General features: G+C 51.5%; 119 protein-coding genes, 1 other RNA gene and 4 other annotated features (2 of these 124 only partly in view). Of the genes, 15 read left to right on the forward strand and 105 right to left on the reverse strand.

All coding sequences use genetic code 11. The features are described from left to right. From IC804_RS04480 to IC804_RS04490, 3 genes are all read right to left on the reverse strand, one after another. Positions 1–2,149 carry the 5' portion of a DNA internalization-related competence protein ComEC/Rec2 gene (locus IC804_RS04480; protein WP_081156969.1) on the reverse strand. Its footprint begins 98 nt before the window's first position, so only the first 2,149 of its 2,247 coding nucleotides appear in the window; its start codon is at positions 2,147–2,149; its stop codon lies off the left edge, out of view. Then, the gene (locus IC804_RS04485; RefSeq protein WP_008879931.1) at positions 2,146–2,613 is read right to left on the reverse strand and encodes a ComE operon protein 2; all 468 of its coding nucleotides are present in this window, start codon (positions 2,611–2,613) and stop codon (positions 2,146–2,148) included. The genes IC804_RS04480 and IC804_RS04485 overlap by 4 nt, the downstream gene beginning before the upstream one ends. Positions 2,614–2,713: 100 nt before the next feature. Beyond that, on the reverse strand, positions 2,714–3,325 hold the full coding sequence (locus IC804_RS04490) for a helix-hairpin-helix domain-containing protein (RefSeq protein WP_011887847.1): 612 nt from the start codon (positions 3,323–3,325) through the stop codon (positions 2,714–2,716). Positions 3,326–3,405: 80 nt separating this feature from the next. Here IC804_RS04490 and comER point away from each other — a divergent pair, with 80 nt between their 5' ends. Then, the gene (gene comER, locus IC804_RS04495) at positions 3,406–4,224 is read left to right on the forward strand and encodes a late competence protein ComER (RefSeq protein WP_008879933.1); all 819 of its coding nucleotides are present in this window, start codon (positions 3,406–3,408) and stop codon (positions 4,222–4,224) included. A gap of 110 nt (positions 4,225–4,334) precedes the next feature. On the opposite strand, the gene IC804_RS04500 is transcribed toward comER, so the two are convergent. The 8 genes from IC804_RS04500 to IC804_RS04535 are packed head-to-tail and all read right to left on the reverse strand — an operon-like array spanning position 4,335 to position 9,381. After that, positions 4,335–5,078 (reverse strand): class I SAM-dependent DNA methyltransferase, encoded by a 744-nt coding sequence (locus IC804_RS04500; RefSeq protein ID WP_008879934.1) that lies wholly within the window; start codon positions 5,076–5,078, stop codon positions 4,335–4,337. Next, positions 5,075–5,431: a ribosome silencing factor gene (gene rsfS, locus IC804_RS04505; RefSeq protein WP_008879935.1), complete on the reverse strand. Its 357-nt coding sequence runs from the start codon at positions 5,429–5,431 to the stop codon at positions 5,075–5,077. Before rsfS ends, IC804_RS04500 begins: the two co-directional genes overlap by 4 nt. Before the next feature lie 5 nt (positions 5,432–5,436). Then, positions 5,437–6,006 (reverse strand): bis(5'-nucleosyl)-tetraphosphatase (symmetrical) YqeK, encoded by a 570-nt coding sequence (yqeK, locus tag IC804_RS04510; RefSeq protein WP_008879936.1) that lies wholly within the window; start codon positions 6,004–6,006, stop codon positions 5,437–5,439. Then, positions 5,915–6,565, reverse strand: a complete 651-nt coding sequence (locus IC804_RS04515; protein ID WP_011887850.1) for a nicotinate-nucleotide adenylyltransferase — start codon at positions 6,563–6,565, stop codon at positions 5,915–5,917. The genes yqeK and IC804_RS04515 overlap by 92 nt, the downstream gene beginning before the upstream one ends. Positions 6,566–6,604: 39 nt before the next feature. After that, entirely contained in the window at positions 6,605–6,898 is a 294-nt protein-coding gene (gene yhbY, locus IC804_RS04520) for a ribosome assembly RNA-binding protein YhbY (protein ID WP_008879937.1), read from the reverse strand. Positions 6,899–6,901: 3 nt separating this feature from the next. Further along, the gene (gene aroE / locus IC804_RS04525; RefSeq protein WP_008879938.1) at positions 6,902–7,732 is read right to left on the reverse strand and encodes a shikimate dehydrogenase; all 831 of its coding nucleotides are present in this window, start codon (positions 7,730–7,732) and stop codon (positions 6,902–6,904) included. 21 nt (positions 7,733–7,753) lie between these two features. Further along, positions 7,754–8,869 (reverse strand): ribosome biogenesis GTPase YqeH, encoded by a 1,116-nt coding sequence (gene yqeH / locus IC804_RS04530; RefSeq protein ID WP_011887852.1) that lies wholly within the window; start codon positions 8,867–8,869, stop codon positions 7,754–7,756. Further along, positions 8,866–9,381 (reverse strand): YqeG family HAD IIIA-type phosphatase, encoded by a 516-nt coding sequence (locus IC804_RS04535; RefSeq protein WP_008879940.1) that lies wholly within the window; start codon positions 9,379–9,381, stop codon positions 8,866–8,868. Before IC804_RS04535 ends, yqeH begins: the two co-directional genes overlap by 4 nt. 338 nt (positions 9,382–9,719) lie before the next feature. On the opposite strand from IC804_RS04535, the gene IC804_RS04540 reads away from it, so the two are divergent. Next, positions 9,720–9,860 carry a sporulation histidine kinase inhibitor Sda gene (locus IC804_RS04540; RefSeq protein ID WP_008879941.1) on the forward strand — a complete coding sequence of 47 codons (141 nt, stop codon included), beginning with the start codon at positions 9,720–9,722 and terminating at the stop codon, positions 9,858–9,860. Positions 9,861–9,906: 46 nt separating this feature from the next. Here the strand turns inward: IC804_RS04540 and IC804_RS04545 are convergent, their stop codons facing one another. Beyond that, positions 9,907–10,686 (reverse strand): phosphatidylserine decarboxylase, encoded by a 780-nt coding sequence (locus tag IC804_RS04545; protein WP_008879942.1) that lies wholly within the window; start codon positions 10,684–10,686, stop codon positions 9,907–9,909. A gap of 123 nt (positions 10,687–10,809) precedes the next feature. On the opposite strand from IC804_RS04545, the gene pssA reads away from it, so the two are divergent. From pssA to motB, 3 genes are all read left to right on the forward strand, one after another. After that, on the forward strand, positions 10,810–11,349 hold the full coding sequence (gene pssA, locus IC804_RS04550) for a CDP-diacylglycerol--serine O-phosphatidyltransferase (RefSeq protein WP_008879943.1): 540 nt from the start codon (positions 10,810–10,812) through the stop codon (positions 11,347–11,349). A gap of 170 nt (positions 11,350–11,519) precedes the next feature. Next, complete coding sequence (motA, locus tag IC804_RS04555; protein ID WP_008879944.1) at positions 11,520–12,311, forward strand: flagellar motor stator protein MotA; 792 nt, start codon at positions 11,520–11,522, stop codon at positions 12,309–12,311. Further along, positions 12,304–13,086, forward strand: coding sequence for a flagellar motor protein MotB (gene motB, locus IC804_RS04560; RefSeq protein ID WP_011887858.1), 783 nt, complete (start codon positions 12,304–12,306; stop codon positions 13,084–13,086). The genes motA and motB overlap by 8 nt, the downstream gene beginning before the upstream one ends. A 164-nt stretch (positions 13,087–13,250) precedes the next feature. Here the strand turns inward: motB and ytvI are convergent, their stop codons facing one another. The 9 genes from ytvI to IC804_RS04610 form a co-directional block, all read right to left on the reverse strand. Further along, positions 13,251–14,276, reverse strand: a complete 1,026-nt coding sequence (gene ytvI / locus IC804_RS04565; RefSeq protein ID WP_008879946.1) for a sporulation integral membrane protein YtvI — start codon at positions 14,274–14,276, stop codon at positions 13,251–13,253. A 149-nt stretch (positions 14,277–14,425) separates the two neighbouring features. Continuing rightward, complete coding sequence (locus IC804_RS04570) at positions 14,426–15,691, reverse strand: cation:dicarboxylate symporter family transporter (RefSeq protein ID WP_029760682.1); 1,266 nt, start codon at positions 15,689–15,691, stop codon at positions 14,426–14,428. Between the two features lie 308 nt (positions 15,692–15,999). Then, a complete protein-coding gene (sigK, locus tag IC804_RS04575) occupies positions 16,000–16,713 on the reverse strand; it encodes an RNA polymerase sporulation sigma factor SigK (protein WP_008879948.1) in 714 nt (237 codons plus the stop codon). Positions 16,714–17,231: 518 nt separating this feature from the next. After that, positions 17,232–17,375, reverse strand: a complete 144-nt coding sequence (locus tag IC804_RS04585; RefSeq protein ID WP_008879949.1) for a YrzI family small protein — start codon at positions 17,373–17,375, stop codon at positions 17,232–17,234. 367 nt (positions 17,376–17,742) lie between these two features. Beyond that, positions 17,743–17,988, reverse strand: a complete 246-nt coding sequence (locus IC804_RS04590) for a YrhC family protein (RefSeq protein ID WP_008879950.1) — start codon at positions 17,986–17,988, stop codon at positions 17,743–17,745. 61 nt (positions 17,989–18,049) lie between these two features. Next, a complete protein-coding gene (locus IC804_RS04595) occupies positions 18,050–19,183 on the reverse strand; it encodes a bifunctional cystathionine gamma-lyase/homocysteine desulfhydrase (RefSeq protein WP_008879951.1) in 1,134 nt (377 codons plus the stop codon). After that, complete coding sequence (locus IC804_RS04600) at positions 19,180–20,109, reverse strand: PLP-dependent cysteine synthase family protein (protein WP_011887863.1); 930 nt, start codon at positions 20,107–20,109, stop codon at positions 19,180–19,182. The genes IC804_RS04595 and IC804_RS04600 overlap by 4 nt, the downstream gene beginning before the upstream one ends. A 60-nt stretch (positions 20,110–20,169) precedes the next feature. Next, entirely contained in the window at positions 20,170–20,880 is a 711-nt protein-coding gene (mtnN, locus tag IC804_RS04605) for a 5'-methylthioadenosine/S-adenosylhomocysteine nucleosidase (RefSeq protein WP_011887864.1), read from the reverse strand. A gap of 14 nt (positions 20,881–20,894) precedes the next feature. Continuing rightward, a complete protein-coding gene (locus tag IC804_RS04610; protein WP_011887865.1) occupies positions 20,895–21,542 on the reverse strand; it encodes a class I SAM-dependent methyltransferase in 648 nt (215 codons plus the stop codon). Between the two features lie 192 nt (positions 21,543–21,734). Between IC804_RS04610 and IC804_RS04615 the strand changes: the two genes are divergently transcribed. Beyond that, positions 21,735–21,944, forward strand: coding sequence for a YrzA family protein (locus tag IC804_RS04615; protein ID WP_008879955.1), 210 nt, complete (start codon positions 21,735–21,737; stop codon positions 21,942–21,944). Between the two features lie 101 nt (positions 21,945–22,045). Here the strand turns inward: IC804_RS04615 and IC804_RS04620 are convergent, their stop codons facing one another. The 23 genes from IC804_RS04620 to IC804_RS04730 form a co-directional block, all read right to left on the reverse strand. Next, complete coding sequence (locus IC804_RS04620; protein ID WP_011887867.1) at positions 22,046–22,678, reverse strand: YrrS family protein; 633 nt, start codon at positions 22,676–22,678, stop codon at positions 22,046–22,048. Positions 22,679–22,740: 62 nt separating this feature from the next. Continuing rightward, on the reverse strand, positions 22,741–24,507 hold the full coding sequence (locus IC804_RS04625; protein WP_011887868.1) for a peptidoglycan D,D-transpeptidase FtsI family protein: 1,767 nt from the start codon (positions 24,505–24,507) through the stop codon (positions 22,741–22,743). Between the two features lie 138 nt (positions 24,508–24,645). Then, complete coding sequence (gene greA / locus IC804_RS04630) at positions 24,646–25,122, reverse strand: transcription elongation factor GreA (RefSeq protein WP_008879958.1); 477 nt, start codon at positions 25,120–25,122, stop codon at positions 24,646–24,648. 107 nt (positions 25,123–25,229) lie between these two features. Next, on the reverse strand, positions 25,230–25,865 hold the full coding sequence (gene udk / locus IC804_RS04635; RefSeq protein ID WP_011887869.1) for a uridine kinase: 636 nt from the start codon (positions 25,863–25,865) through the stop codon (positions 25,230–25,232). 1 nt (position 25,866) lies between these two features. After that, positions 25,867–27,138, reverse strand: a complete 1,272-nt coding sequence (locus IC804_RS04640; protein WP_011887870.1) for a peptidase U32 family protein — start codon at positions 27,136–27,138, stop codon at positions 25,867–25,869. A 17-nt stretch (positions 27,139–27,155) separates the two neighbouring features. Then, a complete protein-coding gene (locus IC804_RS04645) occupies positions 27,156–28,085 on the reverse strand; it encodes a peptidase U32 family protein (protein ID WP_011887871.1) in 930 nt (309 codons plus the stop codon). Then, positions 28,082–28,735 (reverse strand): O-methyltransferase, encoded by a 654-nt coding sequence (locus tag IC804_RS04650; protein ID WP_011887872.1) that lies wholly within the window; start codon positions 28,733–28,735, stop codon positions 28,082–28,084. The genes IC804_RS04645 and IC804_RS04650 overlap by 4 nt, the downstream gene beginning before the upstream one ends. A 204-nt stretch (positions 28,736–28,939) precedes the next feature. Beyond that, positions 28,940–30,031, reverse strand: a complete 1,092-nt coding sequence (gene mltG / locus IC804_RS04655) for an endolytic transglycosylase MltG (protein ID WP_011887873.1) — start codon at positions 30,029–30,031, stop codon at positions 28,940–28,942. A 328-nt stretch (positions 30,032–30,359) separates the two neighbouring features. After that, the gene (locus IC804_RS04660) at positions 30,360–30,656 is read right to left on the reverse strand and encodes a DUF1292 domain-containing protein (RefSeq protein WP_008881012.1); all 297 of its coding nucleotides are present in this window, start codon (positions 30,654–30,656) and stop codon (positions 30,360–30,362) included. A 17-nt stretch (positions 30,657–30,673) separates the two neighbouring features. After that, positions 30,674–31,090 (reverse strand): Holliday junction resolvase RuvX, encoded by a 417-nt coding sequence (ruvX, locus tag IC804_RS04665; RefSeq protein ID WP_008881013.1) that lies wholly within the window; start codon positions 31,088–31,090, stop codon positions 30,674–30,676. Positions 31,091–31,093: 3 nt separating this feature from the next. Continuing rightward, the gene (locus tag IC804_RS04670) at positions 31,094–31,360 is read right to left on the reverse strand and encodes an IreB family regulatory phosphoprotein (RefSeq protein WP_008881014.1); all 267 of its coding nucleotides are present in this window, start codon (positions 31,358–31,360) and stop codon (positions 31,094–31,096) included. Between the two features lie 69 nt (positions 31,361–31,429). Next, entirely contained in the window at positions 31,430–34,066 is a 2,637-nt protein-coding gene (gene alaS, locus IC804_RS04675; RefSeq protein WP_008881015.1) for an alanine--tRNA ligase, read from the reverse strand. Between the two features lie 46 nt (positions 34,067–34,112). Further along, positions 34,113–34,335 (reverse strand) — a binding site (T-box leader). 47 nt (positions 34,336–34,382) lie between these two features. Next, positions 34,383–35,444 (reverse strand): AI-2E family transporter, encoded by a 1,062-nt coding sequence (locus tag IC804_RS04680; protein WP_008881016.1) that lies wholly within the window; start codon positions 35,442–35,444, stop codon positions 34,383–34,385. Between the two features lie 122 nt (positions 35,445–35,566). Next, positions 35,567–35,701, reverse strand: a complete 135-nt coding sequence (locus IC804_RS04685) for a YrzQ family protein (protein ID WP_008881017.1) — start codon at positions 35,699–35,701, stop codon at positions 35,567–35,569. Positions 35,702–35,712: 11 nt separating this feature from the next. Continuing rightward, complete coding sequence (locus IC804_RS04690; protein ID WP_008881018.1) at positions 35,713–35,904, reverse strand: hypothetical protein; 192 nt, start codon at positions 35,902–35,904, stop codon at positions 35,713–35,715. A gap of 15 nt (positions 35,905–35,919) precedes the next feature. Then, entirely contained in the window at positions 35,920–36,393 is a 474-nt protein-coding gene (locus IC804_RS04695; RefSeq protein ID WP_008881019.1) for a PRC-barrel domain-containing protein, read from the reverse strand. A gap of 25 nt (positions 36,394–36,418) precedes the next feature. Next, a complete protein-coding gene (locus IC804_RS04700) occupies positions 36,419–38,782 on the reverse strand; it encodes an SF1B family DNA helicase RecD2 (protein ID WP_008881020.1) in 2,364 nt (787 codons plus the stop codon). Positions 38,783–38,799: 17 nt separating this feature from the next. Beyond that, complete coding sequence (locus tag IC804_RS04705) at positions 38,800–39,462, reverse strand: tetratricopeptide repeat protein (RefSeq protein WP_008881021.1); 663 nt, start codon at positions 39,460–39,462, stop codon at positions 38,800–38,802. 108 nt (positions 39,463–39,570) lie between these two features. Continuing rightward, complete coding sequence (gene mnmA, locus IC804_RS04710; RefSeq protein ID WP_081156967.1) at positions 39,571–40,686, reverse strand: tRNA 2-thiouridine(34) synthase MnmA; 1,116 nt, start codon at positions 40,684–40,686, stop codon at positions 39,571–39,573. A 13-nt stretch (positions 40,687–40,699) separates the two neighbouring features. Continuing rightward, positions 40,700–41,842, reverse strand: coding sequence for a cysteine desulfurase family protein (locus IC804_RS04715; RefSeq protein ID WP_011887880.1), 1,143 nt, complete (start codon positions 41,840–41,842; stop codon positions 40,700–40,702). Positions 41,843–41,864: 22 nt separating this feature from the next. Further along, positions 41,865–42,281, reverse strand: coding sequence for a cysteine metabolism transcriptional regulator CymR (gene cymR, locus IC804_RS04720; protein WP_008881024.1), 417 nt, complete (start codon positions 42,279–42,281; stop codon positions 41,865–41,867). Then, on the reverse strand, positions 42,281–42,937 hold the full coding sequence (locus IC804_RS04725) for a YczE/YyaS/YitT family protein (RefSeq protein ID WP_081156965.1): 657 nt from the start codon (positions 42,935–42,937) through the stop codon (positions 42,281–42,283). Before IC804_RS04725 ends, cymR begins: the two co-directional genes overlap by 1 nt. Positions 42,938–43,001: 64 nt before the next feature. Continuing rightward, entirely contained in the window at positions 43,002–44,297 is a 1,296-nt protein-coding gene (locus IC804_RS04730) for a replication-associated recombination protein A (protein ID WP_008881026.1), read from the reverse strand. Positions 44,298–44,590: 293 nt separating this feature from the next. Between IC804_RS04730 and IC804_RS04735 the strand changes: the two genes are divergently transcribed. Continuing rightward, positions 44,591–45,241: an RsfA family transcriptional regulator gene (locus tag IC804_RS04735; RefSeq protein ID WP_008881028.1), complete on the forward strand. Its 651-nt coding sequence runs from the start codon at positions 44,591–44,593 to the stop codon at positions 45,239–45,241. Between the two features lie 53 nt (positions 45,242–45,294). On the opposite strand, the gene IC804_RS04740 is transcribed toward IC804_RS04735, so the two are convergent. The 14 genes from IC804_RS04740 to IC804_RS04805 form a co-directional block, all read right to left on the reverse strand. Further along, entirely contained in the window at positions 45,295–46,056 is a 762-nt protein-coding gene (locus IC804_RS04740; protein WP_008881029.1) for a tRNA threonylcarbamoyladenosine dehydratase, read from the reverse strand. A 151-nt stretch (positions 46,057–46,207) separates the two neighbouring features. Continuing rightward, positions 46,208–46,395, reverse strand: a non-coding RNA gene (gene ssrS / locus IC804_RS04745) — 6S RNA. 78 nt (positions 46,396–46,473) lie between these two features. Continuing rightward, the gene (aspS, locus tag IC804_RS04750) at positions 46,474–48,246 is read right to left on the reverse strand and encodes an aspartate--tRNA ligase (protein ID WP_008881030.1); all 1,773 of its coding nucleotides are present in this window, start codon (positions 48,244–48,246) and stop codon (positions 46,474–46,476) included. Between the two features lie 3 nt (positions 48,247–48,249). Continuing rightward, entirely contained in the window at positions 48,250–49,530 is a 1,281-nt protein-coding gene (gene hisS / locus IC804_RS04755; RefSeq protein ID WP_081156963.1) for a histidine--tRNA ligase, read from the reverse strand. Positions 49,531–49,577: 47 nt separating this feature from the next. Beyond that, positions 49,578–49,807: a binding site (T-box leader), on the reverse strand. Positions 49,808–49,951: 144 nt separating this feature from the next. After that, on the reverse strand, positions 49,952–51,475 hold the full coding sequence (ahpF, locus tag IC804_RS04760) for an alkyl hydroperoxide reductase subunit F (protein WP_081156950.1): 1,524 nt from the start codon (positions 51,473–51,475) through the stop codon (positions 49,952–49,954). A gap of 14 nt (positions 51,476–51,489) precedes the next feature. Further along, on the reverse strand, positions 51,490–52,053 hold the full coding sequence (gene ahpC, locus IC804_RS04765) for an alkyl hydroperoxide reductase subunit C (RefSeq protein WP_008881033.1): 564 nt from the start codon (positions 52,051–52,053) through the stop codon (positions 51,490–51,492). Between the two features lie 357 nt (positions 52,054–52,410). Further along, positions 52,411–52,584, reverse strand: a complete 174-nt coding sequence (locus tag IC804_RS04770; protein ID WP_008881034.1) for a hypothetical protein — start codon at positions 52,582–52,584, stop codon at positions 52,411–52,413. A 78-nt stretch (positions 52,585–52,662) separates the two neighbouring features. Further along, positions 52,663–53,121 carry a D-aminoacyl-tRNA deacylase gene (gene dtd, locus IC804_RS04775; protein WP_008881035.1) on the reverse strand — a complete coding sequence of 153 codons (459 nt, stop codon included), beginning with the start codon at positions 53,119–53,121 and terminating at the stop codon, positions 52,663–52,665. Between the two features lie 22 nt (positions 53,122–53,143). Continuing rightward, complete coding sequence (locus tag IC804_RS04780) at positions 53,144–55,342, reverse strand: RelA/SpoT family protein (RefSeq protein ID WP_011887887.1); 2,199 nt, start codon at positions 55,340–55,342, stop codon at positions 53,144–53,146. A 141-nt stretch (positions 55,343–55,483) separates the two neighbouring features. Next, a complete protein-coding gene (locus IC804_RS04785; RefSeq protein ID WP_008881037.1) occupies positions 55,484–55,996 on the reverse strand; it encodes an adenine phosphoribosyltransferase in 513 nt (170 codons plus the stop codon). Next, complete coding sequence (gene recJ, locus IC804_RS04790; RefSeq protein WP_029760671.1) at positions 55,996–58,353, reverse strand: single-stranded-DNA-specific exonuclease RecJ; 2,358 nt, start codon at positions 58,351–58,353, stop codon at positions 55,996–55,998. The genes IC804_RS04785 and recJ overlap by 1 nt, the downstream gene beginning before the upstream one ends. Positions 58,354–58,410: 57 nt before the next feature. Next, positions 58,411–59,313: a cation diffusion facilitator family transporter gene (locus tag IC804_RS04795; protein WP_041264613.1), complete on the reverse strand. Its 903-nt coding sequence runs from the start codon at positions 59,311–59,313 to the stop codon at positions 58,411–58,413. 145 nt (positions 59,314–59,458) lie between these two features. Then, complete coding sequence (gene secDF, locus IC804_RS04800) at positions 59,459–61,711, reverse strand: protein translocase subunit SecDF (protein ID WP_081156948.1); 2,253 nt, start codon at positions 61,709–61,711, stop codon at positions 59,459–59,461. A gap of 119 nt (positions 61,712–61,830) precedes the next feature. Beyond that, complete coding sequence (locus IC804_RS04805; protein ID WP_011887891.1) at positions 61,831–62,121, reverse strand: post-transcriptional regulator; 291 nt, start codon at positions 62,119–62,121, stop codon at positions 61,831–61,833. Between the two features lie 107 nt (positions 62,122–62,228). On the opposite strand from IC804_RS04805, the gene spoVB reads away from it, so the two are divergent. Continuing rightward, positions 62,229–63,791 (forward strand): stage V sporulation protein B, encoded by a 1,563-nt coding sequence (gene spoVB / locus IC804_RS04810; RefSeq protein WP_008881042.1) that lies wholly within the window; start codon positions 62,229–62,231, stop codon positions 63,789–63,791. A gap of 67 nt (positions 63,792–63,858) precedes the next feature. Continuing rightward, positions 63,859–64,242, forward strand: coding sequence for a TIGR04086 family membrane protein (locus IC804_RS04815; RefSeq protein WP_008881043.1), 384 nt, complete (start codon positions 63,859–63,861; stop codon positions 64,240–64,242). Between the two features lie 117 nt (positions 64,243–64,359). On the opposite strand, the gene yajC is transcribed toward IC804_RS04815, so the two are convergent. From yajC to nadB, 15 genes are all read right to left on the reverse strand, one after another. Then, positions 64,360–64,635, reverse strand: a complete 276-nt coding sequence (gene yajC, locus IC804_RS04820) for a preprotein translocase subunit YajC (protein WP_008881044.1) — start codon at positions 64,633–64,635, stop codon at positions 64,360–64,362. 23 nt (positions 64,636–64,658) lie between these two features. Next, entirely contained in the window at positions 64,659–65,801 is a 1,143-nt protein-coding gene (gene tgt / locus IC804_RS04825; RefSeq protein ID WP_008881045.1) for a tRNA guanosine(34) transglycosylase Tgt, read from the reverse strand. A gap of 17 nt (positions 65,802–65,818) precedes the next feature. Next, positions 65,819–66,847: a tRNA preQ1(34) S-adenosylmethionine ribosyltransferase-isomerase QueA gene (gene queA / locus IC804_RS04830; RefSeq protein WP_008881046.1), complete on the reverse strand. Its 1,029-nt coding sequence runs from the start codon at positions 66,845–66,847 to the stop codon at positions 65,819–65,821. A gap of 15 nt (positions 66,848–66,862) precedes the next feature. Next, on the reverse strand, positions 66,863–67,069 hold the full coding sequence (locus IC804_RS04835; protein ID WP_008881047.1) for a DUF2905 domain-containing protein: 207 nt from the start codon (positions 67,067–67,069) through the stop codon (positions 66,863–66,865). Beyond that, entirely contained in the window at positions 67,066–68,067 is a 1,002-nt protein-coding gene (ruvB, locus tag IC804_RS04840) for a Holliday junction branch migration DNA helicase RuvB (protein WP_011887894.1), read from the reverse strand. The genes IC804_RS04835 and ruvB overlap by 4 nt, the downstream gene beginning before the upstream one ends. 37 nt (positions 68,068–68,104) lie before the next feature. Further along, positions 68,105–68,689 carry a Holliday junction branch migration protein RuvA gene (gene ruvA, locus IC804_RS04845; protein WP_011887895.1) on the reverse strand — a complete coding sequence of 195 codons (585 nt, stop codon included), beginning with the start codon at positions 68,687–68,689 and terminating at the stop codon, positions 68,105–68,107. Between the two features lie 100 nt (positions 68,690–68,789). Then, positions 68,790–69,272 carry an intercompartmental signaling factor BofC gene (locus IC804_RS04850; protein ID WP_008881050.1) on the reverse strand — a complete coding sequence of 161 codons (483 nt, stop codon included), beginning with the start codon at positions 69,270–69,272 and terminating at the stop codon, positions 68,790–68,792. 279 nt (positions 69,273–69,551) lie between these two features. Continuing rightward, positions 69,552–70,295 (reverse strand): YebC/PmpR family DNA-binding transcriptional regulator, encoded by a 744-nt coding sequence (locus IC804_RS04855; protein ID WP_008881051.1) that lies wholly within the window; start codon positions 70,293–70,295, stop codon positions 69,552–69,554. Between the two features lie 130 nt (positions 70,296–70,425). Further along, positions 70,426–71,160: a YhcN/YlaJ family sporulation lipoprotein gene (locus IC804_RS04860; protein WP_008881052.1), complete on the reverse strand. Its 735-nt coding sequence runs from the start codon at positions 71,158–71,160 to the stop codon at positions 70,426–70,428. Between the two features lie 116 nt (positions 71,161–71,276). Next, positions 71,277–72,017 (reverse strand): NAD(+) synthase, encoded by a 741-nt coding sequence (gene nadE, locus IC804_RS04865; protein WP_008881053.1) that lies wholly within the window; start codon positions 72,015–72,017, stop codon positions 71,277–71,279. Positions 72,018–72,052: 35 nt separating this feature from the next. Beyond that, complete coding sequence (locus tag IC804_RS04870; RefSeq protein ID WP_011887896.1) at positions 72,053–72,997, reverse strand: phosphotransferase; 945 nt, start codon at positions 72,995–72,997, stop codon at positions 72,053–72,055. Further along, positions 72,981–74,597 (reverse strand): SafA/ExsA family spore coat assembly protein, encoded by a 1,617-nt coding sequence (gene safA / locus IC804_RS04875; protein WP_081156946.1) that lies wholly within the window; start codon positions 74,595–74,597, stop codon positions 72,981–72,983. The genes IC804_RS04870 and safA overlap by 17 nt, the downstream gene beginning before the upstream one ends. A 158-nt stretch (positions 74,598–74,755) precedes the next feature. Further along, a complete protein-coding gene (gene nadA, locus IC804_RS04880) occupies positions 74,756–75,859 on the reverse strand; it encodes a quinolinate synthase NadA (protein ID WP_029760660.1) in 1,104 nt (367 codons plus the stop codon). Between the two features lie 14 nt (positions 75,860–75,873). Further along, positions 75,874–76,704 carry a carboxylating nicotinate-nucleotide diphosphorylase gene (nadC, locus tag IC804_RS04885; RefSeq protein ID WP_029760659.1) on the reverse strand — a complete coding sequence of 277 codons (831 nt, stop codon included), beginning with the start codon at positions 76,702–76,704 and terminating at the stop codon, positions 75,874–75,876. Positions 76,705–76,736: 32 nt separating this feature from the next. Next, positions 76,737–78,299, reverse strand: coding sequence for an L-aspartate oxidase (gene nadB, locus IC804_RS04890; RefSeq protein WP_029760658.1), 1,563 nt, complete (start codon positions 78,297–78,299; stop codon positions 76,737–76,739). A gap of 104 nt (positions 78,300–78,403) precedes the next feature. On the opposite strand from nadB, the gene IC804_RS04895 reads away from it, so the two are divergent. Both IC804_RS04895 and IC804_RS04900 read left to right on the forward strand, forming a co-directional pair. Continuing rightward, on the forward strand, positions 78,404–79,549 hold the full coding sequence (locus IC804_RS04895) for an IscS subfamily cysteine desulfurase (protein ID WP_008881059.1): 1,146 nt from the start codon (positions 78,404–78,406) through the stop codon (positions 79,547–79,549). Next, positions 79,537–80,085, forward strand: a complete 549-nt coding sequence (locus IC804_RS04900) for a transcription repressor NadR (RefSeq protein WP_011887901.1) — start codon at positions 79,537–79,539, stop codon at positions 80,083–80,085. Before IC804_RS04895 ends, IC804_RS04900 begins: the two co-directional genes overlap by 13 nt. A gap of 278 nt (positions 80,086–80,363) precedes the next feature. Here IC804_RS04900 and pheA read toward each other — a convergent pair whose 3' ends face one another. The 28 genes from pheA to IC804_RS05040 all read right to left on the reverse strand — a co-directional run bounded on the left by pheA (position 80,364) and on the right by IC804_RS05040 (position 104,910). Then, on the reverse strand, positions 80,364–81,212 hold the full coding sequence (gene pheA / locus IC804_RS04905) for a prephenate dehydratase (RefSeq protein WP_011887902.1): 849 nt from the start codon (positions 81,210–81,212) through the stop codon (positions 80,364–80,366). A gap of 21 nt (positions 81,213–81,233) precedes the next feature. After that, on the reverse strand, positions 81,234–81,677 hold the full coding sequence (locus IC804_RS04910) for an ACT domain-containing protein (protein WP_008881062.1): 444 nt from the start codon (positions 81,675–81,677) through the stop codon (positions 81,234–81,236). A 17-nt stretch (positions 81,678–81,694) separates the two neighbouring features. Further along, positions 81,695–82,996 (reverse strand): GTPase ObgE, encoded by a 1,302-nt coding sequence (gene obgE / locus IC804_RS04915; RefSeq protein ID WP_011887904.1) that lies wholly within the window; start codon positions 82,994–82,996, stop codon positions 81,695–81,697. Positions 82,997–83,090: 94 nt separating this feature from the next. After that, a complete protein-coding gene (locus IC804_RS04920; protein ID WP_008881064.1) occupies positions 83,091–83,651 on the reverse strand; it encodes a sporulation initiation phosphotransferase B in 561 nt (186 codons plus the stop codon). A gap of 177 nt (positions 83,652–83,828) precedes the next feature. Next, positions 83,829–84,119: a 50S ribosomal protein L27 gene (gene rpmA, locus IC804_RS04925; protein WP_008881065.1), complete on the reverse strand. Its 291-nt coding sequence runs from the start codon at positions 84,117–84,119 to the stop codon at positions 83,829–83,831. Between the two features lie 15 nt (positions 84,120–84,134). After that, the gene (locus IC804_RS04930; RefSeq protein ID WP_011887906.1) at positions 84,135–84,467 is read right to left on the reverse strand and encodes a ribosomal-processing cysteine protease Prp; all 333 of its coding nucleotides are present in this window, start codon (positions 84,465–84,467) and stop codon (positions 84,135–84,137) included. Positions 84,468–84,470: 3 nt separating this feature from the next. Beyond that, positions 84,471–84,779: a 50S ribosomal protein L21 gene (gene rplU / locus IC804_RS04935; RefSeq protein WP_008881067.1), complete on the reverse strand. Its 309-nt coding sequence runs from the start codon at positions 84,777–84,779 to the stop codon at positions 84,471–84,473. Between the two features lie 14 nt (positions 84,780–84,793). Then, positions 84,794–84,873: a sequence feature (ribosomal protein L21 leader region), on the reverse strand. A 151-nt stretch (positions 84,874–85,024) separates the two neighbouring features. After that, a complete protein-coding gene (locus tag IC804_RS04940) occupies positions 85,025–85,885 on the reverse strand; it encodes a M50 family metallopeptidase (RefSeq protein ID WP_029760656.1) in 861 nt (286 codons plus the stop codon). After that, positions 85,878–86,645 carry a M23 family metallopeptidase gene (locus tag IC804_RS04945; RefSeq protein ID WP_011887908.1) on the reverse strand — a complete coding sequence of 256 codons (768 nt, stop codon included), beginning with the start codon at positions 86,643–86,645 and terminating at the stop codon, positions 85,878–85,880. The genes IC804_RS04940 and IC804_RS04945 overlap by 8 nt, the downstream gene beginning before the upstream one ends. A 434-nt stretch (positions 86,646–87,079) precedes the next feature. After that, positions 87,080–87,883 (reverse strand): septum site-determining protein MinD, encoded by an 804-nt coding sequence (gene minD, locus IC804_RS04950; protein ID WP_008881070.1) that lies wholly within the window; start codon positions 87,881–87,883, stop codon positions 87,080–87,082. A 2-nt stretch (positions 87,884–87,885) separates the two neighbouring features. Further along, positions 87,886–88,578 (reverse strand): septum site-determining protein MinC, encoded by a 693-nt coding sequence (gene minC / locus IC804_RS04955; protein ID WP_008881071.1) that lies wholly within the window; start codon positions 88,576–88,578, stop codon positions 87,886–87,888. Between the two features lie 40 nt (positions 88,579–88,618). Beyond that, complete coding sequence (gene mreD, locus IC804_RS04960; protein ID WP_011887910.1) at positions 88,619–89,137, reverse strand: rod shape-determining protein MreD; 519 nt, start codon at positions 89,135–89,137, stop codon at positions 88,619–88,621. Next, positions 89,134–90,000 (reverse strand): rod shape-determining protein MreC, encoded by an 867-nt coding sequence (gene mreC, locus IC804_RS04965; RefSeq protein WP_008881074.1) that lies wholly within the window; start codon positions 89,998–90,000, stop codon positions 89,134–89,136. The genes mreD and mreC overlap by 4 nt, the downstream gene beginning before the upstream one ends. Before the next feature lie 20 nt (positions 90,001–90,020). Continuing rightward, a complete protein-coding gene (locus IC804_RS04970) occupies positions 90,021–91,043 on the reverse strand; it encodes a rod shape-determining protein (RefSeq protein WP_008881075.1) in 1,023 nt (340 codons plus the stop codon). Between the two features lie 157 nt (positions 91,044–91,200). Beyond that, entirely contained in the window at positions 91,201–91,881 is a 681-nt protein-coding gene (gene radC, locus IC804_RS04975; protein ID WP_008881076.1) for a RadC family protein, read from the reverse strand. 115 nt (positions 91,882–91,996) lie between these two features. Then, on the reverse strand, positions 91,997–92,578 hold the full coding sequence (locus tag IC804_RS04980; protein ID WP_008881078.1) for a Maf family protein: 582 nt from the start codon (positions 92,576–92,578) through the stop codon (positions 91,997–91,999). A 118-nt stretch (positions 92,579–92,696) separates the two neighbouring features. Then, positions 92,697–93,821: a hypothetical protein gene (locus IC804_RS04985; protein ID WP_008881079.1), complete on the reverse strand. Its 1,125-nt coding sequence runs from the start codon at positions 93,819–93,821 to the stop codon at positions 92,697–92,699. A gap of 116 nt (positions 93,822–93,937) precedes the next feature. Then, a complete protein-coding gene (locus tag IC804_RS04990) occupies positions 93,938–94,372 on the reverse strand; it encodes a type II secretion system protein (RefSeq protein ID WP_029760654.1) in 435 nt (144 codons plus the stop codon). Positions 94,373–94,390: 18 nt separating this feature from the next. Next, a complete protein-coding gene (locus tag IC804_RS04995; protein WP_011887912.1) occupies positions 94,391–95,059 on the reverse strand; it encodes a pilus assembly protein PilO in 669 nt (222 codons plus the stop codon). Then, on the reverse strand, positions 95,056–95,631 hold the full coding sequence (locus tag IC804_RS05000) for a PilN domain-containing protein (protein WP_008881082.1): 576 nt from the start codon (positions 95,629–95,631) through the stop codon (positions 95,056–95,058). Before IC804_RS05000 ends, IC804_RS04995 begins: the two co-directional genes overlap by 4 nt. Further along, a complete protein-coding gene (gene pilM / locus IC804_RS05005) occupies positions 95,621–96,553 on the reverse strand; it encodes a type IV pilus biogenesis protein PilM (RefSeq protein WP_008881083.1) in 933 nt (310 codons plus the stop codon). The genes IC804_RS05000 and pilM overlap by 11 nt, the downstream gene beginning before the upstream one ends. A gap of 25 nt (positions 96,554–96,578) precedes the next feature. Beyond that, positions 96,579–97,334: a prepilin peptidase gene (locus IC804_RS05010; RefSeq protein ID WP_008881084.1), complete on the reverse strand. Its 756-nt coding sequence runs from the start codon at positions 97,332–97,334 to the stop codon at positions 96,579–96,581. Further along, positions 97,331–97,813 carry a type II secretion system protein gene (locus IC804_RS05015; RefSeq protein ID WP_171355523.1) on the reverse strand — a complete coding sequence of 161 codons (483 nt, stop codon included), beginning with the start codon at positions 97,811–97,813 and terminating at the stop codon, positions 97,331–97,333. The genes IC804_RS05010 and IC804_RS05015 overlap by 4 nt, the downstream gene beginning before the upstream one ends. 86 nt (positions 97,814–97,899) lie before the next feature. Then, positions 97,900–99,111: a type II secretion system F family protein gene (locus IC804_RS05020; RefSeq protein ID WP_081156941.1), complete on the reverse strand. Its 1,212-nt coding sequence runs from the start codon at positions 99,109–99,111 to the stop codon at positions 97,900–97,902. Then, positions 99,098–100,153, reverse strand: coding sequence for a type IV pilus twitching motility protein PilT (locus tag IC804_RS05025; RefSeq protein WP_008881087.1), 1,056 nt, complete (start codon positions 100,151–100,153; stop codon positions 99,098–99,100). The genes IC804_RS05020 and IC804_RS05025 overlap by 14 nt, the downstream gene beginning before the upstream one ends. A 12-nt stretch (positions 100,154–100,165) precedes the next feature. Next, positions 100,166–101,830 carry a GspE/PulE family protein gene (locus IC804_RS05030; protein ID WP_008881088.1) on the reverse strand — a complete coding sequence of 555 codons (1,665 nt, stop codon included), beginning with the start codon at positions 101,828–101,830 and terminating at the stop codon, positions 100,166–100,168. Beyond that, positions 101,827–103,194, reverse strand: coding sequence for a G5 domain-containing protein (locus tag IC804_RS05035; protein WP_008881089.1), 1,368 nt, complete (start codon positions 103,192–103,194; stop codon positions 101,827–101,829). Before IC804_RS05035 ends, IC804_RS05030 begins: the two co-directional genes overlap by 4 nt. Before the next feature lie 369 nt (positions 103,195–103,563). Continuing rightward, positions 103,564–104,910, reverse strand: a complete 1,347-nt coding sequence (locus IC804_RS05040; protein ID WP_011887916.1) for a hypothetical protein — start codon at positions 104,908–104,910, stop codon at positions 103,564–103,566. 124 nt (positions 104,911–105,034) lie between these two features. On the opposite strand from IC804_RS05040, the gene IC804_RS05045 reads away from it, so the two are divergent. Genes IC804_RS05045 through IC804_RS05055 form a run of 3 tightly spaced genes read left to right on the forward strand, consistent with a single transcriptional unit; the run spans position 105,035 to position 107,797 of the window. Continuing rightward, positions 105,035–105,646: a type IV pilus modification PilV family protein gene (locus tag IC804_RS05045; protein ID WP_008881091.1), complete on the forward strand. Its 612-nt coding sequence runs from the start codon at positions 105,035–105,037 to the stop codon at positions 105,644–105,646. After that, positions 105,630–106,205, forward strand: a complete 576-nt coding sequence (locus IC804_RS05050; protein ID WP_008881092.1) for a PilW family protein — start codon at positions 105,630–105,632, stop codon at positions 106,203–106,205. The genes IC804_RS05045 and IC804_RS05050 overlap by 17 nt, the downstream gene beginning before the upstream one ends. A 14-nt stretch (positions 106,206–106,219) precedes the next feature. After that, positions 106,220–107,797 carry a hypothetical protein gene (locus IC804_RS05055; protein ID WP_008881093.1) on the forward strand — a complete coding sequence of 526 codons (1,578 nt, stop codon included), beginning with the start codon at positions 106,220–106,222 and terminating at the stop codon, positions 107,795–107,797. Positions 107,798–107,905: 108 nt separating this feature from the next. Here IC804_RS05055 and IC804_RS05060 read toward each other — a convergent pair whose 3' ends face one another. The 3 genes from IC804_RS05060 to IC804_RS05070 form a co-directional block, all read right to left on the reverse strand. Then, the gene (locus IC804_RS05060) at positions 107,906–109,912 is read right to left on the reverse strand and encodes a vWA domain-containing protein (RefSeq protein ID WP_011887917.1); all 2,007 of its coding nucleotides are present in this window, start codon (positions 109,910–109,912) and stop codon (positions 107,906–107,908) included. 58 nt (positions 109,913–109,970) lie between these two features. Next, positions 109,971–111,275 carry a bifunctional folylpolyglutamate synthase/dihydrofolate synthase gene (locus tag IC804_RS05065; protein ID WP_008881095.1) on the reverse strand — a complete coding sequence of 435 codons (1,305 nt, stop codon included), beginning with the start codon at positions 111,273–111,275 and terminating at the stop codon, positions 109,971–109,973. A 130-nt stretch (positions 111,276–111,405) separates the two neighbouring features. After that, positions 111,406–114,027 carry a valine--tRNA ligase gene (locus tag IC804_RS05070; protein ID WP_272880107.1) on the reverse strand — a complete coding sequence of 874 codons (2,622 nt, stop codon included), beginning with the start codon at positions 114,025–114,027 and terminating at the stop codon, positions 111,406–111,408. Positions 114,028–114,137: 110 nt separating this feature from the next. Further along, positions 114,138–114,492, reverse strand: a binding site (T-box leader). 136 nt (positions 114,493–114,628) lie between these two features. Between IC804_RS05070 and IC804_RS05075 the strand changes: the two genes are divergently transcribed. Then, on the forward strand, positions 114,629–114,817 hold the full coding sequence (locus IC804_RS05075; protein ID WP_008881097.1) for a hypothetical protein: 189 nt from the start codon (positions 114,629–114,631) through the stop codon (positions 114,815–114,817). Here the strand turns inward: IC804_RS05075 and ysxE are convergent. Then, positions 114,814–115,343 carry the 3' portion of a spore coat protein YsxE gene (ysxE, locus tag IC804_RS05080; RefSeq protein ID WP_008881098.1) on the reverse strand. The gene runs 502 nt beyond the window's last position, so only the last 530 of its 1,032 coding nucleotides appear in the window; the start codon falls outside the window, past its right edge; its stop codon occupies positions 114,814–114,816. The genes IC804_RS05075 and ysxE overlap by 4 nt on opposite strands.

A 115,343-nucleotide genomic window follows, 5' to 3' on the forward strand; every position in this document is an offset into this window, starting at 1 on the left:
TCAGACGTGCCAGCACATCCGGAGACGGATGGCCGTAACGGTTGGAGCGGCCGACAGAAATAATGGCCACCCGCGGTTTCACCGCCTGCAAAAACATCTCTGTTGTCGATGTTTTACTGCCATGGTGGGCAACTTTTAGCACATCGGCGCGCAAATGCGGATATATGCCAATGAGCGCCTGTTCCGCTTCCTTCTCAATGTCCCCGGCAAACAGCCACGTCAAGCCGCCAAGACGGGTGAACAAAACGAGCGAGCCGTTATTGTCGTCCTGATTGCCCACTTCCGGGTGAATCACGGCAAATGTCATGCCGTCTTCCTCCCACCGTTTCCCTTGCGACGCAGCGGCAACCGGTACGGAAAACGGGCGCGCCATCGCCTGAATGGCCGGCAACGCTTTTGGGCTTGTGATGATTTCTTTGACGCGCACCGCTTTTAGCACCTCAGGAGCCGCCCCGATATGGTCAGCGTCATCATGCGTGAGAATGAGCTTGTCGATCGTCCTTACCCCTTGCGCTTTTAAAAACGGGACAACGACATCGCGGCCCACCGAAAACGGCCGTTTTCGCTCGCGCCATCGTTCTCCCTTTATTTTCGGCGTTCCGCCGGTGTCGATAAGGTAAATGGCTTTCCGGTGAGGGAGCTCAATGTAGAGGCAGTCGCCTTGGCCCACATCTAACACCGTCACCTCCCCTTTCGGATCAACGTACGGACTGACAAGCTGAAGCACCATCGCCATGGCCACCGCCGCCAACCCACGAAACAGCTGTCCACGTTCCCAAAGCAACAACGCAACGACGACCGCTGCGACATAAACAGCTAAGCACCATGGCTCGGGACGCCCGAGCACAATCGTCAATGGGTGATCAACGGAGAAAAAACGGACAACGTTGTTTGTGAGTTCAATGAGGCAGCTAAACAACCAAACGAGCGGAGGGAAAGGAAGGGCAGCAACAACAAACGCCAACGGCAAGATGACAAATGAGTACAAAGGGACAAACAAGACATTGAGCCCGACACTCCAAATGGAAATTTCATAAAAATGATAAAGCAAAATCGGCAACGCGGCGAGCTGAGCGGCAAGCGCTGTTTCGAACAGCCGCCCGATCATCGAACGGGCGGCGAGCGCCGGAAAATGAACAAGGAGAACAAACGTCACCGCAAACGACAGCTGAAAGCCAACATCCCACAACATGTATGGATCAAAGGCGAAAAGCGCGAGCGCAGTCCAACTTAATGCGTCAAGCGGATGGATCGTCCCTTTTTTCCATCCGACAGCAAGCACAATCATTCCCGTCATACAAGCGCGCAACACCGGCGGTGAGGCGCCCGCAAGCACCGCGTAAACAGGCAGCGCGGCCATTAAAGTTAGCACAGCCGCCTCGCGCGTCATCAAACGGATGGCTATGGCAAATACTGCGCTGACAAGCAAGGTGACATGGCCGCCAGAAATCGCCAACAGATGGATGAGCCCAAGCTGTTGATAGCCATCAAGCACCGAATCATCGAGCTGACGGCGTTCCCCATAAATCAGGGCAGCGGCAATGCCGGCTGCTTCCGGCGGAAGATGATCTTCTATGCGGCGAACGCCCGCTTCGCGAAGTGAAACAAGCTGCTCGATCATGGTCGGGCGGTCGCGTGCGCAGGCAGAAAGATCGATCTCCTCGGGGAAAAACAGCCAGTGGATGCGATGGAGACGTAAATAACGGCGGTAGTCAAACGCGTACGGATTGCTTGATGGCATCGGACGCTCAAGCGTCCCTGCAACGCGGCAAACGGTTCCGGGCACAAGGTGCGTTTGCAGCGCCTCTTTTTCCGCCGGCGTCCGAATCATATAACGAAGCTGCACCCGTTCCCGTCCCACTTTGACTGGAGCCTGCAGCCGGTCGCCATCAATCGTTGGCTGAGCGGAAAAGCGAATGAAAAACGTGTGGCGGCCGCCAGAAAGAGTCGTTTTGTTATGGTGGTCAACGATGAGAACATAGGCGAAAAAGAAGGTGGCTGCAGCTAAAGCCGGCACCAATAGATGCTTCCGGCGGAAGAAAAGGATAAGGAGATAGCCGACAAGGAGGAAAAATGCAGGTTTGGACAAAGAGGCAGCCGCAGCGGCCAAGAGCGCCGCCACGGCGATGTAAACGGCTTGCCCTTTCATGTTTCCCCTCCGCCGGAAAGTTGGGCAAACACATCCATCTTCAACGGCACTTGCACGAGGCGGACGCCGGCTTGGGCAAACAGTTCAAGGGCATACGGATGGTTTTTGTAATCTTGCGCATAATACACAGCGCGAATGCCGCTTTGAATAATCGCCTTACAGCAATGCAAGCAAGGAAAATGGGTGACATACATCTCGGCGCCTTCCGTCGGGACGCCAAACTTGGCGCATTGCAAAATCGCGTTCATTTCCGCGTGGATCGTTCGCACACAATGGCCATCAATGACGTAGCACCCTTCATCAATGCAATGGGCGCCACCGGCGATCGAGCCGTTATATCCACCGGCGATAATGCGTTTGTCGCGCACGATCGTCGCCCCGACCGCAAGCCTTGTACACGTGCTGCGCAGCGCCAACAAATGGCTTTGCGCCATAAAATATTGGTCCCATGTCATTCGTTCCATATCATGTCCCTCCGCTTGTCTCGATAATTTTAGTCTATCGGTCACCTAAAGCGCCGTCAATGCTGAAAAAAGTTGGTTATCATCGTTCCTCCCTCTGACTTTACGGCACAAGCAAATACGGCTTTAATTTTTCCAGCGTTTTTTCCCCGATGCCGTTGACCCGCAGTAAGTCTTCAACTCGTTGAAACGGCCCATGCTCTTCACGGTAGGCGATGATTGCTTTTGCCTTCGCCGGCCCAATGCCGGGGACTTGCATGAGTTCCTCTGCTGTCGCCGTATTGACCGCCACTTGCAGACCGCTCTCCGTTCCGGCTTCCGGCGCTGCCTCGACTGCTTCTGGTGCTGGCGCCGCTTCACCTTTCGCTGGCACGTAAATCATCATTTCATCGCGCACTTTAGCCGCTAAGTTGACTCTTGCCGCGTCCGCCTCTTCCGTCAATCCGCCCGCTCTGGCGATCACATCACGGACGCGGGCATCAGCCGGCATCTCGTACACCCCTGGTTTGACGACCGCTCCTTTGACATCAATGACAACGATTTTCGACGCCTCCATCCCTGCTTCCTCCGGTCTGGTGGTGTCCGTTTCAACTGCAGCCGGCAAGGCGACGGACTCCCCTTCGGCAGACGGACGGCTGAACACCCATAGTCCTGCCACTCCAACAAACAGCACAAGCAATCCAGTTTTCCATCTTGCCTTAACTGCTTCCCACATCGCACTCGTCCTTTCTAAACGGAGTCATAAAATGAAGAAGATATTCATACATATCGAAAAGAGGGAGGAGGGGACTGCATATGAACATCGGCGTTATCGGCACGGGGAATATGGGAACGATTTTAATCGAAGCGCTTTTAGACTCCGGCGCTGTCCAAGCTGAACAGCTTATCATTACAAACCGTACGCTCGCAAAAGCGTTCAATATACAAAAAACATATCCCGGCATTACGGTCGCCGCCGATCCGTCTGAGACGGTCAAGCAGGCAGGCATCATCTTTTTATGCGTCAAACCGCTTGACATCTATCCGTTATTGCAGCAGCTGGCCCCCTATTGGACAAACGAGCATTGCCTCGTCTCAATTACAAGCCCGATTAACGTTAAGCAACTTGAAGCGGCCGTCCCTTGTCAAGTCGTGCGCGCCATTCCGAGCATCACGAACCGAGCGCTTTCCGGCAGCATCCTCGTTACCTTTGGATCGCGATGTTCAACAACTTGCCGGCAAACGATCAATGATCTACTTGGGCGCATCGCTACGCCAGTGTACATCGACGATACGATCACCCGCGTCGCTTCCGACATCGCAAGCTGCGGTCCAGCGTTTTTCAGCTATTTGCTGCAACGCTTCATCAATGCAGCGGCAGCGAAAACAGCCATCACGAAAGAACAAGCGATGTTGTTAGCGACCAATATGATCATCGGCCTCGGGGAATTGCTGAAACAGGATTTCTACACACTCCAAACGCTGCAGGAAAAAGTATGCGTCAAAGGTGGCATTACCGGTGAGGGCATTGCGGTCCTTGAACAGGAAATGGATGGAATTTTCGAAGAGTTGTTGACAAAAACACATCAGAAGTTTGACGAAGAGGTTGAGAAGATAAAGCAACAGTTTTTATAATTTATTATTCGCCAACTAGCCACAAAAATCCTGCTTCGTTCGACAAAAATAGACCCCAGCTTGTTCGGCTGGGGTTTTTGCGTTGCTTTGATCTTTTTCACTCTTCACTCTCATCGCTTCCGCGCCACAAAAAACAACCGCTCCGCCGTCTCGGTCGGGGGCGCATCCGTAAAATCGGCGGTCACCTCAAGCACTTCAAAGCCGGCCGCAGCAAGCCATTGCTCATAGACGGCGCGCTCGAACGTGCGCTGTTCGTGCCATTCGTCGAAGCGCTCGTAAAGATCGCCGCGACGGACAAAAAACGTCAGTTCATGACTGACGCTATGCGGCCATTCGAGTGGATGGCATGTCCATATGTAGCTGATGTCCTCTCCGTGATCCGCAAACACGGCGTCACGGAACAAAACGTCCATTTTATAGACGGAATGGACATCAAACAAAAGCAGCCCATCGGCACCGAGCGCCCGGTAAACGGCGGAAAACGTCCGCTTCACATCGTCTTCGTCTGTCAAATAGTTCAGAGCATCACAAAAAATGAAGGCGCCGTCAAGATCGGAAAACCCGTCGAGTTCCGCCATGTTTTGTTCAAAAAACGGCACATGGATACCAGCTGCCTCCGCTTTCTCTTGAGCGATGACAAGCATATGCTCGGACACATCGACGCCGGATACTTGCCATCCGGCCTTCGCGAGGCGGATGGCAAGCTCTCCTGTCCCGCAGCCGATGTCGATCACCTGTCTACCGGGCCGTTGGGCATATCGGTCAAAGGCTCGTTCCACAAACGACTGCCACTGATCATACGGTGCCTCAGCCATAAGCGCGTCATACCAATCGGCAAAATGGGTATATGTCATGGCTGCAACACGGCCGCGACGTCTTCCGTCGGGGCGTCCCCCCAAAGCCGCTCGAGGTTGTAATACTCGCGCTCGTCTTTGGCAAACACGTGAGCGACGATGTCGCCCAAATCGACAAGCACCCATTTCGCTTCTTGGAATCCTTCGATCCGTTTGACCGTCAGGCCGTTTTCTTCCGCTTGATCTTGGATTTCGCGGGCGATTGCCTGCACTTGTTTGTCTGAGTTGCCATGACAAATGACAAAATAATCGGCGACAAGTGAAATGCCTTTCATGTTTAAGACGACGATATTTTCCGCTTTTTTATCATCCGCCGCGCGGACGACAAGCTGTAATGCTTCTTGTTCAGTCACCGACTTCATTCCCCCTTCACTTCGCGCACGAGTGAATTGTACGCATGAATCGTATCCGGATAAATGAGTTGCCCCTTCTCTAACAAAAAGGCGATCGTGTTTTTCACCGCCTGCAACAGCGCCCGGTTGAGATCTTCTTCCGCTAGGCGCCGTACGTCATCAACGCCGGGAAACCGCCGCCCTGGCTCAATATAATCGGCCAAATAAATGATTTTCTCAAGCAGCGTCATGCCAGCGCGGCCAGACGTATGATAACGAATGGCATCGAGCACTTCCGGGTCGTCAAGGCCGACTTCCGTTTGCACGAGATAGGCGCCAACGGGCGCATGCCACAATTCGCTATTGTACACGAGCAAATCGTTGGGCATATTTTGCGCTAAAATGAGTTGTTTCATTTCTTCAACTGGACGAAATTTCGCATAGTCATGAAAAATCGCCGCCAATTCTGCTTTTTTTACGTCAGCCCCATACCGTTCAGCGAGCTTAACAGCCGTCTCGACAACGCCAAGCGTATGCTCGTAGCGATGTTCCGTCAGCTGCTCTTTCACAATCCGCAACGCTTGTTCTCGCTCCATATAACCCCTTCTCCTCAATATAAAGTCTGACACCTTCCGGCACTAAATAGCGGATCGTTTGCCCGTTTTGTACCCGCTCGCGGATGAGCGATGACGATATGGCAAACTGCGGCACTTCCACCTCGATGACCGGATATGGCGTTTCCATCGAAAAGCCTGGACGTTTGACACCAACAAACGTCACAAGCTCGATGAGCTCATCGATGCGGTGCCAGTTTGGCAAATATTCGACCATATCGGCACCGATGATAAAGTAAAATTCATCATCCGGATGCATCGCCGTAAGCTGTCGAATCGTATCGTACGTGTATGAAGGCCCTTCCCGTTCGAGTTCGATCGTCTCAATATGAAAACGTGGATGGCCGGCCACCGCCAACTCCAGCATGCGCAGCCGATCCTCGCTTCTTGTCACCTGCTCATTCTGCTTATGGGGAGGAATGCGGTTTGGCAGAAACCAAATTTGTGACAATTGAAGGGCATCAAGCACTTCATTAGCCATAATTAAATGGCCGTAATGCGGCGGATCAAACGTGCCGCCAAAAATCCCGATTTTTCCCATCTTCCTTCCCCCTGCCGTCTGCCTTGGCCGCACGGTTTCTTAGTCAGGCAGAACGATTTGTTTATGTTCTTTCGACTCTTTATACAAGACGATCGTATTACCGATCACTTGTACGAGCTCCGCTCCTGTTCCTTCAGCAAGCTGTTCGGCGACAACATCGCGATCTTCTTCACAGTTTTGCAAGACGCTCACCTTCAGCAGTTCGCGTGCCTCAAGCGCCGCAGCGATTTGCTCAGTCATCGCCTCCGTCACGCCACCTTTGCCAACTTGAAAAATCGGCTTTAAATGGTGGGCTTGCGCCCGTAAAAATCGTTTTTGTTTTCCCGTTAACATATGTTACCTCCTCAACTGATTGATGACAAGCTGTTTCATCCGATTGACATCCGGCCATTGGCCAGTCCATTTTTCAAAAGCGAGCGCCCCTTGGTACACGAGCATACCGACGCCGTTTTGCACGCGGGCGCCGCGCGCTTTCGCTTCCTTCAGCCATTTCGTTTCCAATGGATTGTAAATAATATCCGATACAACCGTTCCCGGCCGCATCTGTTGAAGGGAAAGCGGTTGTTCATCAACATGCGGATGCATGCCGACCGAAGTCGTATTGATAATAATATCATATTCAGCCAGCCGTCTCTCGGCCTCAGCAAGCGGGAAAAAAGTGGAGCGGCGCTCGTCCCCTTCACCGATAAGCCGCGCCGCTTTTTCCGCCGTTCGGTTAGCGATATCAATGCGCTCGGCTGCGGTCGACAGCAGCGAAAAATAAATACCGCGCGCCCCTCCGCCGGCACCGATGAGCAAAATCCGCTTGCCATCAAGATGGATATCCATTTCCTCTTCGAGCGCCTTAACGTATCCAGGTCCGTCCGTATTATAGCCGATAAGCCGGCCGCTGTCATTGACAATCGTGTTGACCGCCCCAATGCGGCGCGCATGCTCGTCCACTTCGTCCAAAAACGGAATGACTGCCATTTTATGCGGAATTGTCACATTCACCCCGGCGATACCGAGCGCCCGCACCCCGGCGATGGCTTCACCGACTTGCTCCGGTTTGACGGAAAACAAGTGATAGCGCGCCGAAATGCCGAAATAGGCAAACGCGTCATTATGCATGAGCGGTGACAGCGAGTGCTCAACCGGAAAACCGAGCAGCCCGTATACGTTTTCCATTTTTCTCCCCTCCCGTACTCGTTAAATCAACGACTGGCGAATAAACACATCGACTCCTTTAGGAGCATGGACGACGAGTTGGGCGCCCGGATCGTTGCACGTCACCCAGCCGAGCCCGGAAAAAACAATATCCATTTTTCGTTCCTTAACCGACAACGGGCGCGACACAAGCGGTGGAAACTCATCCGCATAGCGTTTGCTTGGCGGAGCGAGCAAGCTGCCAAGCTGGTTGGCATAAAGCGAGTCGGCTTTTTCAAGCTTTGTCCGATGAATCGTTAAGTCGTTGGCAACGTAACAGACGAACGAGCGGCGTCCACCTTTGACGTAATCAAGGCGGGCCAAGCCGCCGAAAAAGAGCGTTTGCCCTTCATTGAGCTGGTACACGCGCGGATGGATTTCCCGCTTCGGTGTAATGATTTTCAAATCACGTGCATCAACGAAATGCGCCATTTGGTGATGGTTGATAATGCCCGGTGTATCATACAGCGATGCCCCACCCTCAAGTGGAATTTCGATCATATCAAGCGTCGTTCCCGGGAAATACGAGGTTGTAATGACGTTCCCTTTGCCGGTCGCCTCTTTAATGATTCGATTAATGAACGTCGACTTGCCAACGTTAGTGCAGCCGACAACATAGACGTCCCTGCCCTCGCGGTAGCGATCGATCGTCTCCATGACACCCGTCATGCCTATCCCTTTCGCTGCACTGACAAGGCGAACGTCAATCGGGCGCAGCCCGAGCTCCTCAGCCATGCGGCGCATCCATTGCAACAGCTTCGGATATTTCACCGACCTTGGCAACAAATCGGCCTTATTGCCGACAAGCAAAATCGGATTGTTCACCGCAAACCGCGGCAAACCAGGAATCCAGCTACCGTTGAAGTCAAAAATATCGACGATGTAAACGACAAGCGCCTTGGATTCCCCAATGCGGTGCAGCATATGCAAAAAATCGTTATCATCAAGCGGCACATCTTGGACTTCGTTGTAGTGTTTCAAACGAAAGCAACGCTGGCAAATGATTTCTTCCGTCTCTTTCTCAAGCACGCTTTTCGGCGCATACCCCGCCTTTTTTGGGTCTTCAAACTGGATGGCCGCCCCGCAGCCGATGCAACGCAGTTGTGGCTCCACAATCATTCCTCCCAGTAAATCATCCCTTTTTTCCGCATAGCATTTAAAATTTTCCGCTCTATTTTCCGATTAAGTCGTGTCCATATCCCGTCCGTCTGTGCGACCGGGACCACTAAAATCGTATTTAACCCAAGGCGGTTGCCGCCGAGCACATCGGTCAACAACTGATCGCCGATGACAACGACTTCCTCTTTTTTCAGCCCCATCATCTCCAACGCCTGCAAAAACGCGCGCGTCAGCGGTTTACGCGCTTCGAAAATGAACGGGATGTCGAGCGGTTCAGCAAACGACTGCACGCGTCGTTTATTATTATTCGATACGATGACGACCTTAATGCCCGCTCGCTTCATCGTCTCAAACCAAGCAGCTAGTTCTGGAGTCGCGCTTGGTCGATCCCATTCGACGAGCGTATTATCCAAGTCGGTGATGATCCCTTTTACCCCTTTTTTCTTCAGCTCGTCTGGCGTAATGTCGATCACCCGCTTGGCAAATTGGCTTGGCAAAAAGTAATGAAGCACATCGTCCACCTGCCTTTCGCTCTGCTTTTCCCATCATAGCGGATTTTCCCTCTCGTTTCAAAACAAAGTTTGCCAACCATCCGCGAAGTTGGCAAGGCAAAAAAGTTTTCGACAAATTTTGCGCCTGCTGAATTGTGGATAACTGTTGCCCACATTATACACACAATAGCGATAAGGTCCTACTCACGTTATAAACATCTTTTCCACATGTTATCCACTGCCTTCTGTGGATAATAGAACGGTTGTTCTCGTTTGTAAATCGTGATACAGTGAAAGTAACCTACCATTATATGTATGGACTGCCTAACATATTCCTTCAAAAAGGAGGGAGAGCGCCGATGAAGCATTTGTCCGATGAACTGTTGATCGAATCATACTTCAAGGCGAAAGAACTCAATTTAAGTCCGGAATTCATCGAACTAATCGAAAAGGAAATCCAGCGCCGGTCATTGACTCATAAAATTAAATTGTCATCATAAACGAAGGGCCCTTGGGCTTTTTTTTGTTTGTCCAAACAGCCCGCGCCTAGCACCAATAGCCAAGGCGCTCGCCGACTTTAATCGGCATCGGCGGATGGATGCGTGGGTCGGGCGCAAAACTTCCTTGTTCAAACAACAGCACAACTGTCGAGCCGAACGAAAAATACGCCATTTCCTCCCCTTTCACCAACCGTTCTTCCTTATGGGTCAGCTCGATGCTGTTAACAAACATGGCGCCGATTTTGACAATTGCCATGCGCTTGCCGCCGGCCGTGACCTCTGTGATGAGACGATAATTTTTTTCGAGCGGCCGCCGCCCGTATTTTAAGCCGAGACGGTTGACCGGATATGACTTGCGGCCGAGCGACCACTGTTTTTCGATCACGCCAGATATTGGGCTATGAATGCGATGATAATGGCTTGGGCTCAAATACAGAATAAAAAAGAACCCGTTCACATACGGTTGCGCAGCTTCGGCACTGCCAAGCATCTCCGCAATCGAATACGGTTTCCCTTTGACAATTATTTCGCTGTTTTCTTGAATCGTCCCCATTTCTTCAATGATCGCATCAACCGGACTGACGATGGCATGTTCATCAGCATCAACCGGTCTTGTTCCGGCTTTGAGTCGGCGGACGAACAGTTGCTGCAATGTTTTATAATTTTTTAAGCTTTTTTCCATTTCTTCTTGGTTAATATGATAAATTTTCGCATACGATGGTATCAACAGTGCACTGAGACGCGATCGAGCAAACGAAGCGAGCAGCTTCGAGGAAAGCGAGTGATTAGTGAGCTCAATAAACAAACGATACAGCCATTTTCGCAAGTATGTCCCCTCCAGTTATACAGCATCTCTAGTTGTTACTACCTTTCATATTACCGTCAAAATGAGTATAATGGTAGTAGAATTTTCTTTTTGTGTTTTCTGTTGACAAAGGAGTGAGGAAAGTTGTTCTTATCGGATTATTTAGATTATACGTTAAAAAAGTTAAAAGCAAACATGGCTAATATTTTGACGATGACGAACTTATCACTTGGTGGATTTTCTATCTTAACTTCGCTAAACGGGCAGCTTCACATGAGCGTGCTTCTCATTTTTTTAGCGGCATTTGTCGACCGCTTTGACGGCGCTGTCGCCCGCAAGCTGAACATCGAATCTGAGCTCGGCAAACAGCTCGACTCGATGAGCGACATTGTTTCCTTTGGCGTCGCTCCTGCCTTGCTAATGTACAAAGCCTTGTTCTATGAATTCGGTGCCCCGGGAGCGGTGTTCACCATTTTGTACATCGCTTGCGGCGCTTTCCGCCTCGCCCGCTTTAACATCACAGAGAACAACGGCTATTTCGCCGGGCTTCCGATTACAGCGGCCGGAGTACTGATGACGTTAGGCTATTTGGCCATTCCGTACTTTCCACCGCATTCGTTTATGTTTCTAGCACTAATCTTATCGTTCTTAATGGTCGGGACATTTAAACTAAAAAAAATGTAACCATCGCCGAAGCCGCCCAATCCATTGGCATATGGATTGGGCTTTTTTTACGCCCAAAGTCACACTTTTTTCCCTTTTCAACCTTCTCTATTCAGTATATGATAAATATGGTTTCTTCATAAAACAAAAGAAACATAGATCTTTTGTACTGAAAGAGCGGGGGGATCAATTTGGATAAAACATCAGTCGTCGGTGTCATCCTTGGCGTGATCGCGGTCGGACTCGGGATGTACTTTAAAGGCGTAGCGCTATCTGTGTTAATCAATCCGGCCGCCCTTTTAATTATTTTTGTCGGGACGGTCGCTGCAGTTACGATCGCTTTTCCAACACGAGAAATTAAAAAAGTGCCGAAGCTGTTGAAAATCATTTTTACCGAACCGGCCATTCCAACGGTCGAACAGCTCATTCCGATGTTCGTCGACTGGGCGAACATCGCCCGCCGCGAAGGACTGCTGGCGCTTGAGGCGAAGTTGGACGACATCGATGACCCATTTTTACGCAATGGGCTCAGCATGGCGATCGACGGACAGACGCAAGAGTTCATTCGCGACGTAATGACGGAAGAAATTGCGGCTATGGAAGAGCGACATGAAGCGAATGCCGCCATTTTTACGCACGCCGGCACATATGCGCCGACGCTCGGGGTGCTTGGTGCTGTCATTGGCTTGATTGCTGCGCTTGGAAATATGGAAAATATTGCTGAGCTCGGACAAGCAATCAGCGCGGCATTTGTAGCGACACTGCTCGGGATTTTTAGCGGCTACGTGCTTTGGCATCCGTTCGCCAACAAATTGCGGCGGAAATCAAAAGAAGAAGCGAAAGTGCGCTACATCATGATCGAAGGAGTGCTGTCCATTTTGGAAGGACAAGCTCCGCGCATGATCGAGCAAAAACTCGCTTCGTATTTGTCGGAAAGCGAGCGGCGTCAAGTGCTAACACAAGGGGAAACGGTCAATGGGTAAGAAGAAAAAAAACAGGCGCAGCGAGCATATGAATGACTCATGGCTGATTCCATACGCGGATTTACTGACACTGCTACTTGCTTTGTTCATCGTCTTGTTTTCGAGCAGCCAGATTGACCAAAAAAAATTTCAAAAAATCGCGAGCTCCTTCAGCAGCGCCTTTACCGGCGGAAACGGCGTCCTTGATTTTCCAAACCCGGTGGAACCAATCACTCCACCGGCGGCCCAAGATGAGCAAGGGCAGGAACGGGAAAAGCAGCCCTCTCCGGCTATGAGCCAGAAAGAAAAAGAAGGGCTGGCACAGGTGAAAGAAAAGATCGACGTCTACATTCAAGAAAACAAGCTCGGTGGAAAACTGCAAACGTCGTTGACTGAGGAAGGGCTCGCCATTACGATTTTAGACGATATTTTATTCGACTCCGGCAGTGCGGAAGTGCGTATGAAAGACCGCCGCTTGGCATCGGAAGTAGCCGCCTTGCTTGTTATGAACCCGCCGCGGAACGTGATCATCAGCGGCCATACGGACAACGTGCCGATCCATAACGCCCAGTTTGCTTCGAACTGGGAACTGAGCGTCATGCGCGCCGTCAACTTTATGAAAGTGCTGCTTGAAAACAAACAGCTTGATCCGCGCTACTTCAGCGCGAAAGGGTACGGCGAATACAAGCCGATCGCTTCAAATGAAACAGCTGCCGGACGGATGAAAAACCGGCGCGTGGAAATTTTGATTTTGCCGCGCACTGAGTTCAATCATTCACAAATGCCTTCCGAGTAAAAGACCGCCACCCATCAAGGCGGTCTTTTCGCTTTCCATCAGCTGTAGCTGATCCGCTGCCGCAGGTTCCCATGCGCCTTTCCCAAAATGTATAAGACGGCAACCAAAAACGGTTGCCTTTGCATTCCTCATTGATAGAACAAGCCGGTTTTTCACCGGCTTGTTTATAGTTTAATCGTCCATTTAATAACTCCTGCTTTGACGAGCGTCTCCACTAAAATCACAATGACTGGCCCAATAAACGCCCCTAGCAAGCCAAGTATCTGAAAGCCGAGGTAGACACTGACGAGCGCCGCCAGTGGTGAAATGCCCAAATTCGTGGAAAACACTTTCGGTTCGATGATCCGACGCACAACGGTAATGATGACAAACAGCACAATCAGTCCAATACCGAGCCCAGTGCTGCCGTTGATGATGCTAATAATCCCCCATGGAACGAGCACCGAACCAGTTCCTAAAATCGGCAAAATATCGACAACGACGATGATGAATGCCATTAAAGCAGCATAATCAACGCCCAATATTAACAGGCCGGCCAGCGCAAGGAAAAACGTAATTAAACTGAATAAAAACTGAGCTTTAATAAAGCCAACTCCCGCCTTACTCAACTGACTGACGACCATTGAAAGCCGTTGATGAGTACGCTCTGACAAATAACGTCTGATTCCTTGTTTCAACTGTGGCAAATCGAGACAAATAAGAAAAAGGGCGACTAAATAGACTAAAAAGTGAATAAAAAATGCAGGAATGGCGGCAATATAATGAACAAGCGACTGTGTCAGATTCGTCGCAAACGACAGCAGCATTTGTTGCACCGTATTGACGCTGCGCTCCAACGAATCAATGATTTCTTGAGGAATCGAACTCGAATACGACTGCCATGTTTGGATGAGTTCGTCAAGCACTTTCGTCGCCTCGCTAAATACGTAAGGAAGCTTCTGCGAAAGTGCCATCACCTGTTGAACGAGAATGACGATTAAAAAGTAAAGTGAAAACCCGACGATCACTAAAAATAGCGTAAAAATGGCCGTCACAGCATGTACGCGTTTCAGCCGATAATTCTCTTGCAAGCGGCGAATGGACGGCTCTAACAGAAGGGCAGTGGCAAGCGCCAATAGAAGCGGTACGCTATATGGCAACAGCCATAATACAAAAGCGAGCAAAAGTACGATGATGATCCAACGTCTCACGTTCGTCCCTCATTTAATCAAAAATTTAGTGAAATGCCATTTCATTATAAATATAGCGGACAGTCTTCAAGACGGCAACTATTTTTTCCTTATCACCGTTTTTTGAAAAGAAACAAAAAAAGCGGCTCCCCATTCAGCCGCTTTTTCAGTTAGGCGCTTTGCCGCAACTCTTCCAAATATTGTTTTCCTTGCTCTTCGTCATATTGCCCTTCCCATTTCGACATAATGACAGCTGCTAGCGCGTTGCCGACAACGTTCACAGCTGTGCGCGCCATATCTAAAATGCGGTCAATACCAGCGATAAACGCCAGCCCTTCAACTGGAATGCCGACCGTGCCAAGCGTCGCCAGCAAGACGACGAATGAAACACCCGGAACGCCGGCAATGCCTTTTGAGGTGACCATCAAAACAAGCACGAGCGAAATTTGCTGTGAAATCGGCATGTCGATGCCATACAACTGGGCGATAAAAACAGCTGCCAACGCCTGGTACAGCGTCGAGCCGTCTAAATTAAACGAATAACCAGTTGGTACGACAAATGACGTAATGGCTTTCGAGCATCCGAATCTCTCCATTTTTTCTATGATTTTTGGCAGCACCGTTTCGGAGCTCGACGTGCTATACGCCAATACGAGTTCATTTTTCAAAATTTTAATAATATGAAAAATATTTATGCCCATCAATTTTGCCACGCCACCGAGCACAACAAGCACAAAAAATGCCATAACTCCATAAACGAGCACGACGAGTTTGCTGAGCGGAAGAAGTGAAGCGACCCCAAACTTCGATACCGTCACACCGATGAGCGCAAAAACACCGAACGGCGCGAACTTCATCACTTGGTTTGTCACGTAAAACATCGCTTCCGCGGTGCCCTGGAAAAAGTGAAGCACCGGCTTTCCTTTTTCGCCGATCGCTGCCACGCCCAACCCGAACATGACCGAGAAGAAAATGATCGGCAGTATATTGCCGTTCGACAGTTCCTCAAACAAGTTTTTCGGCACAATGTTAACAAACGTTTCCACCATCGAGTGGTGCTGCACTTCGTTTGCCGTATCAATGTATGATTGAATATCTGTTTTCTCGAGCGACTTCATATTGACACCAGCGCCTGGCTGGAACACATTCGCTGCCAAGAGGCCGACGACAATTGCAATCGTCGTGATGATCTCAAAATAAATAATCGTTTTTCCGCCCAATTTCCCGAGCTTTTTCACATCACCGACATTGGCGACGCCTACAATTAAACTCGAGACGACAATCGGAATGACGATCATCTTAATTAAACGGAGAAAAATATCTCCGATCGGCTGCAAATACGTCGCTACTTTAGGATTTCCGTAAAAAATAGCTCCGACGACAATCCCGAGAATAAGGCCGATAAAAATTTGCCAAGCTAGTCCGATTTTCCGCAACGTTTTTCGCCTCCTTTAGACAAAATTAGACAAAAACAGACAAAATTATTTTACTTTTAAAAACAAAACTTGTCAATGTTTTTGGATGAAACCGCTTTGCTACGCAATATTAGAGATAGATTTTATTTTTTCAGAATAATTTTTTAATTTCTCTATTAAAAACAAACAAAAAAAGGTGTCTTAAAAGAGAGTAAGACACCCTTTTTCACCACTATTATATAATATATGAACACCGAGTACTTCTGCAAGACTATATCTGGTATCAATATGAAAGCTAGGCACCTTTTAGGACGGCCCTCTCTCCTTCTTTATGGCCGCCGTTTTTCTTTTTCTTGCCGGTAAAACTCGTGAAACATTTTCATTAATGCCCGTTTTTCGATGCGCGAGACATAACTTCTTGAAATACCGAGCTCTTTGGCGATTTCACGCTGTGTTTTCTCACGTTGCCGGCCAAGGCCAAACCGGTTGACGATCACTTCTTTTTCCCGCTCGTCAAGCACACTGATGTATTTTTTTACTTGTTCAAGCTCCATGTTCAGCTGGATTTCATCGACGATGTCTTGCCCTTCCGATTTTAAAATATCAAGCAGGCTAATTTCATTCCCTTCTTTGTCTTGACCGATCGGTTCATGGAGGGAAACGTCTTTGCGCGTTTTTTTCAACGAACGCAAGTGCATAAGTATCTCGTTTTCAATACAGCGGGCCGCATATGTCGCCAGTTTCGTCCCTTTATTTGGTGAATAGCTTTCAATCGCTTTGATCAGCCCGATCGTGCCAATGGAAATTAAATCTTCTACTTCCTCTCCAGTATTTTCAAACTTTTTGACAATATGGGCGACAAGGCGTAAATTATGTTCGATGAGCCGGTTGCGAGCCTGTTCATCACCTTTTGCCATCAACTCCAAATATTTTTCCTCTTCTTTGGGGCTTAACGGCTGGGGAAACGCATTGTTTTTAATGTACGAGACGAGAAACGTCAGCTCTTTCAACAAAAACGCAAACGCCGAAAAAATGCCGGACATGCTCTCACCCCCGCCTGCTGTCATCGGCGGAAACCGCCCTACCGTATGTATATGCAGAGGTGCGGTTGTCCGTGTCTAGACAAAAAAATTCAGCCGACCCTGAAAGAAGCCGGCTGTGAACAAATGTATCACCTATGTCAATGAACAAAATGCAACTCGTTCTGTTGGTTTCCCCTCCATTACAGACGAAGCTCACTCTCATTACACTTCTGCTTCAACGCTTACTTCAGCAGCGACAACAAACGCAATGGACGCTGTAATGACAAGTGACATGATGATGGCGAACATCCCTGTTCCCTCCTTGGCTTCCTACTTTATTTTTATTTTACCAAAGAAGACGAGGAACGCTTCCGCCACATTTTGAACAATTGGTGAAACTCTATCGTCAGCAACAACACGCGGAGCACCGGTTACACCCCTTCAGCGTGAGTCAAGTCGAATTGCCCTTCTGTTCCATCCACATGATAAGCCACGCCGGTACCATTAACATGAATCTTCTCCCCTTTCATCCTCATTTTTTAAAACACCCGTTGATGGACAGAACATTTACGGTCAAGCAATTCCTCCTCAGCCGCACGCGCGAACCGCTCCTCTTCAATGCTCCGCTTCCGCGGCTTTCTCCTCTCGATCGTGATCGTGATAAAAAACAAATGAATCGTCATGTCCGCTCACCTCCTTTCTATGCAAAAAACCGCAGAAGGAAGACGCTTCTGCGGCTAAGAATACAAAAAGCCGCAGAAAACGAGACTACTCCCCTTCTGCGGCCCGATTGCTGTTTGTTGTTAACGGTGCACGTTCATTCCCGATCGGCGGAAGGTCGAATAGCCTTTTGATTGAAAGAATACATCGATTTTGTCCCCATCATCATCATCATCATTGTCATTGCCTTCGACCTCCCTTCGGAAATAACGTGGTAGAGGTAATTATACCCAAAATTCGTTCTATTGTAAACAATTCTTTTACAAAATAAGCAAAAAGCCCTCTGTCATCTCTCAATAAAAAACCTGCCTTTCAGTAAAAAAGGCAGGTTTACGGTTCGAACGAGTTCTCTTCTTCAAGTTGACAGACATAACGGGCAGCGCGGCGCGAGCAGTATAATGCCGCGGCCAAGCAGCCGGCAACGGCCACCAAGGCAAACGGTTTTTTCGCTGTCTCAAGTGCTCCTGGGATGATCGTGCCCAAATAGAAAAACGCACCGAGCGCGAACAAAACAAGGCTGTACGTCCTGAAGTCACCCGCCTTCGTGCGCAGCACGTTCCGTTGTTGTTCATTCACTGCCAATTCCTCCTCTCGCCCTCACTTTACCATAAAGGGCGAAAAAGGAGGAGCGGCAATTTCAACCAAGCGCTTGCGCCAAATCGTCAATCAAATCATTGACGTCTTCAAGGCCGACCGATAGACGGATGAGCCCATCAGTAATGCCGAGCTGTTCACGCCGCTCTTTCGGGATCGACGCATGTGTCATTTTCCCTGGCAATGAAATTAAGCTTTCGACTGCCCCTAAACTTTCAGCTAGCGTAAAGTAGCGGACACGCGACAGCACCGTTTCAGCGCGCTCAAGGCTGCCGACATCGAACGAAATCATGCCGCCGAACCCACGCATTTGTGCTTTCGCCAGCTCATGGTTCGGATGCTCCGGAAGCCCAGGATAATACACGCGGGTAACCGCCTGATGCTCCGCCAAAAAGGCGGCAATTGCCCGCGCATTTTGTTCATGCTCTTCCATCCGCACGCCAAGCGTTTTCATCCCGCGCATAAGCAGCCACGAATCTTGCGGTCCAAGGATGCCGCCCGTCGAATTTTGCACGTAATGAAGCCGCTCGGCGAGCTCGGCGGTGCGGACAACAGCCAGTCCGGCGACGACGTCACTATGACCGCCTAAATATTTCGTCGCGCTATGGATGACGATATCAGCGCCAAGCTCAAGCGGCGTTTGAAAGTACGGTGTCGAAAACGTGTTATCGACGATCAATAGCAGCCCGTGCGCACGGGCAATGGCGGCGGCGGCCTTCAAATCCGTGATTTTCAACAACGGATTCGTCGGTGTCTCAATGTAAATGGCTTTCGTATTTGGACGAATGTGCGCCTCTATGTTGGCGATGTCGCTCGTATCGACGAACGTCGATTCCAATCCGAATCGGTTTAACACGTTCGCCATCACTCGATACGTGCCGCCGTAAACGTCATCGGTGAGCACAATATGATCCCCGCTGTCAAACAGCATCATGACGGCCGTAATCGCCGCCATTCCGGAAGCGAACGCGAACCCGGCCTCGCCGCCTTCGAGGTCAGCAATCAGTTTTTCGAGCGCTGCACGCGTCGGGTTGCCGGTACGCGAGTATTCAAATCCTTTATGCTTTCCAACTTCTTCTTGCTTGTACGTACTCACTTGATAAATCGGCACCGACACCGCCCCTGTATGCGGGTCACCCGGAATGCCGCCATGAATGAGCAACGTTTTTCGTCTCATGAGGATCCTCCACCTTCGTAAATGTTTTTGCTTAAATACCGCTCGCTCCCGTCAGGGAAAATGACGACGATGTTTGTCCCCGGCTTCGCCTTCTCAGCCTCAAGCAAGGCGGCATGAAAGGCGGCGCCGGATGAGCTGCCGACCAAAAGCCCTTCTTGCCGCGCCAGTTCGCTCACGCGGCGGAATGCGTCATCATCGCGAATCGTATAGATGGCGTCAAAATAATCCGGATCCATAAACGGCGGCAAAAACTCCATGCCAATTCCCTCCGTCCGATGTGGACCGGGCTCACCGCCGCCTAAAATCGAGCCTTCTGGTTCGACAATGACCGTTTTAATGGCCGGATTTTTTTCTTTTAAAAACGTCGCCGTCCCCATAAACGTACCGCCGGAACCGGCTCCGGCGACAAAAATATCGATTTGCCCGTCCAGATCATCCCACAACTCCGGTCCAAGTGTCTTGTAATACGTGTTGGGATTGGCCGGATTTTGAAACTGCTGCGGGCAATACGCTCCCGGGATCGTGCGGGCAAGCTCTTCAGCTTTGCGGATCGCCCCTTCCATCCCCTCTTCAGTCGGCGTATGGACGATTTGGGCTCCGAGCGCTTTCATCAGTTGCTGCTTTTCGATGCTGAATTTTTCCGGCACGCAAAAAATGACATTCACATTTTTGCCGATCGCCGCTAACGCCAAACCAATACCAGTATTGCCGGCGGTCGGTTCGATAATCGTGCCGCCTTCTTTCAGCTTTCCCGATTCCAACGCTTCACGCAAAAGCTCCTGTCCGAGCCGGTCTTTAATGCTTCCTCCTGGATTAAAGTACTCGAGTTTTGCAAATAGACGAACCCCTTCGGGCAAAGGAAAACGCGTAATTTCGATGACTGGTGTATGACCGATCAGCTCATGGATGCTTTTTGCTACCTGCATATGAGTCACTCCGTTTCTTCACGTCCATTTGGCAGCGAGACAGCGGCGCCTTTACGCTTTTCACTGTTTAGCCTTGCTTTGGACCACCGTCAACATCGACAACACAAGCTCAGCCGAATGTTTCGCCGCCGTCTCCAAAAACTGCTCAAACGACACATTCGACTCTTCACCGGCAATATCAGACAACGCCCGGATGATGACAAACGGCGTTCCGAACTGCACGCACACTTGGGCGATTGCCGCCGCTTCCATTTCGACGGCGCACAACTCCGGAAACTGTCCACGCACAAATTCAACACGTTTCGGGTCGTTCATAAATGAATCGCCGGTTGCGATCAAACCGATGGCCGCTTGGAGGCCATCAAGCTGCGCCGCGGCCTGCTTCGCTGCCTCGACAAGCGCCTCATCGGCCCGATAACGCGCCGGCAAGCCGGGCACTTGCCCGTACGCATAGCCAAACGCCGTCACATCAACATCATGATGAACGACTTCATCAGAAATCACAAGGTCGCCAACACGCAGCGATGGCAAAAAACCGCCGGCTGAGCCAGTGTTGATCACAAAATCAGGACGGAATCGGTCAAGCAAAAGTGTCGTTCCCATCGCAGCGTTCACCTTGCCGATGCCAGACTTCAACAACACCGCTTCGACACCGTCAAGGCGTCCAGTGGAAAATTCGCATCCGGCGATCACTACCTCTTCGCGCTCTTCCATGCGCGACCGCAAAATGGCTACTTCTTCTTCCATTGCTCCAATAATAGCTGCTTTCATCGTTCTCCCTCTTTCTATGTCGTTTGTTTCACCGCCTCCATCACCCAGACAAACGCGTTTTGCTGTGCAAAGGAGACGGAAAAGCCGTGGTTGGCAAATAGCGAAGCCAATACATCAAGCGTCGTATAATATTCGCGTTCCAAATCATCAGCTAAATCATGGAAGCCGCGTGCCCGAGCGGCTTCCACCGTCTGGCGGAACGCCTCTTTGTCGCGAAACGCCGTATCGGCAAACACTATTTTACCACCGGAGTGAAGCAGTTGACTATATTTGGCGATCGCCTCGTCTTTTTCAGCATCGGTCAAATGGTGGAACGCATACGTACTGGCGATCGTGTCGATCGGTTCTGGCGGCAGCGGAAACTGCAAAAAGTCGCCATCCATAATGACTGCGCGTTCTCCGAGCTTTTCCGCCGCCTTTTTCCGCATCGGCGCTGATGGCTCAATTCCATATACCGTTTTTCCGCGCTCGAGCAACTTTTTCGTCAAATTGCCGGTGCCAATACCAAATTCGAGCACGACTTGGCCCGCTTTATCAGCAACCGTGCTTAAAATGCGATCATAGCCGGCAAACACGTCACGGTATTGTTCATCATAGCCTTCGACCGATTGGTCATACGACTCTGCCCATTGCTCAAACAAATCAAGAAATTCCCTACCCATGTAGTCACACCTCGTAAAGTTTATAATTCCTATAAATATAGTATGTTTTTGGTGATTACCTGTTCCCAATGTAGCATATGTTTTTCTTTTGTTCAATGATCATGTTTGCCACTACATGTATTGTTCCCCCTTATGAACTGGTGGATGAGGGCGGGAAAATTTGCTACACTGGCTTTGAAAGGAGGCAAAACGATGTTCAACATTTCTCTTGATTTAATCGAAGACAAAGTGGAATTTTTTGAAGCGGATGATTTACAGACACTTGAGAAAAAAATTAACGAGCAAATCGAACATAATAAAGCATTGTTGCTTTCCGTTCACCATGTATCGCACCAAATGCATGTCATGGAAAACGGGAAACGGTTTTACAGTGCGGTTGTCCACTTCAAAGCAAAAAAATAACAGGTGCCCATGCTGCTTCGGGCACCTGCTTGACACCACATCTAAATGCACCTCTAACGTTTCCATTCCGACACTGGCCGGGTCCATACTTTCCAAAGACGTTACGGCCTTTTCTTCAGTTTTTGCACTTTTGTCGGCTTCCAGCCTTCATTCGTCACCCATTCAATATACACTTTGTAATGAGCGGTTTGATCCTTCTTGGAAATTGTAGCGACCGCTTTGTTCGGTCCGTTGTTGCCGATGAACCAAACAATCATCTCTTCGGGAGCAATGCCGGTCGCATAACTAACTGCATCAAGCATTTCTTTCCAGTCGACTGAGTCTTTCTTAAACACCGTTTCGTGCGGCTCTGATTGTGTCGTACCGACTGGTTGCCATGCCGGGTTGACAATTTCTTTTTCAATGTTCGACCCCGGCGGCCCCGGTGTTTCCGTCACTTCGGCTTCATCTTCATCTTGATCTTTCTCCTCGGTGGAAGCCTCATCGTCCTCTTGCTGAGGTTCCTCCGTTTCGGTCGGCGCTGCTGTTTCCACTTCCACTCGTTTCGCGTTGTTTGCTGATTGAGCTGTTTTTGCCCCAGCTTCAGTCTCCTCACGGCTTGGCGAGCTGCTAAACAGCAAATTCCAAGCAACAACGACAATGAGCAGCACGACAATGGCAATCGCCCCGTTCAGCCAGCGGTTGATTTTCCGCCGCTTAGCGCGGGCGGCAAAGCGCGTCCCTGTTTGTGGCATAGTCTCCTCCCCCTTTTTTATGCGGTTTTCCTGCTGAAAAACGGGTTCTCTATACGAGTTCGTTATCCCTGCTCGTTTTTGTCATAAGCGTAAAGCGTTTCGACGGCAGCAGCAAACACGTCGTTCGTCACGGTGCGCCCATTCGGGCGGTCGAGCTCGACGACGACAAGAGCATATTTCGGACGATCAACTGGGAAATAGCCGGCAAACCATTTATTAATTAATTCACCCTCGTCATCCGTTTTTCCTGTCTCCGCCGTTCCCGATTTGCCGGCGACAGCATACGGCAATGAGCGGAAGCGGCGCCCGGTTCCTTCTTCCTTAGTGACGACACCGCGCAACAGCTGCTGGAGCTGTTGTACCGTTTTTGGCGCGAGCGGCTCCTGATTTGTCGCCGGTTCGGGTGAAAATGAAAACAACGTTGTACCGTTTTTATAGAGTACTTGATCGACGGCTCGCACTTTAAGCGCTTCACCACCGCGGGCGATCGTCGCCATCATATTGGCAACGCCAAGCGGCGAGACGCGTACATCTTTTTGCCCGATCGCCGTTTGCGCTACAGCGAGCGGCACCTGCTTGTCATGCCGATCGTGCCAGATCGTTCCTTTCCGCTCTTCCGGGAACTGGCGAAATTGCTCTTCACGGTAAACCGTCCCCTCCCAGCCAGCCATCGGATACAGCCCAAGCTTTTCGGCATACGTCTCAAATGCGTCTGAATCATGCTGAATTAACTTTTTGCCGAGGGTGGCGAAGGCGTTATTGCAGCTGACAGCAAAACTGTCAGTCAAGTCGAGCATGCCGTAATCGTGCTCCTTATCGCGGGTTATGCCGTCAATTTTTTTGCTGCAGTCAAACATCGTCTTGAACGAAGCAAGCCCTTCGTCGAGTGCCGCCGCGGCGATCACTGTCTTAAAGATGGAGCCGGGAATGTGCGGCAGCACCATTTGATTTTCCGCTCCGCGGTTTTTGTACGGATCGCGCGGATCCATATTCGGGCGGCTGACTAGAGCGAGCACGCTGTTTGTATCGATATCTAGCAAGACGAGACCACCTTTTTTCAGTCCGTATCGATCCACGATCCGCTCCATCTCTTGCTGTATATCACGATCAAGTGTGGTTTGGACGGTCACCGGATAAAACGGGTTACCTGGTTCGCTATATTTCACATCGAGCCCAAACAGCGGCCTTCCTTCAGCATCGACGTGATAAAGCAGCTTCGTCTCATCATCGGCGAGCAAAAATTCGTCAAACGCCTTCTCGAGCCCTTGAATACCGGCCTCGGCCCGCGGTGGGATCGGTCGTTTTGGATACCGTTGACGCAACAGCTCGCGATCCGGACGAGTGAAGCCAAGCACATGCGGAGCGTACACCGTCTCGAGTGCATATTGTTTATTGACGGCCAAGACACCTGGGATGCGCAAATCGTTAATTTGTTTCATCTGCCTTTCGCTTAACGCGAGTGGCTCACCGTCTTGCTCGAAGACGAACGGCCCGTTTGCCCGCTCGAGCTGACGGCGAATCTCTTCCTCAGGGACATCTATGATGCGCGCAACTTGTTCAATTGGCCATGTCACCGTGTTTAAAAACGGAAATAACACAAGCGATGGCACGTACCGTTTTGTAAGCGGCTTTCCATTTCGATCGACGAACGACCCACGGCCATCATCGATCATCAATTCTTGTGTGCGCTGGGCAACGCTCTCGGCAATTAAATTATGATTGGAAAACGATTCCGTGTCAATGAGCTGAAGCTGGGCCAATCGCCCGATAAGCAGCAGCAAACCGAATTGAATGAGCGCCAGCATGGCGAGCGTCCGTTTTTTCCACATAAAGAAAACACCTCATCATCAGTTTTGACGAGGTGTTTTCGTTTGAAACGTACCAAAGGCAGTGATTTTCCCGCTTTGTTTACACCGCTGTCCGTTTGGCTTGAGCCGCCGCTCATTTCATAAGACAGCACGGTGCGCTTATTTCACTGCAACAATTTTCACGAGCATTTCCCCGCCTGGCGTTTGTACAGTCACTTCGTCGCCGACGCGGTGGCCGATCAGCGATTTGGCAATCGGTGAGTCGTTGGAAATTTTCCCTTCAAACGGATCGGCTTCGGCGCTACCGACAATTGTATACGTCTCTTCCTCACCGTCCGGAAGCTCAATGAACGTCACCGATTTGCCGAGTGAGACGACGTCTGGGTTTTCTTTGTCTTCTTCAATGATGACCGCGTTGCGAATCATCGTTTCGAGCATTTGAATGCGTGATTCGACAAACGCCTGCTCATCTTTTGCTGCATCGTATTCCGAGTTTTCCGATAAATCACCAAACCCCCGTGCAATTTTAATGCGTTCGACAACTTCTTTTCGTTTCACGGTTTTTAAATACTCAAGTTCTTGCTCCAGTTTCTCTTTTCCCTCTTTCGTCATCGGATACTGCTTCTCATTAGCCATTGATCTCACTCCTCTATGTTCTTCATTATGTAAAACGTACGAACAGAAAAACAACTGTTCGTACGCTTACTTGTTATATAATATATTGTTTTGTCTCTGTTATGTTATTATAAAACCGATTTTTGTTCAAGGACTGTGCGAATTTTTGCCACCATTAAATCGATAGCGACGACGTTTTGCCCGCCTTCCGGGATGATGACGTCCGCATAGCGCTTCGTCGGTTCGACAAACTGGTTGTGCATCGGCCGGACAACGGATAAATATTGGTCAATGACCGAGTCAAACGTGCGGCCGCGCTCTTTAATGTCACGGATGAGGCGGCGGATGATGCGAAGGTCCGGGTCGGTGTCGACATACACCTTGATGTCCATCAAATTGCGAAGCCGCTCATCCTCTAAAACAAGGATTCCTTCTAAAATAATGACATCTCTCGGCTCAACGTGGATGACTTGATTCGAACGAGTATGCAGCGTATAGTCATACACTGGCTTGTCGATCGGTTCATAGCGAAGCAGTTTATGCACGTGTTCGATCAATAAGTCGTTGTCAAACGCCAGCGGGTGGTCGTAATTTGTCTTCAGCCGCTCCTCAAACGGAAGATGGCTTTGGTCTTTATAATAAAAGTCTTGCTCCAAGACAAGAATCGAGCGGTCGCCGAAATGATCGTAAATCGCGCGGGCGACGCTCGTTTTCCCTGAACCGGAGCCGCCGGCAACGCCGATGACAACGGGTTTCTTCGCCATCTTAATTCTCCTTTCTCATCATGTTGTATGGGAAGAGAGGGCGCTTGACTGGAACCTTGACGATTTGCAGCGGATGGCGCGCTGCATCAAGCTCGTTGCCGTCTTCATCCCAAATTTTTTCAATGACTTGAGTAAAGTTTTCAATTTCCGGACCAAAAAATTCGACTTCGTCGCCCGGTTTAAAATGGTTGCGCTGTTGGATGGTGGCGATACCCGTCTCCCGGTCGTAATCAAGCACCAAGCCGGCAAACTCATGCGTCGTTTTTCGGCTGTGCGTGCCATACATATGGTTTGTATAGTCAGGAAAGCCTTCAAAAAACGACGAAGCCGTTTCACGGTTGGCACATTTGTCGAGCTCACGCACCCACTCTTCACGAATCGTGAAATGGTCGGGGTCAGCACAGTAAGCGTCGATCACTTTCCGATATACGCTGACGACCGTCGCCACGTAATGGATCGATTTCATCCGTCCTTCAATTTTCAAGCTGTCGACGCCAAGTTCAATCATCGCCGGAATGGCGCGGATCAAGTTTAAATCTTTCGCGCTCATGGCAAACGGCGCGTCATTTTCAGAAAACAGAGGGATTTCGCGGCCATCATCAGACAGCTGGTACAAATCGTAATCCCATCGGCATGACTGACAGCACCCGCCACGGTTCGAGTCACGAGCGGTCATATGGTTGCTCAATACACAACGGCCCGAGTAGGCGGAACACATCGCTCCATGGATGAATGCCTCGATTTCAATATCGACTTTCTCCTTAATTTGCCGAATTTCTTCAGCACTTACTTCGCGGGCAAGCACAACTCGCTCGAGCCCTTCCTCTTTCCAAAATTGGACCGCTTTCCAGTTGGCAAGCGACTGCTGTGTGCTCAAATGCACTTCGAGCTTCGGCGCCACTCGGCGCGCTGTTTCGATGATGAGTGGATCGGCGACGATAATGCCGTGAACGCCAGCATCTTCTAGTGCCCGCAAATAGTCGTCAAGGCCGGGAATGTTTTCGTTATGCGCGTAAATGTTGGCCGTTACGTACACTTTTGCCCCGTACTGATTGGCAAATTCCACTCCTTCGCGAATTTCCTCAATCGTAAAGTTGTCAGCGTTGGCCCGCAAACTGTATTCCTGACCGCCGATAAAGACGGCGTCCGCACCGTAATGAACGGCGATTTTCAGCTTTTCCAAGTTGCCGGCCGGCGCGAGCAACTCCGGCTTTTTTACGATGACGCGCTTGCCGTCAACGATCTCGGAAATGCGTTCATTTTTCAGCAACATGTCGTTTCCCTCCTTTTTCAATAAATCGTTTCTTTGAAGAAAAATCCGGTATCAATTCGGCGGTGCGGCGGCTGGAGCGCTTCAACGGCAGCGAGCAAATCGTCTTTCTCCTTCTCGTAGCGCTCACGGTCATCGGCGCATAAATCGATGGCATGGCGATACAGCTTCGTCACTTCGGTAATGTAGCCCGGTTCATGCAAAATACCGTCGATTTTAAAGCTGTCAATGCCAGCATTCACCATGTCGCCCAGTTCGTCAATAATGCAAAGATCGTTCGGGCTCATAATGTGTGTGCCGTTTTCGTCTTCAAAAATCGGGTATTTATGGTCGCGTTCTTTGTCGTACAGGAACATCCCTTTTTCATACTTTTTCCGTTCAATTTCCATCACTTTTCCTTGATATTCAAAATAGTTGCCGATCAGTGAACGCTTCGACTGATACATGCACGTCATGCCATGCACTTGCACTTCGATTTCCACTTCGGCATGGGCCTTGATTTCTAAAATGGCGTCCATGTTCAGCTCGCGCGCCAAGACGGCGCGTTTCGCTCCTTTTCGTCCCCAGTAGTTGCACGTATACCAGTTTGTCGCTGTCGTTTCCGTGCTCCAATGGAGCTTCATATGAGGGGCGGTTTCTCGTACTGTCAGTAAAACCGCTGGGTCGCCGAAGACGATGGCATCAGCGCCTACGTCGGCGACAAAGGCGACGTAATCAGCGAGTTCGTCCACTTTATCATTATGAAAAATGGCGTTCATCGCCACGTAAACATTCATGCCGTGCCGGCGGGCCGCTTCAACAGCCGCGGCGACATCGGTGCGGGAAAACTCGCCAGCGAGCCGCAAGCCATAGCGCTGTTCGCCGACAATGACAGCGTCCGCTCCCGCTTTCGCGAGTTCGTCAATATGGGAAACGCTCGTCGGTGTGACGAGCAATTCCGGTTTTTTCATTCTCGTTCACCTCGTTTTTTCGATATAGCGAGCCCGTCCCCGACCGGAATGATGATCGTGTCATAATCGCTCCGGGCCATCAGCCATTCGTTGTAGCGACGGATTTTTTTCGCAATGTTCCAAAGCCGCTTATTGTCCGCGGGCGTTTCGGCGGCGACGAGCCCTTTAAACAGCACGTTGTCGCTGATGATGAGGCCGCCTTCAGCAAGAAGCGGCTCATAGAGCGTAAAAAAGCGTTCATACTGCCCTTTGGCGGCGTCAATAAACATGGCATCAAACGGGGCGGCAGCGGCCACATCGGCCTCAACCGCGAGCGCATCACCAAAGACGGCTTCGATTTGATGTTCGGTATTCGTCTTCCCGATATAAAAACGGGCGCGGTCGTATCGCTCCCGGTCTTTTTCAATCGTCACAATGTGCGCCTCCGGCAACGCTTTCGCCATTCGGATCGCCGAATAGCCGATCGCTGTGCCAATTTCCAAAATACGGCGTGGTCTGACGGTTTTCAACACAAACAGCAGCACTTCCATGCTCACCGGATCCATAATCGGCACGCGGTGTTCATGCGCGTACTGTTCCATTTCCGCGATATCCGGATCCGGTGCCGGGCGCAGCTGCTGCAAATAGTGAACGACGTCTTTTGCGAGCAAGACGATTCCTCCCCGGCATCAACAAAGTGAAAAGCGCCTGCCTAGAGCCGATCGACAGCCCCAAGGTTTGCGCTTCATCATCATGAAAAATAAGAGCCGCAAGCGGACTCTTATCATTAGCCTGTTCAACTTTATCTATACTACCACAAAACAGCGAAAAAGCGAAGCCATTTAGCCCGATTGGCCAGCAACTTCCGTTTTACTCTATTGTTTCCCAATATGCTTCGCTTTTTCTCGGTTATGCTCATCCAATGTTTTGGTGAAAATGACGTCTCCAGCTGGTGTCGCCAAAAAGTATAAATAGTCGGTCGTCGCCGGCTCGAGCGCCGCTTCGATCGACATCGTGCCAGCATTGGCAATCGGCCCTGGCGTCAGCCCTTTATGAATGTACGTATTGTACGGTGAGTCGACTTTCAAGTCTTTGTAAAAGACACGCTCCTTATGTTTGCCAAGCGCGTATAAGACAGTGGGGTCAGTTTGCAGCGGCATGCCGATGCGCAGCCGGTTGTAAAATACGCTAGCAATTTTCTCGCGGTCGGCTTTTTCCGTTGCCTCTTCTTCAATTAATGACGCCATCGTCAACAGCTGATGCGGCGACATCTGCCTTTCCTTCATCGCATCCTTGTATGTGTCGAGCACGACCGCTGTTTTGGCGACCATTGCCTCAATGATTTCCGGAAGCGGCGGCTTTTTGTCCGCAAACACATAAGTGGCTGGGAACAAGTAACCTTCAAGCGGATAGCGAATGTTTTTATGAAAAATATCGTTCGTTAATAAATCAGGATATGTCTTCATCAGCTGTTCAATGTACGCACGGTCATTCATCTGCTTCATAATCTCTTCTTGCTTGTACCCTGTTTTTGCGGCGATGAGATCGGCGATTTGCACAAGCTGCGATCCTTCGGGGATCGTCAACTTCAATCCGATTTTCAACGACTTCCCGGTTTTTAACAGCTCAATGATGCGCGTCATCGGCAGCGCCCGCGTCAACTCATACTCACCGGCTTGAAAGCCGGACTCGTTTTTCCAGCGAACGTAGTAGCGGAAGACCGTCGCGCTTTTAATCAGTCGCTTTTGTTCAAGTTGTTCGGCAATATCCGCCACCGATGAACCGATTGGAATGGAGACATGCACCGGAGTGCGGTCATCTGGGTCGACTGGCTCGAACGCTGAACGGATATATAGAAAACTGCTGGTGCCAGCGATGACAAGCGCGACCAGCAGGACGGCGCAAACAATCAAAACCATTTTCCTTACCAGCCGTGCCTTAGACATCTGAAAATCGCCCTGTTTCATCTTCAACCTCCTTTCATCGGTCATATTATACTACAAAATTCTCCATTTTTCGCGTTTTAGCGATTAAAAAGCGTGACATGGATGAGTTCTGATCCCCATCGACCGTTGAAACTCATCGCTCACCGTTCAAAAAATTCATCGAACAGAAATGCTCTGTGAGCAAAGTTTGCTCTCCACCTACGTATGAAAATGGTAACCCGAGGTACACTCATTTTCACAGAAAGATCCATGAGCCAAGTTGCCTCTCTCCCTAGGCATGAAAATGTCCGCTCAAGATGTGTGCATGTTCACAGAAAAAGCGGCCGCCCCTAGGCAACCGCTTTGTTCGTCACTCTTCACCTTCTTCTTGTTCAGCGCAAAATGTATTCCACACTTCTTCGATCATATCCCATTCTTCTTCCGTCTCAATCGGAAGCAGCTCGCCTTCCTCATTTTCGTCGCCGGGGATAAACGCTGAAACGTGCACTTCCGTCTCACCGTCTTCGTCTTCAGCCTCGGCGCTGACCGGATAGTAAAACACGTACGATTTACCGAAATCGTCTGATTCAAACGTAAACAAAATTTCGCACAGCTGCTCGTTGCCTTGTTCATCGACAACGGTAATATGACGGTCTCCATGTTCCATTGATATTCTCCTCCTACTCACCGTTTACTGTCCAAATACGATTGCAAAATGACGGCCGCTGCCATTTTGTCGATCACTTTCCGCCGCTTTTTCCGGCTCACATCGGCAGCGATCAGCATGCGCTCGGCAGCCATCGTCGACAGCCGCTCATCCCAAAGCACGACCGGCAAAGAAAACTCCTCACGCAGCTTGGCAGCAAACCGCTCGCTCGCCTCGGCGCGCGGCCCGAGCGTGCCGTTCATGTTTTTCGGCCATCCGACAACGATCGTATCGACACCATATTCGTCGATGATGGCGCGCAGCCGTTCGAAACCATAGTGGCCGCGCTCCTCATCGATGGCGATCGTCTCCAAGCCTTGCGCCGTCCAACCGAATTCGTCGCTGACGGCGACGCCGAGCGTTTTCGTTCCGAGATCTAGTCCTAACGTTCGCATCGGTTAACCCTTTCGTTGTCCCTGTAAATAGAATTTCACCAATTCTTCGATTAATTCGTCGCGCTCAATTTTGCGGATGAGCGTGCGCGCATCTTTATGGCGCGGGATGTAAGCCGGGTCACCGGACAACAAGTAGCCGACAATTTGGTTGATCGGATTGTAGCCTTTTTCTTGCAAGGCGTCGTACACCGTCAGCAACACCTCACGAACGTTCGTTTCGGCCGGCTCCTCCGGGAAATGAAACTGCATCGTTTGGTCAAACGAGCTCACCGTTTCCACCTCGCTCTTCATTTGGGCCATCCCGTTATCTTACATCCATTGTACACGATTCGCGCCCATTTAGGAAATGGATTTGACCCATGTTTCGACATAATCGAGCGCTTCGCCGACTTTGTTCGCGTCCTTCCCACCGGCCTGCGCCATATCAGGACGTCCGCCGCCTCCGCCGCCGCAACGTGAAGCCACTTCTTTGACGAGTTTGCCGGCGTGGTATCCTTTTTTCACTAAGTCATCAGTCACCGCAGCAATCAATTGGACTTTGCCACCTTGCACGGCCGCTAACACGATGACCGCCGTCCCTAGTTTTTGCTTCAAGTCATCAGCCATCGCCCGCAATTGGTTCATGTCGTTCGCCTGCACTTTTGCGGCTAATACCGGCACACCGCCCACCTCTTTCACTTGACGGGTGAGGTGTTCCGCCTCCATATGGGCGAGACGGGCAGCAAGCGACTCATTTTCGCGCTGCAGTTGGCGCAGTTCGGCAAACAGCCCATCAAGGCGGGCATTCAGCTCTCTCGGGCTCGTTTTCAGCTTTTGCGCCGCTTCTTGCAACAGAGCAAGTTGTTCGCTCATAAAGCGGTATGCCGCTTCCCCAGTCACCGCTTCAATCCGGCGCGTGCCGGCACCGATGCCGGACTCGGAGACGATTTTAAACAACCCAATGGCCGCTGTATTCGGCACATGGCAGCCGCCGCACAACTCTAAGCTGTAGTCGCCAACTTTAACAACGCGGACGATATCGCCGTATTTTTCACCAAACAGCGCCATCGCCCCCATCGCTTTTGCTTCCTCGAGCGGTTTGTAAAAAATGTCGACCGGAATACTCTTCCAAATTTGTTCATTGACGATCGCCTCAATGCGCTCGAGCTCATCAGGCTTCACTTGCCCGAAATGAGTAAAGTCAAAGCGAAGCCGATCCGGGGCAACGAGTGATCCGGCCTGGTTGACATGGCGGCCAAGAACGTCTTTTAACGCTTGATGAAGCAAGTGGGTCGCCGTATGGTTTTTCACGATTTGCGACCGCTTCACTTCATCGACGCGCGCCGTATAGCGATCGCCTTTTTTCACCGCACCGCGTTCGACGACAATCGAATGGAGGTGCTGACCGTTCGGTGCTTTTTGCACATCTTTGACGACCGCTGTTCCCGTTTCGCCTTCAAACACACCTTGGTCAGCGATTTGTCCGCCGCTTTCGGCGTAAAACGGCGTCACATCAACGATGATTTGTGCTTCCTCGCCAGTCCCGACTTCCTCCACGGGCTGTCCGTCTTTAATGATGGCAATGACCGTCGAAGAAACGACGAGCTCATCGTAGCCGACAAAACGGCTTTCGTCTTTAATGTCGCCGAGCACCCCGCCTTGCACTTGCATCGAATCGACATCTTGGCGAGCGGCACGGGCCCGTTCGCGCTGGCGCTCCATCTCGCGCTCAAAACCGGCGTGATCGACCGACATGCCCGCTTCAGCAGCATATTCTTCCGTCAGCTCGAGTGGGAAGCCGTACGTATCGTACAAGCGGAACGCCTCTTCTCCTGGAATGACAGTGCTTCCTTGTTTTTTCGCCTTTTCCATCACTTCTGCCAAAATGGCGAGCCCTTCATGAAGCGTTTCGTGGAACCGCTCTTCTTCCGTCCGAATGACGCGGGCGATGAAATCGGCTTTTTCTTTCACTTCCGGATAATAGTCTTGCATAATTTCACCGACAACCGGAACAAGCTCATACATAAATGGACGGTCAATGCCGATTTGTTTCGCATAGCGCACAGCGCGGCGAAGCAGGCGGCGCAATACATAGCCTCGTCCTTCGTTCGACGGCAGCGCCCCGTCGCCGACCGCAAACGTCACGGCACGAATATGGTCAGCGATGACCTTAAAAGCAACGTCTTTATTCGGATCTTTGCCGTATTGCTCACCCGCGATCTGCTCAGTCGCGCGGATGATCGGCATGAACAAATCAGTTTCAAAGTTCGTCGGTACATCTTGCAAAATCGAGCACATCCGCTCTAAGCCCATGCCGGTATCGATGTTTTTCTTCGGCAGCGGCGTGTACGTGCCGTCCGGGTTATGGTTGAACTGTGAAAAGACGAGATTCCATACTTCTAAGTAGCGGTCATTTTCCCCGCCTGGATACAGTTCTGGATCGTTTGGATCGTTGCCGAACGCTTCACCGCGGTCATAAAAAATTTCCGTGTTCGGACCGCTCGGGCCTTCACCGATATCCCAGAAGTTTCCTTCTAAACGAATAATCCGCTCTTCAGGAAGACCGATCTCGTTGCGCCAAATGTTATACGCCTCTTCGTCTTCCGGATGAACAGTGACTGACAACCGCTCTGGATCAAAACCAATCCACTTTTCACTTGTTAAAAACTCCCATGCCCAATGAATCGCTTCACGCTTGAAATAATCGCCGATCGAAAAGTTGCCGAGCATTTCAAAAAACGTATGGTGGCGAGCCGTTTTCCCGACATTTTCGATGTCGTTTGTGCGGATCGATTTTTGCGCATTGCAAATGCGCGGGTTGTCCGGGATGATACGGCCATCAAAATATTTTTTCAGCGTCGCGACACCGCTGTTGATCCATAATAACGACGGGTCATCGACAGGAATGAGCGAAGCGCTCGGCTCGACCGCATGGCCTTTTTCTTGGAAAAACTGCAAAAACATACGCCGCACTTCGGCAGACGTTAACTTTTTCATAACAATCCTCCCCTTTGGTCTTTTATATAAAAAAACTCTCATCCCCTTCAGGGACGAGAGTTGTGCTCGCGGTACCACCCTGTTTATGGGCAAAAAGCGCCCATCACCTCTTTGGCCGTAACGCAGCCTTGCGTCAGGTTTTGCCTGCGCTCCGGATTAGCCTTCTGTTGCCCTTCATCTGGAATTTCTTTCAGCCACGGAAATTCCTCTCTGTGCGCCAACGCGCGTTAAGATGGACTGCAACATACTCGATCCGTCATCGCGTTATGTATTCGCTTTTTTCATTGAAAAATTATAGACAAGCCGCGCCCATTTGTCAATGCGGAGCATAATGCTCTTTCCAATGCACGAGGGCTACTTTCAGCACCGCCGCAGTCGGAACGGCGAGAATGAGCCCAGGCACACCGGCAAGTTCGCCCCCGGCAAACAACGCGAACATAATGACCAGCGGATGCATATGAACGCTTTTGCCGACGATCAGCGGCGACAAGACGTTGCCTTCTAAAAACTGCAAGGCAAAAATCAAGGCAAGCACGATAATGACCATTTTGAGCGAAATGGTGGCCGCCAAAATCGCTGCCGGAATAGCGCCGATCAGTGGGCCGAAATACGGGATGATGTTCGTCAATCCAATCACAAACCCGAGCAAGAGAGGATAGTCCATGCCGGCGAGCCAAAGGCCGAGCGATGCCGCCAAACCGATGGCCGCACAGACGAAGAGCTGACCGCGAATATAGCCGCCGAGCGACTCATCAACATCTTTTAAAAACGCTATCCCCGGTCCGCGCCACCGCTTCGGGGTCATATACCAAACCGCTTTTTTCAACACATCAATATCTTTTAGCATATAAAATACGATAAACGGGATAAGAAGAAACATCGCCGCAGAACCGATAAATGATTTGACCGCATTAATCGCCATCGTCACTGCTCGGGCAACTACCTGCTCAAGCTGCACAAACATCGCTTCAATGCGCGTATGCACTTCCATCGGCCACGTTGACGTTTCATCGTGGATGTGGCGCGCCCACTGCCGATATGTATTCATCAATGATGGCAACCGTTCATCCAGTTCACGCAGCTGGGCGATCAGCACCGGTATGCCGCGGTAAAGACCGTAGCCGACCGAACCGAAAAACAACAAATAAATGAGCAAAATGGCCAGCGCCCGTGGCACCCCCTTGCTGTGGATATACTCAACAAGCGGGTGCAACAAATATGTAATAAACGCCGCCAACAAAAACGGCGTCAGTACGGTAGTGACAAATTCGACGACCGGCCACCAAATCTCTTTCATCCGGACGATTAAATAGACGATCACAGTCACGAGCAGCCATTTCCCGATGCGAAAGAATGACAGCCATTGTTGCTCCCCCATCGCCACACCTCCTACCGTTTAGTGTAGGAGATGGAGGGAGAAATATGCCTTCACGGTTCCTTCCACTATTTAACAACCAAGAAAAGCCGCCGTCCCCCTTCAACCGGGAGACGACGGAGCCGTCAGCGGATTGCCTGCATCAAGCGGCGACGCATTTTCCGCATCGTGCGGCCGTTCATCAAATTGTTGCGCTGGGCAAGCTGATAAGCAGCGACTCCTACCCCGATTGCCAACAGTGAAGTCATCGTCCGGTTCATGCTCGTCCCTCCTAAAATTGGATCGTGCGTTCATGGTCGTCAAACAAATCATCGAGGGAGCTTAACGTTCCATCCTCTTCCACTTGATGGGCGTGAATCATTCCTTTAGAAACGGACAGCTCAATAAAACAGTCCCAGCAGTAATATTGGTTGACGCCGATCTTCCCTAAATTTTTCCGTTTGCAATTCGGGCAAATGAGCATCGACAGCCACTCTCCTTACCTCATTGTTTCGACGGTGACGACGCCTTCTTTGGCGGTGAACGGAGCTGCCTCCATTCGTTTTTTTCCTTCGGTCAAGTCGGAAAAAAATCCCTCACTAATCTCGTATCCGTCAATTTTGCCCAATTGCCCGTCAAAATATACATCATCCAGCAAGCCGATCGTTGTTCCGTCTGCGGCGACAACCATGCTGCCGGCGATGCCGCGTTCACCGTAAAGAGAGTGGCCACTGTCAAGAGAGGGGAACGGCTGGAAACTGCCAGCATCACGGATGATGACCCGGTCGTTTTGAAACGACTGCACAGCCGAAAGGGGCAAGTAGCGGCGGCGGTTAAATAGACCGCTCCGTTCCGCGATAAACCCTTTGACTGTGCCGTGGCTGGTAAACCAAATGTCAGCGATCGTCCCGACCGCTTTCCCTGTCGTTTGTTCATAAATGGGAAGCCCTTTGACGTCGGAAAACGTCCGCATCATTCTCCCACCTTTCCAGCCACTTTTAGCTTGACCCATCGTCCATAAAGTCATACGGCGTAACGTTTTCCATCCCGATGTTCGCATCCTCAAGCGGCAGTTCCCCTTCGACAAACAGCGCAGTCGAAGCCGCCAACTTTTCTGCAAGCGCCGTCTGGCGCGCTCCGTCGCCCCGCTGGGCAACACCAAACCGGAATGCTTCTTCCTCCCCGCATAAAATCAGAAATTGTTTGCTTCTTGTCACCGCCGTATACAACAAATTCCGCTTCAACATCCGGTAATAACTTTTGACAACAGGCAAAATGACAATCGGAAACTCGCTCCCTTGCGCCTTATGGACGGAGCAGCAATATGCATGGGTAATTTGCGCTAAATCTTGCCTTGTATACGTCACTTCAATGCCGTCAAATGAGACGACGAGCAAATCTTGCTTTTCTGTATTTTCTTTGGCATAAAAAATGGCCACGACTTCACCGATATCGCCGTTAAACACGTTGTCTTCCGGTTGATTGACGAGCTGGAGCACTTTATCGCCGACGCGATACACTACGTCGCCAACGGAAAGTTCTCGCTTCCCATCCGTTGGTGGATTAAACAGCTCCTGCAGCACTTTGTTTAGCTGATCGATACCGGCTGGGCCGCGGTACATCGGAGCGAGCACTTGAATGTCTTTGACGGAAAACCCTTTGTTACGCGCATTTTCGGCGATTTGACGCACGACACTAGCCACTTGTCCGGCGCGGCAGCGGATGAACGAACGATCCGCCTTCGGGGCAGTCAAGTCGGCCGGCACGTTCCCACGCTTCATCTCATGGGCGAGCTCGATAATCGATGACCCTTCCGCCTGGCGGTACACCTCGGTCAGCCGCACGGACGGGATAACACCCGACTCGAGCAAATCTTTCAACACTTGCCCTGGCCCGACGGATGGAAGCTGGTCTTCATCGCCAACGAAGATGACTTGCATCCCATTAGGCACCGCTTTTAACAGGTGATTAGCCAACCACGTATCGACCATCGACACCTCATCGACGACAAGCAGCTTACCGGCAATCGGCTCATTTTCATCGTGGCTGAACCCTTCCGCTCCATTCCAGCCGAGCAGCCGGTGAATCGTCGCCGCCGGCAGCCCGGTCGCCTCACTCATCCGCTTTGCAGCCCGTCCAGTCGGAGCAGCGAGCAGCACAGGAAACGGTTCACCGTTTTTGTAATCGTCGGGGGAAAGTGATATGCCATTTAGAACCGCAAACAGCTCAACAATTCCTTTAATGACCGTTGTTTTTCCTGTTCCTGGACCTCCCGTCAAAATAAAGAGCGGCGAAGACAGCGCCCGTTGAATCGCTTCTTTTTGCTGCGGAGCATATTGCATCCCGAGTCGTTCTTCAAGCGCCCCGAGCGCCAGCAAAAACTCCGACTCCGGAAATGAGGCCGATGGTGGCGTTTGCCCGAGCAACCGCCGAATGTTAGAAGCGATCCCTTTTTCGGCGAAGTAAAGCGAAGGAAGATAATAGCGGCCTTGTTCCGCGATCATCTTTCCTTCTTCGCTTAACATAAGGAGCGTCTGTTCGATGGCTTGTCCATCAACCGCTCCGTTCGACCTTCCGCCAAGCAGCTCCCCAATGCGGCTGACGAGCTCTTCTTTCTTCATGTAGACGTGCCCTTCTTGCAAGCATGCCTGCTCAAGGACAAACAGACAAGCGGCGCGCAGCCGGGCTGGATGACTGCCGGAAATGCCGAGCTGCCGCCCGAGCTCATCGGCGCGACCAAAACCGATCCCTTCAATATCTTCGACGAGCTTGTACGGGTTTTCATGAATGATGTCCATTGTCTCTTCGCCGTATACTTGGTAAATTTTCATTGCCAGCTGTGGACCAAAACCGAGCTGAGCGAGGGCGATCATCGTCTGTTCGAGCCCTTCGTGGGCGCAGAGCGTTTCGTACAATTGCTTCGCTTTTTGTTTCGTCAGCTTGGGCACGCGTTCGAGCGCTCCTGGATCACGCAAAATGGCGGCGATCGCGTTTTCACCAAGCGCATCGACAATCGCTGTCGCTGTTTTTTTGCCGATCCCCTTAAACAAGCCGCTCGACAAATAATCGATGACTCCTTCTTTCGTGTTCGGAAGCTGTTTGCGGAACTGCTCGGCCGCATACTGGCGGCCAAAGCGCGGATGTTGGCGGAATTGCCCGTAAAAGATGTACACGTCCCCTTCATTTAAACGTGGAAAATAGCCGGTGACGACCACTTCTTCCTCCGCAGCCGCTTCATTCGTTTCTTCGACGCGGATACGGACAACGGTATACAACGTCTCCTCGTTATGAAAAATGACGGCCAAACACACCCCTTTAATAAACGTGCGGCCGTCCAGCGCAAGCGATTGCTGCTCTTGCAACAGTCATCCCCTGCCTTTTACGGCGCAAGCCGCTTTTCCATCAGTTTCTTTCCGTACCCGGCGAGCACGTGATCCGGGTTGGCATCTAAAGCGGCGGCAAATAAATCACGGGCAGCGGCCAGATCATCTTTGTACGCATAAATGACGCCTAAATTGTAGTACGCATCCGCATGGCGCGGATTCCGTTCCAACGTTTTTTCGAAATACCGTTTCGCCTCATCGACATAATCGAGAGCAGCGAGACAAAGACCAAGTTGAAAGAGCGCTTCGGCATCTTCTTCATTCAGTTCAGCGGCCCGCTGCAAATACGGCAGCGCCAAGCGCGGCATCTCAAGCCGACATAATGACATTCCAAGCATAAAATGCGTATCCGCATCATTCAGCCCGAGCGCCAGCGCCCGTTCAAACATATCTTTCGCCTGAGCAAACTGCTCGCGCCTGTAGTGGACCGTACCGATGCCATAATAGGCTGCCGCTGCTCGCTCATCAAGCATAAGCGCCTGTCGGAAGCATTCGAGCGCCTTCTCTTCCTCGCCGGCAGCGGCAAGAACGGTACCGATGTTAATATAACCAGCCGGGTCATCCGGATGTTCATTCACTGCTTCAGAAAAGCAGCGAAGCGCTTCTTCGTACTCTCCTGCGCGCATATGCGCTAACCCCTGTTCATTGAGATTGGCCACGCTCATCCCTCCTACTTCTAGTTTAGCACATATGTTCGTTCTTTTCGAGCAATTGCAAAAAACACCTCAACCCGACTCCGGGTTGAGGTTTTTCTTCCGCTCGTGCAATCAGCCGACATACCAAAGCTTTTCACCGTTGCGGAACACTTCGTCAATCGTGCCGCCACCGAGACATTCATCTCCGTTGTAAAAGACAACAGCCTGCCCCGGCGTCACCGCCCGCGCCGGTGCATCAAAGACGACTTCCACCTTGCCGTCCGCAAGCGGATGAACCATGACACCGATATCCGGCTGGCGGTAGCGGAATTTCGCCGTGCAGCGGAACGGTGCTTCCGGTTTGCGATCGGACACCCAATTGACGTCCACCGCTTTTAACGAAGTGGAATACAAATATTCGTTTTCAAACCCTTGGGCCACGTAAAGCACGTTTTCGCGCACATCTTTGCCGACGACAAACCACGGTTCGCCGCTGCCGCCGATGCCAAGTCCGTGACGCTGGCCGATCGTGTAATACATCACTCCATCATGCCGCCCTTTCACCTCGCCATCGAGCGTTTTCATCACCCCTGGCTGAGCCGGCAAGTAGTGGCTTAAAAACTCTTTGAAATCGCGCTCACCGATAAAGCAAATGCCGGTGCTGTCTTTTTTCCCAGCGGTGGCAAGCCCCGCTTCTTTTGCGATCCGACGGACATCGGCTTTCTGCAAATGACCGATCGGGAACATCACTTTCGACAGCTGAGCTTGGCCAAGTTGATTCAAAAAGTACGTTTGGTCTTTGTTCGGATCGGCCCCGCGCAACATTTTGTATTCGCCGTCGCGAAACTCGACGCGGGCATAGTGGCCGGTCGCGACATAATCGGCGCCGATCGACATAGCATGCTCCAAAAACGCCTTGAACTTAATTTCTTTATTGCACATCACGTCCGGATTCGGCGTCCGTCCAGCTTTATATTCATTCAAAAAATACGTAAACACTTTGTCCCAATATTGCTTTTCAAAGTTGACTGCATAGTATGGGATGCCGATTTGGTTGCAGACGCGCACGACATCTTCGTAGTCTTCCGTCGCTGTGCAGACGCCGTTTTCGTCGGTGTCATCCCAGTTTTTCATAAAAATGCCGATCACATCATATCCTTGCTCTTTTAACAATAGCGCAGCGACAGATGAGTCAACTCCGCCGGACATGCCAACAACAACGCGCGTTTCATGCGGTGCTTTGTTCATGCTGCTTCACCCCTCACTGGTTCGTGAGCCGTTTGACGATCTTTACCGTTTCTTCCGCGGCTCGTTCAATTTGCTCATTCGTGTTGCCCAGTCCGAAGCTGAAACGAACGGACGAGCGGATGCGCTCGGACTGTTTTCCACACATGGCAACAAGCACGTGAGATGGGTCGATCGAACCAGCCGTACATGCCGAGCCACTTGAAGCGGCGATGCCGGCTAAATCCAAATTCACAAGCAGCGATTCAACGTTCGTTCCCGGAAAAGCAACGTTTAAAATATGCGGCAGACCGTCTTGACTGCCGTTAACTACATAGTCAATGCCCGATGAGCGAAAAATATCAAGCATTGCCTCGCGCCAAGCCGTGTACTGTTTGTGCTTTTCCTCCCTCGTCCGCTCGGCGATTTCCGCTGCCCGCGCCAAACCGATGATACCGGGGACGTTTTCCGTGCCAGCGCGCCGTTTCCGCTCTTGTTCACCGCCAAAAAGCAGCGGAGTAATGCGGACCGTCTCCCGAACATACAATGCCCCGCTTCCTTTCGGGCCATTAATTTTATGGCTTGAGAGTGACAACAAATCGACCCCATATTCATTCACATCGATGGAGAGCAACCCATACGCTTGGACGGCGTCGGTGTGAAAATAGGCCGGGTGATCACGAAGCAACGCGCCGATTTCACGGATCGGCTGGATCGTACCAACTTCATTGTTGGCAAACATGACCGACACTAAAATCGTCTCATCGCGCAGCGCAGCTTTTACATCATCGACCGACACAAGCCCTTGTTCATCAACCGGCAAATACGTCACGTCAAACCCTTGTTTTTCCAAATATTCACAAGCACGCAACACAGCGTGATGCTCGATAGCAGTCGTAATAATATGATTGCCGCGCCCCCGGTTGGCCATCGCCGTCCCGATGAGCGCAAAGTTATCCGCTTCCGTACCGCCACTTGTAAACACAATTTCTGTCTCTTTCGCCCCGAGGCTGCGAGCGATGGTTGCCCTTGCTTCGTCAATCGCACGGCGGCTTTGTCGACCAAAATAATGGATGCTTGACGGGTTGCCGAACTGTTCGGTCATCCAATGGACCATACCGGCTGCCACATCTGGATGCACGGGAGCCGTGGCGGCATGGTCCAAATAAATCCGTTCCAACGCTCATTCTCCTTTCTATCGCTTAAATATAAAACATATATGCTCCTTCATCTCCGTCGTTATACTTCGCCAAATCTTCCAATGTCGTGCTATCAAGCACTTCCTCGACCGCATCACGGATGCGGATCCACAACTCACGCTTTGCCGGCTCCTCCTCTTCAAGTTCCTCGACCGGAGTAATCGGTCCTTCAAGCACACGAAGAATATCGCCGGCCGTAATTTTGGCCGGATGCTCGGCAAGCACGTAACCGCCATACGCCCCACGAATGCTTTTGACAAGCCCAGCGTTGCGCAGCGGCGTGACAAGTTGTTCCAAATAATGTTCGGATAAATTGTTCGCCCTGGCGATCGAACGAAGCGAAATCGGACGATCCCCATATTTTTTGGCTAATTCGATCATAATCGTCAACCCGTACCGGCCCTTCGTCGAGATTTTCATCATATCCCCCCTAACGACTTAACCCTTCCACGTGAGCGCTTGTCACTCCAAGCAGACGGCTGGTTATTTTTCCAGTATTGCGGCAACACCAAGCCGGCACTCGAGCCGATCATCACGCAAAAAAGAAGCGTGCCAAACAACATCGGCCCACCAAGCAGCCAACCGATAAGCAACACGAGCGCTTCCATTCCCATGTACGCTCCCTTCCACCTAGTCAGCACGGTCAAGGCGAGCATGGAACTGTCGCGTGGATCAGCACCAACGCCAGCAGAAATATATAACCTCATGCCATAGCTAATCACTATGATGCCCGACATTACCATTGCATATTGCTCAAGCGGCCATTCAGGTGTTTTGAGATATGGAATTATCATCCATCCATCGATCAAAATTCCAACCGTCACTATATTCAAAAAAGCGCCAAGACGCGATGGTCGCTTTACGAGCAATGAGGAAGCCGCAAGCACTATCAGCCCGGCAATGATCGACCACGCGCCGATCGTCAAACCAAATTGTCGTTGCCACCCAATATGAAGCATATCCCACGGTACGCAGCCGATATCGGCTGTAATTGTCAACACGATGCCAAATGACATGGCGAGCAAACCGAAAAAGGCAATGTCCCAACGCAGCCATGGGATATCGTTATGAGCCATTATGGATGCGCCTCCCCTGTTGAGCCAATCGCCTGTGTTATTATATCATAAATGCTTCTTCCATTCACGGCTCAACATTGTCCTCTTGTTTCAACTGCTGAAGCCGTCGGTACACTTTGGCATAATATTTCTCCTCGCCATGCTCTTTCGGTTCATAATAGCGAGTTCCTTCAATAGAAACGGGTAAATAGGCTTGAGCTACCCAGCCGTTTGGATAATCGTGCGGATATAAATAGCCTTGGCCATGCCCAAGTATGGACGCTCCTTTATAATGAGCATCTTTTAAATGATCCGGAATCTCGCCGAGCTTGCCGGCCCGCACGTCAGCCAATGCCGCATCAAGCGCCTTGTAGGCGCTGTTTGATTTCGGGCTCAAACAAAGTTCAATCGTCACAACAGCGAGCGGAATGCGCGCCTCCGGCAGCCCGATCCGCTCCGCTGCCTCCACGGCTGCCTGCACTTTCACCCCCATCATCGGGTTGGCGAGCCCGATATCTTCGTAGGCAATGACGAGCAACCGCCGGCAGACGGCGGCCAAATCCCCTCCTTCAAGCAGGCGCGCCAAATAATGAAGCGCAGCATCGGCATCGCTGCCGCGCACACTTTTTTGAAACGCGGAAAGCAGCGAATAGTATGTATCGCCGTATTTGTCATGAGTAAACCCTCGATTGGCGGTACACGACGCTATGATGTTCTCATCAATATACAAACACCCGTCGCGTTCATCAGCAGCGGCGACCGCCGCCTCAAGAAGAGAGAGTGCTGCGCGTGCATCCCCACCGGCCGCCTCGGCAATGCGCCATAACAGTTCCTCAGCGATGATCACCGGCGTCTCTCCGACCCCGCGTTCCGAGTCAGCAAGCGCTCGTTTCAAAATCACGAGTATATCAGCCGGCTTAAGCCGCTTTAATTGCTGAATTTGCCCACAGCGGCTGCGGATCGCTGGATTGACCTCATGAAACGGATTTTCCGTCGTCGCCCCGATCAACGTCACGAGCCCTGATTCAAGATGTGGAAGCAGCACATCTTGCTGCGCCTTATTCAAGCGGTGAATCTCGTCGATAAACAAAAGGACATTGCCTGACCAACGAGCCGCTTCGGCCGCCTCTTCGATCTCCTTCTTTCCGGCTGACGTCGCATTGATGGCGATCAGCTCCCGCTCGGCAGTGCGGGCGATGGCGTAAGCGAGCGACGTCTTCCCTGTCCCCGGCTCCCCGTAAAGCAATAGCGAGGGCACATACCCTTTCTTAATCATTTTATAAAGCGGCGTCTCTGGTCCGATGATATGTTCCTGCCCAACGATGTCATCAATCGTCCGCGGCCGCATCCGTACTGCCAACGGTTCCGTCGTTTTTCGCATGCTGACCCCTCCTTCGTTTCATTGTACAGCGGCCGCTTCGTCAAATACAACCTTACTGCCCATGTCATAAAACGCCCGCTCCTTTTGGTGCTATGTAGTAGACTGGTTGATTGAGACTGTGCAGCTTCGTTATGTTGAAGCACCTCGCGCCTTACATCTTTGTTCAAGCACCGTTGGAGCAACGCTGGATAAGCAGGAGGGAAAATGGCAAAAATGAAGGGAGCGAAGTTTAAATTAGAAAAACAACGGAAAAACTATTATCATATCAACATTATCTTTGCGGGGTGGACAGCATGAAAACAAGACAAGATGCATGGTCACACGAAGAAGACGTACTGCTCGCTGAGACGGTACTGCAATACATACGCGAAGGAAAGACCCAACTCGCCGCTTTTGAAGAGGTCGGAAGACAGTTGCACCGGACAGCGGCAGCATGCGGCTTCCGCTGGAACGCCGAAGTGCGGAAACGGTATCTCGACGCCATTGAACAGGCAAAAAAGCAACGAAAAGAGCGAAAACGAGCGTTAGAGATGGTGAAAAAATGGCAAAAAGAAGCGAACGCTATCACATTGAGCGTTCCTGATAAGAACACGTCTGCCGAAGGGTCATCCCCGTTTCTCCCGGCTGCTCCGCTGACGCTCGACCAATGCATTTCCTTTTTGCAAACGCTACGGCGCGATGCGGAACAGTTGGAGACCGTCCGCCAGGAAAATGAGCGGCTGAAACGCGAACGAGCCGAATGGCAAGCGCGCAACGAGCAGCTGGCACAAAAGCTATCGCGCCTCGAGGCACGACAGATGACCGTTCAAGAAGATTACGAGGCGCTCATCAAAATTATGACTCGCGCCCGCCAGCTTGCTTCTGAAGAAGGTGAACGCTTTTCTCTCGCACATCTACTTCTTGCGGAAACGGGCGAACAAAACGAACCAATGGCTCATTCATAATAAAACAAGAGGTGATGGAGTTCATCACCTCTTGTTTATGACCAATTACGTTTTCATTCGCCAACACGAGCAATCGGGATGTCTTTCAACAGTTCGTTAATTACATACGACGCCATAATGAGCCCGGCAACTGACGGGACGAAAGCGTTCGATGATGGCGGCATTTTCGCTTTGCGAATCGGCGAGGCATCATTACCGACGACTTGGCGGACGTCTTCGCGAATTTTCACCGGTTTCTCGTCGGAAAAGACGACCGGAATGCCGCGGCGGATGCCTTCTTTACGAAGTTTCGCACGAATCACTTTGGCGATCGGATCGGTGTGCGTTTTCGAAATATCAGCAATGCGAAAACGCGTCGGATCCATTTTGTTCGCCGCTCCCATGCTTGAGATGATCGGGATGCCGCGCTCAAGGCATTGCTTCATTAAATGCACTTTATACATAATCGTATCGGACGCATCGATGACAAAATCCAAGTTATAAGCAAAAAACTGCTCGTACGTCTCTTCCGTATAAAACATTTGCAAAGCGATCACTTCGCACGCCGGGTTAATGTCAGCAATGCGCTCTTTCATCAATTCAACTTTCGGACGGCCGATGGTCGACAATAAAGCATGAATTTGCCGATTAATGTTCGTAATATCGACGTTGTCTCGGTCAACAAGTACAAGCCGGCCAACACCGGAACGGGCGAGCGCCTCGACAGCGAACGACCCGACGCCGCCGACGCCAAGCACAGCGACGGTGGCATTTTTTAATTTCTCAAGCCCTTCAGGACCAATCGCCAGTTCATTGCGAGAAAATTGATGCAGCATCGTTCTCCTCTCCATTTATTCAGAAATTAATCGTTATGCCGCTTTCTATCCTACATGAAGTCAGCCGATGTGGCAACGGCATTTTGTTGCCAAAACAAAATCCCCTATGCGCTTCGCATAGGGGGAATGGTTCTTTCATTCTCCTATGTATACCAGTCCCAATCGTGCCGTCGATGCCTTCGTTTTGAACCCGCTCCCACATAGGTGGGTGCCCTGTTCCAAGGTTTGCGCTTCCCCCTGCAACGAAGAGGCATGCACGCCGCTTGGAAACCCCGGGCTCCCGGATCATCGACTGTTCGGTCAAAACGATGGGTGACCCGACGAACACATCAGGACGGTTGATTGGTTGTTCTCATTTTATCATATTTTTCAGCGTTTGTGAACCATCTGCTGCTGATGTTTCTCTTTCAGACGCCGTTATTGCTGGTCAGGAAGCACCACAGCCAAATGCAACTCTTTCAGTTGTTTTTCACTGACCGGTCCCGGCGCTTCAGTAAGCAGGCAGCTGGCGCTCGCAGTTTTCGGGAAGGCGATCGTATCGCGCAAGTTTGTGCGCCCAGCTAAGAGCATCACAAGTCGATCGAGGCCGAGGGCGATACCGCCATGCGGCGGAGTGCCATATTCAAACGCCTCAAGCAGGAAGCCAAACTGGCGGCGCGCCTCTTCCTGGTCAAATCCTAGAGCGCGGAACATTTTTTCTTGTACATCGCGCTCAAAAATACGGAGCGAACCGCCGCCAAGCTCATAGCCGTTTAACACTAAATCATACGCCTGCGCCCGAACAGCGCCTGGGTTTGTCTCAAGCAGCGGGATATCGTCACGCACCGGCATCGTAAACGGATGGTGGGCGGCGTAATAGCGGCCTTCTTCTTCGTCGTACTCTAAAAGCGGCCAATCTGTTACCCATAAAAAAGCGAGCTTTGTTTCATCGATCAAGCCAAGCTCTTTGCCGAGCTTTAACCGCAACGCACCAAGAGCCGCCGCGACAATCGCCTTCTCGTCAGCAACAAACAACAGCAAATCCCCATCTTCGGCAGCAAGCAGCTGGCGCAGCGCTGTTTGCTCATCATCGACGAAAAACTTGGCGATCGGCCCTTTCAGCTCCCCTCCTTCAACTTTTAACCAAGCGAGCCCTTTCGCTCCGTAGCGGCCGGCAAACTCCGCTAACGCGTCAATGTCTTTACGCGAATAACGGCTCGCCGCTCCTTTTACGTTGATTGCCTTCACTTGACCACCTTGCTCAACGGCGCGGGCGAACACTTGAAACGCGGAGCCGCGGACCGCTTCCGACACATCGACAAGCTCAAGGCCAAAACGTACGTCCGGCTTATCGGAACCGTAACGGCTCATCGCTTCGTCATATGTGATGCGTGGAAATGGGCGCGGAATGTCAATCCCTTTAGTTGCTTTGACGACCGCCGCCATCATCCGTTCGGTTAAATCGATGATGTCTTCTTGGTCGACAAACGACATTTCAATGTCAATTTGCGTAAACTCTGGCTGGCGGTCAGCGCGCAAATCTTCATCGCGGAAGCAACGAGTGATTTGGTAATAGCGTTCAAAACCGCCGACCATCAAAAGCTGCTTAAAAATTTGCGGCGACTGCGGCAAGGCGTAAAATTCCCCCGGATGAACGCGGCTTGGCACTAAATAATCGCGCGCCCCTTCCGGTGTGCTTTTCGTCAACATTGGCGTCTCCACTTCTAAAAAGCGTTCGCCGTCTAAAAAGTTGCGCACCGCCTTCGCCACTTTATGACGAAGCTCAAGTGTTTGAAACATGGTCGGGCGGCGCAAATCCAAGTACCGGTATTTCAAACGCACATCTTCCGCCGCATCTGTGTCATCAGCAATCGCAAACGGCGGCGTTTTCGCTTCATTGATAATGTCGATGCGCTCCGCATGAACTTCGATGCGGCCGGTCGCAATGTTCGGATTGACCGTCTCCGGTGCGCGGGCGACGACCGTCCCTTCAACACTTAGCACATATTCGCTCCGTACGCGCTCCGCTGTCGCCAGCGCCTCGACCGAGACATCTGGGCTGGCGACAACTTGGACAATGCCTGTCCGGTCACGTAAATCGATGAAAATCAACCCACCCAAGTCACGGCGCTTCTGCACCCAGCCTTTGAGCACAACACGCTCGCCGACGGCCGTTTCCGGCACTTCACCACAATAATACGTTCGTTCCACTTTTTACTCCTCCCGTTTTGTTCGTTCTATTAAAAAGGACGCCAACTCTCCAAGCGGCACATCAGTTTGCTCGCCGCTCGCCATGTGTTTCACAGCTGCTGTCTGTTTTTCCAGCTCCTCGTCGCCGATGATGGCAACGAATGATGCGCCAAGACGGTCAGCTGCCTTCAGCTGTGCCTTCATTTTTCGACCTAAATAGTCTTGCTCCACACGCAGGCCGGCACGGCGCAATTCGTAAACGAGGCGGACAGTTTCATCTTTTGCCCGCTCACCGACAGCGACAACATAGCAATCGATTCCTCGATGGATCGGCAGTTCAATCCCTTCCGCTTCAAGCGCCGCCAGCAGCCGTTCAATGCTTAACGCAAAGCCGATGCCAGGCGTTTCCGGGCCGCCAATTTCTTGTACAAGCCCGTTATAGCGTCCGCCGCCGCAAAGAGTCGCCGCTGCGCCGAACCCTTCAGCCTCGCTCATAATTTCAAACGTCGTATGGTTGTAATAATCGAGGCCGCGCACGAGCCGCGAGTCAATGACAAACGGGATGTCAAGCATCGTTAAATATTGCTTCACCTTCTCAAAATACGCGCGCGATTCGTCATTCAAATAGTCTAAAATCGACGGTGCTGACGCCATCAGTTCATGGTCGCGGTCCTTTTTACAATCGAGAATGCGGAGCGGATTCGTCTCAAGCCGCGCCTGACAGTCCGGGCACAGTTCATGAATGCGGTCAGAAAAATGGCGGACAAGCGCTTCGCGATGCGCCCGGCGGCTGTCTACATCGCCTAAACTGTTGATTACGAGCCGGATGCGTTTTAAACCAAGCGCCTTATAAATATGCATCGCTAACGCCATCACTTCGGCGTCAATCGCCGGATCACTGCTGCCAATTGCCTCAACACCAAACTGGACGAATTGGCGGAACCGTCCGGCTTCCGGCCGCTCATAACGGAACATTGGTCCCGCATAATACAACTTGACCGGCTGATTCGGGCTGCCGTACAGCTTATGCTCGACGAACGCCCGCACGACCGGTGCGGTTCCTTCCGGACGGAGCGTCAACGCACGGCCCCCTTTGTCTTCAAACGTGTACATCTCTTTTTGGACGATATCGGTCGTATCACCAACGCCACGTAAAAACAGCTCCGTATGTTCAAAAATCGGCGTCCGTATTTCTTCATAGCCGTACCGTCTACACAGGTCGCGGGCCACTTGTTCGACATATTGCCATTTTTCCGTTTCACCCGGTAATAAATCTTGTGTCCCTCTTGGAATTTGAAAAGCCATACTCTTCCTCCTTTGCCCAAAATAAAAACGCCCTTATCCCCATCATCGATAGGGACGAGAGCGTCATTCCCGCGGTGCCACCCTAATTGAAGCATACAGCTTCCTCTTGTCGCCGCTAACGCGTGGCGCGCGTTCCCCCTTACTGGCGCAAAGCGCGTTCAAAGGGAAACCTATGGAGTGTCTTTCGTTAAGCCATCATGGAGAAACGCTCGCAGCCTCAGGCGTTTCCTCTCTGGCCATGTGGGCCTTAACTACTTTTCTCCGTCATCGGTTATCACGTATAGAAAATGTAATTTTATATTACGGAGAAAGCCGAACGTTGTCAAGTTGTCTTTGCTGTGAAACAGCTCTTTGCCTGCGTCTGATTGATATCATGCATGAATGGGCATTTGTAAAAAGAGAGCCGTTTTCGGCTCTCTTTTTAGTGGCGAATTAAGTAATCAAACGCACTCAATGCGGCAGTAGCGCCTGAACCCATGGAAATAATGATTTGCTTATAAGCGCTGTCCGTGCAATCGCCCGCGGCAAAGACGCCTTCAACATTTGTCGCGCCGCGTTTATCGACGATGATTTCGCCGATGCGATTCCGTTCAACCGTTCCTTCCAGCCACTCTGTATTCGGCACAAGTCCGATTTGAACGAATACACCTTGCAACTCGATATGGTGCTCTTCCCCTGTTTCGCGATCGATATACGTAAGGCCATTCACTTTGTCTGTACCGATAATTTCTTTCGTTTGCGCATTTTTAATGACCGTCACGTTCGGCAAGCTATACAATCGCTCCTGCAAAACAGCATCCGCTTTTAATTCAGGAGCGAACTCGAGCACAGTCACATGTTTAGCGATGCCAGCGAGGTCAATCGCCGCTTCTACGCCGGAGTTACCGCCGCCAATGACCGCCACGTGCTTGCCTTCAAACAGCGGGCCGTCGCAATGCGGGCAGTAGGCAACCCCTTTGTTTTTGAACTCTTCCTCACCCGGCACACCGAGATTGCGCCAACGTGCGCCAGTGGAAATAACCACCGTTTTGCTTTTCAGGACAGCACCGTTTTCCAGCTCGACTTCAATAAGATCTTTCTTCTCGAGCCGTTTGGCACGCTGGATCATGATGTCGACATCGTACTGTTTGACATGCTCCTCAATGCTGGCTGCCAGCTTCGGCCCTTCGGTATATTTGACGCTGATGAAGTTCTCAATACCGAGCGTATCTAAAATTTGTCCGCCGAAGCGCTCAGCGACAATACCGGTGCGGATGCCTTTGCGCGCCGCATAAATGGCAGCTGTCGCACCCGCTGGTCCGCCGCCGATGACAAGCACATCAAACGGGTCTTTATCGGCAAATGAAGCAGCGTCCGGCTCGCTTCCTAATTTTGCGAGAATGTCTTCAAGCGACATGCGGCCGCTAGCGAACATCTCGCCGTTTAAAAAGACGGTCGGCACCGCCATAATGCCTTTTTGTTCAACTTCTTCCTTAAACGCCGCACCATCAATCATCGTATGCGAAATGTCAGGGTTGAGCACGCTCATGATGTTGAGCGCTTGAACGACATCCGGGCAGTTATGGCACGTTAAGCTCACGTACGTTTCAAAATGATGTTTGCCCCGAATTTGTTGAATGCGGCGCACCACATCCTCGCTGACTTTTGGCGGCCGCCCGCTCACTTGAAGCAGGGCAAGCACCAAAGACGTAAACTCATGGCCTAACGGAACGCCAGCAAAGGTGACGCCGGTGTTTTCGCCGACCCGGCTGACGCTGAAGCTTGGCGTTCGTTCAAGCGTTGCTTTTTCCACTTTGATTTTCGGCGACATCGCCGTTAATTCATCGATTAAAGCAAGCATATCGCGGGAAACGTTGTCGTCTCCCGCGCTTACTGTCAAGACAATGTCATTTTCAAGCAATTGCAAGTACTGGGCGAGTTGTGCCTTGATGTCAGCATCAAGCATTGTCAAATGCCTCCTTAAATTTTGCCAACAAGGTCAAGACTCGGTTTCAGCGTTTCAGCACCTTCTTGCCATTTCGCCGGGCACACTTCACCTGGATGGTTGCGCACATATTGAGCAGCTTTGATTTTATCAATCAATGCGCTAGCTTTGCGGCCAATGCCGTCAGCGTTGATTTCCACCGCTTGGATGACGCCGTCCGGATCGATAATGAACGTGCCGCGTTGAGCCAAACCTTGTTCTTCGTCAAGCACATCAAACATGCGCGACAATTGGTGCGAAGGATCGCCGATCATGACATATTCAATTTTGCTGATCGTCGGCGATGTGTCATGCCATGCTTTATGAGTAAAGTGCGTATCGGTCGAAACCGAGTACACTTCCACACCAAGTTCTTTGAACGTAGCATAATGGTCTTGCAAATCTTCGAGCTCCGTCGGGCATACGAACGTAAAGTCAGCCGGATAGAAGCAAACGATGCTCCATTTTCCGAGGAAGTTTTGTTCCGTAACTTCAACGAAATCTCCATTATGATACGCTTGTGCTTTGAAAGGTTCTACTTTTTTCCCTACGAGAGACATTCTTCATCTACCTCCTGCAATGGCTAGTCTTTAAATTAAAATGATTTTAATACGATATTTATTATCATATAGAAGTGTGTATTTTGTCAATAGATATAACTTAAAATTTTTCCATGGCGCCTAACCAGCTTCGGGTGGAGCACGGTGTGTCCATGTGATACACAATGGAGTGGGGCTCTCTTTATTTATCGAAGATCCCATCCTGGAGACGGGTCAGCTGGTTTTGGCTTTCGCATGTCCACCCTTTTCTCACAAGCAGATCCATCTGACGAGCCAATTTGACACCATAGAACCTATGCCTAAACACTCGCACGCGAGACGCCGTTCCTCCACCCGAAGCGTTAGCACTGGCCATGTTCACGGGCGAAACCACTGTTTTTTCATCGTCTGCACATCTTTTAGTGTTACGCCGAACTCAGACGCCAGCTCAAAGGCACTATATTCGGCTTTCAGCCGCAGCCATTCGTGGAAATCGGCGGAAAGCACATCGTTCGATCGGTGCGCCTGCTTGCTTCTGCCCGTTTGCCGCATCGCCTTTCCTCCTTTCTATGCCGCCGGTTCGTTTTCATCTTTCCCATTTTTCGCTGAAAATAAAAAAACCGGGAAACATCATTCGTTTCCCGGTTTGTCACCGCTGTCGATAATCAAGGTGACTGGTCCATCGTTTGTGAGCGAAACGTCCATCATTGCGCCGAACACTCCTGTTTCGACATGGATGCCTTTTCCGCGCAAGAAGGTGTTGAATGCCTCATAAAGCGGCAAGGCGCGATCCGGTTTCGCTGCTGCCATAAAGTTCGGCCGCCGTCCTTTCCGACAGTCGCCGTAAAGGGTAAACTGCGACACCGACAGCACCGCCCCGCCGACTTCAAGCAACGAACGGTTCATTTTTCCATTTTCATCTTCAAAGATGCGCAAATGAGCAATTTTCTCCGCTAAATAGGCGGCGTCGGCCTCCGTATCCTCGTGCGTGACGCCAAGAAGCACGACAAGCCCCGCATCGATCGCTCCAACGACCTCGCCGTTGACGGTGACGCTCGCCTGCTTCGCCCGCTGGATGACCGCTTTCATTGTGTCCCTCCTTTCGACACCCCTAGTTGTTCATCAGCCGCTGAACTGAATAAATGTCAGGAATTTGTTTAATTCGTTCCACTACTTTTTGCAAATGGCTGATGTTATGAATGGCGATGGTCATATGAATCGTCGCGATTTTATGCCGATGATCCGAGCGGCCGGAGACGGCGGAAATGTCGGTGCGCGTCTCGTTTACAGCCTGCAGCACTTCATTCAGCAAGCCGCGGCGATCAAAGCCGATAATTTCGATGTCGACGTTATACTCACGCTCACCATTTGTGCCGCTTTCCCATTCAACAGGAATCAACCGGTCAGCCGCCTCTTCCACCTGCACGTTCGGGCAGTCGGCGCGGTGAACGGAAATGCCGCGGCCGCGGGTGATAAAGCCGATAATTTCATCGCCCGGCACCGGGTTACAGCAGCGCGACAAGCGGATGAGCAAGTTGTCGATTCCTTGGACACGAATGCCACAGTCACGTTTTTTGCCAGCCGGCAGCTTCGCTTCCGAGACCGCTTCAGCCAGTTTGCGCTGCTGTTCTTCAAGATCGCGCTGCTTTCGCCATTTTTCCGTCAACCGATGGGCGATTTGCGCCGCCGTAATTCCATGGTAGCCAACCGCTGCGTACATATCGTCTTCGTTCGAAAAATTGAATTTCTCCGCGACGCGCTTTATGTTGTCAGCCGTCATCACTTCTTTCGGCTCGAAACCGAGGCCGCGCACTTCTTTTTCAACCATCTCTTTGCCTTTATCAATGTTTTCTTCCCGTCGCTGTTTTTTGAAAAACTGACGAATTTTGTTGCGCGCCTGCGATGTTTTGGCGAGCTTCAGCCAATCTTGGCTCGGTCCATACGAATGCTTCGACGTTAAAATTTCGACGATGTCGCCCGTTTGCAGCTTATAATCAAGCGGCACCATTTTTCCGTTGACTTTCGCACCGATCGTTTTATTGCCGATTTCTGAATGGATGCGGTAGGCGAAATCAATCGGCACCGAACCGGCCGGCAGCTCGATGACATCACCTTTTGGCGTGAAGACGAACACCATGTCGGAAAACAAATCCATCTTCAGCGACTCCATAAACTCTTCGGCATTGCTGGCGTCGTTTTGCCACTCTAAAATTTCCCTGAACCAAGACAACTTTTCTTCAAACGAGTTCGGCTTCACCGTTTTTCCTTCCTTGTACGCCCAATGGGCAGCGATCCCGAACTCGGCGATTTGGTGCATTTCGAACGTGCGGATTTGCACCTCGAGCGGCTCACCTTTTGGCCCGATGACCGTTGTATGGAGCGACTGATACATGTTTGGCTTCGGCATGGCGATATAGTCTTTGAACCGCCCCGGCATCGGCTTCCAGCACGTATGGATGATGCCGAGCACGGCATAGCAGTCTTTAATACTGTTGACGATAATGCGGACGGCAAGCAAATCATAAATTTCATTAAACTGTTTATTTTGCATAACCATTTTTCGGTAAATGCTGTAAATATGTTTCGGCCGCCCGGAAATTTCACACGGAATATGCACTTCATTGAGCCGTTCACGCACTTCCTGAATGACTTCTTCCAAATATTGCTCGCGTTCAGCCCGCTTCTTCTTCATTAAGTTGACGATGCGGTAATATTGTTGCGGATTTAAATAACGAAGTGCGGTATCCTCAAGCTCCCATTTAATTTTCGAAATGCCAAGACGGTGGGCGAGCGGGGCGAAAATTTCGAGCGTTTCGTTAGCGATGCGCCGCTGCTTTTCCGCTGGCAAATGTTTTAACGTCCGCATGTTATGCAAACGATCGGCCAGTTTAATTAAAATGACGCGAATATCTTGCGCCATGGCCAAAAACATTTTTCGGTGGTTTTCCGCCTGCTGTTCCTCTTGTGATTTATATTTAATTTTGCCGAGCTTCGTCACGCCATCGACGAGCATCGCCACATCCGCACCGAATTCACGCTCGAGGTCCTCTTTTGTCGCCTCGGTATCTTCCACGACATCATGCAAAAACCCAGCAGCGATCGTCGTCGCATCCATTTTCAAGTCAGCCAAAATACCGGCAACTTGAATGGGATGGATGATATATGGTTCGCCCGACTTCCGGAATTGATCGCGGTGGGCGTGTTTCGCAAATTCATACGCCTTTTTTAAAAAGGCGACATCTTGTTCCGACAAATAACAGCCCGCCTGTTCAAACACTTGCTCCGCTGTCAGCACTTGTTCATTGGCCATATGGTTGGATCACCTTTGATTTTATAAAATGAAATTCACACGCTAAGGTGTTAACATCAATCACGTTAATAAGAAAGAGCACTCGTGCGAGTGCCCCTTTTTTCTCTATTGTAGCGGAAGAAGCGAACAATGTCGACTATTTTAAAACTGCATGAGCGTTAAAATATCGTATCCTTCCAATTTTTTGCGCCCACCAAGCTCTGTGAGCTCAATTAAAAATGCCAAACCGGCCACTACTCCACCTAATTGTTCGACTAAATCGATCGTCGCCCGCATCGTGCCGCCTGTCGCTAACAAATCGTCGGTAATCAAGACGCGCTGCCCCGGCTTGATGGCGTCTTTGTGCATCGTCAGCACATCTGTTCCATACTCTAATCCGTATTCAACACGAACGACTTCACGCGGCAATTTTCCTTCTTTGCGTACCGGTGCAAAACCAACACCGAGTGCATAGGCAACCGGGCATCCGATGATAAACCCGCGCGCCTCCGGACCAACAACGATATCAATTTGCTTTTCGCGTGCGTATTCGACAATTTGGTCGGTGGCGTATTTGTACGCTTCCCCGTTGTCCATCAGCGTCGTAATGTCTTTAAATAAAATTCCCGGTTTCGGAAAATCAGGCACGATTGTAATATACTGTTTTAAATCCATTATACGTTTGCCTCCTCGTACGTTTGCGAACGTGTCATTTCTGCTAAACAGCGTTTCAACTGCTCATAAGTGGAATATAATAACTGCTGTTCCACCTCAAGCTCGTCCCGCCGGCGGCGATATGTCGGTGATTCATGCAAATCACGCTTCTCTGGCGCATGGACAAGTGAGATGACGCCGTCTTGTTCGCGAATAAACTCAAGCTCTAAAAATACTTTCGCCATAAAATGAACCGTCTCTTCCGTCCAGCCACGGGCGCGCGCCAGCTGTCCGCCCCGCTCGGCGAGCGGAAACGAACGGTATTTATGCAAAAAGGCATAAAACCATTTAAAATGGTCGCGCGTCGGAAACGTGCGAAAAAACTGCGCTTCCGGCTGCGCAAACACCGCGTAAATGCGCTCCGGCTGCCCGTTGCCAAGCAAGACAGCGAGTCGGCGGAGCTTTGGCGGCAAGTCAAGCAGCACGACATAGCGGCCGTCAATCGCCAAGGCGCCCGCCTCTTCATCACTTGCTACATAATGAAGTTCGTCGCGAAACGCCGCCAAATCTAATTGATTTTCGGTTTCGCGGCGAAACAGGACAAGCAGCCGTTTCTCTTTCGGCATTCGCTCAATAAGCGGGTGGACATCGCGGCAGCCGCGGACATCAAACACTTGGCAGCTGCTTACCGCTACATCACATAACGACAACTGCGGCTTCGCTAACCCGTTCCATTCATTCACCGAAAGCTCTCCGACGGCCGAGACGCACGCCCCAGGGGCGATCTCCTCGCAAAGCGGCCCGAGACCGAAGCCAATGGCATCAATCGCTGCACCATTTTGGGAAAAGACCGCTTTCATATGGGCGCCGTTCGCTCCGACGCGGCGCATCGTTTCAACCGCCACCTCTTCAATAAGAAGAAGCGGCCGCGGATTGCTGACACCAAACGGGGCAAGCCGCTCAAAGCTGCGCGCGGCCGACAACGTCAGCTCATCAACAGAGCAGGCAGCATCAATAAACGTCGGCGGTGTAAAATCATCATCTGACAACGTCCTAGCGGCGATGGCATTCAACCGCTCCCGCAGTTCTTCGACATCATCAAGCGCTAAGGTCATTCCCGCCGCCATCGGATGGCCACCAAAATGAGGCAAAATGTCACGACATTGCGATAAACTTGCAAAGAGGTCAAAGCCGTGAATGCTGCGAGCCGACCCTTTGGCGATTCCTTTTTCCCGATCCATCGAAAGCACAACCGCTGGACGATAAAACTGCTCAACAAGTTTCGAGGCAACGATGCCAACAACCCCCGGATTCCATCCTTCACCCGCGACAACAAGAACGCGATGCTCTTCAGGCGGAAACTGACGCCGTACCATCTCTGCCGCTTCTTCAGCCATTTGCGCCACAAGCTGCTGGCGTTCACGGTTTAGTTCATCCATTTCTTGGGCCAACCGTGCGGCTTCGCCCTCATCGTCTGTCATTAACAGCGCCACGGCCGGATCGGCGCCGCCGAGGCGGCCGGCCGCATTCAGCCGCGGCGCGATAGCAAAACCGACCGTCTGTTCATTTACTGTCATCGCATCAATACGGCATTGCCGCCAAAGGGCGCGCAACCCAACGCGGTTCGTTTCGCGCAGCGCCTCGAGCCCTTGTGCGGCGAGCAGACGGTTTTCCCCAACGAGCGGCACTAAGTCGGCAATCGTCCCGATCGCTACCAAATCAAGCAAATGGCGCGGCACCCGTCCAAGCAACGCATGAGCAACTTTAAATGCGACGCCGACGCCGGCCAAATCGCGAAACGGGTATGTACTTCCCGGCTTTTTCGGATGAATGATCGCGTACGCCTCCGGTAACACCGGACCCGGTTCATGGTGGTCGGTCACAATGACATCAAGCCCCCACTCATTAGCGGCAGCGATTTCATCGACCGCTGCAATTCCATTGTCGACCGTCACAATAACGGACACGCCCCGCTCTTTCGCGGCACGAAATGCCGCCAGATTCGGACCGTATCCTTCCGTAAAGCGGTTGGGAATGTAGAATTCGACCGACGCTCCCGCCTCTTTAAGGGCGCTCACCATCACCGACGTACTGCAGACGCCATCGGCATCATAGTCGCCATAGACAAGCACAAGTTCGCCGGTGTTGATCGCCCGCTCTAAGCGCCGAACCGCCCGTTCCATCCCATCAAGTAGAAACGGATCATGAAACGGCTGTCCAAGGGGATCAAGAAACGCGGCCGCTTCCGCTGCCGTCCGCACGCCACGGCGGACAAGAAGCTTTGCTAACAACGGCGCGATGTCGGCTTCCTCGGCCAGCCGCCTCACCGTCTGTTCGTCGGGGCAATCTACTTCCCAACGCGTTTTCGCTTTTAACATGTCCCCCACCTCAACTCTCCTTATTATACAAAAAGGAGAAAAGGGCAGGCAACGACATTACGTGTTTTTTTGCGGATCATACGGATTGATATGCACCATCACATTGCGGACGCGCGGAAGTGTCAGCAACTTTTCCTTTACTTTTTTCCCAATCCGGTGTCCTTCTTCGACTGTCAGCCGTGGATCAACGGCGATCTTCAAATCGACAATAACGTAATGACCATGCTCGCGCGCATATAGCTCGTTAATTTGCCGCACGTCAGGAACCGACAGCACCGCCTCCCGCAAATAGCCCGTTTCCTCCTCATGGAGCACGTGGTCGATTGCCGTATGGATCGACTTCCGACCAAGCTCCCACGCTATTTTTAAAACAAGAATGGCGACGAACAGCCCAGCGAGAGGGTCGGCATACACGAGCCAGCCGATTTCCCACTTTCCGCCGAGAATGGCAGCACCAACACCAACGAGCGCAGCAAGCGAAGAGAAGACGTCAGAGCGATGTTCATAGGCGTTGACAACTAAGGCATCGCTATTGAGCTGTTTCCCTAGCCGGTATTTATAGCGAAACATCGCCTCTTTGACAACGATCGATAACAACAGAACATAAATGGCCGCCATCCCCGGTGGCGACAGTGGGGCGAAAAACGACATGAGCGCTGATCGTCCGATCTCGAGCCCAACAAGAAACAAAAGGACCGCCACAATAATGGCAGCGATCGATTCCGCTTTTCCGTGCCCGTACGGATGGTCTTCATCCGGCGGGCGCGCCGCGGCTCGCAGTCCGATCCAAACGGCGAACGATCCAGCAACATCGGATGCCGAATGAGCGGCATCGGCGATCAGTGCCTGACTTTGGCTCCACACCCCAACGATTGCCTTGATGGCGGCAAGCGCTATGTTGCCGACAATGCCAATGATCGCTGCTGTTTTCGCCTGCCTGAATCGCTGTTCGTTTTCCATGGCCATCTTCCCCCACTTCACGTCTAGCAGCATCCCAGCCGTTTATGTTTCATCTGGCCATTAGTGTATCCATTTTCCGTTCCAAGCATCGTCGTTAAAAGAAAAAGCACCGGAAAAAGCGCAAGCACTTTTTCCGGTGCGGACATTACAGGTGCGGCTCGGTTTCCGGCGTGATTTTTTTCGTCCCTTTGCCTTTTTTGAGCGCATTTCCTTTCCAAACGAGCCACAGCTGTGCAGCGATAAACAGCGAGGAATAGACGCCGCACAACAGGCCGGCGAGCAAGGCAAGGTTGAAGTTGCGGATCGCCTCGCTGCCAAACAGAAGTAAGGCAATCACCGTAAACAAAACGGTCAATACGGTGTTGATTGAGCGTGTGAACGTTTGCTGCAACGCTCGGTTGACGATGCGCCTTAAATCGTCGACCGTTTTCACTTTCCGTTTTTTCATGAGATCGCGAATGCGGTCAAACGTGACAATCGTATCATTGATCGAGTAACCAATGATCGTCAACACGGCGGCGATGAACGTCAAATCAACCTCAAGCCGCGTCAAGCTGAACACAGTAATGATGAAAAACGCATCGTGCAATAAGGCGATGATAGCAGCTAACGCCATCCGCCATTCAAAGCGGATCGTCACATAAAGAATGATCCCAATCGACGAAATGAGCACGGCAATGAGCGCGTTTCGCGCTAACTGCTTGCCGACAACGGGCGACACGGTGCTGATGTTGGGTTCATGCCCGTACGTCGTTTTCAGCTCACTTTTGATTTTCGCAATTTCCTGCTTGTCAAGCACTCCGATCAAGCGGACGACGCCTGTTTTCCCGTCCGTGCCAGATAAAACGACATCCTCCGGCTTGTGACCAAGCTGTTCAAAATAGTCGCTTAGCTCCTTGGCTTCAATCGGTTGACTGCTCGTCACCTCAATGCGCGTCCCGCTCGTGAAATCAATGCCGAGATTGAGCCCCATGGCAAAAAGTGAAATGACACCGGCAATCGTCAAGGCGATGGAGAACAGGAAAAACTTTTTGCTATGTTTGATAAAATCCCAACGGTCAAACTTCGTCGGCACTTCTGTCTCATCGGTCGTTTCGGCAATGTTTAAGATTTCCGATTTTTTCACGCCGAAATAACCCGGTTTCTTATCAAGCCAGCGGCTTGAGACGAGCAGCCCGAGCAAAAGGCGCGTGCCGTAGACAGCAGTGACAAAGCTGGCGACAATGCTGATAATGAGCATCGTCGCGAACCCTTTGACCGAGCTTGTTCCGTAAATGAACAGGACGACGCCGGCGATGATCGTCGTAATGTTGGCGTCAAAAATCGTTGCAAACGAACCTCGGTTGCCGGCGCGAAACGCCGACAGCATCGATTTGCCAAGCTTTAACTCTTCCTTGATTCGCTCATACGTAATAATGTTGGCGTCGACCGCCATCCCGACCCCTAAAATAAGGGCGGCAATGCCTGGCAACGTCAAGACGCCGTTCATCCAATCAAACAATAACAGAATCAAATAAATGTACACCGACAGTGTAATGACGGCAATCACGCCTGGCAATCGGTAAAACCAAATCATAAACAAGAAGATGGCAGCAACACCGATGATGCCAGCCAACATCGTTGTTTGCAGGGCGTTTTTCCCGAATTGGGCGCCAACAGACGTCGAGTAAATTTCATGCAATTCGACTGGAAGCGCGCCGGCGTTTAACAGATCAGCCAGCTGCTGTGCTTCTTTCACCGTAAAGTTGCCGACAATCGACACGTCTGTCTGATTGAAAACTTGGTTGACCGAAGCAGCGGAAATAAATTTCGGATCCGCTTTGCCCGCTTCTTTTTGGTACGAGTCAACCCCTTCTTCAAAATCAAGCCAAATGACCAAAATATTGTTCGGCGGCCCCATGTTGTACACTTTTTCCGTCACTTGGCGAAACTTATCGGCATCTTTCAATTTAATAGCGACACTCGGCTGGCCGTTCTCATCAAACGACAGCTTCGCTCCGCCTTGGACAAGATCGCTCCCGTCCATGAGCACGTTGTCATTGACGTCACGGAACGTCAACTTTGCCTGGGTGGCCAAAATTTCGCGTGCCTCGTTTTGATCCTTCACCCCGGCGAGCTGGACGCGAATACGGTTTTCGCCTTCGATGTCGACGCGCGGCTCGCTGACGCCGAGGACGTTAATCCGCTTGTTTAAGGCGCTGACCGTGCTTTGGAGCGTTTCCTGGTCAATTTTATCGCCTTTTTTCGCCGGCTTCACCTCATACAACACTTCAAAACCGCCTTGCAAATCAAGGCCGAGCTTGATATTATGTAAAATTCCTTGAATCGTCGGTCCGATCACTCCAGCCAATAGGAGCACGAGCAAAAAAAACGTGACGATGCGACTTCGTTTTACCATTCGTTGTAAAATCCTCCTTCGATTCATCTTGACGCCCGGCGGCTTCTACAGCACCATCGTTGAACACATCGGTTTCGACTTCCATTATGCGCCAGTCGGCCATTGGTGTCAATTTTTCGCTATAACAACTCTTTGAGAACGTTTTCTAAATCATCGCCGCCAGTTTCCCGCTGCTGTTCATACGAACGCATCGTCAAAAATGCCATGTATTCCCCCGGCGAAAGCGACAAAATGTCGCTGACAAGCTCATATAGTTTTTTTTCCGCCAGCGCGTTTTTCCACTTTCGAGCACACAAACATTCCCATAGCCCGTCGATCGTTACTTGTGTGTACCCGAGCAAACGAAACTCGTCATATTTGCATTCGAGCGCCGGCATGAGCTGTTCGCGCAGCCGTTTTTCCCCTTCCATCTCTCACCCTCCCGCGCCATGCCAGCTATGATCCTTGTCATGCTTGGCCATGTATCTAGCATATATTGTATAAAAGATTAAGGCATTTGAGAAGGCAGGGAAAGAAGATGTCTAAATTTTTGCAAGGGACGATCATTTTAATCGCCGCCGGTTTTATTACGAAAATTCTCGGTTTCATCAACCGTATCGTCGTCGCCCGGATGATCGGGGATGAAGGGGTCGGGCTGTACATGATGGCCGTACCGACGCTATCGTTAGCCATTACGGCGACCCAAATCGGGCTTCCTGTCGCCATTTCCAAACTCGTCGCTGAGGCGGAAGCGGCCGGCGACCGGCAGCGGGTGAAAAAAATTCTTGTCGTGTCGCTTACAACGACGGGAGTGCTGAGCACCGTATTTTTGCCAACGCTCATTGCTATTGCACCATGGCTTTCACAGACGATGTTCACCGACCCGCGCACATACTACCCGCTAATGGCCATCGCCCCGGTCGTGCCGATCGTGGCGATTTCCTCGGTGTTGCGCGGCTATTTTCAAGGGCGCCAACAAATGAAGCCGCACGCCTACTCGCTTTTGATTGAACAAATCGTCCGTATCAGCTTGATCGCTCTATGCACAAGGCCGCTCTTGCCGTATGGCGTTGAGTACGCCGCCGCCGGCGCCATGGCATCATCTGTCCTTGGTGAACTAGCCGCCTTATTGTATTTGTTGTTCTTATTTAAGTTTAAAAAGTCAATCCGTCTGCGGGCGAAATTTTTTCGCTACGTGCAAGCCGGTAAAGAGACGTTCATCCGTCTCATGCGGATCGCCTTGCCAACGACCGGCGGCCGCTTGATCGGCTCACTTTCTTGGTTTTTCGAACCGATCGTCGTCGCCAACAGCTTAGCTCTTGCCGGTGTAGCCTCCTCCGTCGCCACGAAGCAGTATGGCCAGCTCGTCGGTTACGCGCTGCCGTTGCTCACCTTGCCGTCATTCATTACATACGCGCTCTCGACAGCGCTTGTACCGGCCATTAGTGAGGCAATGGCGCAAAACAAGTTGGTTTTAGTTGAATACCGGATCGCCCAGGCAATGCGCCTATCGCTTGTCACTGGCGGTCTTTCCGCCGTCGTGCTATACATTTTTGCCGAACCGCTCATGTGGTGGATGTACGGCACAAGTGAAGCGGCCATCTTTATTCAAGTGATGGCTCCGTTCTTCTTATTTTATTATTTCCAAGGCCCGCTCCAAGCCGTATTGCAAGGACTCGACTTGGCGAACGCAGCCATGACGAACAGCTTGATCGGGGCAGTCGTCAAGCTCGCTTGTATCTTCACCCTCGCCTCACGTCCTAGTTTAGGCATTATGGGGGCGGCGCTTGCAACATCCATCGGCACGGTGCTTGTGACGTTTCTCCATTTCGCCACTGTCGTCAAAGCCGTCTCCTTTTCGATCCATGCGCGCGAGTATGCGAAAGCAACGATTGCCATCACTGTCACCGGTGTGGCCGGCTATGTGCTTTTCCACTATCCACCTATAGCCACACCTTCGTCATTATGGACACTGTTCGCCATGGTGGCGACGATCGTTTTATATATCACTGTCCTTCTGTTCTTTCGGCTCATCAAGCGCGAAGAGCTCGTCTATCTCCCGGGGCTTCATTGGCTAGCTGGGAAAAACGGACGAAAATAGACTTCTAAACATGTCCGGCAACGAATATATATGGTGGTAAAACGGTTGTGATCAGGGAGGGAACACGGTGTCACGACTTGGCAGCGCACTCGTATACGGGGTCTCCACCATTTTCGTTTTGGCAGCGCTCGTTAGCTTCATTTTTTCGTTGTTGCTTAAATGGACGGACATCCAGGAATCGTCGCTTACATGGATAATTTTTGCCGTCTCGGTCATTTCGATGTTCATCGGCGGCATCGTTGCTGGCGGAAAAAGTCAAGAAAAGGGATGGCTTGCCGGCGGACTGACCGGCTTCTTATTTACCGCGATCATCTTTTTGTTTCAATTTCTTGGCATCGAAAAGCCATTTACAGCCCAACAATGGCTGTATCATCTTCTCTTTTTTGTCTCTGCTGCCCTTGGCGGCATCGTCGGTGTCAACCTGTCACCGGCTCGCCGCGAGCGGACATAAGCGAGTGTCTCAATGTGAAAGCGGCTGTTTCCAAACGAAACAGCCGCTTTTTTGTCGTCAGTATTCATCTTTTCGATGACAGCTCCATTTCTAACGCTGTCAGCCGTTGCTTTCCATTTAGGTTATGCGTTGCTTTCCGACAACTTCACGCACCGCAGAACGGTCGTATGTAAGCCGCGTGCCGTCACCGGCGCGGATGATGATTTTATCTTCATCGACCGAGTCGATGATGCCATGCAAACCGCCAATCGTGACGATTTTATCGCCTTTTTTCAAATTCGCCTGCATTTGTTGGACGGCGCGCTGCCGCTTTTGCTGTGGGCGAATAAGCAAAAAGTAGAAAATGACGAAAAACAGCACGATCGGCAATAAATTCGCAATCGTCGCGTTCATTCAATCCCCCTCCTTTCTAATGACTAAAAGTTTTTCGCGTTTGGCTTGTTAAAGCCGTAACGCTCAAAAAATTCCTCACGGAAATCGGCGAGTCGATCTTCACGAATCGCTTGTCTCACCTGCTCCATTAATTTTATCAAAAAATAGACGTTATGGTAAGACGTGAGCCGGATACCAAATGTTTCATCACATTTAATGAGATGGCGAATATAGGCGCGCGTGTAGTTTCGACACGTATAGCAATCGCAGTTCGGATCAAGCGGTGTGAAGTCACGGGCGTACTGGGCGTTTTTAATGACAACCCGCCCCTCACTCGTCATAACCGTTCCGTTGCGGCCGATGCGCGTCGGCAAGACGCAGTCAAACATGTCGATGCCGCGGATCGCACCGTCAATGAGTGAATCGGGTGAACCGACGCCCATTAAATAGCGGGGCTTGTCCGTCGGCAAAAGTGGCGTTGTAAACTCAAGCACCCGATTCATCACATCTTTCGGCTCGCCGACCGACAACCCACCGACGGCATAGCCAGGAAAATCGAGCGACACTAAATCGCGCGCGCTTTGCCGGCGTAAGTCCTCATATTCACCGCCTTGGACGATGCCAAACAGCCCTTGTTCATTCGAGCGTCGATGGGCTTTCAGGCAGCGCTCCGCCCAGCGGCTCGTCCGCTCGACCGACCGTTTCATATAGTCATACGTCGCCGGATACGGCGGACATTCGTCAAACGCCATGATGATGTCAGCACCGAGCGCATTTTGGATTTCAGTCGCTTTTTCCGGCGATAAAAACAGCTTGTCGCCGTTTAAATGGTTGCGGAAATAGACACCTTCTTCCTCAATCCGGCGAAATTCGCTCAAGCTAAACACTTGGAATCCACCGGAATCCGTCAAAATGCCGCGATCCCAGTTCATAAAAGCGTGGAGGCCGCCCGCCTCAGCGACAATGTCATGGCCTGGGCGCAGCCAAAGATGGTACGTATTGCTTAAAATGACGCCTGCCCCCATTTCCTTCAACTCTTCTGGCGATAGCGTTTTGACCGTCGCAAGCGTCCCGACTGGCATAAACATCGGTGTTTCAAACGAGCCGTGCGGCGTGTGGAGAATGCCAAGGCGCGCTCCTGTCTGCCGACACGTTTTGATCAGTTCAAAGCGAATCGGTGTCGTCAACGTGCTGTTCTCCTTTCTTAAATGATGAGCATCGCATCGCCGAAGCTGAAAAAGCGGTACTGCTCTTTGACCGCCACTTCATACGCGTGCAAAATATGCTCGCGTCCGGCGAATGCACTCACTAACATAATGAGTGTCGATTTCGGCAAATGGAAGTTCGTCACGAGCCCATCAATGGCTTTAAACTCATAGCCTGGATAAATGAAAATGTCCGTCCAACCGCTCTCAGCGGCAAACCGGCCATCATGCCGATTGGCGATCGTCTCAAGTGTCCTCGTCGATGTCGTACCGACGGCGATAATGCGGCCGCCGTTCGCACGCACGCGGTTCAATATCGCCGCCGTTTCCTCACTCATTTGATAAAACTCAGCGTGCATATTGTGTTTTTCGACGTCATCCACTTGCACCGGCCGGAATGTACCGAGCCCAACATGAAGCGTAATAAAGGCGATATGTATCCCTTTTTCCCGAATGGCGTCAAGCAGCTCCTCAGTGAAATGAAGGCCGGCTGTTGGCGCTGCCGCTGAGCCGATTTCACGAGCGTACACCGTCTGATACCTCTCCGGATTATCGAGCTTTTCTTTAATATACGGCGGGAGCGGCATTTCGCCAAGTTCAGCCAATACTTGATAAAACAGCCCTTCGTACGAAAATTCAAGCACCCGGCCGCCATGCTCAAGCGTATCAAGACAAACGGCTTGAAGTTTCCCGCCGCCAAAGACGAGCTTCGTTCCCGGTCTGACCCGTTTGCCTGGCTTGACGAGCGTCTCCCAACGGTCGCCGTCTAACTGTTTTAACAAGAGCACCTCGACCATCCCGCCCGTTTCCGCTTTTTCCCCGTACAGACGCGCCGGCATGACACGGGTGTCGTTTAAGACGAGACAATCGCCAGGGTGTAAATACGAAATAATGTTGCGAAATGTTTCATGACGGATGGCCCCTGTTTGTTTATCGAGCACCATCAGCCGCGACGCCGCCCGATCCGGGAGCGGCGTTTGTGCAATGAGTTCCTCAGGCAAATGGAAATCAAACAAGTCAACTTTCATAAAGTTCTCCTTTCTTTAGCGAAATCGCCCGAGCACGTAAAAAATCAATGATAATACGACGCTTAGCAATATCGATGTGACGATCGGAAAATAAAAGGTCATGTTTCCTTTGCGGATGACGATATCCCCCGGCAAGCGGCCGAGTTTGACAAACTGCATAACAAACCCAACGATGATAAGCACAACGCCGATTATCATAATCAACTTAGGCAAGCTGTTCACCGCTTCGGAACCTCCATTCCTAAATGGGCATACGCCGCCGGCGTGGCGACACGCCCGCGCGGCGTTCGCTGCAATAAGCCGATTTGCAGCAAATACGGCTCATATACTTCCTCGATCGTTTGCGCTTCTTCTCCGATCACGGCTGCCATCGTTTCGAGTCCAACCGGACCGCCGGCAAACTTTTCAATGATCGCTAAAAGCAGCTTATGGTCAATGTGATCAAGCCCGAGTCGATCGACTTGCAGCCGCTCAAGTGCCTCGACGGCGAGCGGCAGCGTAATTTCCCCGTCCCCACGCACTTGAGCAAAGTCGCGAACACGGCGGAGCAGACGGTTGGCAATACGCGGCGTGCCACGCGCCCGGCGTGCCAGTTCAAGCGCCGCCTCATTGTTGATGATAATATGCAAAATAGCAGCCGCCCGCTCAATAATTTGCGCTAGTTGGTCCACTTGATAATATTCAAGCCGGCTGATGACACCAAATCGGTCGCGCAGCGGTGCGGACAGCGCTCCGGCCCTTGTTGTCGCTCCAACAAGCGTAAACGGCGGCAAATCTAGACGAAGCGAGCGCGCTTCAGGCCCTTTGCCGACCGTAATGTCCAAACAGTAATCTTCCATCGCGGGATAGAGAACTTCCTCAACCGTCCGCGGCAACCGATGAATTTCGTCAATAAACAACACATCCCCGGGCTCAAGCGATGTCAACAGCGCCGCTAAGTCACCGGGCCTCTCAAGTGCGGGCCCGGATGTCGCCCGCATCTTGACGCCCATTTCGTTCGCAATGATGGCGGCGAGCGTCGTTTTCCCGAGCCCCGGCGGGCCGTACAACAAGACGTGGTCAAGTGTTTCTTCACGCAGCTTGGCCGCTTCAATAAACACTTGCAAGTTTTCTTTTACCTTATCTTGCCCGATATATTCATGCAAATATTGCGGGCGCAAGGTTGGTTCGAACGCCGCCTCGCCGCCTAAAGCTGATCCAGATACAAGCCGTTCGTCCACCGTCGTCCCTCCCTTTTGGCTCGTTGCCAACAGCCATTTATTTCAGTAACATGGCCAACGCCCGCTTCACGTACTGTTCCGTCGACATCGTTTCTTCGCGGAGCGCCGGAATAATTTTTTCAATTTCTCGTTCCGCATAGCCAAGCGCCTTGAGCGCAGCAATCGCCTCAGCAAGCTCCCCAGACAGAGAAGCGGCCGGTCGTGGAGCCGTTGGCATTGAAAACATCGTAAGCTTTCCTTTTAAGTCTAAAATCATTTGCCGTGCCGTTTTTTTTCCAACACCCGGGAACTTACATAAAAATGCTTCATTTTCTTCCTCAATCGCCCGTGCCAGCTCATCCGGACGCCCCGCTGCCAAAATAGCGAGCCCCCCTTTTGGTCCAATGCCGGACACTTGGAGCAGCTTGGCGAACAAGTTCCGCTCTTCACGCGTTAGAAATCCGTATAAAGCGTGCACATCTTCACGCACGTATTCGTATGTATATACCGTTACCGCTGCCTCACGACTCTCCTCAAAGGCAAACGGGTTGGGAGTAAAAATTTCGTAGCCGATGCCGTTATGGTCGATCACAATATATTCGGGACAGATGTAATCGACATATCCGCGGATAAACTCGATCAATGCCTACTCCTCTCCTTTTCTCGTCCTTTCATTGTATCATACGATTTCATTATAGCAAAAAACAAATCCCGTGATGCGCTTCACACCACGGGATTCCGTTTTAATGCACGACCGCAAAATGGCGATACATTTCGATCACTTGTTCATATTGTTCTTTCGAGAGGACGCGGATGCCTTGTTTTAATTTCGCCTGCTGATGGCTTTCTAGTTTTTGTACATCGATTTGAAAAAACGACTGGATAATTTTCCCCGACTGATTCGGTTTACCGTTAAAAATAGATAATGTACCATCATCGGTGAGCCCGAAATAGCCGTTTGTTTTTAACAACGGGGAAATGTCGTTAATCGTTTTGCGAAAGACGATCGTCTGTCCATCGAGATCAATCAGCTGCCAGTCGCGGTACTTTTTCCATATTTCTGTTAACGAAACAACCGTTTCCGTTCTTTTCTCCTCGCTCATCTCTCCGTCTAAGTATTGCTGCTGCAATACAATCGTCATGTTCACCGGCGTTGGTGCGGCGAACGCCGAATGAGTCGGCAACACGACTGCAGCAACCAACAACATGATGGAAAGAATTCGCATTGTCCGTTCCTCTCTTCCAAAATGATAGTTTTCTTACATCATTAGTTTCGCCGCCAGTCGCCATTTTATTACTGTTTCGTTAGCTTTTTTTGTAAAAACAAGCTGCTGCCGAGCCAAAGTCAGCAAACAGGTGACGATGCTGTCATTGATAGATGCGCGCCAACGATTTGACACTTTGACGTTTGTTCGATGGAGCAACATTTCTATCTGTTGTTTCCCCCGTTATGATGTTTCGCCACCTCGATCTATAAAAAATCGCCAGCGTGCCGCCGACGATTGTTATTGTTCCTCAATCACTGATTCATCCAAGTTATGGTATACTTCTTGCACATCGTCATCATCTTCAAGCGTATCAATTAACTTCAACATCTTTTTCAATTCATCGCCTGATAACGTTGTATATGTTTGCGGAATCATCGTAATTTCCGCGCTCGCAAACGTTAATCCTTGCTGTTCAAGCTGTTCTTTTACCGTCTCAAACGACTCGGGCGTTGTATAAATTTCGAACGATTCGTCCGTCGTTTCCATCTCCTCCGCCCCTGCCTCAATCGCCAAAAGCAGCAACTCATCTTCCTCCATGTTGTGCTGCTCACGATCGATGACGAGCAATCCTTTGCGCTCAAACAAGTAAGAGACGCAACCTGTTTCCCCCAAGTTGCCGCCGTTTTTCGAAAATGCTGAACGCACGTTGGCAGCGGTCCGGTTTTTATTATCGGTCAAGCAGACAACCATGACAGCGACGCCGCCCGGTCCGTATCCTTCATAACGGATTTCCTCATAATTGGTATGTTCTTGGTTCCCCGTTGCCTTTTTAATCGCCCGTTCAATGTTTTCACCCGGCATATTAGCCGCCTTTGCCTTCTCAATGACAAGACGCAGGCTCGGGTTGGCCGCCGGGTCACCACCGCCGTTTTTTGCGGCAACATAAATTTCTTTCGCCAGTTTCATAAATAGTTTGCCGCGCTTAGCATCTTGAGCATTTTTCCGCCGTTGGATATTTTTCCACTTCGAATGTCCAGCCATCAAACTTTCTCCTCTCATCACAACGGAATGTTCCGATATTACTATAGCAAAAAACGCAGAAAATGTCAGCTGCGCCTAGCTGAAAGCGGAAAACGAGTAAAGGGGATGCCAATGGCACCCCCTTGCCGAACTACCGATTGTTTTCCGGCCGTTCTTGAATCGTACCGTCGATAAAAATAGTACGCAAATCGCGGCGAATTTCTTCCATGCTGATCGGCGCACCGCGGCGAATTGTGTTGTCAATCGTGCGGATGCGGTTGTACATGCTCGGATTGGACGTGACACGTACCCGTTTGCCGTTGGCGTACGGAGCCACTGCTTTGGCAACACGCTCTTCCAGCCGATCTGGATGGCGGGTATCAGTCGCAATGGCGATGAGCGCTTGATCGCCGTAAACGACCGTACGGGCATCATCTACTCCACTTACCGCTGCAGCGCGGCGGGAAAGCTCTTCAACCAAAGCACCGTCATAGCTACGGTAGTACGATGGATGCGGAGCAACATTCAGCGAATGTAAATGCCCGTGGTAGTTGTAATCGCCGTTGCCAAAATCCACTCCGCGCGGAAGAGCTGGGACGTCCGCATCCAATCGGGGCGCCGCCGACCGACCAAGGCGGTCACCGTCCGTCAAAAAGTCAGTCACCGGTCCGCGGCGTGCCCACATATAGTTGTTATCGTAGTTGAGCGCATTCGTTCCGTAACGACCGTAGCGGAAATCATCGTTCCGTTCTGTTGAGTAATAGCCGATCGGTCTCTCCGCATTGTTATAGCGCTGGGCTCCTTCGTCATTGGTCCCATAATTGGTGCATGAAGCGAGCAAGCCGGCTACCGACAATACACCGATCCATTTGACCGCGTACCTCAATGGAAAACCCCCCCTTGGTTTCCTTCGCCCAAGGCTGGCGCAAAGCCAGCCTTACATTTAGCTTGCGGAAAAAGCAGGGGGGTTATCGCTGTTAGTTCAAACCAACAAGACGACGGTTAAAACTTTGGTGGCGCAATGGCCAGCTGCCGTTTATGGTGCGAACGTTCATGCAGCCGTTCAATAATTTTCCGGTCTTGCTCTGGAATGTCTTCACCTTTTAAATATTTATCAATCATATCATACGTCGTGCCCATTTCGCTTTCATCCGTCTGTCCTTCCCATAATCCGGCGCTCGGCGCTTTCGTGATAATTTCTTCCGGAACACCAAGCAGACGAGCCATTTCACGCACTTCGCCTTTTGTGAAATGAATGAGCGGCACTAAATCAACCCCGCCATCGCCATATTTCGTAAAGTAGCCGGTGTGCCACTCCGCCGCATTGTCCGTACCGACAACGAGGTAGCCATAGTTGTTGGCGACAGCGTACAACGTCGTCATGCGCAGACGCGCCCTCGTGTTCGCATCGCCAAGCCGCGCCTTTTCTTCATTCCACTCACCGATGGCTTTCAACTCGGCTTCCACCGCGCCGAACAACGATTTATGCACCTCGGTCAAATCAATGACAAGATGTTGAATGCCGCAGCTTTCCACCACTTTGAGGGCATCTTCCATATCTTTTGCATGACTTTTGCACGGCATGATGAGGCCAAGCGAGTTATCTGGAAACGCCCGCTTGATCAAATGGGCAACAACGGCAGAGTCGATGCCACCGCTAATGCCGACTACTGCCCCGTTTAAGCCAGCCGACGCCACTTGTTCCCGCAGCCATTGGACAAGCTTGTCAATTTTTTCTTGCATCCGCCTTCGACTCCTTTTTCCAAAGATTTTACTCTTTATTTTAGCATAGCGAAAAGACGACGGACAAACCATTCCCGCTTCTTCCGATCCAATACGAGCGGGCGGCGTCGCGCGGCCGCCTGTCGCCACTCACGAAATACATCAGCAGGGAACAAAAGCGCATGCAAAAACCAACTTTTTTCCAGCCAACGACCAAGCGGAACAAAACGGGCGAGCGCCGAATACGACCAGCCGATATGCGGCAAAATACGGTTTGCGTATTGCCAATAATCAAGACCGGGCGAGGCGAGGGCGGCCGCATCGTAGTCGATCATATATACATCTCCACCGGCAGTGCGCAAAAAATTATGGGGCGCTACATCCCCATGAATGATGACGACAGGCTCCGCCGCTAACTCTTGGGCGTAATCGCCGCACGTTGCCAAGCAGTAATGCGCCCAGCGAAGCGTAAATAAAATATCCTCTTTTTCCATCGCTGTCTCAATGAACGGCAAATGTCGACAAAACTCATCGTAACAGCGCCGCCATTTTTCATACAGCTGCACAGACGGCAGCCGCATGGCTGCCCGTTTGTCACATACGATCCTTGCCGTTGCCACATGGTAGCTATGTAACGCTTGAAGCCCATCTTTGATGTCGCACTCGTTGACAAATACAAATGGGCGCGCACTAGCTACATATTCTGTCAGCAGCCAATGTCGCCCTCCGGCAGTGATGACACCTCCATGGCCGATCGGGACAACGGCTGGAGCGGCGAAAAAGCCGGAGCGGCGGAGAGCGGCAAGAAGCCAAGCTTGCCGTTCAGCCGCCACTAACGAATGGTACGCTTTCGCGACAAATGATCCGTGCGAAGTGGCGATGGCAATGACATTTGGTTTCAGCGCCACAGCCTGCCGAATAACAATCCGGTACTGGCGGCTAAGAAGAAAAAAGAGACGGCCAACGGCGTCTCTTTCTGTCAGGTTACTGTTCTTCCCCATGCTCGCTCTCCTCATCCGGCGGTCCGGCAAACAGGCGCGAACCGGCGGCGGGTGGGCTTACCGGGTAAACGGCACCGGGCCACGGGATCGCCTGCGCAGCTTGTTGCGGCGCGTACCCGTATGGAGCCGGCTGGGCGTACACTCCCGGAGGGGCATATCCCCCGTAGTACGGAGTCGGTGGATACACAGGCACATACCCAAAAGGCGGATATCCGGCTAGCGGCGCGTACACTCCAGATGGTGCATATCCCGGTGCGGCAGGACCGGACGCAGCGAAAGCGGCACCAGCTGGCGGTGCAAGCGGAGCAGCAGCCCCGTGTTTCCCCGGTTCAGAAAACTGCGGAGACTCTAAAGAATCATTGCTCCCTTCGCTAATGCCCGGAAATGGAGCCGGGTTATTTTCCGGGCCGCCCCCTAACGAACCCGGCGGCGGAGAATAAGATGGCATGGCTGGCGGCGGAGACATGTAAAACCCCGCTCCTGGCAAAATAGGCGTCACTGGCACACATCCTTGGTCAACACCGAAAACTGGTGCCGTCATCGGTGCAATTGGAACATGCGGAATGTTCGGCAACGGTGGCGGGGTTTCCTCGCTTTCGTCTGCTATTTCTGTTTGTTCCCCTTTCAGTTCAGTTGGGCTTTCATCCATCTCCTCTTTCATCATGCCAGGCAAAATGTTGCTCGGCTTCGGTGGAATCGGTGGCAGATTCGGCAACGATTTGGCAAACGAAACGTGAGGGGTCGGAACGACCGGCGGAATCGTATGTGTAAGCGGCGGTGTATAGGCTGTCGGTGCTTTCGGCGCCTCGTTCGCCGGTACGTTCGGTGTTTCATTCACCGGCACGTTCGGCGCTTCGTTCACTGGTACGTTCGGTGTCTCGTTCACCGGCACATTCGGGGCTTCGTTCACTGACACATTCGCCTTCTTGTTCTCCATTCCCTTCGATGTCCCGCTTATCGGCGCCTTTGCTGTTCCTTTCCCCTCTGCCTTTGGCGCTTCGACCGCCGGCGCCTTCGGTTTTTCTTTCACTTCCGCTTTCGGCGCTTTGGCCGCTGGTGCTTTCGGTTTTTCTTTCACCTCCGCTTTCGGTGCTTCGACCGCTGGCGCTTTCGGTTTTTCTTTCGCCTCCGCTTTCGGTGCTTCGACCGCTGGCGCTTTCGGTTTTTCTTTCGCCTCCGCTTTCGGTGCTTCGACCGCTGGTGCTTTCGGTTTTTCTTTCACTTCCGCCTTCGGCGCTTTGGCCGCTGGCGCCTTCGGTTTTTCTTTTTCCACTGCTTTCGGCGCCTCGTTCACTGGTATTTCATTTTCCAAGACGGAGCCGCTAGCTGTGTCCATCTCCGCATCAATATTGAATGAAACGAACGGTTTCGTCTCCGCGTACGGATGTTCTCCCACTTTCGGCTTTTTTGACGGTGCATACGTTTTTGTTTCTTTTTTTATTGGCACTCCTGCTGTCGGCACTTTAATTTTCATGCCAGGCATAATCATATTCGGATCGCTCAAATGCCCATTTATCTTTTTCAATTGTTCAAAATCAACCCCATATTTTTGGGCAATTTTCCAAAGGGTATCGCCCTTTTGAACAATATGGATTTTCACGCGGTTCCCCTCCTAAACCGAGACTGTTTGCGCTCTATCCAACCGATGCTTGTTTCTTGTTATCATCTTTCAACACAATGTATGACGATGGTTGTTGATTTATGATAAAAAAATCCCTGGCCGGACGGAAGCGATCCCGTCTTCGCCAGGGAGGAGAACTAGGCAAGGGCAAGCATGCGCTCGAGTGCTAGCTTTGCTTCGAACGCTACTTCCCTTGGAACGGTAATGCGGTTGACGACTGTTCCTTCACTGAGCGATTCCAACGCCCAAACGAAATGCGGCAAATCGATCCGGTTCATCGTCAAACACGGGCACATATACGGATTAAGAGAAATGATTTCTTTGTCCGGATGCTCATGCATAAGGCGATTCACCAAATTCATTTCTGTTCCGATCGCCCATCGGCTACCGGGTGAGGCGTTGCGAATCGTTTCGATAATGTATTTTGTTGAACCGGCGTAATCGGCTTGCTGGACGACGTCCCAGCTGCATTCCGGATGGACGATTACCTTTGTTTCCGGTTTCGTCTGCCGAATATGCTCGATTTGCCGGACATTGAAGTTTTCATGCACCGAGCAATGGCCCTTCCAAAGAATGACTTTCACCTTGTCAAGGTCACCGTTGCCTTGCAATGTTTCCTCATATGGATCCCAGACGGCCATCTCGTCAAGGCCAACGCCGAGTGCATAGGCCGTATTTCGGCCTAAATGCTGGTCCGGTAAAAAGAAGATCCGTTCTTTTTGTGAAAACGCCCACGCTACCATCTTTTGCGCGTTGGACGACGTAACCGTCGCCCCTCCATTTCGGCCGACAAACGCTTTAATCGCCGCTGTGGAATTGACGTATACAAGCGGCAGAATCGTCTCGCCAAATCGATCCGTCAATGCCGCCCATGCCCGCTCAACTTGAAAAATATCGGCCATATCGGCCATCGAACAGCCAGCGCGCAAGTCCGGCAAAATAACTGCCTGCTCCTCACTCGTTAAAATGTCCGCGGTTTCCGCCATGAAATGGACGCCGCAAAACACAATATATTCCGCTTCGTTGTTTTTCGCCGCCAGTTGGGCGAGCTGAAGCGAGTCGCCGGTGGCATCAGCGAACTGAATGACCTCATCTTTTTGGTAATGATGTCCAGGGATAAAAAGACGCCGCCCGAGCTGCTCCTTCACCGCGCGGGCGCGCGCTTCGAGCTCATCTCTGTCCATCGTTTTATACTGTTCCGGCATATTATCGAGCTGTTTGAACTGTTCGAGTACGTTCATCATTCTCTCCTCCGTCATTGTAAATAAAAACTAATGTCCAACGCTGCAGCTGAATGCGTTAAAAACCCAAGTGAAATGTAGTCGACTCCGGTCGCACCGTATGCTGCTACATTGGCGAGCGTAATACCGCCGGACGCCTCCGTGATGATCGGTTTCGGCACGAGCCGGACGAACGACCGCACTTCATCCGGCGTCCGATTGTCAAACATAATAATGTCAGCCCCGGCTTCGACCGCCTCGAGCACCTGAGCTTCCGTTTCCGTTTCGACTTCGATTTTCACCATATGGCCGAGCCGCTCTCTCACCGCTTTGACAGCGGCGGCAATCGACCCACAAAAGGCGATATGATTGTCTTTAATCATCACACCATCGTACAAGCCAAAGCGGTGATTGTAGCCGCCACCGCAAGTAACCGCATATTTTTCCAACATGCGCAAACCCGGTGTCGTTTTTCGCGTATCGCAAAGGCGAGTATGGCTGTCACCAAGCAGGTCAACCGCCTGCCGCGTCATAGTCGCAATGCCGCTCAAACGCTGAAGCAAATTCAAAATGACGCGCTCACCAGACAACAGTGGACGGACAGGCCCAGAAACGGCGGCGATCGTTTCACCAGCTGCAATCCGTTCGCCGTCCCGTTTCATGATCGATACCTCGATATGCGGATCAAGCAGTTGATAGCCAGTGGCAATAAGGTCGACGCCAGCCACAACCCCGTCCTCTTTCGCCGTAAACACCCCCGTCGCACGTTCGTTAGCCGGAAAAATCGTGTCGCTTGTCACATCCCCATCGCCGATATCTTCAAGAAAAAACTGCCTCAACAACTGTTCGAGTTTTAACCGATTCATCGCCTCATCCTCCTTTTGATCTTATTCCCGCTTTACCGTCCAACTGGTGCATGCTCCCACTCTTCTTTCGTCCGCACGAGGCGTCGGCCTTTCCAGTCCGGATGATCATACGGAAAATCACTTCGGTAGTGGCCGCCACGGCTTTCCGTGCGGCGAAGCGCAGACGAGGCGACAAGCCAACCGGTAAGGAGCATATACCCTGTTTCAATCTCCTCTGCCGACAAGCATTCAAGATCGCCATCCAACCAATCTGGCAAGGAAAATTGTTCGAACCAGCGAACCGCCTCACAAAGCCGCCCTTTTTCACGGACGATACCGACAAATGTGGACAATCGCTCACGGATGCACGACCGTTCCGGAAGCGGAGGCACCAAAAGACGACGCGAGTGGCCAAACGATCGGGCAGCGCGGTATACTGACGTCGGCCACTCCTCCCGGCGATTGATAGAGTGGGCCACACGGGCTCCAAAGACGATCGCTTCAAGCAACGAATTGCTTGCCAACCGGTTGGCACCGTGCACACCGGTGCACGCCACTTCCCCAACGGCATACAAGCCCGGCACGGTCGTCTGCCCCCATTCATTGACCATAATGCCGCCCATTAAAAAGTGGGCGCCTGGCACAACCGGGAGGCGGCCGGCCTCAAGATCAACGCCATGCGCCTCGCATAACGCCGCAATCGTCGGAAAACGGCGGTGGAAATGAGGAACGGCGGAAATATTTAAGTAGACGCGGCCGCCTCGCTCCGTTTCCGCGGCGATCGCGCGGGCGACAACATCACGCGGTGCCAAATCACGAAGTGGGTGAACGCCATTCATTAAGCGCCGCCCGTCTTCCGTCTCAAGCACCGCTCCTTCTCCGCGCACCGCTTCCGATACTAATCCGACCGCTTTTCCTCCGACAGCCAGCATCGTCGGATGAAATTGGATAAATTCCATGTCGGCGACTGCCGCGCCGGCGCGATACGCCATGGCAATGCCATCACCAGTCACGGTCGGCGCGTTGGAAGTGAACGTATACAGCCCGGCGCAGCCGCCGGTCGCTAGGACGACTGCCGCCGCCCGCCAAACGGAGACAGCACCGTCTTTTCGCTTCGTTTTCACCCCGACACAGCGGCCGTCTTCCATCAAAAGTTCGATGACTTGTTCACCTTCCACCACTGATACGCGCCCTTTCACCTGCTGAAGCAAAAATGTAACGATCTCCTTGCCCGTTTGGTCGCCGCCAGCGTGTAAAATGCGGCGGTGGCTATGCCCGCCTTCAAGGCCGAAGCAAAGCTGTCCATGTTCATCTGCATCGAACGCCATCCCAGCGTCCATCCATTCTTGCAGCCGCTTCGGCCCTTCACGAACGAGCAACTCAACCATTCGCACATCGTTATGATGGCAGCCGGCCGTAAGCGTGTCGTGGAAATGAACGCGCCAATCATCGTCGGGGGCTAACGCTGCCGCCACCCCACCTTGCGCCCGCCAAGAGTTGCAGTCCGTTTTCCCTTTTTTTGTGAAAACAATCACATTTTCTTGCACCTGTAAATAATAAGCCACTGTTAAAGCGGCCAATCCGCTACCAACAATAATGATGCCGTTTTCCCCCACAACCGCTCACCTCTCTTTTCACCTGTCTTGACATCTATATTTACACATATTTAAACTAATGACAAGAGGTTGATTGAAAAAAGTGAAAGAAAAGGCGGGAGAATATGATTTATTTGGACTACGCAGCGACGACACCAATGTGCAAAGAAGCCATCGAGGCTTATGCTGAGGCAGCGGCCGTTTATTTTGGCAATGAAAGTAGCCTGCACGACGTCGGCACGAAAGCGAAGCAATTGCTGACGCTATGCCGGCGTGAGCTTGCCGCTATGATCAACGGGGAAGCAGAAGGGATTTATTTCACAAGCGGCGGCACGGAGGCAAATGTGCTCGCCATTCGGTCGCTCATTGCCGCCCACCGCCACAAAGGGAATCATTTAATCACTACCGAAGTCGAACACGCCTCACTTTATCATTTGTTTCAACAGCTTGAAACGGAAGGATATGCGGTGACGTATTTGCCCGTCGATCGATTCGGTCGCATCCGTCTCGCTGATTTGGAACGGGCCATCACACCGCAGACGATCCTCGCTTCCATCCAGCATGCCAACTCGGAAATCGGCACCATCCAGCCGCTTGCTGACATCGGTCGCCTGTTGCGAGCGCGCGGCATCCTTTTTCATAGCGACTGCGTGCAAACTTTTGCTAAAATACAGCTAGACGTTAAGGCGATGGCGATTGACAGCGTATCGATTTCCGCTCATAAAGTGTACGGTCCAAAAGGCGTCGGAGCCGTCTACATCGACCCGCACCTTCATTGGAAACCCGTTTTTCCAGGGACGACACACGAATCCGGCTTCCGACCCGGAACAGTCAATGTGCCGGGGATCGTTGCCTTCCTCACTGCCGCTAAGCAGCTTTACGAACGGATGGAAGGTGAACAGACACGATTTGAACAGCTGCGCCGCCGGCTGCTTGACGCCATAGCAGCCAAACAGCTGCCGATTGCCGTTGAAGGCCATCCTAGCTGTCGACTTGCCCATATTGTCGGGTTGTCTGTTACCGGTTTTGAAGGGCAGCTCGTCATGCTGGAATGCAACCGTGCCGGTATTGCCATTTCAACTGGCAGCGCCTGCCAAGTCGGATTGCAGGCGCCGTCGCGCACCATGCTTGCCGTCGGCAAAACCCCAGAGGAGGCAAAGCAGTTCGTCCGTGTATCACTTGGTACGTCCACGCGGGAAATAGAGATCGATCAATTGATCTCCACATTAGAACAGTTTATCCGAACGCGAAAGGAGGTATGGACAAGGTGAAAGAAGAAAAGAAAATTTTAGGAGAAGCGCGGCGCCAGCTCATTTTGCAATGGCTGAAAGAAAGCGAGACACCGCTCACCGGGGCAGAATTGGCAGCAAAAACGAACGTCAGCCGCCAAGTAATCGTCCAAGATATTTCGCTGTTAAAGGCACGCAACGAACCTATTATCGCGACAAGCCAAGGATATTTGTATTTAAAGCCGGCCGAACCGACGCAAACGTATACGCGAACCATCGCCTGCTCCCATACACCGGAACAGACAAAAGAAGAACTGTATTTGCTTGTCGACTGTGGTGTAACGGTAAAAGATGTCAAAATTGAACATCCGGTCTATGGCGATTTAATTGCATCGGTCATGGTCAGCAACCGCTTCGAAGTCGACCAGTTTATCGCCAAAATTGAAGCGACAAAATCAGCATATTTATTGCAGCTGACCGATGGGACGCATTTGCATACGCTCGAAGCTGACTCACCAGAAAAGCTCGACGCCGCCTGCCGTGCCTTAAAACAAGCGGGATTTTTAATCGAGGCCTAACCCCTCTTCATTTGCACGCTCCTGTCCCGCCACCAAAACGGGCGTTCCACAGCAGCTAAACAGAACGTGCAGCATTTTTCACCTAAGCAAAGCGGGCAATAGGAGATAAGAGAGCGATGAAAAAAAGAAGTGTAGCAGCGGTGGAAGGCAAAAGAGGCTGATTCAAAAGGTATCGTTCTTTACGAGGGAGATAACATCTCGTCTCTCATAAAATGACCTAGTACACATATGCCATGATAGGAAAGGGTGTCCTCCTAGTTTTGGGACACCCTGGTGTTTTAGACAAAGTAATATGGATAGCTGCCTAACAGTTGCACCGTACAGCCGAGCGCTTCGATTTCGGCGATCGCTCCCGGGATGAGGACATCATCCATCGGTGCGTCAATATCAATGATAAAAAAGTAGTTGCCAAGCCCTGTTTTCGCTGGGCGCGACTCGATTTTCGTCAAGTTCAGCCGCCGCCAAGCAAACGCCGACAGCACTTGGTGGAGCGCACCAGGCTGATCTTGCGGCAACATGACAACAATGGTCGTTTTGTCGCCGGCATAAAGCGGCGAATCAGGCGAAAGCGGCTGCCTGCTTCGGCTGACGACGATAAAGCGCGTATGGTTGTAATCATAATCATGAATATTTTCCTGCACAATCGTCAAGCCGTATTCGCTCGCTGCGAGCCGATTGGCAATCGCCGCCACTGGCAAGTGCGGATGTTCGCTGACAAATTTGGCAGCGGCGCTCGTTGACGTCGTGGGCACTTGCTTTGCGCCTTTGAGCACCGTATGTAAAAATTTGCGGCACTGAGCAATGGCATGCGAATGTGAATACACTTCTTTAATCTCCCGCCAATGCGGTGCATAGTACGGATGCACCATGAAATGCTGCTCAATCGGAACAACGATTTCACCGATGATCGGCAACGGCTGTTCATGGATTAAATAATCGAGCGTTAAATTGACCGACCCTTCCAACGCATTCTCAAGCGGCACAACCGCTGCCTCAATTTCCCCAGCAGCGACAGCATCGATGCAGTCGGGAATCGTGGCGTACGGCTGTCGCGGCTCTGATGGAAATAGCGCCGCAACGGCCGCTTCAGTAAACGTCGCCTTCGGTCCTAAATAGCCGATTCTCATCTCGTTTGCCTCTCCCTTGCTTTAATACACTCCCGAGCCGACAATTTCAACTTTTTCGACAAATTCAAGCCCCCTAAGTTTTGCCAACAGTTCATCAATGTCTTCATGCATATCGTTTGTGCTGACGGAAAGCGTCACGTTCGCCCGTCCTTGCAGTGGGATCGTCTGGTGGATCGTCAGCACATTGCAGCCTGCCGCTGCTACGACGCTAAGCAGCTGTGACAACGTGCCCGAGCGGTCTTCCAAATGAAAAAACAACGTGACGATATTTTCTTTCGTCACCGCCTGAAACGGAAAAATGGCATCGCGGTATTTATAAAAGACGCCGCGGCTAATGTTGGCGAGCTGAGCCGCCTCGGCAACCGAGGCGGCTTTTTTCCGCTCAAGCAGCTGTTTCGCCAGCACGACTTTTTTCATCGCTTCCGGCAAGATGTCTTCGCGCACTAAATAAAATTTTTTCTCCACCGCACCTTCCTCCGCTTTTATCGTTCATCCCAGTCATCGACAAACTCAAATTCGTAATCGAGCAGCCGGACGGTGTCGCCGTCTTTCGCTCCGCGCTCGCGCAACGCGTCGTCGACTCCCATGGCACGCAGTTGGCGGGCGAAGCGGCGCACCGATTCTTCACGCGAGAAGTCGGTCATTTTAAACAGTTTCTCAATTTTTTCACCCGACAAAATGAACGCCCCATCGCTGCCGCGGGTAATGGTAAACGGCAGCTCCTCTTTTTCGTATTTGTACACGACGCGCTGCACTGCCGGCTCTTCCAGTTCATGGAGCGGAAACTCCGGCGTTGTTTCGAGCAAATCAGCAATGGCAAACAGCAACTCGCGCACCCCTTGCCTTGTCGCTGCTGAAATCGGAAAGACGGGCACTGCCTCGCCGACTTTCTCTTTAAAGCGGCGCAAATTTTCTTCGGCGTTTGGCATGTCCATTTTATTAGCTGCGACAATTTGCGGCCGTTCAGTCAAGCGCAAATTGTATTGCTTCAACTCCTCGTTGATGACGACATAGTCGTCATACGGATCACGCCCTTCCACCGCGGCCATATCGATGACATGGACGATCACGCGAGTCCGTTCAATATGCCGCAAAAACTGATGTCCTAAGCCGACCCCCTCATGGGCGCCTTCGATGAGCCCCGGCAAGTCAGCCATGACAAAGCTGCGGCCGTCTTCCGTTTCGACGACGCCCAAATTCGGCACGAGTGTCGTAAAGTGGTACTCAGCAATTTTCGGTCTTGCTGCTGAAACGACGGACAATAACGTCGATTTGCCGACACTTGGGAACCCGACAAGGCCAACATCAGCGAGCAGTTTTAATTCCAAAATGACGTTCCGCTCCTCGCCTGGCTCGCCGTTTTCCGCGATCTCTGGCGCCGGATTAGCCGCGGTCGCAAACCGGGTGTTTCCTCGCCCGCCTCGCCCTCCTTTGGCGACGACAAACCGCTGTCCTTGTTCGGTCAAATCGGCGAGCACTTCGTTTGTATCGGCATCGATGACAACCGTCCCCGGCGGCACTTTGACAAGCAAGTCTTCAGCATTTTTGCCGTGCTGATTTTTCGACATGCCGTTTTCGCCGCGCGGCGCTTTAAAATGGCGTTGGTAGCGGAAATCCATTAACGTCCGCAGCCCTTCGTCGACGACGAACACAACGTCGCCGCCTTTACCGCCGTCTCCGCCAGCCGGCCCGCCTTTTGGGACATATTTTTCACGGCGAAACGCGACCATACCGTTGCCGCCGTCCCCACCTTTGACGTAAATTTTCACTTGATCGACAAACATAGCTGTTCCTCCGATTCGCTTCCATCATGGCGAAATTAGTGTAACTAATACTTATTATTGTATACAGAGCCAATTCAATGCTGTCAATATGTGCTCAAGAATAAGTCATTTCAGAGCGGATCAGCAGCTCAAGCTCCACGGTCAACTCTTCCGCACCGACAGCAAACGATACAAGCCGAAGCGGCGGCGCCGGCTCGCATCGTTCCAACCAAGCACGAACCGCTTCCTCGTCCTGCCATGCGCCACGATAATCAAAAAACAACAAGGCCCGCCCGTAAGACAGCTCGATCGACAAGCACACATGGTTTTCCGTCCGTCTATCGGCCTGCATCTCAAGCAAGCGAAGAAACTCGCGACACCATTCGGTCAACCGTTTGTCATACAATGACAAATCCGCTTCGCCGCCCGTGATTTCATACTCAAGACTAACCGGGCGCGGCTCCCAATTGTAAGTCATGACAAGTTCGGCGAATCGCTCGGCCTTCAAGTTCGTCAGCCGGGTTTCCTGCTGCATCTCACCGATAATGCCATTAATGACTTCCTGCACCCGTTCGATTTTATTGAGCGCCAAATGACCTTTAATGAGCTGAATTTTATTCAGCCAGTCATGGCGGGCATGGCGCATCACTTCAACGACCGTCCATCGCTTTTCCATTCACTGCTCCCCTATTCATGCGGCGCAGTTTCCCACACCGTCTTTTCTTCAGCCTCTTCTTCATCAAGAGGCCATTCACTTTTACTATAACATTTTCTGACATTAAACGGGAACGATTTTTCAAGGACAAAAAGAAAAACCCTAACCGGAATGGTTAGAGTTTTTCTCCGAAACAAATTACGCTTCTTGGCTAACCGGGTAGACGCTGACACGTTTCCGGTCGCGGCCGAGCCGCTCGAAACGAACGATGCCGTCGATTTTCGCGTACAGCGTGTCATCGCCGCCGCGGCCAACGTTCAAGCCCGGATGAACTTTCGTTCCGCGTTGGCGGTACAAAATCGAGCCGCCAGTGACGAATTGACCGTCAGCGCGTTTCGCACCAAGACGTTTTGCGATCGAATCACGGCCGTTTTTTGTCGAACCGACCCCTTTTTTCGAAGCGAAAAATTGCAAGTCGAGTCTCAGCATAGCAGTCACCTCCTGCTAGATAGATGTCACGCGGATAAACTTCCCGTAATCGCGTTCGATCGTCTTTAACGAGACGACCATCGCTTCCAACAATAATTGCACTTTCTCTGCCGTCGCTGCTTCTTCCAACTTCGGAAGCTCACAGCGAAGATAGCCTCCGTCTTGGCCAAGCGAAACGTGCGGGCGAACGCCGGTGAGCGCCTCGATGGCATTGATGGTGCCAAACGAGACGGCCGAAGCGCCGGCACATACGATATCTTGCCCGCGCTTGGCAAACTCGGCGTGCCCATCCATCGTAAACGCGCGAATGCGGCCGTCCGCTTCCCGTTCAATCGTGACGCGGATCATCGCTTACGCGTTGATTTTTTCGATGACGACTTTCGTATATGGCTGACGGTGGCCTTGTTTGCGGCGATAGTTCTTTTTCGCTTTATATTTGAAGACGATAATTTTCTTTTGTCGGCCGTGCTTTTGCACTTTCGCCGTAACCGTCGCACCTTCGACTGTCGGATTTCCGATTTTCACCGTTTCCCCGCCGACGAACAGCACTTTGTCAAACGTCACCGTATCGCCTTCATTAGCATCCAATTTTTCAATGTAAATTTCTTGGCCTTCTTGTACTTTCAATTGTTTACCGCCAGTTTCGATAATTGCGTACATGCCTCGCACCTCCTTTATGAACTCAGACTCGCCAGCGTCAAGGCGGTTCCAACCGGAACACTTCACAACCCGCGCTGAGCGGTTGTAGTACGGGTGCGTCTTTTTGCGACAGCCGCCCTCTTTTGTCCCTGCTATTAAGGGACAAAAAGTCTACAACGTTAACTATAGTAACATACAAACGACCGGCCGTCAACCGCAATCTTCTCCCCAGAGGGGAATGAAACGGTTCAAACGGCCAGCCGTCATCAATAAATGAGAGCGCCAAGCGGCGCATCAGTCCGCTTTTCAGCAAAAAATGCGTGCAACAGTTCGTTTTCATCAAGCGCCGTCCGTTCGCGTCCATTGCGGACGACGACGATCGCATGTTTTTGGCCGCGATAAAAGCGTTGCAGCACAGCAGAGATGCGCTCGTCCGCTGGGGCGGTGATCGTCTGCAGCCTTGCGTAATCCCCCTTTTTCCCGTAATACCGCTCAAGCAAAAAGCGCATAACAATATATGGATGTTGTTTTTTCTCTTGCCAAAGCGCATACGCCAAAAAGACTGCAATCGTCCATAAATCAAGCTGACGTGGCATGAATACAAGCAAAAGGATGATACTGGCCGCCAGCACAGCCGCTGATATCGCAACCATCTTCCGGTGCGCCTCGCTGAACGGACGGTGATACGACAACAGCAAAAACAGCAGTTTACCGCCGTCAAGCGGCCAGATCGGCAGCAAATTTAAACTAAAAACAGCCACGTTATAACGGAAAAACAATTCCCAACTCCCGTCATCCATCCAGCCCGCCTTCCACAAAAAAAACGCAGCCGTTGTCAACCAAAGATGCTGTGCCGGTCCGGCGAGCGTGACAATCCATTCTTCGCGGAATGGACGGTTTCCATGCTCTTCTACTTCTGCCACTCCGCCGAACGGCAGCAACAAAATCCTCTTTATCCGCCAAGAAAAAAACGCCGCTGCCACCGCATGGCCAAGTTCATGGACAAGAACGATAAAAAACAGCAAACAAAGCTGCTTAAAATGGGCAGTCAATACCGCCATGCCGCCGATCAGCCATAATAACGGATGAACGTGCAACTTTCCAAGCAGCCCTAGATACTTATTCAAAGGAGATCACCTGGATCGGATCGATAAATTGCTCCCCTTGCTTAATGGCAAAATAAAACAACCCTTTCTGTTTTTCTTTATCACTCGCCTGGGCGGTACCGACTTCTTTTCCCATCTCGATAAAATCGTACAGCTTCACCGAAATGGTGCCTAAATGGCCATACCACGTCTCACTGCCATCCGCATGCTGAATGATGACCGTTTTTCCGAGCTTCTCCTTCGTGCCGGCAAACGTGACGATCCCTTCTTTCATCGCTTCGACTTTCGCCTCACTCTCTGTTTCGATCATCACCCCTTGACCATTTTCGTCAAAGCTTTCAAGCACTCGACCGGAAACTGGCACCGCGTATGAGGACGCTATTTCCGTTTTTGTCCCTTTTTTTGGCGCAAAAAAGGCGAGCGGCTCGCCGAACATGTTTTCATACCAAGCCGAAACAGCCGCAAACTGAAATTCTGTTTCCATCGTCCGCACGACAAACTGCCGTGCCGGTTCAAGCGAAGCGGATGGATGCCTGAACAAAATGGCGGTCACTAACACGAGACAGGCGGCGATGAGCGTTTTAAAAAGAAACCACTCTTTGCGGAACAGCGGATGGGACTCTGATTCAAACGAATAGCGGTCATACGTGACGACCGGCAGCCCGTACCGTTCCTCGTCCGCTATCCCCCACACCGGCTCCTTTCGCTTTTTTGATTGATATTGGCGCTCTTTTCGCCGCTTTTCAATTCGCTTTTTCATCTCTCGAATGCGTCGGTCCATATGTCCCCCCTCCACCTTTCTAACAACGTTTGTACTAATTTATGAGACAACCTCATTGAATATGAACAAGCGTTTTTCACCGAGCCCATCTCTATGGCCAAGGCTCCTCGCTTCCAAAGACGGACGTGTTTACATCCTAACTATTTTCTAAGAAGCCTTGTTTGCATCAGGTTCCCCATCCACCTTACTAAAATACTTGCAGCATTATAAAAAAGAGGGCGTCTCTAAAGCAACGAGACACCCTTTCTACCACCATATACACATATCAAACGAATCCGTCAGTCTATATCTGATGTTTTGTTGAGGGCAAACGGCCTTTTGGGTTTTCCTTTTACCCCCATATTCTCTCATGCTGAGCCGCTGTATGCCGGAGCCTTCCTCGAACGATGAGCAAAACAAAAAGGGCAATTTCCCCTCGGAATTGCCCCATTCCTCTATTTCAAACTAAAGATTTTCCGAATCTTAGAGAACAGTCCTTTCTCTTCTTCCTCAAGTGGCGGCAACGGCACTGACTCGCCAAGAATACGGCGCGCGATGTTGCGGTAAGCGATTGACGCTTTGCTGTTCGGGTCAAGGACGATCGGCTCGCCGCGGTTAGACGCTTTGATCACGTTTTCATCGTCGACGATAATGCCGAGCAGCTCAATCGATAAGTGCATGACAATTTCATCAACATCCAACATATCTCCGTTTTTCACCATATTGCTGCGAATGCGATTGATGATGAGGCGTGGCGGCTTGACGTGCTCTTCCGCTTCAAGCAGGCCGATGATGCGATCCGCATCGCGAACGGCCGATACTTCCGGTGTCGTGACGACGATCGCCTCATCCGCACCGGCGACGGCATTGCGGTAGCCTTGCTCAATGCCGGCTGGACAGTCGATGAGCACATAATCGTATTCTTGCTTCAGCTGCTCGATCATCTCTTTCATCTGTTCCGGATTGACCGCCGACTTATCGCTCGTTTGCGCCGCCGGCAGCAAATACAAATGGTTATCGAACCGCTTATCTTTGACAAGCGCTTTTTGTACCGTACAGCGTCCTTCAACGACATCCACTAAATCATAAATAATTCGGTTTTCAAGCCCCAACACGACATCAAGGTTGCGCAGCCCGATGTCCGTATCGACGAGGCACACCCGCTTCCCCAAAATGGCGAGGGCCGTCCCAAGGTTCGCGGTCGTCGTCGTTTTGCCGACACCGCCCTTCCCGGAAGTAATGACGATCGCTTCTCCCACGGTTACATTCTCCTTTCTAAGCGCGTCAAATTCGGCCGCAAATGCATGAGCAGCTGCAGGCGGTCAACAACAATTTGATTATGTTCATTAATATAAGCACATTCCATTTCATTTCTTTCGTCCGTTTTGTAATCGGGAGCACGATTCATGACATCGCCGATGCGCAGCTGCATCGGCTTCATCACTGACGCGGCAATGATCGCCTCTTTATTCCCAGCGTATCCAGCATGGGCGATGCCGCGCAAGGCGCCGAGGATGAAAATGTTGCCTCCGGCAATCACCGTTCCACCGGGGTTCACATCACCGAGCAGCAGCAAATCCCCCTCGACGTGAAGCACTTGCCCGGAACGAACAATGCGCGAGACAGTGACGATTTCCGTTTTCTGTACCCATTCGATCGCTTCTGCTTTCGATATCACATTGCTCTCGATCGAATCGACGACCAAGTTTTTCGAACGGCGGATGAGCGCTCGCAACTCCTCCTCTTGGGCGGGCGTTAAGTAGCGATTTCCAACTTTCAGATGAACGGAGACGAGCGGGCTGTTGGCCGCGACGCTGGAGCGTTTGACGAGACGCTCCTCAATTTCTTTCATTAAATCATCGTACGAGCAGCGGTCATCAAGATACAGCGTCAGCCCATCTTTCGTCCCTTTAATCGTCACGTACTGCTGCTTTTGTTTTGCCACAACGTTCACCCCAACGAATAATTCTACAGAACGGGCCGTTTTTCCTCTTTTATTCTTCCTGCTCCAATCGGCGAATTTTGGTCAGCCACCGTCCGAGCGGGTACGAGAAGATGAGCAAAAATGCGATGTTTAACAGCAGCGTCGGCCATAACCGGCGATCCCAAAAAACAGAAAACGACCAATCTGTCCGCCCGATCAACAGCTGAATGCCGTACACATAACTGTCAAGCAGGGCAATAGCCAACACCGATAACAAAAACGCAACCGCCCAGCTCTGGTGAAACCATTTTGTTGCTTTGCCCGCTATATAGGCGATGAGCGTATAGGCAAAGGCGTTAACACCGAGCAGTTCCGTATAGATGCAATCATATAGGAACCCGAAAATGAAGCCGTAGCCCATCGCCCGCGTCCCGCCAAGGTAAACAGCCATTAGCACTAAAAAAACGAGAAAAAAACGGGGCACAAAAAAATAGCGAATATATAAGTCACCCTTCGGCCATACATCAACAAAAATGCTTTCGCTGACAAAACATAACACCGCAAGGAAAGGGAGCTGCCACTTTTTCACTTTGCCTCCTCCTCTTCTTGCAGTGTCTTATCGATTTTTCGTTTCACAATCATTACATCGTCAATATCATACAAGTTGGCAAACGGTTTGACATAGACGATTTGCGTCAGTCCGTACTGATCTGGTTTGACCTCGGTCACTTCGCCGATCGGCAATCCTTTCGGAAACACACCACCGAGGCCGGAAGTCAACACTTTTTGCTTTTTTTTCACTTCGGCATCAATCGGAATTTCGCCGAGCACTAGTTCACGCCGCTTTTCATCGTACCCTTCGATTAACCCAAATACATTTTCATTCCCTTGGACGTAGGCGGAAATGCGGTTGTTTTGATCAAGCGCGCTTAACAGTTGCACCGTGGACGTAAATTGGGAAGCGTGCTGCACCTTGCCGACAAGCCCGGCCGGGGTAATGACCGCCATATCTTTTTTGACCCCATGCTGAATTCCTTTGTTGACAATGATCGTCTCCCGCCAACGCTCCGGGTTTCTCCCGATCACTGTTGCCTGAATCGGAATAAAGTCGCGCAAGCTCTCCTTTTTATCAAGCAGCTCGCGCAGCCGCTCATTTTCCTGGCGCAGCGCCTCGACCTCTGTCTGCAGTGCCGTATATTCCTCAAGCCTTGCTTTCAATACCTCGTTTTCCTCATATGTATGGCGGAGGTCGTTCACATTTTCAAAGAAGCCCGCGACAAACTGTGCGGGCTTCTCAAACAGAAGCTGAATACCCCCAGCAGTGTCTTTAATAAACTGCTCTGGCCATGTCAGTTCCTCACGGTTGCGCAACGAAAAACCGATCAACATGACAAGAATGACAATGCTGACAAGCAAAAAAATGAGGCGCTTATTTCCAAAAAACTGTGACATGCGTCAGCACCTTCTTACTGTCAGCGATGGTCTCTCGCCTTGTTTTTGAACAAGTCAATATGGTCAAGCGCTTTGCCGGTGCCTATCGCCACGCAATCCAATGGATTCTCAGCCACGATGACCGGCATGTCCGTTTCCTTGCTGATGACCTTGTCCAAATTGCGCAACAAAGCCCCACCGCCCGTCAATACAATGCCGCGATCCATAATGTCGGCAGCCAGCTCCGGCGGCGTTTTTTCAAGCGTATTTTTCACCGAATCGACGATCGCATAAACGGTATCATGCAACGCCTCTGCTACTTCTTCCGCGCTAATTTCAATCGTTTTCGGCAACCCAGTCAATAAGTCGCGGCCGCGAATTTCCATTTTGCCGATTCCTTCTACATCTCCAGCTGAACCGATTTCCATTTTGATCGCTTCCGCCGTCCGCTCGCCGATCATCAAATTGTACATTTTGCGGATATATTGGATGATCGCCTCATCCATTTCATCACCGGCAACGCGAATCGACTGGCTTGTCACGATGCCGCCGAGCGAAATAACCGCCACTTCGGTCGTGCCGCCGCCAATATCAACAACCATGCTGCCGGTCGGCTCCCATACCGGCAAGTTGGCACCGATTGCCGCCGCAAACGGTTCTTCAATCGTATACGCATCGCGCGCTCCAGCCTGGCGTGTCGCATCAACGACCGCCCGCTCTTCGACCGCTGTGATGCCATACGGTACACATACCATCACATACGGCTTGCTCGCAAATATCCCTTTCGTTTTGATGGCCTTGCGGATGTAGTACTTCATCATGGTCGCTGTCGTCTCATAATCAGCGATGACGCCGTCCTTCATCGGCCGCAGCGCCACAATGTTGCCCGGCGTGCGCCCGATCATGTTTTTCGCTTCATTGCCAACGGCGACAATTTGCTTTGTATCGCGCTGAATAGCAACGACTGACGGCTCTCTGAGCACGATGCCCTTTCCTTTTACGTAAACAAGTGTATTCGCTGTCCCTAAGTCGATTCCAAGATCTTTTGTTCCAAACCCAAGCATATTGTCGATCTTCCTTTCCGAAACGAAATGCGTATCATCTTTATATTGGCAAAATTGGTCGGATGTCAGTCATTTATAAGTTGTACAGCACCGCCCAAGCAGATTCAGAAAAACTCATAATTGATATTATACCTGATTCGACAAAAAATGAGAACCGTTAGACGTATCCTTTTTCTTTCAAACTGATGAATTTTTGGTCGCCGATAATGAGATGATCCAAGAGTTCGATGCCGATAATGCGTCCGCATTCAGCGAGCCGTTTTGTGACATCGATGTCTTCACGGCTTGGGGTCGGATCGCCAGAGGGGTGATTATGCACGCAAATGACCGAGGCGGCGGATCGTTTGATCGCCTCTTTAAACACTTCGCGTGGATGGACAATTGAGGCGTTTAAACTTCCGATGAATACCGTTTTGCGGTGGATGACTTGGTTTTTCGTATTCAAATAAATGGCAACAAAATGTTCTTGCGATAAAAAGCGCATATCTTCCATCACGTATTTGGCTCCGTCCTCCGGACAACGGATGACATAGCGGTCATTGTAGCCGGACTGGTGAATGCGCCGGCCAAGCTCAAGCGCGGCTAAAATTTGCACCGCTTTCGTCGGGCCAATTCCTTTAATGCTGGTCATTTCTTCAACCGTCGCGTCTTTCAGCAGCCTCAGCCCTTCAAAATGCTGGAGAACACGCTGGGCGAGCTGCACGACTGACTCGTCTTTCGTCCCGGTGCGCAGCAAAATCGCCAATAACTCATGATCGGATAAGCTTTCCGGCCCGGATGCCAGCAACCGTTCACGCGGCCGGCTGTCTTTCGGCACGTCACGAATCATCCACGTCATCGTATCTCCCCTTTTTTTGTGATCATCGTCTCCCCTTCAATTGAGGAGCAAACACCGCTTAGGGACGCTTTTTGGGCCTGCCCAAAGAGCGGCCAGCCGCCCACGTTTTGCACGCCTACGCTCCCGACGACGGCCACCCGAATCGGCGCAGTTCTCTTACCGTCCGCGACAGCGGCAGGCCAACGACATTGAAATAATCGCCTTCAATCCGTTTGACAAACAGGGCGGCCTGTCCTTGAATACCGTACGCCCCTGCCTTGTCCATCGGCTCCCCGGTCGCAATGTAGGCGGCGATCTCTTCTTCGCTTAACTCCCAAAACGTCACCGCCGTTTTTTCAGCGAACGACACCACTTCTCCATTCGGCGTTGCAATGGCGACACCAGTCCACACATCATGCGTCCGCCCAGACAAAAGGCGCAATATATCAAATGCTTCTTCGGCGGTATGCGGCTTCCCTAAAAAGCGATCACCGTACACAACCATCGTGTCAGCCCCGAGAATGTAAGCATCGGGTATCGACGGCATGACCGCCTCGACTTTCCGGCGGGCAAGCATTTGAACAGCTTCTTCAGGAGGTGTTCCAGGAGCGATCGTTTCATCGGCTTGGCTTTCTTGCACATCGAACGGCCAACCGGTCATCTCGAGGAGCTGTTTGCGGCGCGGGGAGCGGGAAGCAAGTACTAACCGTGGGGGCATGAACCATTCTCCTTTCCTTCGCTTCGGTTCGGAAGATTCATTTGTATCGTAGCAAATTTTTCACCGGAAGACAATTTTCCACAGTCAAGAAGCAAAAAAGAAAAAACGGAGCCTGTTTTTAGCTCCGCAACGGCACGAGTTCCATATACGTGCTTAGCGCCTCAAGCAGCTGTTGTTGGGCTTTGCTAAGCAGCGCTTCGTCTTGATTTTCTTTGTAGGCGGCAAGCGCCAAATACGCCTGCTTTAGCGCTTCGACATAGTTTTGAACCGTTTTGTCGTTTGATACTTTGCTTTTTTCCAACGAACCGTACGCCTTGCTCAACGCTTGCCATTCCTCTTTGCTTGCATCCTTGCCGGCAAGCAAAGCGGCAGAGAGCGCTGCCATATTTCCGTACAATTTCTCTCCTTTTTGTACGATATCCGACCGCGCCTTCGTTTCGGCAGCAAACGCCAGCTCCTTCACGTACGTGCTTGGCACAGCCTCACGATATTTGTTGTTGACCGCCCGCAACCCTTCCTTATCCGTGCCGACCGCAATATAGAGCGCCGCCGGCTTCTGGCCGGCAATGACGACCGGCACGCCCGCTTCTTGAATCGATTTGGCTGCTCGTGCGGCTGCCTTAGAGTCGGAATAAACCCCGGCTTGAATCACTGCGATCGAAAATGGCGCAGGTATCGTACTTTCCTCACGTTCTCCATCCGTCGCTGTTCCAGCTTCGGCGAGTTCCGTCATCGCTTCAGCTGCCGGCGACGGCTCTGCTTTTTCCTTCGGAATCAGGCGAAGCATCGTCATACCAAACGCCATGCCAACGAAAGCGGCAATCGCCGCCGCTAGAAACAGTGACTTGGCATGCGGAGGCAATCGCCACGCCCACCGCTTTTGGCCGGCTTTCTTCTTTTTTTGAATCGCTTCTGAAATCGAGATGGTTTGTTCGTCCACCTCTTCCAGGGCGGCCGCTTCTTCCTCTTTGACCGTTTCAAACGCCTGCTTTTCCGCCTTTTGTTCACCGATTTGCCGACCGTTTCTTTGATTTTCATCCGTTTGTCGACCGTCCGCTTGAGACGAACACGCTTGATGACGATCGGCCGGTTTTCCATCATTGGCGGGAGTTGCAGAAGGGCGCTCTTCAGATCGGTGCTCCCTAGGCTCGTCCGGCTGATTCCCTTCCGATGGGCGCCTGATCGTAAACGGCTGCGGATGTCCGTTAATGTTCACCGTAATGCCCGAGCGCTGCTTGTCCATTTTGTCACCACCCTTCTTCGTGCTTCGATTTCTTTCGCCCATCTTACCATAAATGAAAAAAAAAAGAACAAGACATTTGTCGTCTTGTTCCCGCTTCTTTTCTTCATTTTCCGACATTACCGGTCACGAATCGCTTCGCTTGTTAACGCCTCGACAGGAATCGGCTGTTCGCGTCCCCGGTAATCGCAAAGCTGCTTCGTCTCCTCTTTCAAACAAACGGCATAGTCGATCCCGTCGCCTTCCTGTTTCGTCACGAGCACGTACGACGGATTCGTCTCTATGGATAGTACGTTCCCGGTAAACGGATCTTGGATCGGGTGAAGCAAGCCGTGTTTCACCAGTTCACTATAGGACAATACCGCCGATGAACGAGCCGGCAAAAACTCGACGCTTTCTGCGCCGACATACAGCCGCGCCACCTCATACAAGCCATACGCATCGGAAACAAACGCCCGCTCGCGCGCCTTTTCAATCACAGCGACAATACCGACAATCGCCAACACAACAAGGAGCTCGATGAGCGTCATTCCACGCTTTACCCGCCCCAATATGGTCGCCCCTCCGACTAGCTACGGACTCACCGATGGCGCGATTTCTGTCAGCGGGTTATCCTTGTCGCCTGGCGGCGGAACATCCCGTGCCGGCAGGAGCTGTTTCCATTTTTCAAGCTTCGGTGCATAAAAGGCGCGAACTGTTAGCGAATACGTCAACGGATGGATATCCGTTGACGTTGAGGTCAACTCTGGCGGCCCGGTAAACGTGAGCGACTCAATGGCCATAATGCGCTCAGCCCGCTCTAACGTTTCTAAAAATCGTTCAAGCTGGTAATACGATGGCGACTGAACCGTCAGCTGCGCACTCACCGTCTCAATACTAGTTGGTGGAGCACCCGTTTCATCTCTGCTTACCTGCTCCTTTTCGGAAAAGCGAATATTTACCAATAAGCTGTCCGAGACGTACTCCGCCTTTTGAAACTCAAGCAACAGTTGGTCGATGAGCGGGCGGGTCGGCACTTTTTTTTGCAGCGCGGCGAGGCTTTCCAACGCCTCTCCTTCCTTTGGCGAAACGTTTTGCTCCATGGCAGCGAGCACTTTTTTCTCGCTTTGCACCATGGCGGCGAGCCGGTCAATTTCCTGGTAGCGCGGCGCTAACAAGAGAAAATAAAACGCGGTGCCGACAGCGGCAACAAGCAGCAATACAATGGAAACTGCTAGCCATTTGTTTACGCGACCGGTCATGGCGATGTCTCCTTTTTTTCGGCTTGGCCGATTTTTAGCTCATATTGCGCCATATAGCGCGGCACGATCATTTCCGTCTCAACTTCACCGCTTTGGCTGCTGGCAGAAACCTCTGTCAGCTTCACCTCTTTGACTATGTCCACCGCCTCTAACCGGGCTAAATAATAGGCCGCTTCTTCGGCGGTATCAAACTGAACCGTCATCGTCACCGTCTGCCGGTCGGCATAGGAAAATTTCATGATAAAGCCGCGCTCAGGCAACTCTTTTGTCAACGCGCGCAACAGTGGCACTGTTTTAAACGGATAGCGGTTCGCCCACTCCACCGCCTTGGACAGCTCTTGCCTCCCTTGCTGTTGCTCGGCATCCTTCTGTTTGGCGGCCGTCGCGGCCTGCAGGGCGCGCACTTGCTTCAATTCCGCTTCAAGCGCCGCTTGACGGCTGTTGGCACGTTCCATCAGCCAGTATCCCCCGGCGGCGCCGATGAGGAGAAGAAGGATGACCAAGACCGTCAACACGACGCCGAACGTATGGCGCGGCTCTTTCCGCGGCAATAAGTTGATGTCAACGATCATCGTCAGTCATTCCCTCTTTCAACGCCAGCCCCCAGGCGAGATGATACCGGTCCGGCAGCGGATCGAGTGAATAGGAAAGCCGCTCGGGCGGTACGTCAAGCCGCTCCGCCAAGGCAGCGAAGGCATCGGCAAGCTGCGGGTGATCACCGATGAGGAACAGGCGCGTAATTTGCTGTTTTCCTTGTTGGAGAGAAAATGAATAAAAGTTCATCATCCGCTCGATTTCCTTATACACATCCACAAACGGGTCAACGATCGGCACGGTTCGCTCCTCGAGCATCTCAAGCGGCAAATGGCGCATAAACAGCGGCAAATGGCGGTGAAAGGCACTTACATTCACCGCCGAGCGATCAAGCTGCACGAGCAAAATATGATCATCTGCCGCTGCTTGTCCGGCGGCATAAAACGGACGGTAAGCGCAAAGCGGCGACACGTCGGCCGCCACCGGCCGCAAATCAGCATCCTCAAGGAGCGCCGCATATTCCGCCACCGCTTCCTCCGGTGCAGCAAACAATAGCACGTTTAGCGCCTCTTCCGTCCGTTCGACCACCGCGTAGTCGAACACCGGATCGGCAAACGGAAGCGGGATCGATTCACCAAGTTCCATAAACAAATATCCGCGAATGTCATCGTCCGGCAAATGAGGAGGAAGCGACACGGTGCGGATCATGACAAACGGATCGGGGACGACAAAGCGGACGCGCCGCCCGCCAAGCTTCCATTCGTCGACGCATTCCTCTAAAATCATCGCCAATGTTTCCGCATCAACGATTTTTCCGTCGCGAATGAGGCCAGGCGGTAGTTCGCGCTCACCCCACCGCTTCGCCTCCGGCGGATTCCCCGGCTTCGCTTCCACACAACGGACGACATGGTCTTTAATGACAATATTCGCTTGTTTTGCCTTTCGCCGCCATAACGCCATGGTTGTCTGCTTCCTTTCTACCGTCCTACATCATAAGCGAAAGATACGCACGCACCATCGCCTCGCCAAAGAAAAACGCTGTCAGCGTCCCGAGCGCAATAGCCGGCGCAAACGGCATCGGCACGCCGCGTCGCACATGGCCGAGCGCCATGCCGACCAACCCGATCACTGTACCATACAATGCCGCCAAGAAAAACGCGAGCAACACCATTTTCCAGCCAAGCACAAATCCAAGCACGGCAAACAGTTTTACATCGCCGCCGCCCATCCCGCCTTTTGATAGCACGGCAATCAGCAGTAACAACAAAAACCCCACCGCCGCACCAATGAGCATGTCCATCCACGGCAAAAACGGAATGAAGAGCCGTTCTATCAAAAACAAGGCGGCAAATACCACAAGCACCCGGTCCGGGATGAGCATATAGCGAAGGTCAGAAACAACGATAATGGCAAAAAGCGCAATCAACGTCCAAACGATAATAAGCCGTCCACCCCAACCGACCCACGTTGGTGCAGCGGTAAACAAGATAGCCGTCGCGAGCTCCATCGCCGGGTAAAGGGGGGAAATGCGCCCCCCGCACCCTTTGCACCGCCCGCGCTGCACAACATACGACACAACCGGAACCAACTCCCTCGCCGACAACGTCCGCCCGCACGCCGGACAATGCGACCGCGGCCGGACGATCGACTTCCCGACCGGCACCCGCAGCCCGACGACGTTAAAAAAGGAGGCGAGGAGAAGGGAAATAATAAATAAATAGCTTAAGACCATGGTCCTCATAAGGAGTTATTTTCAGGATTTTGAGATGAATTGTTTCTAACTTGTTTACGATCTAATTTATTTTCATTGACAGCTTCTCCATTATCATTCTGAACGCCCCGTTTATCATTAATCAATTTAACGCTGTAAGACAATTTATTATTATCATTGCTAATCATGACATACGAGTCAGTTTTATTATAAGTTCCTCCATCTGGATCTTTTACTTTTTCTAGATATCCATTGCTCTCTAGTTTCTTCAGTTCAATTTTTACGGGCTTACTGCCATCAGGTATAAGACTTTTATCCGCCGTCACTGCAATTTTCGCTGCATTGATCATTTGCTGCGCATTGGCGACATGCGCATCCTTTTTCGAATTGTCAATCAATCCCCCAATCGATGGAACCGCAATCGCCGAGATAATCCCTAAAATGACGACGACGGCGAGCAGTTCGATGAGTGTCAAACCACGCTCGTTTTTGATGATTCGCTTCAACATCATTCCCTCTCCCTTTCTGTTAAATTAGAATGTTGCCCCTACTATTCTATAACGAGGAAATAAAAATAAGAATATATTCTTATTGACTATTGTTGGACACGACCGAAAATATCATACATCGGTATGATGATGGAGGTGACGATAGTCCCGACAACACCAGCAAGCAGCACGATCATGATCGGTTCGATGAGCGATTTGAGGCGATCGGTGCCGGCGTCGACTTCCGCTTCGTAAAAGTCGGCGACTTTGCCGAGCATGGCGTCAAGTGCCCCCGTCCGTTCGCCGATGGCGATCATTTGCGCCACAAGCGGCGGAAACGCCCAATGGCGACGGAGTGGCTCGGCGAGCGACTGGCCGCGCTCAAGGGCGGTGCGTGCTTCATCAAGGACGGAAGCGATCACTTCATTTTCAACGACGCGCCCGACGATGGCCAGCGCCTCTAAAATCGGCACCGAGCTCGAGACGAGCGAGCTAAGCGTTCGCGTCATACGGGCGAGCGCCGCCTTTTGCACAAGTTTGCCAAAAATCGGCAGCCGCATCGCTGCGTAATCGAAATAATACTTCACCTCCTTTCGCTGCCGGAGAGCGATGAACAATACGTATACGCCCATGATCAGCAGCACCATCGCCCACCAGTAATGTTGCATCACGTTGCTTGTTTTGAGCACAAACTTCGTAATCGCCGGCAGCTCGGCGTGAAAATCGGCAAACATCTCCACAAACGCCGGCACGACAGCCACAAGCAAAAAGATGACGACCGCCGTGGCGATGATGGCAATAGCGATCGGATAAGCGAGCGCCGAGACGATTTTTTGCCGCGTCCGGTGCATTTTTTCAAAATGATCAGCAAGACGGTCGAGCGTCTCGTCAAGCGTTCCGCTCGCCTCTCCAGCGCGCACCATGTTGACAAACAGCGACGGAAACAGGCGTGGATGGCGCGCCGCGGCCGTCGAGAGCGGATTCCCGCCGCGCAATGACTGTTCGATGTCCGAAAGCGCCCGAGCAAGCGACTTGCTCTCGGTCTGCTCGGCTAAAATATGAACCGAGTCAACAATCGTCACCCCTGCGCGCACGAGCGTCGCAAACTGGCGCAAAAAAATGACAAAGTGCTGCGGCTTCACAGCGCGGCCGAACGAAATTTCTTTGTTCCATATCGATGGCGGCACTTCAGTAAGCACCATCGGGCGAATCCCTTTTTCCCGCAGTTTGATGGCTGCCTCGCGCCGCGAGACGGCGGTGATCATCCCCGCCTTTTTTCGCCCGCTCCGATCGCGCCCCTCGTACTTAAATTGTGCCATGTTCGCCACGCTCCCCTACCAAATACGCCTCGGCTGCACGTGGATCGATGCGCCCGTCGGCCACAAGCTCTTTGATGCTCATTTCCATCGTCTGCATGCCAACGTTTTTGCTTGTTTGCATCACGTTAACGATTTGATGTTCTTTTTCATTACGAATTAAGTTGGCGACCGCGGAATTATTGATTAAAATTTCGAACGCTGCCACTCGTCCGTTCCCCCGGCTATTCGGAAACAGACGTTGGGCGATGACTGCGACAAGAACGGAAGCGAGCTGCAAGCGAATTTGCGTCTGCTGGGCCGACGGAAAAACGTCAATCATCCGCTCGATCGCCGCCGGCGCGCTTGCCGTATGCAGCGTGCCTAATACGAAATGCCCCGTTTCCGCGGCGGTGATCGCCGTTTGAATCGTCTCCAAATCGCGCATTTCCCCGACTAAAATGACATCCGGATCTTGGCGAAGTGCAGCGCGCAAACCAGCGGCAAAGCTGCCGGTGTCAAACCCGATTTCACGCTGGTCGATGATCGATTTTCCATGTTTATGTAAATATTCGATCGGATCTTCGAGCGTAATGATATGTTTGGACATCGTTTTGTTCATATAGTCGATCATGGCTGCCAATGTCGTCGATTTACCACTGCCGGTCGGCCCGGTGACAAGCACGAGCCCATGCGGCCTTTCGGCGATGCGTTTTAAGACGGCCGGCATGCCAAGCTCCTCAAGTGTCGGGATGCGCATCGGAATGAGGCGCACAGCTAAAGAAACACACGACCGCTGTTTAAACACATTTAAACGGAAGCGGGAAACTCCGGTTATGCCGTACGAAAAGTCGAGCTCCCCTGTTTCTTGAAACTGCTGCCAAAGCGGCGGTGGAATGATGGCTTTTGCCATTTGTTCGGTCTCTTCCGGACGAAGCCGCTCATGGCCGTATGCTTTCAGTTCCCCGTCTACACGAAAAATCGGCGGTGCGCCGACAGTTAAATGCACATCGGACGCACGGCATTCAAAGGCGGCACGTAATAACGCCTCAAGTTTTTCTTTCATGGATCTCACCTATCAATGCAAAATGGCTACTTTCAGCACTTCTTCGAGTGTCGTTATCCCTTGCTTCACTTTCAATAGCCCGTCATCAAGCAAAAAAATCATTTTGCTTTGAATAGCGAGCTCGCGCAATTTCGAAAACGGTTCATTATTTAAAATGACGCGCCGCATCTCATCGGTCACGACGAGCAGCTCATGAATCGCCAGCCGGCCGCGGTAACCAGTCATATTGCACATCGGACAGCCGCGACCGCGGGCGAGTGTTTGCACCTCGATTCCACGGCGGGCGAAAATTTCTTTCTCCCGCTTTGTCGGTTCATACGTTTCTTGACAGTCGCGACAGACGCGGCGCACGAGCCGCTGTGACACGACACCAACGAGTGATGTCGCCACTAAAAACGGTTCAATCCCCATGTCGATCAAGCGGGTGATCGTGCTTAACGCATCGTTCGTATGAAGCGTACTTAACACTAAATGCCCAGTGAGCGAGGCGCGAATCGCCACTTCGGCCGTCTCGCGGTCGCGAATTTCCCCGACCATGATGATGTTCGGGTCTTGACGTAAAATCGAGCGAAGCCCTTGAGCGAACGTCAAGCCGACGTTCGGGTTCACTTGAATTTGGTTAACCCCTTCAATTTGGTATTCGACCGGATCCTCAATCGTAATGATGTTCACTTCTTCTCGGTTTAAATGGTTTAAGGCGGCATATAACGTCGACGATTTTCCTGAACCGGTCGGCCCAGTGATCAGCACGATGCCGTTTGGCCGTTCAATTAAGCGGATGAAACGCTCCAAATTCACCGAATTAAAGCCGAGTTTATGAATGTCATTCAAGGCTGCCCCTAGATCGAGGACACGCATAACGATCTTCTCGCCGTACACCGTTGGCAGTGTGGAAACACGCAAATCGACGGGGTGGAAATCGATATCCATTTTCATCCGGCCGTCTTGCGGAATGCGATGTTCCGTGATATCCATATTGGCTAAAATTTTAATCCTCGCTGTTAACATGCTTTGCATATGTTTCGGCAACGCCCGCTCGGTGCGGAGGAGACCATCGATCCGGTAGCGAATGAGCACTTTCGTCTCCTGCGGATCGATATGAATATCGCTTGCCCGCTGCTCAACGGCAAGCTGCAAAATTTGATTCACCAACCGAACAATCGGGGAATCATCGTCATCGGCCTGTTCGTCTTCGCGCACCTCCAGCGGCGATGCCTGCACAAAATCAGCAAACACCTCATCAATGTCGTAATATTTATTAATGGCTCTTAAAATATCGTCTTTCGAGGCGATCGCCGTCTCGATTTGAAACCCGGTTGAAAGACGCAGATCGTCAATGACGAAAAAGTCCATCGGATCAGCCATAGCGACGAGCAGCCGCTCGCCTTCGACTTTGAGCGGCATCACCATATGGCGGCGGGCGAATTCTTTCGGCACAAGGCTTGTTGCTTTCGGATCGATCGGATAGCGGTATAAGCTGACATGGGGAATGCCAAGCTGGAACTCAAGCACTTCAATCAGCTGCTGCTCGGTAATGTAGCCGCGCTGCAACAAGGCATCGCCAAGCTTTTGTCCGGGCACCCTCTCACGTAGCGCTTCGGCGAGCTGCTCTTTCGTAATTAATCCCGCTTCGACAAGCAAATCGCCAAGCCGTTTCCGTTCTTGCTTTTTGCTCATTTTTCTCCCCCTCCGCTCGCTTCCGTCTCCCCTTTACCGCTGGCAGTAGGCGCATTTTCACGGCTGTCCGCTTCATCGCCTTCTTTTGGCACCGGTTTGTCCCTTGTATTCTCTTCGCTATTTTCTGTTGCTGTCGGGTTCGGTGATTCCATCGATTCACCGTTTTCGCTTTCCGTTGATTCGCCGCTTTCGCCTTCCTCATCACTGCTTGGCTCGACGCTGCTTTTCGGGATCTCGAGACCGCGCACTTCAATCGTGTATGTCGGTGGATAAAAATCTTCACTGACCGTTTCCTTGCGGACGAGACGCGGCCCGTCGCGCACCTCGCGCGTCACCTCGACAAACAGCCCCAAGCGGCCCATTTGTTTCGTTTGCTTATCCCCCGGCGCCAAGCGCGCATCATATTGAACAACTGTGCGCGGTTCGATGTTCACCGCTTCACCGGTGCGAATGATATATTGATAGACAAATGGCAAGCCGGAGATCTCAGCGTGTACGCTTTGCCCGTCATACCGAAGCCAAAGCGTGTAATCAGTTGTGTTTGGATTGAGCCATTCCAAATCGCGGCCATTGCTGATGGCCGCTTCAAAACCGGGCGTTACTCCGTCGGGCAGCGTGCGGCTCGTGTAGCGCTCGGCAATAGCAAAATTCGTTTTTAGCACCGCTTGATAAACCGCCGAAGCGATCAAATCGGCCGCTCCATCACTGAAATCCGCCTTTTCCTTTTTAAGCCAATCATCAAGCGAAAACAGCTGCCCCGCTTTGATCGTCGCACGCCGCTCCGTCGACAGCCAGAGGGCAGCCGCCGCATCAGACAACGGTACAGCTGCTTCACTGACAACCGGCTCGTTCCCGTCCGGAAACGATATGTAGCCTGCTAAGTCAATGGGGGAAGACGGCGACTGCAGCTGAGCCGCCCGTTTCTCTAAGTCCTCCCCAAGCCGCTTGACATCCAGCGCCTCGAGCGGCGCTAGCGGAACGACAGCTTCCACTGCTTTGAGACACTTTTCCAAATCCATGATGACAAAAAGCGGGGTGTGCTTCCCATCAATGAGCCGCTTCATACTTTCTTCGAGACGGAACGTAAAAACATCCGCCGACAGGTCGATCTGTTTTTCTTGATATCGCAACGGAATGGATGCGGTCGCCTTCCATTGGTTCACTCGGCTAGTCACCGCCTCATGGGCTTCGGGCACTGTCATATTCGCCAATGAAACCGGTCCGACTGCCGTTCCCGCACTTAAGCGGCCGTCATCCGGAATTAACGCATTATAGGCAAAGGTGCCGAAATGCGAAAAAGTAATAAAATAGATCGTACAAACGGCCATCACAGCGAACAATTTCCACGGGGTCGCTTTTTCCACTGCCGACCCTCCTCCTGTTATGCTTCCATATTCATTGAGATATTGACGATGACACCCGGACCTGCTTCTTGCAACTTGTGCACACCCTCTTTGTGAAGCGTTGTTCTGACAACGAATAATAGGCGTGCATCTGCATCATAACTTGTCGACCCGTCGTTCTATTACATAATGTTCCATTCACAAACGAGCCAATATGTAATAATCGCAATCGGAAAGCAGCGCGCTCAAGTGTCGATAAAGACAGCGAGCGTAGACGGCAGCATTAAAACAGCGGTAATTAAGACACCATTGCAAGATACCCAGCGGCACGCCTTCTGTGCGCACCGTTTTCCGGTTCAGCCGTCTGTCTTCTTCCTATTGCTCTTCAGGTTATTCGCTCCCTCTCTTCCTGCCGGTTCGCCTATCTTCCTCGAGCTCGCAGTATCCGACCCCAGCTTGTCGGTTCTGCTTTGTTTGTCGCTCTCCTTGTTGCTCAAACAGTGCGTTTTCCTCATCCGTTTCCCCTATTTGCTCAGTAACGCTACCCACTTCCGACAGCGAAACTTGTGTTATGTCCGGCGGCGCATCTTTCACAGACGTCCACTCAAGCAACGCTTCCTGCTCGGAAATGAGCTCGCTTTCATCGCCATAGTCGTTATCTGCTTCAAAAAAAGTCAACAGGGAAGCGGCGTCACTCCGATCGATTGCCTGCAACAAATCGCAGTCATCGTGATCATTCGCTAGGGAGCCAGCGGCTGCTTCCGCCTGCAACGCCGCTGCTTCGATATCTGGCGTCATAGCGACCGGCAGCTCATCGAGCCAGTCATGCGAGGGGCGTGCCGGCTCATCAGCTGCAATGACCGACTCAAAAGCGGAATCGGAAGGTTGCTCCTCATCGTCCACCTGCATCGGAAGCAAGGCAGGCGAAAAGGCGGAGCGCTCTTCTTCACGCTCAACCGCCCTGCGATCTTCCCCCAAGGCAATGGACTCCAAAGAGAAAGGCACACGTTGTTCCGCATGGCTTGCCAATTCCGACAGCAGCGCGGCAGAACGTTCCGTACGCTCTTTTTCCCGTTCGAAGTCCTCAGCATGTTTGACCGCTGCCCCTAGCTCACCTAAAGCTGTCCCTAGGTCATCTAACCTTAACATCGATTCATCTGAAGACAGCCTCGGCTCATCGACAGCGGTCGTCGGTTCGTTCAACGCTGAAGCCGAATCTTTCAGCGCTGGTTCAAGCCCGTCTGAAGCGGGTTCGTCCGCTTCCAAACCGTCATGAAGGCGCACCGCTGCATTTGGCAAAGCAACCTCAGGAGCGACATGTCCGTGTTCCTGCCTGAACGCTGTTTGCTGGCGTCCGTCGTTCAAGTCATTTGCCTCACGCTGATCCGCTTCTTTGTCGTTATGGTCTATCGGCTTCATCAAGCGCACCGTTTTTTCTATCCGAGCATCATTCGTCTCGTCATCTTCTTCCTTTTCCGTTACCGACCGATAGAGGACCGTGCCAAACCGGCGGTCGAATAAATACGAAACCGCAGCCAGCAAGAGCCCGAGCAACAGCACGATTTGCCAAAGCGGCACGACCGATTCGGCCAGTCGAGCTAATACCGCGATGAGAAACGCAACTGCGACAACTACTGCACCCCCGGCTCGACTGAACCCAAGCGGCAACAACCAAATCGCCAAAAGAGCCAGTATGAATGCCGCAAGATAAATAACCGCCTCTTTCCACATGCCCATCCGTTCCTTCCCGGCGCAACGATTACAAATGTATGACTTATCACCCTATTACCCTAAAAATCTACATAGTAATTTTAACTTATTGTATAATAAAATTACATATTTTGAAAGAAGGTTGTGACGAATGTATTGGTACAATTTTCGTACATTTTATCAAAAAGAGGGATTCACCCTCATCGAAACACTGCTCGCCATCACCCTATTATCAGGCGTGGTGATCGGCTTGTTCTACTTTTTTACGAACGCGATGACATATACGTCCTACAACCAAGGGCGCACGGTCGCGATCAATATCGCCCGCGGCGTCGCTGTATATATGGGAAAATTGAACTTCTCTGCGCTCGAACAACATGTCCGCCAATCGACCAACGAACAAACGCCATTTGTAAAACTGACGGGGGTCGATTGTGAACATGCGGCCATTTTCCCTGAGCCGGACGTATGCCGAGCCCAATTCTCCCCGATGATCAATAATGTCATTTACGATAACGGGCGGGTCGCTGTTTTTCTCATTCCGTATGAACGAACACTCTGGGAACAACTCACCTCATCCCCTCCTGAGGAGTTCCCACGTTCACTGCGCGAACGGATCAGCGAAGAAGCGGAAAAAGTGCGGCAGTCTGAACTTGGCTTGGAACAGTATGCGTTGAAAATGTATGTGATCGTCCGCTGGGGCGATCGGTCCGAAGAGGCGGAGTGGGTGGAAGGAGTAATCACTGATGAGACGATCCGCTAAAGCCCAAGCTGGGATGACGCTTGTTGAGCTGCTTGCTGCCGTCTCCATTTCGCTGCTCATCATCGGCGCCATTTATACCGTCTTTCTGACCGGCATTCGCGCCTATCAACGGATCGGCATCGAGAACGAACTGCGCAGTGAGGCGGACTATGCCGTCGCCATGATGATGAACAAGCTGTACGAACTCGCTCCCGATGGCGTTGATCTAAGCGTAAGCAATGAACAGACGTTAACCTTCATTGAGGACCGACAACAATGGATTGACACCTTGTCTGGATTTGTTGCTGAACAAAAAAAGGACGGTGCCGCACTGACGATTTCGATTGAAGACGGGGCGCTTGCGATCAATGGGGAAGCCATTTCCTCATCACGCCTGTCGCTGGCCGCCGATTCCACACTTTCGCTCCGTTGCCTGCGCGAAGAAAAAAAGGGGGAAGCGCATATTTGCCGCAGCGGTGTGGTCACGATGAAGCTCACCGTGCAAGACCGCAAACACGCCGATCCGGATAGCTGGCTGTATGTACAACCGTTTACATTAAAAACGGAGTTCGGCTTTTAAGGGGGGGAAGCTCGATGAACCGCCTGCGTCTAAACGAGGCCGGCTACAGTTTAGTGACAACGATGCTTGTCATCACCATCTTCTTTTTGCTCGGCTTAACGATTTTAGCGGTTGCCGCTCAACAGGCGCGATTTACTGACGTGCGCGTCGAAGATATCGAATCGTTTCACGAAGCCGCCAACGCCATCGACGAAACGGTCGCCTCCTTAAAAGCGACCATCGCCAAGCCGGATTTTGTCCTTTCTACGCCGGTGCGCTTTGACGATGATTTAAGCCGTTGGCTGTCCGCATTTGAACAGCGATATGGAGTCACTATCCACGATGCGACTGAGGAAGAAGGGATCGACCGGCAAAAGCTGTTTACCCGCGTTTTCTATATTTCGAAGCCGCATGGGAGCAAAACGGTCACGCGGCGCGTCATTATCTCCAACACGCCAAGTTTTTTAAAATACGCCCTCGGCTCGGCGGAGGACTTGGCTGTCAACGGCGGCGCATATATCGACGGACATGTGTATGCGGGCAACGATGCCTATGTCACGAACGCCGCCAACTATATCGACCATTCACAACGCCGGACCGAACCGACTTCTTTTCCTTCCCTTTCGGCCGACAATGCCTGGCTTGTTCAAGGAGAGATGTTCTCTTGCAAAAGCGGAGCTGACTGCTATCAAAGGGCGTCAGGAACGTTTCTTCGACAGTCAATTCACTTTTCCTTTGGTTTAGAGGGAGCGACCGTACAAAAAGAAACAGACGATTTTATTGACGTTGATTTTAACTGGACGGTGAAAGATAAGCTGCTTAATGCGGCAGGTATCGAAACGTTTAGCGATGAATACGAACAATGGATTGATAAGGGCATTCCAGACATGCTTTCGATGCTCGAAGACCGCCTAACGTTGGTGGATGACATTGAGCCACTGCTCGACGGTTCGTGGCATCAGTCTGTCCTGCTTTATCATCCAGAAGTTTCCTCGTTTTTTGTTGATCATGGGGAAATTGACCTAAAGAAACATTGGCTCATCGTCAACGGCGATTTGTTTTTAGGCAATACGGCACAGACGCCGACAAAAGTGCGCGGCAATTTGATCGTGCTCGGTGATTTAACGATTCAAGGAAATGTCGCGTTTGACGCCTCTGTATATGTCACCGGGCGCACGCTCATTTATGACGCTGACATTAGCGATTGGGACGGAAAAGAGCTTGTCCTGTTATCCGACGGTCCGCTTGAGCTGGCGCGCATTAATGAGTTTCATAATTCGTTTCCGCGGCAGCCGAACTTAAAAGGCTATTTTTACACGAGCAGCAATGCCACAGTCTATGCGGTTGGCTCGTACATTCATATTCAAGGCGGCTTGTTCGCACGCGGCGATGCATCCAAACACGCACCGGATGCTGACATATCCGGCCTTGTCGTCAACGCTTATCGCGGCCGGGCGGAAAACGGATTGTCGTTCATTCCAGCTCCGGATGACGACATCGGCCAGTCGCGTCTCGTCATCCGTCACGACCCGCAAGTGCTGATCGACCGCGGGGAAGGTCTTCCGTTTGTCAAACGGTTGTCCCTCGTTGTAGACCGGTTGAAAGTAGAATAAAGAAAAAGGCGGCTAGGTCGATCTGGCCGCCCTTTTTTACGGAAAAACCTCCACTAATTTGTCGATATCATTTGATCTCGTCAACAAGCTTAGTTGTGTTGATGTCGATTACCATCGGTTTCGCCCGTCGTTATCACCGTGATCTTCCGGTTCGCGAACAATCACCGTCACGCTCGCCCGAATCGGCTGATGATCGCTCGTTTTCGCATTAGCAGTCGCCGTCACCGTCGCATAACCGACATCGTTGGCAACCAAAACCCACTCGCCGTTTTCACGGACAACCTCGACATACTCCGGTGCGGACGATTCAACGGAGCGAAGCGTTTGATCGGTCGCATTGTCTGGAATGAAGCGAAGCTGCGGCATTACTTCAAGCCGTTCGCCAACTTCCATGTACAGCACCCGGGGAAACTCCATCCGTTCGAGCGGCACGTATGCATCTTTCACTATGACCGTCGCAGTTTTGGTCACTGCCGGCTGCAACTGCCCGTATACATCACGGTACGTTAGTTCGGCCGTAAACGTATATGTCCCTTTTTGCTTAAAGGAGACGGAAACCGGAATCGTAATCGGCGCCGGCGCTGGCTTCCCGACTTCATACGGAATCGAAAACGAAATATACGCGTTTTGTTTGTCTTCATCTAGCCATACTTGGCCGTTTTCTGTAATGGTCACATTGCCTCCAAAGGAAGCAAGCGGAATACGAACCGTTCCCGTTAAAGTCGGATCGGTGGGCATTTGTGAAAACCGTTGAAACAGCTCAGTCAAGTTTTGCGGTGTTCCTTGCCGCACTTCCCCTCCTGCTGTCGTCGACAGTGCTCGCAAATAGTCCATATCGACCTCGTGATTGTTGCCAAAACCGATCGAATACAGCGTGATGTTGTTCATGACAAGCGTTTTTGCCACATTGACGGCATCACCGTAAGCCTTCCCTTCACCCCAGGCATAAGTGAACGAATAGCCGTTATCGTTGGAAAACAGCCACCCATTCACATAATCGATATGATTGTTGTAAAATAGCCGGTCATAACCGTCCTTATCGGTAAAGCTGATGCTCGTCATTTTTCCGTCGCTGTACAATCCATATATGAGCGGTAGGGAAGCGGTGATTTTTTCACCATCATCTTTAAAACCTTTCTTAATTTCCTTATGTGTAATCGAACTCGTTGTGTTTAGCACAGTCGGCATTCCATCAGTCAAAAAGATAATGTACTTTTTCCGCTCTGGATCGTTAAAATACGACTGAGCCAACGACAAGGCAGCCGAGTAGTTCGTCCCGCCGTTGGCCGTCAAACGGTTTCCTTCATCAAGTATGGCGTCTAATTGACTGATAACATTTGATTTCGATCCGAACGGAACAACACTTGTTGCCTTCACGTCATCAGAAAACGGAATCAGAGCAAACCGATCATTTGGATGATAATTGGTTTTGAAATAATTCACCGCTGCCTGCAAAGCGGATTTGGCGCTTTGCAGCTTCATCGTCGTCATGGAGCCTGACACGTCCATCACAAACACGACATCGATCGGCGGGCGAACAGGCGCCGGAACCCCACCTTGCGGGATGAGCGTCACATCGAGTCGTCCTTGGGCATCGCCGTCTGGCGGCTTGGCGTATTCTGGCTGTGAAAATGAGAGGGAAAAATCCAATTTCGCCGTGCTCGTCTCCGTTTGCCTCGTATATTCATAAGGCGGCTGCGGAAATGAAAAATACACCTCTTCTTGTCCGTTTCCTAACACCCGGTAAGCATCGACAACGATTTCATAAGTGGCCGTTGTTCCCGGAGCCGATGGCCATTTGCCGCGCATATCGAGCGAAAATGTATACTTTTTCTCGCCGTTCCGATCCGGCTCTACTTCCACCGCTTCCGTCCGGTAGCTGACAGCAGTGCCGTTTTGTCCTTTCAGCTGAATGCGAACCTCAAAAAAGCGAATGCTGTTGCCTTTTCCATCACCTTCTCCCGGAGCGGTCGCCCATCCTTCAATTTTCTCCTCGGAAACGGAAGTGATCGCTCCCTTTTTTGGGTCGGCATAAACGACATCTGCGGTGTTCGGCCATATACTTGCCATCAGCCAGAACAACATCCCCCATAACAGCCATCTTCGTCGCCGCATGCGCCTCCCCTCCCGTGCCAAAAGAACTATTTTTCTTTCATTATATCAATTCTTTTCATCAATTGGCATCGGTTTTTAAAAGTTTCCGCACTTCCGATAGAAAATAAAGCGATCCGGTGACAAGCAGCAGCTCATCATCCCCTATTTGTTTTTTCTTCTCACGGATCCAGCCGGTCCAATCGTCCGTGACCGCTTTCTGTGGATGAGAAGAAAGGGCGGCAAGTGCATCAGCCGCTGCGGCGCGTGGGAAATCAAACGTCGTAAACGTAATTGTCTCAGCCAGCTCGTCAAGCAGACGGATCATTCGTTCAAGCGGCTTGTCGGCCAACGCAGCAAACAACACATGCACCCGCTTGTCCGAGTAATGGGTGCGCACCGTGTCAACAAGAGCGCGAATACCGGCTTCGTTATGGGCGCCGTCGATAATGACAAGCGGATCATCGCTCACCCGCTCAAACCGGCCCGGCCAAGCAGCCATAGCGAGTCCGTCGTGAATGTGCTCCGGTTCAATCAAAAACGAATAGTTCAGCCGAAGCAATTCAGCCGCCATGACGGCCGTCGCCGCGTTTTCAATTTGGTGGGCTCCCGGCATGTGAATGCGTAAGTCACGATACTCAGCAAACGGCGTTGTGATGGAAAATTGCTCCCCTTCAGCGGTCGTTTGCTGGTGGGAAACGGAAAAATCAACGCCAAGCCAGTATGTTTTCGCTTTCCGCTCCGCCGCCGTCTTAGCGATGACCTCCCGTGCTTCCGGCTCATTCACCGCTGTCACAAGCGGAACCCCCGATTTGATGATTCCTGCTTTTTCGGCCGCAATTTGCGCGAGCGTATCGCCTAAAATGTTCATATGGTCGTAGCTGACGTTCGTAATGACGGAAACGAGCGGATAAATCACATTCGTCGAGTCCAATCGTCCGCCAAGCCCGACTTCAATAAGTACAATATCTTGAATCCGTTTTTTGCCGAAGTAATAGAGCATCATAGCGGTGATCACTTCAAATTCGGTCGGTCCACCAAGTTCTGTTCGTTCGAGTTCGTCCGAGAGCGGTTGAATGACTTGCACAAGCTCAACGATTTCTTCATCGCGAATCGGTTCGCCGTTGATGCTGATCCGTTCGTTAAATTGCTCAACGTACGGTGAGGTGAACGTACCGACCGAATAACCGGCCGCCTGCAAAATCGAACGCAAATACGCCACTGTCGACCCTTTGCCGTTCGTTCCGCCGATATGGACAGCACGGACGCGGCGTTCCGGATGGCCGAGCTTTTCCATCATCCATTCCATCCGGGCCAACCCCGGCTTCATGCCAAGACGTAGCCGCTCATGAATCCAAGTGACGGCTTCTTCATATGTCCGGATCATGCTGATGACTCCTCCCTCGAGAAGATGGATATAAGAAATTAGCGATTGACTAGGTGTTTCGCTAGCGAAAAAGACGAACCCGCATGATAGCGGATTCGTCTTCATCATAATCAACAAAAGAATTGTTTGTCTACCGTTTCAACTCGGCAAGACGCGCTTTCACTGCTTCGCGTTTTTCGATGTAATCTTGCCGCTTGCGCCGCTCTTCCTCGACGACATGAGCCGGCGCTTTTGCCAAAAAGCCTTCGTTCGCCAGTTTCTTTTCGACACGCTCGACTTCTTTGTTCCATTTGTCGAGCTCTTTCTCAAGCCGCTTGATTTCTTCTTCGATATTGATGAGTCCTTCAAGCGGCAAAATGAGCTCTGCCCCTGTGACGACAGCAGTCATCGCTTTTTCTGGCGCCGGAACATCCGTGTCAATGATCAATTCGCTCGGATTGCAGAACCGTTCGAGATAAGCGCGGTTTTTCATAAGCGCTGCGCGCACTTGTTCGTCTTTTGTCTTAATGTAGAGCGCAATCGGTTTGCTCGGCGGCGTATTGACTTCGGCACGAACGTTTCGGACCGCGCGGATAATGTCAACGAGCATCCGCATTTCTTCCGCCGCTTCTTCGTTTGACAGCTCCGGACGCACTTGCGGCCACGAGGCAACGGTAATCGATTCGCCGTCATGCGGCAAGTTTTGCCAAATTTCCTCGGTAATGAACGGCATGAATGGATGCAACAAGCGCATCGTATTGTCAAGCACATACGCTAAAACTGAACGCGTCGTCTTTTTCGCTGTCTCATCATCGCCGTAAAGCGGCAGCTTCGCCATTTCAATGTACCAGTCGCACAAATCGTCCCAAATAAAGTTGTACAACGTGCGACCGACTTCACCAAACTCGTATTTGTCGGCGAGCTTCGTCACCGTGTCGATCGTTTCATTTAAGCGCGTTAAAATCCAATGGTCGGCGACCGTTTTTTCGCCGCTCAAATCGAGCTCCTCATATGTCATGCCGCCCATGTTCATTAAGGCGAAACGTGAAGCGTTCCAAATTTTGTTAGCAAAATTCCACGTCGCCTCAACTTTTTCCGTGCTAAAGCGCAAATCTTGTCCTGGCGAGCTACCGGTCGCTAGGAAGTAGCGGAGCGCATCGGCGCCGTATTGGTCAATGACATCCATCGGGTCGACACCGTTGCCGAGCGACTTGCTCATTTTTCTTCCTTGAGCGTCGCGGACGAGGCCGTGGATCAACACATCTTTAAACGGTCTCTTCCCAGTGAACTCAAGCCCTTGGAAAATCATGCGCGACACCCAGAAGAAAATGATGTCATAGCCGGTGACAAGCACATCGGTCGGGTAATAGCGCTTGTAGTCCGGCGCTTCCGTATCCGGCCACCCCATTGTGGAGAACGGCCAGAGTGCCGAGCTGAACCATGTATCAAGCACATCCGGGTCTTGCTCCCAATTTTCAATGTCTGCCGGCGGCTCGTGGTCGACGTAAATTTCACCCGTTTCTTTATGGTACCACGCCGGAATGCGGTGCCCCCACCAAAGCTGACGCGAAATGCACCAGTCGCGAATGTTCTCAAGCCAGTGCAAGTACGTTTTTTCAAACCGCTCCGGCACAAATTGCACTTTTCCTTCTGTTTGCTGCATCTTGATGGCAGCTTCCGCGAGCGGCTTCATTTTTACGAACCATTGTGTCGACAAATACGGTTCAACAACGGCGCCGCTCCGTTCACTGTGCCCGACCGAGTGGACGTGTTCCTCAATTTTAAAGAGGACGCCTTGCTCTTGTAAATCACGGACGATTTGCTTCCGGCATTCAAACCGGTCAAGCCCTTGATATTGCAATGCGTTTTCGTTCATTGTACCGTCTTCGTTCATGACGAGAATGCGCGGCAAGTTGTGGCGGTTGCCAACTTCAAAGTCGTTCGGATCGTGTGCCGGTGTAATTTTCACCGCGCCGGAACCGAATTCCATATCGACATACTCATCAGCGATGATCGGAATTTCCCGGCCAACGATTGGCAATTTCACCATCTTGCCGATCAAGTGTTTATACCGCTCGTCATCCGGATGAACCGCGACGGCCGTGTCACCGAGCATCGTTTCTGGACGGGTTGTCGCTACTTCAATGTAGCCCGAGCCGTCAGCGAGCGGATAGCGCAAATGATAAAGCGCACCTTTCACTTCCTTGTAAATGACCTCGATGTCGGACAAGGCGGTTTTGGTCGCCGGATCCCAGTTGATAATGTATTCACCGCGGTAAATGAGCCCTTTCCGGTAAAGCGAGACGAACACTTCGCGTACGGCTTTTGACAGCCCTTCATCAAGCGTAAACCGCTCGCGCGTGTAATCGAGGCCGAGCCCTAATTTTGCCCATTGGCTGCGGATATGGCCGGCATATTCTTCTTTCCATTTCCACGTTTCTTCCAAAAATTTTTCCCGTCCTAAATCGTAGCGGGACAGTCCTTGTTGGCGCAATTTTTCTTCCACTTTCGCCTGGGTGGCGATGCCGGCATGGTCCATACCCGGAAGCCATAGGACATCATACCCTTGCATCCGCTTCATGCGCGTAATGATGTCTTGCAGCGTCGTATCCCACGCATGGCCCAAATGCAGTTTGCCTGTGACGTTCGGCGGTGGGATAACGATCGTAAACGGTTGTTTGTCCGGATCGCCGGTCGTTTCAAAAAACTTGCCTTTCAGCCACCAGTCATAGCGCCCCGCTTCAACAGCGCGGTGATCGTATTTTGGCGGCATCGACACTTCATGCTGTGCCACTTTTATTCCCTCCTTCATGTGATAAACAATGGCTGTGTTGCCTACAGGATCAACCGTCCGATAGGCAAGCAAAAAAGCCCCTTTCATCCAAAAAGGACGAAAGGAGCTGCTTTCGCGGTACCACCTTTTTTCTTAAGCCTAGAAGAACGGTGAAAAGGTGCCATTTTCCGAGCATCGGGCAATATTCCATCAGGAGCGGCCGCAAGGTTTCTCGACTTGCGTCTTTCAACGACATTCTCCTTTCAATCACCCGTCTCCTAGAGGCTTAAGCACTTCATTAGCATAACGGCATCAAGCCGGCTTCCCCTACTCAGCGGTTTCGCCTTTCAACGAAGCAGCTCAAGGGCGACCTTCCAACAGTCGACATCCTAGGAAATCTCGCAGCTTATGATTTCCCTCTCTGCAGGAGCGAACTGTTGTACTCCTCCCCGTCTTCGCTTTTTTCATCATTATTCGATTATTATACTACCATTGTCCATCATCTTTGCCAAGTTTTTATTTATTTATTCCAATTGCCTTAGGTGACAAATAATGGACCTTTTCATATTGTATAGTAAACCGGAGAAGGAGGGAAGTGCCGATGCGGCGATTTAACCCATATTCATGGCCGCCGTGGCTGAGGCAAGTGCGCGCCGTCTGCGCCCAAGTGATCATTCCGCTCACTATTTTTCAAGCCATTCGCACCATTTTTTTGCCAACGACGTTCGATGTCATTTTATTAGCCATCTTTGTTTTGATTGCTGTGGCGCTCCATTTGGAATGGATTTAACCGCTGTCGTCCCCTTGTTCTGGCTCTTCATGCTTGATCGCCTCTTCTTGCTGCCGCGCAGCGTCGCGTTGGACAAGATGCATCACAATCGCTTCCATGTTTTTGAAGGCAAAATAGCAGCGTTGCAAGGCGGCAACATATTTCCGCTCGTTCCGTTCCTTTCTCGGCGCAGCTTCATATTGTTCAAGGCAGCGGACAAACCCGCGCGGTTCGGCTAAATGGCTGTATAAAAATGCCCGTTCCCCGGCGGATAATGGGAGTTCCTTTTCGTATTCATCCATCCCCCTCATCCACTCCTGTCCAAGCGGCGGAAGCGTTTGGACATGAACGCGAAGTGCAGCGATCAAATCATATACTGGCGAATTCCAGTGCGCTCGCTCCCAGCTGATCCAATACGGTGCTACGTAATGAGAAAGACGCGCTTTTCCGTGCACCCAAGCAACTCGCCATTGTTTCGTTTCTTGGAGTGCCTCCTCCCAAGCGGTCAGCTGGTCCTCAGCAAACAAATAAGCGCGCATCACCTCAT

Source organism: Geobacillus sp. 47C-IIb (assembly GCF_014679705.1).
Taxonomy (GTDB): domain Bacteria; phylum Bacillota; class Bacilli; order Bacillales; family Anoxybacillaceae; genus Geobacillus; species Geobacillus thermodenitrificans.

Bases quoted from the DNA above. Each gene is read 5' to 3' on its own strand.
- IC804_RS04780 (WP_011887887.1), bottom strand. From the start codon at position 55,342: ATGGCCAATGAACAAGTGCTGACAGCGGAGCAAGTGTTTGAACAGGCG.
- IC804_RS04685 (WP_008881017.1), bottom strand. From the start codon at position 35,701: ATGAACCGGACGATGACTTCACTGTTGGCAATCGGGGTAGGAGTCGCT.
- IC804_RS04680 (WP_008881016.1), bottom strand. From the start codon at position 35,444: ATGGGGGAGCAACAATGGCTGTCATTCTTTCGCATCGGGAAATGGCTG.
- IC804_RS04515 (WP_011887850.1), bottom strand. From the start codon at position 6,565: ATGGGAAAAATCGGGATTTTTGGCGGCACGTTTGATCCGCCGCATTAC.
- dtd (WP_008881035.1), bottom strand. From the start codon at position 53,121: ATGAAAGCGGTCATCCAGCGGGCGAAGCAGGCGAGCGTCACCGTCAAC.
- IC804_RS04980 (WP_008881078.1), bottom strand. From the start codon at position 92,578: ATGCCCCCACGGTTAGTACTTGCTTCCCGCTCCCCGCGCCGCAAACAG.
- motB (WP_011887858.1), top strand. From the start codon at position 12,304: ATGGGTAAGAAGAAAAAAAACAGGCGCAGCGAGCATATGAATGACTCA.
- rplU (WP_008881067.1), bottom strand. From the start codon at position 84,779: ATGTACGCAATTATCGAAACTGGCGGTAAACAATTGAAAGTACAAGAA.
- rpmA (WP_008881065.1), bottom strand. From the start codon at position 84,119: ATGCTGAGACTCGACTTGCAATTTTTCGCTTCGAAAAAAGGGGTCGGT.
- IC804_RS04645 (WP_011887871.1), bottom strand. From the start codon at position 28,085: ATGAAAAAACCGGAATTGCTCGTCACACCGACGAGCGTTTCCCATATT.
- IC804_RS04945 (WP_011887908.1), bottom strand. From the start codon at position 86,645: ATGGACCGACGCATTCGAGAGATGAAAAAGCGAATTGAAAAGCGGCGA.
- pilM (WP_008881083.1), bottom strand. From the start codon at position 96,553: ATGGCGTTATGGCGGCGAAAGGCAAAACAAGCGAATATTGTCATTAAA.
- IC804_RS04995 (WP_011887912.1), bottom strand. From the start codon at position 95,059: ATGACCGGTCGCGTAAACAAATGGCTAGCAGTTTCCATTGTATTGCTG.
- nadC (WP_029760659.1), bottom strand. From the start codon at position 76,704: ATGAATCGGTTAAAACTCGAACAGTTGTTGAGGCAGTTTTTTCTTGAA.
- IC804_RS04730 (WP_008881026.1), bottom strand. From the start codon at position 44,297: ATGCGAAAAACGACGGAACCGTTGGCAGTACGGATGCGGCCGCGGACG.
- IC804_RS05000 (WP_008881082.1), bottom strand. From the start codon at position 95,631: ATGATCGTTGACATCAACTTATTGCCGCGGAAAGAGCCGCGCCATACG.
- IC804_RS05055 (WP_008881093.1), top strand. From the start codon at position 106,220: ATGAACCGCCTGCGTCTAAACGAGGCCGGCTACAGTTTAGTGACAACG.
- IC804_RS04985 (WP_008881079.1), bottom strand. From the start codon at position 93,821: ATGGACAAGCAGCGCTCGGGCATTACGGTGAACATTAACGGACATCCG.
- IC804_RS05015 (WP_171355523.1), bottom strand. From the start codon at position 97,813: ATGTTGAAGCGAATCATCAAAAACGAGCGTGGTTTGACACTCATCGAA.
- IC804_RS05025 (WP_008881087.1), bottom strand. From the start codon at position 100,153: ATGAAAGAAAAACTTGAGGCGTTATTACGTGCCGCCTTTGAATGCCGT.
- IC804_RS04785 (WP_008881037.1), bottom strand. From the start codon at position 55,996: ATGGATTTAAAACAGTATATTACAATCGTGCCTGATTTTCCGAAACCG.
- IC804_RS04855 (WP_008881051.1), bottom strand. From the start codon at position 70,295: ATGGCTGGACATTCGAAGTGGAAAAATATCCAACGGCGGAAAAATGCT.
- radC (WP_008881076.1), bottom strand. From the start codon at position 91,881: ATGACGTGGATGATTCGTGACGTGCCGAAAGACAGCCGGCCGCGTGAA.
- IC804_RS04895 (WP_008881059.1), top strand. From the start codon at position 78,404: ATGATTTATTTGGACTACGCAGCGACGACACCAATGTGCAAAGAAGCC.
- comER (WP_008879933.1), top strand. From the start codon at position 3,406: ATGAACATCGGCGTTATCGGCACGGGGAATATGGGAACGATTTTAATC.
- IC804_RS04615 (WP_008879955.1), top strand. From the start codon at position 21,735: ATGTTCAACATTTCTCTTGATTTAATCGAAGACAAAGTGGAATTTTTT.
- IC804_RS04640 (WP_011887870.1), bottom strand. From the start codon at position 27,138: ATGTTGCTGAAAAATGAACGCATTTCCGAGATCGTTGACGGCAAGCGC.
- IC804_RS04585 (WP_008879949.1), bottom strand. From the start codon at position 17,375: ATGACGATTCATTTGTTTTTTATCACGATCACGATCGAGAGGAGAAAG.
- hisS (WP_081156963.1), bottom strand. From the start codon at position 49,530: ATGGCTTTTCAAATTCCAAGAGGGACACAAGATTTATTACCGGGTGAA.
- sigK (WP_008879948.1), bottom strand. From the start codon at position 16,713: ATGTCCGGCATTTTTTCGGCGTTTGCGTTTTTGTTGAAAGAGCTGACG.
- ahpC (WP_008881033.1), bottom strand. From the start codon at position 52,053: ATGTCTCTCGTAGGGAAAAAAGTAGAACCTTTCAAAGCACAAGCGTAT.
- IC804_RS04595 (WP_008879951.1), bottom strand. From the start codon at position 19,183: ATGAGACGAAAAACGTTGCTCATTCATGGCGGCATTCCGGGTGACCCG.
- IC804_RS05040 (WP_011887916.1), bottom strand. From the start codon at position 104,910: ATGGGCATGTGGAAAGAGGCGGTTATTTATCTTGCGGCATTCATACTG.
- IC804_RS04610 (WP_011887865.1), bottom strand. From the start codon at position 21,542: ATGGGTAGGGAATTTCTTGATTTGTTTGAGCAATGGGCAGAGTCGTAT.
- yqeK (WP_008879936.1), bottom strand. From the start codon at position 6,006: ATGGAGCGAGAACAAGCGTTGCGGATTGTGAAAGAGCAGCTGACGGAA.
- yhbY (WP_008879937.1), bottom strand. From the start codon at position 6,898: ATGTTAACGGGAAAACAAAAACGATTTTTACGGGCGCAAGCCCACCAT.
- mltG (WP_011887873.1), bottom strand. From the start codon at position 30,031: ATGAAACAGGGCGATTTTCAGATGTCTAAGGCACGGCTGGTAAGGAAA.
- yqeH (WP_011887852.1), bottom strand. From the start codon at position 8,869: ATGATTGTGGAGCCACAACTGCGTTGCATCGGCTGCGGGGCGGCCATC.
- IC804_RS05020 (WP_081156941.1), bottom strand. From the start codon at position 99,111: ATGGCACAATTTAAGTACGAGGGGCGCGATCGGAGCGGGCGAAAAAAG.
- IC804_RS05010 (WP_008881084.1), bottom strand. From the start codon at position 97,334: ATGAGGACCATGGTCTTAAGCTATTTATTTATTATTTCCCTTCTCCTC.
- IC804_RS04620 (WP_011887867.1), bottom strand. From the start codon at position 22,678: ATGCCACAAACAGGGACGCGCTTTGCCGCCCGCGCTAAGCGGCGGAAA.
- IC804_RS05045 (WP_008881091.1), top strand. From the start codon at position 105,035: ATGTATTGGTACAATTTTCGTACATTTTATCAAAAAGAGGGATTCACC.
- queA (WP_008881046.1), bottom strand. From the start codon at position 66,847: ATGAAAGTTGACTTGTTTGATTTCCATTTGCCTGAGGAACTCATTGCA.
- IC804_RS04540 (WP_008879941.1), top strand. From the start codon at position 9,720: ATGAAGCATTTGTCCGATGAACTGTTGATCGAATCATACTTCAAGGCG.
- mnmA (WP_081156967.1), bottom strand. From the start codon at position 40,686: ATGAACAAAGCACCGCATGAAACGCGCGTTGTTGTTGGCATGTCCGGC.
- IC804_RS04970 (WP_008881075.1), bottom strand. From the start codon at position 91,043: ATGCTTGGGTTTGGAACAAAAGATCTTGGAATCGACTTAGGGACAGCG.
- recJ (WP_029760671.1), bottom strand. From the start codon at position 58,353: ATGTTAAAAGCGAAAACGCGTTGGGAAGTAGATTGCCCCGACGAACAG.
- IC804_RS04805 (WP_011887891.1), bottom strand. From the start codon at position 62,121: ATGGAAGGGGAAAAACGGCTGCGCGAACAGCTCATGCCGGCGCTCGAA.
- IC804_RS04660 (WP_008881012.1), bottom strand. From the start codon at position 30,656: ATGGAACATGGAGACCGTCATATTACCGTTGTCGATGAACAAGGCAAC.
- yajC (WP_008881044.1), bottom strand. From the start codon at position 64,635: ATGAACGCGACGATTGCGAATTTATTGCCGATCGTGCTGTTTTTCGTC.
- IC804_RS04485 (WP_008879931.1), bottom strand. From the start codon at position 2,613: ATGGAACGAATGACATGGGACCAATATTTTATGGCGCAAAGCCATTTG.
- IC804_RS04735 (WP_008881028.1), top strand. From the start codon at position 44,591: ATGAAAACAAGACAAGATGCATGGTCACACGAAGAAGACGTACTGCTC.
- IC804_RS04930 (WP_011887906.1), bottom strand. From the start codon at position 84,467: ATGATCCGCGTCACGATTGAACGGGAAGCGGACGGCCGCATTCGCGCG.
- ruvX (WP_008881013.1), bottom strand. From the start codon at position 31,090: ATGCGAACGTTAGGACTAGATCTCGGAACGAAAACGCTCGGCGTCGCC.
- IC804_RS04920 (WP_008881064.1), bottom strand. From the start codon at position 83,651: ATGGAAAAGCGATGGACGGTCGTTGAAGTGATGCGCCATGCCCGCCAT.
- IC804_RS04900 (WP_011887901.1), top strand. From the start codon at position 79,537: ATGGACAAGGTGAAAGAAGAAAAGAAAATTTTAGGAGAAGCGCGGCGC.
- alaS (WP_008881015.1), bottom strand. From the start codon at position 34,066: ATGAAAAAGTTAACGTCTGCCGAAGTGCGGCGTATGTTTTTGCAGTTT.
- IC804_RS05075 (WP_008881097.1), top strand. From the start codon at position 114,629: ATGCGGCGATTTAACCCATATTCATGGCCGCCGTGGCTGAGGCAAGTG.
- IC804_RS05030 (WP_008881088.1), bottom strand. From the start codon at position 101,830: ATGAGCAAAAAGCAAGAACGGAAACGGCTTGGCGATTTGCTTGTCGAA.
- nadA (WP_029760660.1), bottom strand. From the start codon at position 75,859: ATGAACGTACTCGAACAGTTCAAACAGCTCGATAATATGCCGGAACAG.
- IC804_RS04795 (WP_041264613.1), bottom strand. From the start codon at position 59,313: ATGGAAAACGAACAGCGATTCAGGCAGGCGAAAACAGCAGCGATCATT.
- IC804_RS04695 (WP_008881019.1), bottom strand. From the start codon at position 36,393: ATGCGGACGTTTTCCGACGTCAAAGGGCTTCCCATTTATGAACAAACG.
- IC804_RS04850 (WP_008881050.1), bottom strand. From the start codon at position 69,272: ATGCGAATTCTTTCCATCATGTTGTTGGTTGCTGCAGTCGTGTTGCCG.
- pheA (WP_011887902.1), bottom strand. From the start codon at position 81,212: ATGAGAATCGGCTATTTAGGACCGAAGGCGACGTTTACTGAAGCGGCC.
- IC804_RS04740 (WP_008881029.1), bottom strand. From the start codon at position 46,056: ATGCTGCATCAATTTTCTCGCAATGAACTGGCGATTGGTCCTGAAGGG.
- IC804_RS04625 (WP_011887868.1), bottom strand. From the start codon at position 24,507: ATGTGGAAAAAACGGACGCTCGCCATGCTGGCGCTCATTCAATTCGGT.
- spoVB (WP_008881042.1), top strand. From the start codon at position 62,229: ATGTCTAAATTTTTGCAAGGGACGATCATTTTAATCGCCGCCGGTTTT.
- IC804_RS04690 (WP_008881018.1), bottom strand. From the start codon at position 35,904: ATGCTCATTTGCCCGAATTGCAAACGGAAAAATTTAGGGAAGATCGGC.
- mreC (WP_008881074.1), bottom strand. From the start codon at position 90,000: ATGTCACAGTTTTTTGGAAATAAGCGCCTCATTTTTTTGCTTGTCAGC.
- IC804_RS04490 (WP_011887847.1), bottom strand. From the start codon at position 3,325: ATGTGGGAAGCAGTTAAGGCAAGATGGAAAACTGGATTGCTTGTGCTG.
- obgE (WP_011887904.1), bottom strand. From the start codon at position 82,996: ATGTTTGTCGATCAAGTGAAAATTTACGTCAAAGGTGGGGACGGCGGC.
- IC804_RS05065 (WP_008881095.1), bottom strand. From the start codon at position 111,275: ATGATCCGGACATATGAAGAAGCCGTCACTTGGATTCATGAGCGGCTA.
- IC804_RS04770 (WP_008881034.1), bottom strand. From the start codon at position 52,584: ATGCGGCAAACGGGCAGAAGCAAGCAGGCGCACCGATCGAACGATGTG.
- IC804_RS04600 (WP_011887863.1), bottom strand. From the start codon at position 20,109: ATGCAGGTAGCAAAAAGCATCCATGAGCTGATCGGTCATACACCAGTC.
- IC804_RS04725 (WP_081156965.1), bottom strand. From the start codon at position 42,937: ATGGCTCATAACGATATCCCATGGCTGCGTTGGGACATTGCCTTTTTC.
- aroE (WP_008879938.1), bottom strand. From the start codon at position 7,732: ATGGAAAACGTATACGGGCTGCTCGGTTTTCCGGTTGAGCACTCGCTG.
- IC804_RS05060 (WP_011887917.1), bottom strand. From the start codon at position 109,912: ATGCGGCGACGAAGATGGCTGTTATGGGGGATGTTGTTCTGGCTGATG.
- udk (WP_011887869.1), bottom strand. From the start codon at position 25,865: ATGGCGAAGAAACCCGTTGTCATCGGCGTTGCCGGCGGCTCCGGTTCA.
- IC804_RS05070 (WP_272880107.1), bottom strand. From the start codon at position 114,027: ATGCCGCCAAAATACGATCACCGCGCTGTTGAAGCGGGGCGCTATGAC.
- IC804_RS05050 (WP_008881092.1), top strand. From the start codon at position 105,630: ATGAGACGATCCGCTAAAGCCCAAGCTGGGATGACGCTTGTTGAGCTG.
- ahpF (WP_081156950.1), bottom strand. From the start codon at position 51,475: ATGCTTGATGCTGACATCAAGGCACAACTCGCCCAGTACTTGCAATTG.
- nadE (WP_008881053.1), bottom strand. From the start codon at position 72,017: ATGCAAGAAAAAATTGACAAGCTTGTCCAATGGCTGCGGGAACAAGTG.
- mtnN (WP_011887864.1), bottom strand. From the start codon at position 20,880: ATGAAAGCAGCTATTATTGGAGCAATGGAAGAAGAAGTAGCCATTTTG.
- greA (WP_008879958.1), bottom strand. From the start codon at position 25,122: ATGGCTAATGAGAAGCAGTATCCGATGACGAAAGAGGGAAAAGAGAAA.
- secDF (WP_081156948.1), bottom strand. From the start codon at position 61,711: ATGGTAAAACGAAGTCGCATCGTCACGTTTTTTTTGCTCGTGCTCCTA.
- IC804_RS04500 (WP_008879934.1), bottom strand. From the start codon at position 5,078: ATGACATATACCCATTTTGCCGATTGGTATGACGCGCTTATGGCTGAG.
- IC804_RS04870 (WP_011887896.1), bottom strand. From the start codon at position 72,997: ATGGGGAAGAACAGTAACCTGACAGAAAGAGACGCCGTTGGCCGTCTC.
- cymR (WP_008881024.1), bottom strand. From the start codon at position 42,281: ATGAAAATCTCGACGAAGGGCCGGTACGGGTTGACGATTATGATCGAA.